Origin of the sequence: Flavobacterium luteolum, from assembly GCF_027111275.1 — a bacterium.
Lineage (GTDB): Bacteria > Bacteroidota > Bacteroidia > Flavobacteriales > Flavobacteriaceae > Flavobacterium > Flavobacterium luteolum.
Window position 1 is genome coordinate 1,787,815 of sequence record NZ_CP114286.1, and the last position, 115,343, is coordinate 1,903,157.

Here is a 115,343-nt window from a genome sequence, read left to right on the forward strand (position 1 = left end):
TAGCAAATTCTATCTTAGATGAAATCAATTCTAAGACTGTTAAGAACCATGACAGTTCTACTTCATTTTTGTTAAATCATTTCTTAAAAAACAAATAGAAACATTTATTTAAATATTCTATAACTTTTGAAACGTCCTAATTTCTAGTAAAATTAGGACGTTTTTTACATAAAATACCGACAAAAAGCAGAATTATTCGCCAATTTGCCTGTTTACACTTACAACGTTATTCAAATAATTACATTTTTAACAAAAAAGCTTCTCATAAATTCAAGAAAACAATATTTTTTTTAACGAAAAAAGAAATATTCATTTTAATGCGCAACACAAAAGACAAAACTGTTTTTTCTTAACATTTCGATAACATTATCTGAGTTATTTGTTATAATTTTGCCAAAAACAATAAACTCAATAACAAAATGAAGAAAATGAAAAATTGGTTACTGACTGGACTATTTTTTATGATAGTTTCGACCGTATTTTCTCAAGGAAAGGTTACTGGTAAAATTACCGACGGAACAGGCGGATTACCAGGAGCAAATGTAGTGATCAAAGGGTCTACTACAGGAACTTCAACAGACTTTGATGGTAATTTTTCCCTTACCTCAACATCAAGCACAGGAGAGATTGTAATCTCTTTTTTAGGTTATGACAACCAAACTGTAAAATTTACAGTAGCAAATGGCTCAACTGCAAACTTAGGAACTATCACTTTGGTAGCTTCAAATTCTAACGAATTAAGTGAAGTTGTAGTTACAAGCAGCATTATTGACGTTGCAAAGGACAGAAAAACTCCTGTTGCAGTTTCTACAATTAAAGCTGCTGAAATTCAAGCAAAATTAGGATCTCAGGAGTTTCCTGAAATCTTAAAAAGCACTCCATCTGTATATGCTTCAAAAGCAGGTGGTGGATATGGAGATTCAAGAATTGCGATTCGTGGATTTGACCAAAAAAATATTGCCGTTATGATCAACGGTGTGCCTATCAATGATATGGAAAACAGCTCTGTTTACTGGAGTAACTGGGCAGGTATCTCTGATGTAACTTCTGCAATGCAAGTTCAAAGAGGTCTTGGAGCTTCTAAACTGGCTATTTCTTCTGTTGGAGGAACAATCAATATCGTTACAAAAACATCTGACATGAAAGAAGGTGGATCTGTTTCTTCAAGCTTTGGTAACAACAATTACTTAAAAGCACAAGCTTCTTACAATACAGGAGTTATGAAAAACGGACTTTCTGCTTCTGTTTTATTCAGTAGAACAGCTGGAGACGGATACGTTAACGGTACTCAATTTGAAGGATACAACTATTTCATTGCTTTCGGTTACAAAGCTAGCGACAAGCATAACTTCCAATTTACATTTACAGGAGCACCTCAATGGCACGACCAAAGATCTCAATCTCCTCTTTTAAGTGATTTCTTAAAATTCGGAAGTAATGGTGATCCAAACATTAAATACAACTCTGATTGGGGTATGAGAAATGGTGAGGAATATAATTTAAAAACAAATTATTACCACAAACCTGTAATGTCTCTTAACTGGGATTACGATATCAACTCTACTACAAAATTATCTACAGTAGGTTATGCTTCATGGGGACGTGGAGGAGGAACTACTTCAGCTGGTGGTATTAAAGGTAGCACACCATACAATGGTAATACTTTAAGAAATGCTGACGGAACAATCAATTTTGATTTAATTGAAAACTGGAACTCTGGACAACCAACAACATTAGGAACAAGAACTCCGGTTAATGGTAAATATGAGAACGTTTCATCAACTGGTAATGCAACAAACCTAACTAATGGTTTATCTCAAATTGCTTCTGTAAACTCACACAACTGGTATGGTGCAGTAATCAATTTAGATAAAAAATTCTCTGAAAACTTTACATTTGATTTTGGAGTTGAGGGAAGAATGTACCAAGGTATCCACTTCCAAAACTTAATTGATTTACTTGGAGCTGATGTTTACAAAAACGTTGCTGACGTAAATAACAATCCTGGTTATTTCAGTACTACTTATGCTCCAAGACCAAATGGAAACCCATTTGTTAGTACAGACTATCAAGATAGAATTAACTACTGGAATGACAGTAAAGTTAATTACTATGGAGCTTTTACTCAATTAGAATATACTACTGGTAACTTTACTGCTTTCCTTCAAGGAGCTATTTCTCAACAAGCTTACCAAAGAATTGACCACTTTAAGTATACTTATGATAGCCCTCTTGCTAAAACAGGTTTCAAAACTATTACTGGTGGAGATATTAAAGCTGGAGCTAACTACAACATTAATGAGCACCATAATGTATTTGTAAACGGAGGTATATACTCAAAACAACCGTTTTTCAATGCAGTATACCCTAACAATTCTTCAATTGTTAATCCTAACCTTACAAACGAAAAAATCAAAGCGGTTGAAGTTGGTTACGGTTTCCGTTCTGGAATCTTTAATGCAAACTTAAATGCTTATTACACAACTTGGGATGATCGATTCACAACTGCTATTGATCAAGCACCAGCTAACCCAAGCGGATACTACACTTTCCAAGGTGTTAATGAAATACACAAAGGTTTAGAATTAGATGTTAATGCTAAGGTACTTGACAAATTAAAACTAAACGGTATGATCTCTATTGGTGATTGGAAATACAGCGGAAATGCTACTAGTAGCCGTTTTGATGTTGCTAACAACCCAATTAGTGGAGACCAACCTTTATACCTAGATGGAGTTAAAGTTGGAAACAATGCTCAAACTACAATGGCAATTGGAGCTGCTTACGAAATCTTAACTGGTCTTAATGTTGACGCAAACCTTAACTACTCTGAGAAATTATTTGGAAACATCGATGTGTCTAAATTTTCAGTTGCAAACAACAAAGGAGCAATGGAATTGCCTGGTTTCGCAACTACAGATGCTGGTGTATCATACAAATGGAACATCTCTCCTAAAATCGGTGCATTAAACTTCAGATTAAATGTAAACAACGTTTTTGATAAAATTTTCATCAACGAATCGTTTACAAACATCTTTACAAGTGATTACAAAACTGCTCCAACTCCTACAACGCCAGGTGTAACTTATGCACAAGCTGGAGAAGTTTACAACGGAGTTGCTACTGCAAACAGAGTTTACTTTGGTTACGGAAGAACTTGGAACTTTAGTTTACGTTACGATTTCTAAAATTTAGAATCTAAATAAATAATAAAAACGGCATTGACTTTTAAGTTTAATGCCGTTTTTTTATAGCCTTTTTTGTTATATTTGTTTTGAACAAAAAACACCCCTTATGTATAATTTTCTACAAAAATTTCACTCTGGCTGGGCATACTTAGCATTACTTCTTTTGCTAGTTGCAGTTGTAAATTCAATCATAGGATTTACTTCAAAAAAAGAGTTTACAGCTAAAGATCGTAAAATCGCTTTATTTGCTTTAATTGGAACACACACTCAATTATTGATTGGTTTAATCTTATATTTTGTTTCTCCTCTTGGAAAAGCGGCTTTTGGACAAATGTCTAATGCTGAATTAAGATTAACGTCTTTAGAGCACCCTCTAATTAACATTATCGCTATCATCCTAATTACTATCGGATGGTCTAAACATAAAAAATTAGTTAATAGTGAAGCTAAATTTAAAACCTTTGCTATTTTTTACGGATTAGGATTGTTGCTTATTTTAAGTAGAATTCCATGGAACCTTTGGTTCTAAAAAATACCAATTAAAAGCCCTTTTTCAGGGCTTTTTTTATCTCGGCATATTATTTGTACAAACTCCCCCCAAGTCTGAAAAAGAATAACCCATGAGAAATAAAAAAAATATTTTATTCGCCACAATCGCTTTAACGTTAATTAGCGGCTTTACCTATGTGATAAGCCAAACCAAACCTACAACAGAACCTAAAATTATTCAAGATACTGTTAAAAATATAAAACCAGTTATTATCCCATTGCCGGATTCTGTTTTTACAGACAAAGGTTTAAAACTAAGACCATACAAGAAAAACGCACATGCCTCCTACTATGCAGATCGTTTTAATGGAAAAAGAACCGCTAACGGAAGCAGATTTAACAACAACAGCTATACTGCAGCTCACAAAAAACTTCCTTTTGGAACTAGAGTAAAAGTAACTAATGAAGCCAATGGCAAATTTGTTATCGTAAAAATTACAGACCGTGGTCCTTTTGTAAAAACCCGAGAAATCGATTTGTCTAAAAGAGCTTTTATGGATATTAGCAAAAATAAAGGTGCCGGAGCAATGAAGGTCACCATTGAAACCATAATCGAATAAAAAAAAATCCCGCTTAAAGCGGGATTTTTTTTTATTCTTAAACAAATTTCTTCAATGCCATTATAGCACCAGTATGAAGTCCTTCATGATAATTATTAAAATCTAAGGCTCCTTGAATATGACGAAGCGTGAACCCGATACTCGTAGTATATTCGTGGTAATTGACAAATAAACCGCTTTCAAAATCATTTTTTGTTTTTTCTAATGTTGTTGAAAGCAATGTTCTAATTTCATCAACCTCGGCTTGAGAAACATCCCCTTCTGGTTTAGTTCCTTTTTTATATTTGTTAACGAAATCTTCTGAAACCATTGTTGGAAGACCCGATAATTTATAGACCAAAACCTGCTGCGAAGAAATACAATGACCTATATTCCAAATGATATTATTATTAAAACCATCTGGAATTTTGTTTAATTGCTCTAATGAATGACTATCTAAGAGTTTCAAAAGAATTTCCCTAATTGTTTTTTGTACATCAAAAACTGAACTCATAATTTTAATTTTTTTTCTAAAAATACTCATTTTTACGTTTCAAATGGATTTTCTTTGCATTCTAACAAATTCATAAAACAATGAACAAAATATATTACTTAGCTTCTTGCGATACCTGCAGAAAAATCATCAAAAGCTTACCTGAAAATAATTTAGTTTTTCAAGATATTAGACAAGATCCAATTACCGAAGAACAATTGGAAGAAATGCATAAACTTGCTGGAAGCTACGAAGCGTTATTTAGCAGAAAAGCTCAGCTATACAAATCCATGGGACTAAAAGATCAATCTTTGACTGAAGCCGATTTTAAAAAATACATATTGGAACATTATACTTTTTTAAGTCGTCCAGTTTTTATTATTGACGGAAAAATTTACATTGGCAACAGCCAAAAAAATGTAGCCGAAGTTATAAACGCACTATCGTAAGAATAACCGTAAATTTTGATCTACAAAACTGATTCACAATTTACAACGCAAAGCAGCAAACTTTTATTTATCTTTGCGCCTTTATACTCAATTATATGATACAATCTATGACAGGGTTTGGCAAAGCTTCTTTGCAATTGCCTACAAAGAAAATTACCGTTGAAGTAAAATCTCTAAATTCTAAAGGTTTAGATTTAAATGTAAGAATGCCATCAGTTTATCGCGAGATGGAACTTGGATTACGTACTCTTATTTCGACTAAACTGGAAAGAGGAAAAATTGATTTTGCTATCTATGTAGAAAGTACTGCAGAACAAACTTCAACTAAAGTAAACGTACCTGTTGTAAAAAATTATATCGCACAGTTAAAAGAGGTAAATCCAGATGCCGATGAAACTGAATTAATGAAAATGGCCGTTCGTATGCCTGATACATTAAAAACAGAACGCGAAGAAATTGACGAGAATGACTGGGAGCAGATTCAAGTTATCATTGATGAAGCGCTTCAGAATATTTTAAACTTCCGTAAAGACGAAGGAGAATCTCTTGAAAAAGAATTCAATTTAAGAATTGGAAACATTCGTCAATTCATGAACGATACATTGGCTCTTGATCCAGAACGTGTACAAGCCATTAAAGATCGTCTCCAGACTGCAATTTCAGAATTACAGGTTAATGTTGATGAAAACCGCTTTGAACAAGAATTAATCTATTATTTAGAGAAATTAGATATTACCGAAGAAAAAGTCCGTTTAGGCAATCACTTAGATTACTTTATAGAAACCCTAAATGGAACCGAAGCCAACGGAAGAAAACTTGGTTTTATCACTCAGGAAATGGGACGTGAAATCAATACAATGGGTTCCAAATCAAATCATGCTCAAATGCAGAAATTGGTCGTGATGATGAAGGATGAATTAGAGAAGATTAAAGAGCAGGTTTTAAACGTTTTATAAGGCAATAAGCTATAGGCAACAAAATACCGCACAAATATTAAAGCTTAAAGCATATTGCTTAAAGCCTAAAGCATAAACTAATGAACAAAGGAAAATTAATTGTTTTTTCGGCACCCTCAGGCTCGGGAAAAACAACTATCGTAAAACATTTATTAGGTCAAGAAGATTTAAATCTTGAATTTTCGATTTCGGCAGCATCACGTGCACCACGTGGAGAAGAAGTACACGGAAAGGATTATTATTTCATTTCATTGGAAGAATTCAAAAAACACATTAAGGCAGAGGATTTCTTGGAATGGGAAGAAGTGTATCGAGATAACTTCTACGGTACTTTAAAATCTGAAATCGAAAGAATCTGGGCCATGGGAAAAAACGTGATTTTTGATATTGATGTCGCTGGAGGATTACGTATTAAACATAAATTTCCAGAACAAACTTTAGCCGTTTTCGTAAAACCACCAAGTGTTGACGAACTAAAGCGCAGATTGAAGCAGCGTTCTACAGAAAGCGATGACAAAATCAATATGCGTATCGCAAAAGCATCTGTTGAATTGGCAACTGCTCCCCAATTTGATGTAATTATCAAAAATTATGATTTACCTGTAGCTTTGGAAGAAGCTCATCAATTGGTTAAGGACTTCATAAGTAAATAATTTTATTCCGCAGAGATACACAAAGAAAAACGCAAAGATTCGCCAAGTTGAAATAAAACTTTGCGAATCTTTGTGCTATCTTAGCAACTCCCTATGAAACTCTAGAAAATGAAAATAGGTTTATATTTCGGAACTTACAATCCCATTCATGTTGGTCATTTGATCATTGCAAATCATATGGCAGAGTTTGCAGATTTAGATCAGATTTGGATGGTTGTTACACCTCATAATCCGTTAAAAAAGAAATCGACATTATTAGACGATCAGCAGCGTTTGCAAATGGTTTATCTAGCAACAGAAGATTACACAAAGATAAAACCATCAGATATCGAGTTTAAGTTACCTCAGCCGAGTTATACTATAATTACGCTTGCTCATCTTAAAGAAAAATATCCAACTCATGAGTTCTCTTTAATTATGGGTGAAGACAATCTAAAAACGCTTCATAAGTGGAGAAACTATGAAGTAATTCTTGAAAATCATGATATTTATGTGTATCCGCGTATTTCTGACGAACCCGAAAATGTCGAATTAAAATCGCATCCAAAAATTCATGTAATTGATGCGCCTATTGTTGAGATTTCTTCGACTTTTATTCGAAACAGCATTAAAGAAGGTAAAAACATTCAGCCTTTATTGCCGCCAAAGGTTTGGGAATATATTGATCATAATAATTTTTATAAAAAATAAATAATTTGAATTGCCTCCAGTTTTAACTGGAGGTTTTTTATTTCTCACAATCTTGTCATTTCGACGAAGGAGACTCGAGCGATAGCGAACAGGCGAAGCAAATCTTCGTTTGAAACTCTACAAAGATTGGCGATTAACTGTATGGAGTTACTTGCGAAGATTTCTCCTTCGTCGAAATGACAGACAGAATGTAAAAAATTCAAATCACAAAAAAAGCCTGAACTTACATTCAGGCTTTCGTTTTATAATTAAGCTTCGATACTTACTTCGCTTTTTACTCTCGTTCTGATTTCACTCAGTGATTGATCAATCAAAAGTTTTCCATCTCTGAAAACTTCTTTCAATTCACCCTGTTTTTCTTCTTCCCAAGAAACATTATCAGTTAAATGATACTTTCCATCGATTAAATCAATTTTCATTAATCCTTTAGCCGATTTTTTTGTTCCGTCGTCTGTAATTGGATCTTTGAAAATGGCTCTTCCCTCTCCGTTTACTTCTCCATAAGTTGCTTTCATTGCAAATCCGAAAGTATCTCTGGTGTTATATTGATAGGTGAAAGATCCGATTCCTAAAACCACATTTGTAGATGCAAATCCTTTTTCTTTTAATCTTTCGCAGATTTGAGTGGCTCTTGCTACCGTAATACTGTCTCCATAAATAGCTCCAATTTGCGGAACCAATTCTTTGAATCCTTTCGCATTTGTTGTTCCACCAAAAACGTCCCAAAGCAATTCGATAACTCCTTTTTTCTCCTGTTCTGTTTTTCCGTTTGGATTTCCACAGATAATATCAACTGGGTCACCGCTATCAGGACGAATTACGACTTTACCTTCTCTAGAAACAATATCTTCTCTCAATCTTGGAAGATAATCCGTTAAAACTTTCCATAAATCCCAAGTATCAGACACGATAGAAACAATTCCTTTTGGGTACACTTCTGTAATTAATCTTTTGAAAGTTTCGTACTCGCCTTCTGTAGTTCCCATACACATAACAGAATGTTCTGTTGCAGCTACTGAACCTGCAACCAATTCCTGATCTGAGTTCGCTTTGTAATATTCTTCTAAGAAATCAATCGCTGGAATCGTATCAGAACCTGTGAAGCTCAATAAGTGTCCTGATGCAGAAGTTAAAGCCGCTTCAATTCCGCCCATTCCTCTCATTGAGAAATCGTGCGCTTGCCAATCTACAAATTCCGGAACAGATGAAGTCTGATCTGCATATTTATCTAAGACTTTTCTATACTCTTTTGCAATTGTTGCTGAGTTGCAAGGAAGCCAGATTACGGCAGATAGTAACGTTTCGAAATAATTGGTTAGCCAGAAAAACTCTGGAATGGTATTATACATCGTAAACATTGGCACTCTCAAAGGAACGCTTGCTCCTTCTGGCAAAGCTTTAAAAACCATCGGAATGTATCCTAAATCGTGTAAATCTTCAATATGTTTAGTTCCAACTTGGTTTTCGCCTAAATAATTATTGATTCTGCGAGCGTACTTTGCAACAACTTCTTCTTTTGATTTTTTAAAGAAATACTCTTCAAAGTCATGAATAATATATTTTTTGATGAAATACTGTAATCCGAAAAACACGACTTCATCAACTTCTTCTAATCTAGATTTACGAGGAGTCCAGTTAGAATATACTAATGTTGTTCCGTCTGGATATTGTCTTCTGTGGTCAACTTTGTAACCGTCGGTTAATAATAGTGGGTTCATATATTTTCTATTTATATTTTTTGTGATAATCGTATTGCTAAATCTTTAACATCATTAAATCTGACCAAATTGTCAATCCATTTTTGTGGCATGCTTTCCATTCCGTAATAAATTCCCGCCAATCCTCCTGCAATTGCGCCCGTTGTATCGGTATCTTCACCTAAATTAACTGCTTTTAAAACCGTTTCTTTATAAGAATCTGAATTTAAAAAACACCAAAGGCTTGCTTCTAAACTATGAAGAACATAACCGGATGAATAAATTTCATTTTCTGGATATTCAGAAATATCATTTTTCAAAATCCTATCAAACAATCCAATTTCCGTTGAATTAAATTCTTTGCTTTCTAGAAATTTTGCAACAACAATTTGCATTTCTTTATAAGCTTCTAATTTATCTTTATCTTTTAGAATCTCCAAACAATAAATAACATAAATAAAACAAGCAAAAACTGAACGGAAATGAGCATGCGTTATTGACGAAACTTCTTTTACTTTTTTATAAATGACTTCTATATCTTTCTCTTTCTGAAGATAAAAAACCAATGGCAAAATACGCATTAAGGAACCATTGCCGTTATCGCTTTCAGAAAATCCTCCGCATAAATCTGGCTGATGCCCTTTCGCTATATTGTGAATCGCATGAGTAGTCGCTATTCCAATATCGAAAACTCGTCCATGCGGTGTCCACATTTCTGCGGAATACCATTTCACAAAATTCTTAGCGATATCAGTTAAATCATAACCCGAGCATAAACTTTCCGCTAGACAAAAGGCAAGCGAGCTATCATCACTCCAAGTTCCAATTGGTTGATGGTGTGTTCCAAAACCAAACATTTCAGTAACTGGATTTGCTTTTAAATAGGCTCTCGACTGAAATTCTACCGGAACGCCCAAAGCATCACCAACCGCTAATCCAAATAAACCTGATTCTATTTTACTTTTCATCATCTTATTTATTTCTTCCTTTTTCATTTGGATAAAATGTCTGTACGACATCACTCTGCCAAAATTCTTTTGTTTGAATATCTATACAGCTTAATTTTCCATAAAAACCTGCTCCAGTATCAATATTCCAGACATTGCATCCTTTCATAGGAATTTCGACATTATAATGAAGTGTTGGCGTATGACCGATATAAATTTCATTAAAAAGCAATAATCGTTTTGGGTATGAAAGTGAATCTTTTTGGATTCTTTTATCCATCGTTAAAGCCATTTCCCAAAGTGTTCTATCCCAAGAATAATTGGTTTTATAATGCTCTTTTTCTGGTCCATGCATAGATGAAAATCCAGCGTGAATAAACAAATTATTGTTTTCGTCTACAAAGTAATCTTTCATTCCGTTGAAGAATTCGAGATGCTTTTCTTTATCTGAAGAATCAATTCCCTTATAACTTTCTATAGTCGATTTTCCTCCGTGCAAAAACCAAATATCATTTACAGCATCATTCTGTAACCATTCCTGACACCAAGAATCATGATTTCCTTTTATAAAAATACATTCCTGTTTTTGAGATAAATCAACAAGGAAATCAATTAACTGTTTAGATTCGCTCCAACCGTCAACATAATCACCTAGAAAAATAAATCGGTCATTTTCTGAATAATTAATTCTTTCTAACAACTGAATTAATGCTTTTAATCCGCCGTGAATATCTCCAAAAACTAAGGTTCTTTTCATGATTAACTAAACTTGTTTTTCAGTGCAATATCCAATTGAATTAGAAAATCTTTTCCGAATTTATCATTTTCCAACTCTTCATGTAGAAACAAAGGCAATGTCTTCTCACAATTCTGTTTCTGACTTAAAATTGCCATAGACAATGCTGCAACAGTATCGGTATCTCCGCCGTAACTTATTCCTGTTTTTAGACAATCTTTCATAGAAACAGCTTCAGAAACCATTTTAATTACAGCTTGTGTCGTTGGATATCCATGCATATCAATTGGAGAAGTAATTCTATAATTTTCATTCTCCTTTAAAGTCTGGTTCAAAAAATCTATCAAAGTAGATCCATCACCAAGATTATATTTAAAATAATGAACTGCCAAAGCGATGCGTTTAGCACAGCTTATTCCTTCAACTGTATTATGCGAAGTTTTTGCCTGAATCTCACAGAACTCCAATATTTGTTTGATATCTTTTAAATGTCCAATTGAATACGCTCTCATTGCAGAACCATTTCCGCTGCTTCCATTATCGATTATTTTGATAAAATCTGAACCATTTTTACTGGCATCCAAAGCGTTATAGACTCTGTCTGAATATCCTCTTCTTTTATCTCTATGAAATACCTCAACAAACTTATCTGCTACTTTTATCTCGTTCCAATTATCATCTTCAAGCAGCAATTCTGAAATAGCAATTGCCATTTGAGTATCATCAGTATATTTTTTATAAATCTCTGTATACATTCCGTGTTTATCATACTGAGTCAGATTGTTGTTTTTAGAAATAAAATCTAAATCTCTAAACTCGAAACCTGCACCATATGCATCGCCTATTGCTGCTTCTAAAATCATAATTGTTGTTTTTGATTATTTAAGATTTAAATTCGATATACTTTGAAGGAACTTCATCTGTCAACCAAACATTGTTTTCAGACAAATAAAATTTAAATCCGTCTCTGTACATTGCACCACTTCTAACGGTTAAAATTTGTGGAACTCCCCTTCTGCTTCCTACTTTTGTTGCGGTTTCTTTGTCTTTGGAAAGATGCACATGCTGACGGCTCATTTTTTTCAAACCTTCTTTCTGAATACTTTCCATGAATTTCCCAACAGTTCCGTGATACAGATATTCTAGAGGTTCTGTTTCTGCTAAATTCAATTCAACCGAAATTGAATGTCCTTGACTTGCACGGATTCTAGTTTTATCTTCGTTATAAGCAAAACGCTTTTTATCGTTATTTTCTACTACGTAATCTAAAAGTTCGGCATCGAGACGATTCCCTTTTTTAGTACATTTTTCTATCAATTCATTGACATCTGCCCAACCGTTTTCGTCTAATTTTAATCCGATTTTTTCTGGCGAATGTCTGAGCACCAAACTCAAAAATTTGCTGACGCTCTTTGCTATATTTTCATTCATTACCTATGAAATGTTCCCATGGAACATCATTATTTTTTTATAATTTCTAATTATTTTAATTCATCCCGAGCTTCCATTAAAGCAAAACCTAAAAGATTCAAACCTTTCCACTTTTCAGGATTTAGAGCCTCTGTATGATCACTTGCCATTCCGATTCCCCAAATTGGATCAACAGGACTTGCTTCTACAATTACTCTATCGTTTGTACTTAACAGAAAGGTTTTCAAGTCAAGATTTCGATTGAACTTATGAAAGTTCCCTTCTTTTACGATTTCAAATCGGTTTTCTAACCAGATTTTATCATCGTAGTTTCTTACTTTACGGCCTAACTTTTTGGCTTCAGCGGGCGAATTGCATTTTATGATCTTTTCTAAAATTTCCTGATCATTAAATAATTCCGCTTTCTTAGCCATCATCCAATGTTCAGCTGTTTTGTAAGTCACGCCATTAACTTCAAAAGAACTTAACCACCATTGGCTGAAACAGGTTTTAGTAATCATCCCGTCTTTACTTGGCTGATGTCCCCAGAAAAATAAAAATTTACTTTCTGGAGCTATAGTATTTATATTGTATTTCATTTTTGTTAGTGTTTTTGTTTCAAGTTTAAAGTTTCAGGTTCTTCGCTAAACTTGCAAACTATTTTTAACTTGAAACAGTTAGCATTTTTTTTGTTTCAGGTTTACGTTACACAGAGAACTTGAAACCTGAAACTTGAAACATTTAAACTAATTGATCCAATCCAATTACCTGAACACTTTCTCCCTCAAAATCTTTAAAAGAATTTGTGGTAAAAATTCCGTCGAAGCAGTTTAAAACTTCAAAACCTTTATTAAAAATTCCGTGGCTTACCGCTAAGTATAATTTTCCGGCATTTTTCTTTTTTAGTTCTTCTGCTAATCCTACGAAAGTTCCTCCTCCATCGCAGATATCATCTACAATTAAACAATCCATTCCGTTTAAATCATCTTCATATACTTTAAAACCAGATAATTTTCCTGTTTTTACATCGCGACTTTTACTGCACTCTACCACCTCAACTCCGCCTAAAAACTCAGAAACTTTATAGATCTTTTTTAAAGCGCCACCATCTGGAGAAATCAATTTTACGTTTTGACCAATTCTATTCAACACTTCTTTGATGAAAGTATAGTTCGGAATCACTGTACTATTATTCAACAAAGCTGGAGTAACCTCAGAGTGCGCATCAAAAACAAAAACTTTGTTCAATTGCATTGCATTTATAATATCAGCATATACTTTAACAGATAACGGTTCGCCAGGAATCATAACACGATCTTGTCTTGCAGCTGGAAAATACGGAATAAAAAGATCTATGATTTTAACATCCATTCTGCGCAAAGCATCAACCGTAACGCATAACAAGCCTAAATCGTTGAATGAATTTAATCGATGTGTAATGGTTACTTTTTTATTGACATCAAAATCTGGAGCAATTTTAATGTGTGGTTCTCCACCAGAAAATGTAAAACTTTGAAATTTGATTTCTTCCTGATTTTGAAAAGGAGCGAATTTTGGGTCAAGATTTAGTATCATAGTGTTGTAGTTTGCGTTAATTATACGCAAATGTAGAATTTAATTTTAAATAAACAATTTATTTTGTGTAAAAATTACGCAAACTTTATTTCAAAGTGAAAGCCTTTATTAATCAACTCATTATATTTCAACTTATTAAACTTAAAAAGCTTTGCCGGACGGCCCGTTTTTATTGGTGAAAATTTTTCTGTTTCTTCTAAAATACCATAGCTGAGTATTTTTTTTCTGAAGTTTCTGCGATCTATTTCTTTTTCTAAAATCGTGCAATAAAGGTTTTCAAGATCTGAGAACAAGAATTCTTCTGGAAGTAAATCGAAACCTATTGGTTCATAAGTGAGTTTTGCCTTTAATCTTTCAATGCCTTTTTCTAAAATCAAATTATGGTCGAATGCCAAAGGCGGAATTTCATCTATTTTGAACCATTGTACTCGTTCGGCATCTGTATTGGCTTTAATCTCCAAATTCGAAGCATCAACTAAAGCATAATACGCCACTGAAATCACGCGGTTTCTGGAATCTCTATGAATGTCATCGCCAAAAGTGTACAATTGTTCCATAAAATTCAACTGTACATTTGTTTCTTCATGCAATTCACGTATTACTGCATCGCTAAGAGATTCATCATTCTGAACTAAACCTCCTGGCAATGCCCAATATTTATCTGCTGAGCCAAATTTCTGCTCAATCAAAAGTGCATATAGTCCATTATTTTTATATCCAAAAACAATCGCATCTACAGCAATTCTAATATTTTGTAATTTTTCCATAATCCTCAATCCTATCAAACAAATATAACGAATGAGAGCCAACTTTATAATTTAATACAAAAGCTTAAATTATAAAATTGACTCTCATCAATATCTTTCAACTTTTCCTAGTTAACCGTAACGGTTCTTTTGGGAACAGAAGTACATTCTGCACCATCTTTTTTAATTGTAACTTCAGCTTTGGCTTCATATGTTCCAGCCGCTGCGTAAGTATGTGTTACTGCAGTGCCAGTTCCTGTAGTTCCATCACCAAATGTCCATTTCACTCCAACCAAAGTTCCTGTTCCTGTGTACTCAACCGAGTAGTTCATTAACTTCGGATTAGTCGCATCGGTTGAATTGTGTATTTTAACAAAAATTGCTTCAGATAAACAATCAACTATTACCTCATCATCGTGCTTACTACAAGAATTGCTCATAAATACAGCCGCAATTACAACTAGAACAGATACAATCTTTTTCATTTTCGAAAATTTTAGTGGTTTATATCAAAATTAGTCTTTTAAGCTATACGAACAATTGATGGAAATCATAATCTATTTCCGAAAAACAATTTCAGTTCTTTCTCAATAATATCAAAAAACGATTTTAAATTATTGTTTTTTGGTGTCAATAAATACACAAACTCTTCGGGAACATGAAAACTATTCCAAACCAACTGCAATTTGTTTTCCTTGATATAATTTCTCGCGTTACAATTCCAAGTTGCTGCAATTCCATCATTTTTAGCCAAAAGTCTGAGCATTTCAGCTTCTGACGGAATAATATAATTTGGAACCATCGACGGTCTTTTTTTATTAAAAGCGTGAAGCCAAAATAGTTTTATATGTGGAATGCGAGCGTCGTGGCTGTACCATTTTTGAGCATTAAGCCATTGTTCTATTTCATTATAATTATCTGCCTTTAATTTCTGGCGGAATTCCGTTATGTCTAAAGAGGTTGGAGCAACTAGAATCAATTTAATCTTCCCTACTATTTCGTAAGTAGTATCAAAAGTGTCAAATCTTTTTGTGGTAATAGCAAAGTCTAATTTTTTAGCATCCACTAAAGCAAAAAGTTCATCATTTTCTGCAAAAGTAAAATCGATTAAATCAAACTTCGAAATTAAAAGATTTCCAATGCAGTCAAAAAGATGTTTTGAAACTCCAACAGAAATTAATCGGGTAGCATCTTCTGCCTTTGCACGAAAGCCAGTTTCGACACTTTCCAGACGATCAAGCGCATCTATTATCAAATTATTCAGTAACTTAGCGTATTCGGTTGGCTCTACCCCTTTTGACTTCCGATTAAATAATTTATTTCCAACGTGCGCTTCAAGCATTGAAATCTGCTGACTTACGGCAGGCTGACTCATAAACAACTCTTTTGCAGCGATCGAAAAATTACCATTTTTATAAACCGCTTTAAATGTTCTGTACCATTCTAGATTTACCATGATATAATTTTATTTATAACAAACATAGTTTATTTTATTTTTACTGATATCACTTTCGACGTAAATTTGTTCAAAATTTAATATTTATGAAGAAAATAGCATTACTCGCAATAGTTGCATTTACAGCTTTAAGCACATCTGCTGAAGCTCAAAAATCAAATAAAAAAGGGATGAAAAAAGTATTATTTGTTGTAACCAGCAATGATAAGCTGGGCAATACAGGAGAAAAAACAGGATTCTGGTCAGAAGAATTTGCTGCACCATATTATGAATTATTAGATCAAGGAGTTGATATTACCATTGCTTCTCCGCTTGGAGGCCAGCCGCCAATTGATCCAAAAAGTGCTGATCCAGCATCGGCAACTGAAGACACCAAACGTTTTGATGCCGATAAAGTTTTACAGGAAAAATTAAAAAATACTTTAAAACTTTCGACAGTAAACCAAAAAGATTACGATGCTGTTTTTTATCCAGGAGGTCACGGTCCGCTTTGGGATTTGGTCGAAGATAGAAACTCTATCGCTTTAATCGAATCTTTTTATACTCATAATAAACCTGTAGCTTTTGTTTGTCATGCTCCTGCTGTTCTAAAAAACGTAAAAGTAAACGGCCAATATTTAGTAAAAGGTAAAAAAGTTACCGGATTTACAAATGCCGAAGAAGAAGCGGTTGGTTTAACTAAAGTAGTTCCGTTTTTATTGGAAGATGCTTTAGCTTCAAATGGAGCCATTTTTTCTAAAGGAGAAAATTGGCAGCCTTACGCTGTTGCTGACGGACTTTTGATTACGGGCCAAAACCCTGCATCGTCTAAATTGGTAGCTGCAAAATTATTACAAGAATTGAAGTAAAGGTGCTAAGGGGCTGAGATACTAAGGTTCTAAGTTTTTCTAAAAACCTAAAAACTCAATCTCTTATTCACTAATTACAAAATAAAAATTAATAAATCACAATGTTAAGTTTCTGAATTTACGTTTCAACAAAAAACTTAGAACCTCAGAACCTTAGCATCTTAGAACCTAAAAAAAAATGCTAAACTTTGAATTATACAATCCGACAAACTTGGTTTTCGGAAAAGGACAAATTGAAAAACTTTCGACTTTAGTACCAAAAGATGCAAAAATTCTTTTGGCTTATGGCGGTGGAAGTATATTTAAAAATGGTATTTATGACCAAGTAATCAACAATCTTAAAGGTTTTGAAATTGTAGAATTTGGCGGAATCGAACCAAACCCAAGATTTGAAACTTTAATGAAAGCGGTTGATGTGATTAAAGCAGAAAAAATCGACTTTATTTTGGCTGTTGGTGGCGGATCTGTAATTGACGGTGTGAAATTTATTTCGGGAGCTGTTCATTTTGAAGGAAATCCGATTGACATTTTACAGAAACGTATTTTGATTAAAGAAAATGCAATGCCTTTTGGAACTGTTTTAACGCTTCCAGCAACGGGAAGCGAAATGAATTCTGGATACGTGGTAACAATTGAAGCAACTCAGGAAAAATTATCTTCTGGCGGAAGTGCTTTATTTCCACAATTTTCTATCTGTGATCCGACTGTAATTTCTTCTTTACCAAAAAGACAGATCGAAAACGGAGTTGTAGATGCCTACACGCACGTAATGGAACAATATTTAACATATCCTACAGATGCATTTCTTCAGGATCGAATTGCCGAAGGAATTTTACAGACTTTAATTGAAGTTGGTCCTGGAGTGGTAAAAAACCCAACCGATTATACTTTGGCTTCTAATTTTATGTGGAGCTGTACAATGGCTTTAAACGGATTAATTCAGAAAGGTGTTCCAAGCGATTGGGCAACACACATGATTGGTCACGAATTAACAGCTCTTTACGAAATTGATCATGCTAGAACTCTGGCTGTTATTGGTCCGAATTTGTATAAAGTGATGTTTGAAACTAAAAAAGCAAAATTAGCACAATACGGACGAAGAATTTTCAACTTAACAGGTTCTGACGAAGAAGTAGCAAAAGAAGCCATCAACAAAACAGTGGAATTTTTTCATACAATGGGAATGGATACCAAACTTTCGCAATACACAAATGATTATTCTAAAACAGCCGATTTTATTGTAAATCGTTTCGACGAAAGAGGCTGGAAAGGTCTTGGCGAAAACCAACTGATAACTTTAGATAAGGTAAGATCTATTGTTGAACTTTCGTATTAGTCACAGTATTCAGTAACAGTTTTCAGTTTTGAGTATAACTGAAAACTAAAAATAAAAAAGGCGTTCTTAACAAGTTTAGGAACGCCTTTTCAAAATACTAAAACAAAACTAACTAACTCAATTTTTTTTAAATTCATTAAAATTCTAATTTATAAATTGTTATAACGCACGCGAAATGCTTTTTATTGTTCGTGAATTAAAAAAATATTTTAGTCTTAAACTTCTTGAAAGTCATTGCAATTAAAGAGGTTTGCCAAATTTCTTAAAGCAGATTTTGCTTTATTAGCACATTATTAAGTACTTTTGTTTCAAATTAATAAAATAATGAGCGAAAAGTTAAAGTTTGCAGTAATTGGAGGAGGAAGTTGGGCAACGGCAATTGCCAAAATGCTGTGTGTGAATCTTTCAGAAATTGCGTGGTATATGCGTAATGAATCTGCAATTGAACATCTCCAGAAATATAAACACAATCCTAATTATTTAAGTTCTGTTGAATTTGACACCAACAAACTTAAACTGACAAGCAATATAAACGAAGCAATAGAATATGCAGATTATATCATTTTTGCAATTCCGTCAGCTTTCTTAGATGCCGAATTAAAAAATATGACCGTTTCTCTAGCCGATAAAATTATTTTTTCTGCTATTAAAGGAATTGTTCCTGAAACGAGTTTAATTGTTGGCGAACATTTCCACATTCAATATGATATTCCATATTATAATATTGGAGTTATAACAGGTCCTTGTCACGCTGAAGAAGTGGCTTTAGAAAGACTTTCTTACCTAACAATTGCGTGTGGTGATCCTGATAAAGCTAAAATGGTAGCAAAATCACTTTCCGGAAATTATATTAAAGCCAAAATTTCAGACGACATTATCGGAACTGAATATGCCGCGATGCTGAAAAACATTTACTCTATTGCTGCCGGAATTGCTCACGGTTTAGGATATGGCGACAACTTTCAGTCAGTTTTAATGAGTAATGCAATTCGCGAAATGAAGAAATTCATCAGAAAAGTGCATAAAATGAAACGTAACATTAACGATTCGGCTTATTTAGGCGATTTATTGGTTACAGGATATTCCGTTTTCTCTAGAAATAGAATGTTCGGAAACATGATTGGAAAAGGATATACTGTAAAAAGTGCCATGATGGAAATGAGCATGGTTGCCGAAGGTTACTACGCAACAAAAAGTGCTTATAAACTAAATCAAGGCTACGGAGCAAAAACACCAATTATAGACGCTGTTTATGCGGTTTTATACGAAGGAAAAGATGCCAAAACGGTTTTCAAGAAATTGACTGAGTCTTTGGATTAGTTTTAGTTAAAAGATGCAAGAAGCAAGAGAAAAGACTTCAATGTTGAGATAAAAAAAGAGCCAAACTGAATTTCAGTCTTGGCTCTTGCTTCTTTATTTCATTTAAGTCTTAATATAGTCTTTCCTCTTGCTTCTTTCCTCTTTAAAACTCTATTTCACCATAACCCCTTCAACAAACAAAATCGGCACTTCTTCCGTATTGTTTTCGTCAAGCGAATTGGCTTTAAAAATAAACTTCTTATCGTACAAAGTATTTCCGATGAAGAAAGTTACCATAAACTCGTTATTAAGCGCTAAAAGGCTTTTTTCTACCAATTCTATCTTCACAACAGAAACCGAAGGAACTTCAACAAAAGCATGACGCAGAATTGACGTTTTTTTCATTTCACCATCAATAGTTCCAAACGCTTTTGAAACCACCATAACGCTGTCTAAATTAAAATCACTGTCATTAACCAAGTAAGCGTACCATACTTTTTCCATAAAATCGTCGCTCCATTCCTGCACCGCTGCAAGAAATACATTTTCAACTTCTGGAATTATTATATCTTTTTTCATATGAGTCAAAAGTTTTAAAGTGTAAAGTCGAAAGTCAAAAGCCATCACTCTGAGACTTTTGACTTTCGACTTTACACTTTATGACTTAAATTAAATATTTGCTTTAAACTGCTCTAAGAAACGAACATCATTTTCGTAAAACATACGAATATCGCCAATTTGGTATAAAAGCATTGCAATACGCTCCACTCCCATTCCGAAAGCAAATCCGTTGTATTCATCTGGATTGATATCACAGTTTTTCAAAACGTTTGGATCTACCATTCCGCAACCTCCAATTTCTAACCAGCCTGTTCCTTTTGTGATACGGTAATCCGTTTCTGTTTTTAGTCCCCAATAGATATCAATCTCAGCACTTGGCTCTGTAAATGGGAAATAAGATGGACGAAGACGAATCTTAGATTTTCCGAACATTTCTTTTGTGAAATAAAGCAAAGTCTGCTTCAAATCGGCAAAAGACACATCTTTGTCAATGTACAATCCTTCCACTTGATGGAAAATACAGTGTGAACGAGATGAAATTGCTTCGTTACGGAAAACGCGTCCTGGAGAAATCGTACGAATTGGCGGTTTATGATTTTCCATATAACGCACCTGAACAGATGATGTATGCGTACGCAACAACACATCAGGATTGGTCTGAATGAAAAATGTATCTTGCATATCACGTGCCGGATGATACTCTGGCAAGTTCAATGCTGTAAAGTTATGCCAATCGTCTTCGATTTCTGGTCCTTCAGAAACGTTGAATCCGATATTAGCAAAAATATCGATGATTTGATTTTTAACGATAGAAATTGGGTGACGAGAACCAATAATTACGGGTTCTGCCGCACGCGTTAAATCACCAAAAACTCCTTTAGACTCTTCTTTGCTTTCAAGTTCTTCCTGAATAACTCTTACTTTTTCTTCAGCAACAGCTTTTAAAGTATTGATTACTTGTCCAAAATCTTTTTTCTGGTCGTTTGGAATATTTTTAAATTCAGTAAAAAGTTCTTTCAGCAAACCTTTACTTCCTAAATATTTAATACGGAATTGTTCTAACGATTCTTTATTTTTCTCATTAAAGGCTTTAGCTTCCTCTATGTGCTGTTTTATCTTATCTATCATTTTCCTTCGATAATTGAGAGTACAAATTTAGTGTTTTTAGTTGAAAGTGTGCGGTCTCAGTCGCAGTTTTAGGTTTTCCTTAAATTATTTTATCAGATTTAACTTTTCTTCAACTTGTTTAATCTTTACATGCCAATAATCTAAACCTTCCTGATTGGTTACTATCTCCTTTTTGTAATTAGGAGAAATACTGCTTAGTTTATGCCAGTTTTTATTTAAATCCCGTTCTTTTTCTTGTTTTGTTGTGGGTTCAATTCTGCTACGCCAAAAGTTCATATTTTCAAGATACCTTTTTTTTATGTCTTCAAAATACTCAATTAGTTTTTCTTTTGAACTCGGAATATAGCCAGGCCCGCTGCAACCGCAGGAGTGAAACGTAATGCCTACAGAAAATAAACTTTTAATATGCTCCCATTTTTTGACATCTTCTTTTTTAGGCGATTCAAAATCTAGTCCCATATTAGCCATAAATTCTCCGCATTGTGGACATTTGGCTTCAAAAACCGATGCCTCTCCTTTTTTCACATCAACCATCAATCTTCTTTTAAAGGTCTTTCGACAATTAAAACAAGCATAATGAGGCTTATAAGATGTCATTGCGTATCTGCACATTTTTTTAGTGGTCAGTGGTCAGGTTTTTAGTGGCCAGTATTCCGTTTAAAGCGCTGAACACTTGGCAACTGAATACTGAACACTTAAAAAAAAAATCTACTCAATAAGTTTTCTTTCTAAAAAATAACTCACAATAGCTTCTTTCATTAAAACCGATTGTTCACCGGCTTTTAACGGCGGTAAATTTTCTTTTACTTTGTAATGAGGCCAGCCTTCGTCGTCGAAATATTCGAATTCATAAAATCCGTATGGTTCTAACAATCGACAGATAGCAATGTGCATTAAATTCAGTTTTTCGTCTTTTTTATATTCACGGTGTACTTTTCCGTACTCCTGAACTCCGATTAGGTAAATTATGGCATCCAAATCTAGATCTTCGCCTTGCGAAAATTGATTGGAAAGTATATCAACGAGCTTTTCCCAGCGCTCTTTTAATTGTGTATCTCTAGACATTTAATTTATGATTTTAGATTGTAGATTTTAGATTGCTGATTTAAAAATCACTTCTGAAGGGGGCAGAATGCAATCTGAACTCTAAATTTGATTTGCAAAGATACAGAGTTCAAACTCAATGTACCTAAAAAAAATAAATACATCGAAAAACAGAACTGCAAAAACCTCTCAACCTTTGTCAATATGAACTTTTGAACCTAAAAAAAGATATATCTTTGCGCCTCATTAAACACAAAACCAAACATGAGTTTTTTTGATATTATTGTAGCCGCACTTTTAGGATACAGTTTGTACAAGGGCATTAAAAATGGACTTTTTGTAGAAGTTGCTTCTTTTATTTCTTTGCTATTAGGAATTTATCTTGCCATTAAATTTTCTTCGTTAATGACTGGATGGATTTCAAAACATGTTTCGTGGAATCCAACCAACATTCAGATTACGGCTTTTATCTTAACTTTTATTCTTGTTGTAATTGGTGTTTATTTCTTAGCGAAAATATTAACGGGAATCGCCGATTTTGCCATGTTAGGCTGGATGAATAAACTTGGTGGTGGATTTTTCAGAATTTTAAAAACGATTCTTATTCTAAGTATTTTTATTGCTTTGTTTGAGAAAATCAATTTCAATAATACATTCGCTAAAAAGGAAACTTTAGATAATTATATTTTTTATAATCCAGTAAAAAAAGTCGCTGCTTTTGTATATCCTTCAATAGAAAAATGGTACGAGACTTTTAAAAAAGAACATTCTGAAAAGCCAGAAGAAGAAAAAGAACGGAATATAGACAAGGAATAATTTATTTTGTGATGAATTTATATACCGCTCCGCTGGAGCTCCTGATATGAAATCTCTATTTTTTCTATAAACATTTCGTTTCTCCGAAACTATTTTTAATAACTTATAGAAAACATCACATTTTCAAATATTTGCAAGAAATATTTTATCTTGCTCCGTATTTCCAACAACCGATTTTAACCAAAAATCTAAACCATGTTGTACTTAACGGGCATTATAATTACGTTTTTTCTGGTTGCGATTCTAGCAAGTAAAAAAGACAAAAGTGAAGCAGATAAAATTCTAGCGCTTTGGCTGTTTTTTACAGGTTTTCATTTGTTTTTATATTATCTGCATTATAATAAAGACTTTGCTTCGTTTCCATTTTTACTGGGTTTTGAACTTCCAATGCCTTTATTACAAGGTCCTTTTTTGTATTTATACACTTCTGCTTTGACTAATCAAAATCAGTATAAAAAATACAATTGGATTCACTTTTTACCCTTTGTAATCGCTGTTTTAGTTTTGATGCCGTTTTTCACTTTATCCTTTCAAGAAAAGCTAAAGATTTTTCAGAATGACGGAAAAGGATATGAAAATCTGATTCTGATTTTGTACAGCACGATTTTAATTTCCGGCATTACGTATGCATTACTTTCGCTTCAAAAACTTTCCAAACATCGAAGAAACATTTCCGATCAGTTTTCTTTTAATGAAAAAATAAATCTTCGCTGGCTTCAATATTTAATTTTCGGGTCGAGTATAATCTGGTTAGTTGTGATTTTTTATGAAGATAAATATATCTTTTCGGTGGTTGTTTTTTATCTGATGTTTATTGGTTATTTCGGCATCAAACAAGTCGGGATTTTTACCAATCAAACAATTCCTGTGAATGCAGTTTTAAACATTCCTTCCAATCAAAATATCGAAATTGAAAACACATCAGAAAAAATCAAATATGAAAAATCAAGTTTAAGCTCAGCTGAACTGCAGTCTATTCATCAAAAATTGACTGAAATTATGAAGACTGAAAAACTCTATAAAAATCCTGATTTGACTTTGGCAGAATTATCACAGAAACTAAATATTCATCCAAATGTATTATCACAAGTTATTAATTCAGCCGAAGAAAAAAACTTTTACGATTACATCAATTTAAAACGAGTAGAAGAATTCAAAAAACTAATTCTTCTGCCCGAACATCAAAAATTCACTTTACTTTCTATTGCTTTTGAATGTGGTTTTAATTCGAAAACAGCTTTTAACCGAAATTTCAAAAAAGCAACTGGACTTTCTCCTTCTGAATATTTGAGATAAGTTTTTTTAATCTCGCAGAGTCGCAAAGTTTTATTTTAAAAAACTTAGTGCCTTTGTGGCAAATTTTAACTTCAAAACCTAGAACCACCTTACAAGTTGGGGCGACCAGCATAATATTGGAGCACATCTTTGCAGAAATTTTAATCAATTCTTGCAATGAAAACCAATTTACTTTACTCAGCCGTAATCGCTATCTCGATTTTCTTTTTTATGGGATGCGAAAACGAAAAAAACATTGACGAATCTGGAAATTTAGTTCCTAAAACAGTCGATGAAGATCCATCAATTCCTTCGATTTTTGTAGACGGAACACAATTACATTCCGAAACTTTTGGAAATCCAAACGATCCAATGCTAATCTTTTTGCACGGTGGTCCCGGCTCCGATTACCGAAACGGATTAAATGTACAGCAATTAGCCAAGGAGGGTTTTTATGTCATTTTTTACGATCAACGAGGTTCGGGATTATCAAAAAGACATGATAAAAAAAGTTATTCGATTCAATTAGTTTTGGATGATTTAACCGAAGTCATCAAATATTATAAAACTTCTCTCAATCAAAAAGTTTTTCTCTTTGGTCATTCTTGGGGCGCGATGCTCGCGTCTGCTTATGTCAACCAATATCCAAGTTCTATAAACGGAGTAATTCTAGCCGAACCAGGGGGACTCAATAAAAAATTGCTCGATGAATATGGAGAAATAAGCCGCAAAATCAATATTTTTTCTGAGGTTACGAGCAATCTTTTATATGTAGACCAGTTTATAACGGGAAAAGAAAATCAGCATGCCATTTTAGATTATAAATACGGAATTTCTTCGAGTTTTACTTATGCGAAAGGAAATGATGAAGATATTCCAGGTCCGTCACCGTTTTGGAGAATTGGCACAACAGTTTTGGAAAGTTTTATTGATATTTCTGAAAATGAAGGATTCGATTTCACCACAAATTTGGACCAATATCAAACGAAAGTTTTGTTTTTATACGGCGAATTGAACAAATCTTACGGATTGGCTTTTGCCCAAAAAGAAGCCGCTTATTTTCCAAATTATGAAATTGCAGAAGTCAAAGGAACGGGACACGAAATGATTTATTTCAAATGGGAAAATGTCGAGCCTTTAGTATTGAATTATTTAAATAATCTAAAATAATTCGGCCATGAAAGCAATAATAGCACTAATCATATTTCTCATTTCGCTTCTTACTTCTCACATTTCACAAGCACAAGCAATTAACTGGAAAAGTCTTCAAGAAAATCAAAAATACATTTTGAATGTAAATGCCGGCTGGGATTACAGTTTTGTTTATGGATTGAGTTATGGCTATCATTTAAAAACAAAAATCCCAATTATTTTGGAGAGTTCCATTTCTCTAGCATCAGGTGAAGTTATTTTTGATGATTTTAAAACTAAAATCGGCGGACAGATGAATGTTTATCAAATTGAAAATTTTCGTTTTAATGTATTACTACACGGAATTTATAGACTATACGGCAATCCATTAGTAACACTTCAGAATTTTGGTGCCGATGCTTCGACAACTATTGGTTATTATAAGCAAAAATGGTTCATTGCTGGAGAATTTGGTTTTGATAAAGCAATTGTTACCCATTTTAAACATTCTGATATTTACAAGGACGTTTATCCCAATGTAAAAAATGGTTGGTACGAACCCACAACAGGAGGGAATTTCAATTTCGGAGTTCAAGGCGGCTATTCTTTTAACCGCAGTGACATCACGTTACGAGCAGGAAAAGTAATGAATGAAGATTTCAAAAGTACACCGTTAATTCCGTTTTATGTGCAATTAGGGTATAATTATAAATTAGATTAAGTACTACAAGGACGAGATATTTGTAGAAAATTATGTCCAATGTTAGAGAGCCTCAGAGAGGCTAAATATTTATAGAAATCCAATTACGTAAAGTCAAAGAGCTCCAGCGGAGCGATATGTAATTTTTCATAATCAAATATGTCACTCCGCTGGAGCTTTATATCGCAAATATCTATTTTATTCTATAAATATTTCGCTTCTCCGAAGCTTAACTAAAAACACAAAACCCGACAGGTTTTAAAAACCTGTCGGGTTTAACTATAAAATTGGATATAGAATTTAAATATCGATTTCTATACTTTCTCCTTTTTTCAAAATAATTTCTTTTTTATAATTACCGAAAACTAAAGTTGTTTTTCCCCCTGTTTTAGAAGAGATTATAGCATGAGTTACATTTTTATCATTCCACGTCATTTCAATTTCAAAACCGCCTCTTGCACAGATTCCTTTTACAGAACCTTCTGACCAAGCATCTGGCAAAGCTGGAAGTAATCGAATTTCGTTTTCATCCGACTGAACCAGCATTTCGACAACTGCTGCTGCGCCACCAAAATTACCATCAATTTGAAATGGCGGATGCGCATCGAATAAATTCGGATACGTTCCTCCTCCTCTTCTTGGTTTTTCTGTTTTCTTTCCGTCTGGATCCACGTAGCGAAGCAATTCACGATACATTTTATAAGCACGATTTCCGTCCCAAAGTCTTGCCCAAAGATTGATTCTCCAGCCTTTTGACCAGCCTGTGGTTTCGTCTCCTTTTATTTCTAAAGTCTTTTTTGAAGCTTCTGCCAAATCTGGAGTTTTCAAAGGTGTGATATGATCGCCGGGGAAAAGTCCGAATAAGTGTGATTGATGGCGATGTTTCGGTTCGTTATCGTCCCAATCAAAATACCATTCCTGAAGATTTCCTTTTTTACCAATTTGATACGGATACAGTTTTGAAAGCGCTGTTTCTAGTTTTTTTCTGAAGTCAGCATCAGTGTTCAGCACTTTTGAAGCTTTTATCGTTTTATCAAAACATTCGCGAATCATGGCTAAATCGGCAGTTCCTCCGTAAAGTGTTGCACCCACAAAGCCATCAGCCAGTTTATATTGATTTTCTGGCGAAGTCGATGGTGAAGTAATTAAATTTCCGTTTTTATCGGTAATCAACCAGCCTAAACAAAATTCGGCCGCGCCTTTCATCAACGGATATCCTTCTTTTTTCAAATAGGATAAATCTTGTGTAAAAGTGTAATGTTCCCAAATATGAGTGCTCAACCATGCTTGCGCCATTGGCCAGCACGCCCACATTGGATCTTCTTTTCCAAACTGTCCAACCGGATTAGTCATTGCCCAAATATCTGAATTATGCGCTGCCGCCCAGCCTTTATCTACTCCGTAAAAAGTCTTTGCCGTAACTTTTCCTGTTACCGAAAGGTTTTTAATGAAACTTAAAAGTGACGAATGCATTTCTGAAAGATTGGTATTTTCTGCCAGCCAGTAATTTTCTTCCAGATTGATATTCATCGTATAATTACTGCTCCAAGGCGGACTTAAATGCGGATTCCAAAGTCCTTGCAAATTGGCTGGAACGCCCAAAGTTCTTGATGAGCTTATTAATAAATAACGTCCGAAATTGAAATATAGAATTTCGAGATTTTTATCTTCTTTTCCGTCAGCATAACGCAATAAACGTTCGTCTGTCGGCAAATCTGGAGCGGTTGTTTTTCCTAAATCTAAATTGACACGATTGAAGAATTTTTGGTAATCAGCAATGTGGGATTCTTTTAGTTTATCGAATGCTTTTGCATAGGCATTGTTCAGATTTTGCAAAGCAATCGAAACATCATCTAAACCTTCTGACGCTGGATTTTTATCAAAACCATTAAAACTTGTTGCGACAGAAACGAAAATAATCGCCTCTGTTGCGTCTTTTAAGCTCAACGTTTCTCGAGAACTTGTAACCGTTCCGTCTGTTTTTTTGATTTGAACTAAACCTGTAAATCTTGTTCCTCTTTCTTTTAAGCTCAAATATTTTGGGGAAACATTATATCCTGCGTTTTCATGAATTGGCGCAGAACCTCTTAATACCAAAATATTGTTTCGCACTTCGACATTGGATTGTAAAAGGCTTTTTAGATTAATATCGAAATTTAAAGCTCCTTTTTGATCGGCTGTCAATTTGATAATCATGACTTTATCTGGAGCCGATACGAAATATTCGCGTGTATATTTTATACCTGCCATTTCATAACTTACTTTTGAAATAGCGTTCGAAAGATCCAATTCTCTATGGTAATTAATTGCTTTTCCTTTTTCGGAATTATTGATTTCTAAAGTTCCTAAAGGCGCATACGATTCGGAATTTTTTCCCTGAACTTTCTTGTTGAGTTCTTCTGCCAGTTTGTAATTTTCGTTTTTGAATGCTTCACGAATTGCCGGAATATTTTTGTACGCTTCTGGGCTCATATTCGCATTTACGGGTTCGCCCGACCAAAGTGTAATATCATTCAAATAAATTTTATCTGAATTGGCTCCTCCAAAAACGGTTGCTCCCATTTTTCCGTTTCCTAAAACCAAGCTTTCTTCAAAGAATTCTGCGGGTTGTTTGTACCACAAAACATTTTTAGATTGCGCAGAAATGTTTGTATAATAAGATGTTAGAAGTAAAATGAAAAATGTTTTTATAATGATTTTTGAATTCATAGGCTTGTTATTTTGAATCATGTTTTTTACATCTGGTATTTCTGCAATCTTGTCATTCCGAGGAACGAGGAATCACACTCGTAAATCGACAAAGATAGGTAATTCACTTTGTTGAATTTCTAGTGTGATTCCTCGTTCCTCGGAATGACAAACAAAAGCGTTAATTAATATTTTACGCGCGTGAGGGATAGGAGCAAGCTACCGAAGTAGCGCGGATAGCCCGACCGTAGCGAGATAAGAAGGCGTATAAACGCAAAATATATTTGCCTTCTTATCTCGGTACGGTCACGCCCAAATAATTATTTACTCACTTTATACTTCTCATTCGCCGTTAGCATTTCCCAATTATCCGTTCTAAATGGCGATGCAGGGAATTTTTCTTTATTAAAAAGATTAATTGCTGTGTCGTCATCTGCCCAACCGTAATGCACTGCAACTGGATTTTGAACTTTATCGCTAGAAACGATTATTCTGTTGTCTTTAATTATCGCTTTCGCGGAATGAAAAACTTTGTCTGAACCTGCAATTTCGAAACCTTCTAATTCATCGTTATTTGGCGTTGACAATCCGCTGCCGATGTTATCGAAAGTAAGAATAATTTCGTTTCCTTTTATTATTTGAGATTTATAAGTTGGTCCGCTGTGAACTTGTTTTTTGCCGTAAATGTTATTCAGCGCAATCGCTGCCAAACGCAAACCAATGTCTTGTTTGTTTGTTGGATGAATGTCTTTTGCATTTCCAATATCAGTTGTAACAGCCATTCCAGTATTTGGCAATTTTAAAGTTTGAGATTGTGCTTCGCGAAGTTCTGCCCAACGGCTTCCTTTTTGGCTGTTTCCTCCGAATTCATCAAAAGTGGATAATTGAACGAAATAAAAAGGGAAATTTCCTTGTTTGAATTTACTTCTCCAATCGTTTATCATCAATGGAAATGACTTTTTGTATTCTGCCGCTCTCCAAACATTGGCTTCTCCTTGATACCATAAAACACCTTGCATCGCATAAGGCACTAACGGATTTACCATTGCATTGTACAATAATGACGGATAACTGTTTGGTGAAACCTCGATTCTTACTTTTACAACGTTGAATTTCCAAAGTCCTTCAAGCGGTACATTTGAATCTTTAAAATCGATTTTTAAATCTGCTGGATCGCCATAAATTCCGCCACCGCCACTGTAATCTGTAATTCTTACTGCGATCACGTTTGTTCCTTCTTTTAAAACGTTTGCCGGAATTTTGTAGACTCTTTTGGCATCCCAAAGATTGTTTGTTCCAACTTCAACTCCGTTTACATACGTTTTGTCTTCGTCATCGACTTTTGCTAAATGTAAAACAGCTTCCTTTTTGGCTTGTTCTGCGGTTAAAACAATCGTTTTTCGCATCCAGACAATTCCGTCGATATTGCCAATTTGCTGGTTTTCCCAAAGTGAAGGCACTTTTATTTCTGGCCAGTTTTTGTCTTGAAAATTTGGATTCTTAAATTGCTCTTCGTTTTCCATCGAAACATCAAAACCTTGCACTTTTTTAAGATTGTCTAAAACCGACTTTTTATACGTTTCAAAAATGGCATTGATATCTACTGTTGGAACATCGGCAATCATGGCTTTAAAATCGGGACTGTTTTCGAAAGCTTCACGGCTTGTCCAAGTCTCCACATTGGTTCCGCCCCAAGAAGTATTGATAATTCCGATTGGAATTTTTAATTCTGAATATAGTTTTCTGGCGAAATAATAACCAACTGCAGTAAAGTTGCCAACATTTTCTTTGTTGGCTACTTCCCATTTTCCTTGCTTTAAATCGTCTTTTGGAGTTCCGCTTAAATCTTGGGCAACACCAAAATGACGAATCATTGGATAATCTGCACTGCTGATTTCTTTTTCAGAATTCATGGTTTTGAAAACCTGAAATTCCATATTCGATTGTCCACTGCAAATCCAAACTTCGCCAACCAAAACATTTTTGATTGTGATTGTATTTTTTCCGATAATAATTAATTCGAATGGTCCACCAGCTTTTTCAGCAGCCAAATTTACCGTCCATTTTCCGTTTTTATCGGCTATTGTTTTCTTGATTTGTTTGTTGAAATGAATTTCTATGCTTTCATTCGCCTCCGCAAAACCCCAAATCGGAATTTGTTTGTCTCTTTGGAGTACCATTCCGTCAGAGAATATTAAAGGCATTCTTATATTAGCATTAGCTAAAACACTAATTAACAGAAAAATAAATATTATATTCTTTTTCATTTTTTTAATTTAAATATTTTTTAACCATATAAGTGATATAAGTTATTTTAAGTTTTTAGCTACAATTGTGCTTAAATTTATTTATATCACTTATAGGATTTAACCACATTTTTTTATTTTAATCCGTCTATTAAAGCGTTTAAAGCTTGTGTATCGAAGACCGTATTATTGGTTCTATTCATGATTCCGAAACCGTTGTTTCCTAGGCTTCCTTCATCCCAATAAAAAGGTAATAATCCGTTTGCTTTTGCTGTTTTTACTACCGTTTTTAAATAATACGCTCTTGAATTTAAATGTAAAGTCAGCGCATCTCCCGTTAAAGTTGTTCTACGGATGGCTCCAAATTCTCCCAATAACACTGGAATTCCTTTGTCTACAAATTGAGTTTTCATCAGTTTAAAGTTCTTCTCTAAATCGGCTTCTTCTCCCCAAGTTGCATTTCGTTCTGTATCGGTTGTAGAATGAAATCCTGATCCCCAATAATAGAACATTTTGCCCCAAGTTTCGTCTTTGGTTAAACCAGCAAAATTCCATGGAGAATAGTAATGCACTTCAACCATCATTCTGCCTGTAACTTTATCTACTGGCAATGTAGTCATTAATTTGTTCGTTTTTTCAATGTCTGTCGTTGGACCTTGCACGACTAAAACACGAGTGGCGTTTTTTCCTCCTGTAGAACGAACTGCATCGATAAAAGTCTGGTGATAAGAGGTTAAAACTGCCATTTGCGTAGCATCTTCAACCGCTGGTTCGTTGGCGCTTGCAAAAAGTAAATGTTCGTCGAAACCTCTTAAATGTGTTGCGATTTGTTCCCAAAACGCTTTCTGTTTGGCATTGTTTTCTACTTTTTTAGCTTCTGTAATATTATTTTCCAGCCAGCCACCATCCCAGTGAATGTTTACGACAACATACATATCGTTATCAACACAATATTGTACGACTTCTTTCACTCGGTTTAACCAATCAGTTTTGATTTTAGCTGTTGCAGCATTTTCTAAATTCTGATTCCAAGAACACGGAATTCTTACCGCATTGAAACCATTTGCTTTTACGGCATCAATTAAGGCTTTAGTCACTTTTGGATTTCCCCAAGCGGTTTCGCCTCCAGTTGCTTCCAACGTATTTCCGATATTCCAGCCTAATTTAATTTTTGCTGCCAATTCAACCGCAGAACTTCCCATTCCTGACGCATCAGCTGCAATTGGGTTGGTATTATAACTTGGATATAAACCTGTAGCAACTGTTGCAGCAGTCTGTAAAACTGCTATCGTAACCGTTTTTGCCTCATTTGAACTTAAAGTGACTGAAGCTGTTCTAGCAGCATTTTCTGTATTTGCTGAAGCTGTTATTCTAACAATAACACTTCCTTTTACTCCTGTTGTCTGACTCACTTTTACCCAGTTTGCAGAACTGGCCAAAGTCCAGCTTGAAGCTTCTGAATTAATAGTGATATCCGAAGTGTTTTCTTTGCTGTCAAAATCAATTTTGGCTGTGCTTGCCGTTAATGATTTTATCGTATTTTCTGGAGTAGTTTCTTTATCTGAACTGCAAGCTAAAACGCCTAAAAATGCAAAACATAAAATAAAGCTCAAGCAGTAATCTTTAATTGTTTTTTTCATTTGGTTTGGTTTAAGTTAAGTGTAAGTTTTTAAAATCAACGCCAGCTTTTAATGGGCTGGCGTTGATAGTTTGGTTATTTTATAGCAATAACAATTTATTTAACTGTTACCTGAATTTCTTTTTTAATATCTCTTGAAGAAGTTCCTAACTTAATAGTATATTTTCCTGGCTCAACTGTCCATTTTTTAGCAGCAACATCATAATATGCCAATTCTTTTACTGGAACTTTGATTGTTACTTTTGCTGAACTTCCAGCTTTTACTTCTGCTTTTTTGAATCCTTTTAACTCTTGTGCTGCACGAGTAATTTTAGAATCAGATTTTGCAGTATATAATTGTACTACTTCTTTACCGTCTACCTTTCCTGTGTTTTTAACGTCAACTGTAACTTCAATTACGTCGTTTTGAGCGTACGAATCTTTATTTGCTTTTGCATTATCAAGTGCAAAAGTTGTGTATGATAATCCGTAACCAAAAGGATATAATGGCGCTACGTTTTTAGTGTCAAACCAACGATATCCAATTAAGATTCCTTCCGCATAATTTACAGTTTTGTCTCCAGGGAAACTGTTTGTAGCGTGTGCAGGAGAATCTTTTAATGCAACTGGCATTGTCCAAGGTAATTTTCCTGAAGGATTTACTTTTCCTAAAATAACATCAGCCAAAGCATTTCCACCTTCAGATCCATTGAACCAGCTCCAAACCAAAGCAGAAGATTTTTTGCTTACTTCATTAATATCAAAAGGAGCACCAGCCACCATTACAACGATCGTTTTTGGATTAGCTTCTATTACTTTTTTGATTAATTCTTCTTGTCCGAAAGGCAAATGTAAATCTCTTCTATCCGAAGCTTCTGTTTCGTAATCACGGTTTGAACCCGCAAAAACAATTGCTACATCTGAGTTTTTAGCTGCATCAACTGCTTCTTGAACTTTTGCTGGATCTAATTGATCAATTGTAACAGGGCCATTAGCCGTAATATTTCCTAAGTTTCCTCTGTTCTTTTTATCGTAACGCTCTAAATATCCTTCCGCATAATTGATTTTGATTGATGAAGGCAATCTGTTTTTAAGACCATCAAGAGGCGTAACTTCTCTTTTTGTTTTTACTCCAGCTCCAAATCCACCAAGAGCATTTTTCTTAGTTGCATTATTTCCAATTACAGCGATAGATTTTACTCCGTCTAGTTTTAATGGCAATGCATTGTTTTCGTTTTTCAATAATACAATTGCTTCTGCAGCAATTTTGTAAGCGTCTTGATAATGTGCTTCGGTTGCGATACTTCCTTTTGCACGCTCGCCTCCGCCCATTGCTTTTACTTGGAATAAAACTCTTAAAATACGTTTTACATGCAGATCAATTTCTTTTTCAGAAACTTCTCCAGATTTAACCGCAGCGATTAATTTATCGGCTAAGAAAAATTCATTGAAAGGTTTTGGTGTTCCCATTTCAATATCTAAACCGTTTTTCAAAGATTTTGCTGTAGAATGAACCGCAGCCCAATCTGAAACTACAATTCCTTTGAATCCCCATTCGTCACGAAGGATTTTATTTAACATATAATCGTTCTCACATAAATATTCGCCTCTGAATTTATTGTAAGCGCCCATTATACTGTAGGCTTTTGCTTCTTTTACCGAAGCTTCAAAAGCTGGAAGATAAATTTCGCGAAGTGTACGCTCGTCAATTTGTACATCTACAAAATCACGATTCGTTTCCTGATTGTTTGCTGCAAAGTGTTTTACACACGCCATTACATCTTTTTCTTGTAAACCAACAATCAAAGGCACGGCGATTTTTTTGTTTAAGAACGGATCTTCAGACATGTATTCGTATGTTCTTCCTCCAAGCGGTGTTCTTACCATATTGATGGCTGGCGAAAGCAACATGTCTTTGTCTCTTGCACGTAATTCTTCTCCTAAACTGGTTCCGAAAGTATGCGCCATTTCTGCATTCCAAGTTGCTGCCAAAGCGCCCCCTGCTGGGTAGTAAGTAGCAAAATCGTTTGTCCATCCTGCTGGAGCCCAATTGTCTCTTGAGATTTCTTCACGAACTCCCAATGGACCATCGGCCATTTTTAATTCTGGAATTCCTAAACGTTTTACACCTGCATTGGCAAACATACTGTTCCCGTGAAGCATTCCGATTTTTTCTTCTAATGTCATTTGCGAAATCAGTTTGTCGATTTCGGCATCATGGTCTGTACTTATTTCTTTTCCAACGTATTCTTCGGTCTGCGCCGAATTTGAAGCTATTGTCTGTGCATCATTTTTACATGAAGTAAAAAATGCAAAAACTAGAGCTGATGAAAGGAATATCATTTTGTTTTTCATAGATAGTTAGGTGTTTTTTGATTTAAAGATTTTTGATTCCTCACGCATCATCTCTAAATACCGTTAATACTATTTTTATGTTTGTGGTTTTCTCTCTATTATTGTTTAATTAAATTCAGCATTACAACATCATTTTCATTGATTTTAAATTCTCTGCTGAAAGTTCCTTTTCCGTCAATTGTAATTTTTTCTGTGGAAATCGGAGCACCATTATTTTTTTCTTTTATGGAATTGACTTGCTCACGTGTTAACTGACTTGGTTTGTTCATCGCCAGATAATCCGCGTAAGCGTCATTTACTTTGTAACCCACTTTGTAAATTTCCAATACATATTTTCCTTTCTGCATTCCATCCACTTCAATTTTCACTTTTCCTTTTTCTTTTGATGGAAGATCTTTTATATAATACGTTTGATTCAGTTCTTTATCGCCAGGATGTGTATTGGTAAAATCCCACAATAAAACCTGAACATCACCTTTTGCATTTTTGGAAATCCAAGAAGCTTTATCTGAATTTTGAAGTTCTGTTTCTCCCAATTTATTCAATAAATAATAAGAGAAATAGGCTGGTTTTTTAATTCCCTGCGTATTCAATAATCCGAAACCGCCATGAAAAGGCGTAAATCTTGGCCCCGCTTCTTCAAAAATATCCGTAAAAACCCAATATGACATAGAGTTTGCCGCGTTTCCAACTTGTTTTAATTTCTGCAAAATATAAGCTGCAGAATGATAACTGTCGTGAATTGGATCTGCCGGCGTGTAAGATGAACTCCATTCTGTGTAATGCAATTCAAGATTCGGTTTAGCCGACTCTGTAATCAATTTTCTAGAATTGATAATTTCACCACTTACACTCCATTCATCCTGATTTAAAATTGTTCCCGAAGTTCCAAATTCGTCCAAATAACCATGTTTCACTCCATAAGTATGCGTCGAAACAAAATCCATCGGAACATTATTCTTCGCACAAAAATCAATTGTTTCAGCAACCCAAGCAGAACCTGCCGTTGCTGGTCCACCAACTTTATAAGCTGGATTTACCTCTTTTACACCGCGAGCTGCATAATCGTATAATTTATAATATTCTTGCTGTGTGCTGCTCCAAAATCCTGGTGAAAGATTTGGCTCATTCCAAACTTCAAAATACCATGTTTTTACTTCTTCGTCTCCGTAACGTTCTTTAAAATGCTGCGTTAAATTTCGAACTAAATCTTCCCATTTTTTATAATCTTTTGGAGGCGTTACGTTCCCTTTCCACCAAAAAATAGTTTCTTTTCCGCTTGCTAATGCATTCGGCATAAAACCTAACTCTACAAATGGTTTCATTTTCAGACTTACAATATAATCAAACAAAACATCTACATATTGGTAATTATATTCTGGATTCCCTTTTTCATCTTCACGATAAACAGCCATGTCATCAGACAATAAACCATGAAAACGGATGTATTTAAAATCGCATTCTTTTTTTACCAATGCCAGTTGTTCCTGCCAGTCGGCACGAAGACCTTCATTTGCTCTTCCAGCACCGATGCATTCTTTGAACATGGTGTTTAATTTTCCTGCTTCTTTTTTGAAATCAACTTTTATGATTCGGTTTTCATTTTGCCCAAACGAATAGATTGAACTAAATAAAACTCCTGCTAGTATTAAAAGTTTTTTCATCTGAAAATGGTTTTGTTTATTTTTTGCCACTCCCGATAGCTATCGGGATAATAGGATTCTAACGGATTTTTTTCTCTCGCAGATTTAGGAGATCATCCAGATTTAAATCTTTTTAATCCTTTTAATCTGTGGCTAAATATTTTATTTTCTAACTATATGTTAGACGCACTGCAGTGCGTCTCTACAGATTACGTTGTGTATAATCATTGTGTTGAGTAAACCCGACAGGTTTTAAAAACCTGTCGGGTTTAACATCTAATAAAGACGCACTGCTGCGAGTCTCTATAGAAAATTAATAATTATAGCTTTTTAAATCTCACTGCTCCACCTCCAGCTCCGCCTAATTTCAATTGTAATTTGTCTGAAGCTTTTACAGTTTTCTTAGAGATTGCTACCGCTTCTGGATTGTGTGTTTGATCTGTTCCTTCTGCATCTACATAAATCTGTGCTTCATAAGTTGTATTTGGATCTAAGAATGATAATGAAACTTCTACATTTCTTGGTTTCTCATTTGTCAAAGTTCCTAGATACCAGTCGGCGCTGTTTCTGTCTTTTCTTGCTGTTGTGATGTATTCGCCAATTTTTCCTTCTAAGATTTTAGTGTCTTCCCAATCTGTTGGAACATCTTTTAAGAATTGTAAAGCTGGTTTTCCTTCGTAATTTTCAGGAAGATCTGCCAACATTTGAATTGGTGCATAAATCGTTACATACAATGCCAATTGCTGACCAACTGTTCCCTGAATTCTTTTTCCTGGATAACCTTGTTTTACCTCAACATCAAAAATTCCAGGCGTGAAATCCATTGGTCCAGAAAGTAATCTTGTAAACGGAATAATCGTTAAGTGGTTTGGTGGATTTCCTTCGCTCCAAGCGTTATATTCTTGACCGCGAGCTGCTTCTCTCGAAACCATGTTTGGATACGTTCTGCGTTCTCCTGTATCTTTTATCGATTCGTGGTATAAAACCGCTAAATCATATTGTGCTGCTTTTTCTAAAATGTATCTGAAATAATTTACTCCAAACTGCCCGAAGTGCATCTGTTTCATATTCAATTTAGAACCTACATGACCAATTTTCACCGTATGAATTCCTAGTTTTTTGTATAAAGCAAAAGCTTCGTCAACTTGTTTTAAATAGTTAATTAAGTTCGAACCAGTTTCATGATAACCAATTAATTCTACATCATGTTTTTTTCCATATTCAACCACTTTTTCTAAATCGAAATTGTCTGCGTTTTTTGTGAAGCTAAACATGTGCATACGGTTTTCATACCAACCTGGTGTCCAACCTTTATTCCATCCTTCGATCAATAAATGATGGAAACCTTCTTTTGCTGTAAAATCAATATATTCCTCGGCATGTTTTGTTGTTGCACCTTGTTTGTCGCTTTCCCAGAAAGTATATTTCCCAATGTGCATTCCCCACCAAATTCCTAAATATTTGTATGGTTTGAAATAGCTGTTTATGTTCTTTAGTTTGTTTGGTTCGTTTAAGTTTAAAACCAAATAAGAAGTAATCAATTCTCCTGGATTTTCTCCAATTTGAAGTGTTCTCCAAGAAGAAGTAAATGAATCTTTTACACGAACTTTTACTCCATCGGCCCACGGCACTAAATCAGATTTTAGCTCTGTTCCTTTAGTATTAACCAAAGTCATACTTGCGAAATCATTCAAGTTTGCTTCGTGAAAACTTAAAGCTAAACCGCTTTTGCTTTCAATTGTTAACGGAGTCAAAACCGTATCCAAAGTACTAACCGGCGCATCTTTGAAAAGATACTCGTCACGGTTTTCTCTGTTTGCTGGAATCCACCACGCTTTTCCATCTTCTTTAAGATTGAAAGTTGTTTTTTCATCCATGATGAAAATACTGTCTTTTACATTTTGTTTCGGATAAACATATCTAAAAGCCACTCCGTCATCGAAAGCACGAAACTGAATCTGTAATTTTCTTTTATTGCCTGTTTTTTGTTGTAAATCAACAACCAATTGATTATAATGATTTCTAATATTTTTCTTTTCTCCCCAAACTTGTTCCCAAGTTTCGTCAAACGTAGAAGTTTTTGCTCCTTTAATCTCAAAGTTTGAACTTAAGTCTTCGTTTCCTTTCAATACAAATCCCATATCAGACGGAGAAATTACTTCTGTCTTTCCGTGAGAAACGGCATATTTTGGAGCATTTTTTACCAGCTCAAATTTGATTGTATTCTTTCCGTTTGGCGATGCCAATTCGTAAGCGTTTTTCGTTTTTTGACTGTAGCCTATTGCTATCGAAAACAATACGGCTGGGAGAACTAGATAGTTTTTCATGTTTTTTGGTATTATATTTTTTTGCCACAGATTAAAAGGATTAAAAAGGATTTTTCTTTATGATTTTTCACACAGTCCCGATAGCTATCGGGAGCAGATTTTATTTTAATCTTTTTAATCCTTTTAATCTGTGGCTATATTTTTTCGCCACGAATTGCACAAATTTTCACCAATTTAATTCGTGAAATTCGTTGCTAACTTTTTTATTTTGCCCACTCGGTTTTAAAAGTGGTTTTTCCGTTTAATGGATTTGTAGCTACATCAAAATTGTTTCCGCTTTTGTTCACTTTTATTTCTTGTACTGCGTCACCTTCTGGTAAAAATACTTTAGCTGTAGCCGAAATGGTTTTGTCGCTTGCGTAAACTTTCAAAGTTAATTTGCTCCAATCCATATCTTTTGTAGACTGCGCTAAACCGATGTGTGGAATTGCAGTTCCGTCTTTTACTAAAACTATAATTGGCACTTCACCTGCTTTAATTTTATGCCAGCCAGATTGGTACACTTTTTTAGTTTGGTAATCGATCCAAGTTCCTTCTGGAAGGTAAACGTCTCTTTCTTCAACTTCCTCAAAAAGCGGTGCAACCAAAATACTTGAACCAAATAAATATTGATTATCAACTAACCAAGCTCCGGGATCGTTTGGATATTCTACAAAAAGAGCACGCATCATTGGTAATCCTTTTTGAGAACTTTCTTTTGCCTGAGCGTAGATATATGGCATTAATTCGTAACGCATATTGTCTGCTTTTCTAAATCCTTCTAAGAATTCTTTGCTGTACAACCAAGGTTCGCGAGGCGGTTCTCCGTGGCTTCTTACGTGTGACGTAAACATTCCGAATGGCGTCCATCTTCTATAAATATTCTCAGGCGATTTTGTTGCAAATCCTCCAACATCGTGGCTCCAAAAACTGAATCCGCTTAATCCTAATGAAAGTCCGCCGCGTAATTCTGCTGACATTGCTCCATTTGTAGTTTCAGAATCTCCTCCCCAATGCAAAGGATAGCGCTGAGATCCTGCCCAAGTACTTCTTGCCCAGATTAAAGTATATCCTTTTTCTTTTTGAGTAATTTCTGCTACTGCTTTGTTGTAACGTAATGGATATAAATTATGCTCGTAGAAACCTGTTCTTCCAGAATGGTAAATTCCATCTGGCGGTGCCGCTTCTCCAAAATCTACTTTGAAAACCGCTACACCTTCATCGAATAACTTTTTCAATTTTCCTTGGTACCAAGAAATTGTTTCTGGATTTGAGAAGTCTAAAACAGCATCTTCGTACGGAAGATTTCCTTTTCTGTCTCTTACCGCCAAGTTTTTATCCATAATTTCTGGAAATAAAGTATTCTTTGGCGTGAAATAAGGCAACTGCCAAAGACAAACCTGAAAACCGTCTTTCTTTAAATCAGACATCATTTTTGTGGCATCTGGGAAACGAGATTTTGCAAACTCGTAGTTGTTTCTCCAATCTACATCAAACCAACCGGTATCAAAGTGAATTACGTCTGTTGGAATTTTATATTTACGTAAATCTCTTGCTACTTCTCTTCCTTCTTTTTCAGAGAAATAAGTGATTCTACTCATCCAGAAACCGAATGACCAAAGTGGTGGCATTGCTGCTTTTCCAGTCAAATTAGTGTATTGATCTAAGATGTCTTTTGGTTCTCCGATAAAGAAAAACAAATCGGCTTCGTCGTCTCCAATGTACATTTCGTTAGCACTTGAAAAGTATTTTCCAAAGTCAACTGTAATTGGTGTAGAATGATGCATGAAAACTCCATAACCACGGCTGCTCATGTAAAACGGAATTGGTTTGTACATTGTTTCATTTTGGATTCCGTTAGCATCATCCGTCCATAAAACTACTTTTTGTCCGCGTTTGTTGAATTGTGTGAATGATTCACCGCAACCAAATATTTTTTCGTCTGGTTCTAAACTGAAAGCCGCGCCCATACTTCTTGAGTAATCGCTGTTTCTTCGAACGTAAGAAAACGGAAGTGTCGGTGTATAGGTATTTTTAAAATCAGTATCGTGAAGTGTGCTTGTCAGCAGTTTTCCTTTTTCGTCGTAGATTTTTACGTGCCACGGTTTCGTTAAGATTTCAACTCTTCCGTGTTTGCTTGTATAACTATGACCTCCTTCGATTTTAGCATATTTCCATAATTCAGGATGATTTGGCGCAACACCGTCAACCAACATTAAAGATTCCTTTTGCGGGTGAAATTGCGGTCCAGAAGTTGTTTTAATTCTAACTGTTCTATCTGAAACAAACTGAATCTCGAATGGCAAAACAGGAGATTCTGCATATTCTGTTGTTGGAAATTCGTTTGCTTTTTCTACATCTGGTTTCATCATCATGTTGTTGAAAGCCTGACGTGTTTTATAATTGTATCTCAAATATTTGATGGTTCCTTTTCCTGTTGCAGGATCAAAAGAAGCTAGTTCGTCCGCAAAATAAAAAGTATTCAGATAGTTCTGAAAATCTTTACTGATATCTATTGGAGCATTTAATACATCTGCATTTTGGATTTGGGCATTAGCATTTGGAATTGCCAAAAATCCAAACATAAAAGCAGAAAACAATGCGGTTAATTTTGAGTTTTTCATTGGTTACTTTTTATTTTTTTTGCCACAGATTAAAAAGATTTAAAAGGATTTTTTCTTTTCTCTTTTCTCTGGCAGATTTAGCAAATCATGCAGATTTAAATCTTTTTAATCTGTGGCTATATTTAAAATTTCAAAAATTATTCTGTTGTAATTACAATTGTGGACTGTTTTAATCCATTTGTTTTTGCTGTTAATTCCAATCTTCCAGATTGATCTCCAGATTGTACAATTACCAAACATTTTCCAGCCAAAGCGTTGTGTTTATTTCCTTTGTACGATTCGTGGCTAACCGGATCTCCGCTGCAAACGCCTACTATTTTTCCGTTTCCTTTTAAAGAGAAATTAATTTCGTTGTTCGCATTTGGAGCTAAAGTTCCTTTATCATCTAAGATATCAACTGTGATAAATGACAGATCGTTTTTGTCTGCTTTGATGGTACTTCTGTCTGCAGCCAGTTTTAATTGAGAAGGATTTCCAGCTGTTTTGATTTCTTTTTCTAAAACTACTTTTCCGTCTTTACGAGAAACTGCTTTTAGAGTTCCAGCTTCAAAAGGAATTCTCCACATTACGTGTAAATCATCTCCTTTTTTACTTCGTTTTCCAACCGATTTTCCGTTTACGAAAAGTTCAACCTCATCGGCTTTATTGTAATATGCCCAAACATCAACAGTTTGTCCGGGTTTCCAGTTCCAATGCGGGAAAATGTGCAAAACCGTTTTGTCTGTCCATTCACTTTGGTACATATAATAAACGTCTTTTGGGAAACCTGCTAAATCGACAATTCCGAAATACGAACTTACTGATGGCCATTCGTATGGTGTTGGTTCTCCGATATAATCGAAGCCTGTCCAAACGTACATTCCAGCTAAGAAATCGTGTTTTTTAATTACTTTCCAAGTTGCTTCGTGCGTAGAACCCCAAGGTGTTTGAACTTGATCATATGCTGAAACTGTGTTTCCTGGATTTCCTTCTGTAAATTTAAGATCCCATCTTACCGGCCATTTTTTAATGGTATCTGAAACAGCGTCATAATAGCCTCTTGTCTGCAAGCCTGAAGTGGTTTCGGTTGCAATAAAAGGTGTATTTGGAAAGTTCTTTAGATGATGTTCGTACGTTTGATGTGCATAATTGTATCCAATTAAATCTAAAACTCCAGATCCAGCAAGCGGATTAATCGATACATCTTTTTTCTCAAACTGTAAAGTCACCGCATCAATATTCATGTTTACCGGCGGATTCATCGCTGCGGTTAACGGACGCGTTTTATCATACTCGCGTGTAATCGCAGCCAATTCTTTAGCAATTTCAACGCCTTTTTCATTCCATTGTTCTGGAATTTCGTTTCCGATGCTCCAAACAAAAATACTTGGGTGATTTCTGTCGCGAAGCAATTGATCGATTAGATCTTTTTTATGCCATTTGTCCCAATCGTTTCCGTAATCGTATTTGGTTTTGGTTTGTTTCCACATATCAAAAGCTTCATCCATAACAATGAAACCCATTTTATCGCAAAGATCCAAAAGTTCTGGAGCGGGCGGGTTATGAGAAGTCCTGATTCCGTTTACCCCCATTTCTTTCATGATTTCCAATTGACGTTCAATGGCGCGAGTATTAATCGCAGAACCCAACGGACCTAAATCATGATGCAGACAAACACCTTTTATTTTTACTTGTTTTCCATTCAAAATAAAACCTTTATTCAAATCGAATTTAAAATCTCTGATTCCGAAATTGGTTTTGTATTGATCGATGATTTTATCGTCAAGCGAAATTTCAGTAACTGCTGTATACAATTCCGGATTTTCAACTGACCATAAAATCGGATTTTCAACTTCTGCCGATTGATTCAGAATTTGATTTTCGTTGGCATTGATGGTTATATCTTGTGTAACCGATGTTACTTTTTTGTCTTCTTTAAAAATGGTGGTCGTTACTGTGGCTTTTTTACCTTCTTTGTATTGATTTTTAATTGTGGTTTCAAAACTTATAGAAGCTTTTTCGGTCGTAACTTTTGGAGTTGTAATATAGGTTCCCCATTGTCCCACATGAAGTTTATCTGTAGTTTCAATCCAGACATTTCTAAAAATTCCTGATCCTGAATACCAGCGTGAATTGGGTTGTTTTGAATTGTCAACCTTAACAATTATTTCGTTGTTTTTGTCTCCGTAATTTAAATATGATGACATATCATATTGAAAACCTATATATCCGTTTGGGCGTTTTCCTAAATAATGTCCATTTACCCAAACTTCACTGTTTCTATATACTCCGTCAAAAGTTATAGAAGTTATTTTTGTGCTGTCTTCTGCAGCGACTTTGAATGCTTTTTTGTACCAGCCTAAACCTCCGTTTAGAGATCCTCCGCCATAACCTGCAGGACTTTTTTCATCAAATTTACCTTCGATGCTCCAATCATGCGGAACATCTAAAGTTCTCCATTTTGTTGAAGTTCCAATAGTGTCTTTATCAGCAATACTATCGTTTAGATGGAAACTCCAATCTGCATTAAAAGAAACTTTTCGGTTACTAAATTTTTGATCTGTTGATGATTTGCATGCTGTCAATAAAAGAAAGCTTGCAAATAGTAATCCTAGTTTTTTATATGAAGTTAGCTGCAACATAGTACGTAAATTTTAATAACCCGGAAGCAGTATCAATCTGCTTCCGAGTTATTTATAAAGTGAAATATATGAATTTTTAAGGAATTATATAATGGAACACAAACCACTCATCTTTTCCTGAATCATAAGATGTTCCAAACCAAATACCTTTTTGTAGGTAGTCATTATTGTAAGCCTTTACAACTTTAATAACATTTGTTGTTGGATTCATCCAGCTATCTGGATTTTGAATCAATGTATTTGTTCCTAAGTTAATTTCATTTTTCGCTTCATCAATTGTAAATAATCCAGAAGTTACTACACCATTCTGGCTTCTAGTATAATTTAGTTTTCCACCAAATTGATCAAAACGAATCCAAGAATTACCTGCTATAGCAGCCCAATCATCATTCCATCCCCAGTTATATGAGCTTGAAGCGCCTGTAGTCCATCCTTTTCCTTTTCCTAACCAGTCTACTGGATTTCCATTTCCGTCTAAACTCCATACTCTACCTGATCCTACTCCACCAGTAATCATTTTTAATAATTCGCCTGAAGCAAAAGTTGGATTGAAACCTTCATCATAACTTGGTCCAGTAACAGGTGGTACGTAGTTGTCTGCATATTCTTTAGAAACGAAATTCCAAATATACCACCATGGTCCTTCGCTATTAGTTCTCATAATAGCAATTCTTAATTGGTTTTCAGTAAGTTTTAAGATCTTGATATTGTTAGTCCAGTTACTTGCGTTTGCAATGTAGTTGTCTGGTCTCAGAATTGTTGCTCCAGTTGTTGTTAAAGTATGTGTATTTATATCTAAGAAATAAGTGCCACTTTCTTTAAGAGTTCCATCGGCTTCATGAATTTTCATAAATGGACCACCTTCCAGACTGAAAGTCATTGTTCTGCCCCAATGCATATCTGCATCTGTACTAGAATTAGCATTTCCTTCTGGTTCCCAGTTTGGTGTAAAATTACCCCATTCTACTGTAGTGCTAGGATCTGCATAAGACATTGCTCCAAGAGCCATTCCGTATTTACCATTATCAGCAATCCAAACTTTTTGTTTTCCTACACCTCCAGACAAAGCTGTCCAAAGTGCATCATTAACATAATTTAAATTATCCTGATTTACGGTTACCGTTACTGGATCAAGTTCTACAATTCCCCCACCAGTAACAGCCGAAATTTTTATCGTATAATTTCCTTTAAAAGCGTACTTTACAGTTTCTATCGCTTTGTCTGATTTTCCTGTTTCATAATCCCAGTTTAATATAACACCAGGTGTCGTATTTTTCAGAATCACAGTATTTCCTCCTGGATCTGCTGCTAAATCCTGAGTAACTTCAAAATGTATATCCGATTTATCCATCGCGCCGTCTAGTGAATAGCTATCAGGCGAACAAGATGATACCAGCATGGCCAGCATCAAAAGTGTTGTAATTAATACTTTTATATTTTTCATTTTTTTGCTTTTTTAATTAAAACTACCAGCCCGCATTTTGTTTTAAAACTCCATTAGATAATGTTATCTGTGTATTTGGAATTTGCTGTAATCCTTTTGTATTTTGGATGTTTACTGAAGAAATTGTTTTTGTAGCCTGTACTCCTCCGTTAAGTAAAGTTGTAGTTTCTGCGATAGTTGAAGATGCTTTACCAATTCCTTGACGAAGTAAGTCCCAGTATCTAACTCCTTCTAGAGCGAATTCTAAATGTCTTTCGTTCATGATATTATCATAATTAACCGGAATAGAAGTGAATGCTGTTTTGTAAGCTCTTCTTCTTACGTCATCAAAATAAGATTGTGCATTACCACTTCCTAATTCTGCTGCCATTAGAAGTACATCAGAATATCTCAATACCACATAATCTTGAAATTGGCTGATGTCCCAAAACTGGCTTCCCATTGTTAATGGAAGGTCTTTTCCATCTTTATCAACCATCGGTGTATACTTTTTGTTATAGTAACCAGTATATTCACGCTGATTATTTATTTTATCAAATGGAATTTTTTCTTCATTAATTCCTATTACAGTTGAAACACGTCTTGTATCATTTGCTGTGTATGCGTTCCATAACTTAGAATTCACAGTTACGCCCCAACCACGTCCGTATGGATAAGAAGAGAATTCTCTCATTCCGAACATTACTAACCAGTGGTTACCATCAGTATTTCCGTTATAATCGCTAGTATAGGTATATTTGATAGAAAATACGATTTCTTTATTAGCTTCACCTGCATATTTATCAACTGAAGCTGCAGGCCAAAGTGTAGAAAAGTCATCAACCAAACCATGTCCGCTTCCTGCTATAACATCTTCCAAATGTGCTAGCGCTTGTGCTTTAGTTACTACTCCAACCAAATCGGTTTTACCATAATATCCTGTGTAGTATAGGTAAACACGTCCAAGCAAAGATTTTGCTGCCCATTTTGTAATACGACCGCTAACAGTTGCACTGTAAGCTGCTGATGGTAAATGATCTGATGCAAAAACTAAATCTTCTGCAATTACTTTATACACTTCTTCTGGTGCTGCCTGAGGAATATTTTCTGTTGAAGGTTTAGTCAATAATGGAATATTTCCCCATAGACGAACCATTTCAAAATATAAATAGGCTCTAATAAATCTTGTTTCAGATTCGTAAGTATTTCTTAAAGTAGTATCCCCTTTCCAGTCAATTTGATCCATTTTTGACAAAAGGACATTACAACGATAAAGTGCTTTATAGTAAGCTATCCAGTTATTGTTTAACATATCAATATCCGATGGCGAACGTTGAATGTTGAACTCATCAATCGCAGCATAATTGTAACCATCTGAGTTTCCTGTTCCTCCAAAACAATCATCAGACATTACTTCGCTAATTACTGGAACTCCTAAACCAGCAGCTCCTGTAGCCACCTGCATTCCGTCATAACAACCTACTAATGCTGTATAAGCATCATCTGTGGTTTTATAAAAATTCCCATCTGTCTGTTGTGTAAGTGGTTCTGTTTCTAAACTGCAAGATGCAAGAGAAAGTAAACCCAAACAGAAAATATATAAATAAGTCTTTTTCATTTTTTTATGTATTAAAGTTTAACATTTAGACCTAACATATATGTTCTTGGTCTTGGATAGTAACCTACATCAACCCCTGATGAAAACTTTTGATCATCATTAGAAGAACCAAATCCTATTTCAGGATCCATTCCATCATACTTCGTAAAAGTATAAAGGTTCAATACTGAGAAATAAACTCTAAACTGGCTTGCAAAAAATGATTTTGACTGTTTCATTTTTGCTAAATCAAATCCTAGTGTAACCGTGTTAATTCTTAAGAAATCCCCATCCTGAACGTATAAATCTGAAAATTGTGTAAAGTTTCGGTTATCTTCAGTTACTCTAGGCATTGTGTTTGAAGACCCTTCTCCATGCCAGCGGCTTAATATTGCTGAAGTATAATTACCGTAAGTATTTGCCTGGTTTCTATACGATTGTACAATTTGATTTCCTGCTACTCCATTTCCATTAAGCGAAAAATCGAAGGCTTTATAACTAGCCGAAATAGAGAAACCGTAAGTGAAATCAGGATTTGGATTTCCGATGCTTGTTTTATCAGAAGCATCAATTTTATCATCTCCATTTGTATTCACATAAATCAAATCTCCAGGAGCTGCATTTGGTTGTAGAACCACTCCGTTTGCCGATTTGTAATTGTTAATTTGTTCCTGATTTTGAAACACTCCTCCTGTTTTGTATCCCCAGAAATATCCTAACGGATGTCCGTTTTCTGCTCTATAAAATTCACCCGAGTTATCATAAAGTTCACCGCTCAGACCATGAATAATTCCGTCTGCATTTGGAATTTGTCCAACAGTGTTTTTATTGTAAGCGCCGTTTGCACTCACACTGTAGTTAAAATCTCCAATTTTATTTTGATAGCTCAAACTTAACTCTACTCCTTTATTAACTACATCTCCTCCGTTAATAAATGGTGCGTTCGCACCAGCCGTTGCTAAGATTGGCGCTAAAATTAACCAGTCTTTGTTTGTCTTTTTATAAACATCAAAGTTTACACTCAATGCATTGTCTAAAAATCTGGCATCAAAACCAAGGTCAATCTGTTCTGAAGTTTCCCATTTAAGGCTTGGATTTGCAATATTCTCAGGGTATGCTCCAGGTGTTAAGGCACCTTCTTTATCACCAAAAGTGTAGTTAGTATAATTTGATTTTATTAAAGATAAATATTGAAATGATCTAATACTTTGGTTTCCTACCTGACCCCAGCTTGCTCTTAATTTTAAGAAATTAAATACTTTTGAATCCTTCAAAAAATCTTCGTTTGAAGCTACCCAACCCCCAGAAACTGATGGAAAATATCCCCATTGATTTCCTGGCGCAAATTTAGAAGAACCATCAGCCCTAAGAGTCGCATTTAATAAATATTTCTCTTTGTAATTATAGTTTAATCTTCCAAAATAAGACATTAGGATATTCTCAAACTTACTTCCTTTCATTGACATTCTTGCTCCGTCTTTATTTGTTGTATTGTCAATCCAGGCGTGCTCTAAATCGTTAAAAACAGAATCAGCATTTGCCGCTTCTACAGAAGTTGTATTATAATTGATATAAGATGTACCAGCCAAAGCTTCAAAATGATGATTATCTGATACATTAAACTTATATGTTAATAAATTGTCCCAGTTTATACTTGTACTTTTATTCATGTTCTGATTTACCCTATCAAAAGCACTATTAGCATAAATTGACAATCTGTAAATTGGAGAATAAGAGTGTCCTTCATTTACGTTATAATCCAAACCTAAAGTTGTTTTAAAAGTTAGGTTTTTAATTGGCTGAATCTGTAGGTAAACATTTCCTAATAATTTTTGGCTATCGCTTTCGTTTTGATTATTATAAACCATTAAAGCATAAGGATTTGCCATTCCTGTCAACCATGGTTCTGTACTGTTAGAAGTATCAAAATAGTTGCCGTTTGCGTCGTACATTGGCAGCAAAGGTGTTGCTTGAAAAGCTCCTCTCAAAGAGTTATTATATTGATTACCAACACCAATTCCATTTTTATTAATGTACGCAAAACTCAAATTCTCTCCAAATGTCACAACATCTTTGTATAATTTATGCTCTGAATTGAATCTGAAATTATAACGTTCGTAGTTTGACAAATCTTTACCTCCAACTACACCTTCTTGCCCCAAATAAGATAATGAAGCCGAATAAACCGAAGTGTCAGAACCTCCAGACGCTCCAAAAGAGAAATTCTTAGTTGCAGCATTATCTGTAAGCATTTTATCCATCCAATTTGTTCCTGAGCCCATTCCAGCTATTTGAGCATTAGTAAAATATGGGGTATTGCCAGAGTTAACCCTTGCTTCATTTAATATTGTTGCATATTCTTTAGCATCAAGCAAATCTACTTTTCTCGCTACTGACTGAACGCCATAATACTGATCAAATGTTATTTGTCCTGTTGTGCCACGTTTCCCTTTTTTTGTTGTTACTAATACAACTCCATTCGAAGCTTGCGAACCATAGATTGCCGCCGAAGCAGCATCTTTTAAAACAGAAATAGATTCGATATCAGAGTTATTCAAGTAAGAAATATCTCCAGTAAGAACTCCATCTACAACATAAAGCGGATTACTTCCTGCTGTTGAACCCACTCCTCTAATTACCACATTCAGACTTTCTCCCGGTTGTCCAGAAGTAGAAGTAATTTGAAGACCCGCTGCCTGACCTTGAAGTGCCTGAAGCGCATTTGTAGTATTTGTTTTTGTCAGGCTCTCACCACTTACCTGAGTTACAGCATTAGTGACTAATGTTTTTTTCTGTGATCCATATCCAATTACTACAACCTCTTTAAGTTCTGCAGTTTCTGGCTGTAAAACAGCGTCGACTACTTTTTGAGTACCGACTGTAATATTCTTTGTTTTAAATCCCACGAAGGTAATTACTAAAACATCGCCTGTTTTGGCTTCAATTTTATATTTTCCGTCAAAATCGGTAACAGCACTCGATTTTGTTCCCTGTACAAGTACAGTTGCTCCTGGAACTCCAAATCCGTCTTCGGAAGAGGTAATTGTCCCACTTACAGTTTTAGATTCTTGAGCAAATCCAAACTGCATCATAAATACGCTAAGCAGCACCGCCATAAAATATGGAAGCTTTGTTGTTTTAATACAATTTTTGCTTTTCATAATAAGAATTGATTAAGTTTAAGTTATAGTTAGTTTTTCTTACCCTAAGAGAAATCTGGAAAACTTCCCAAGCAGGTCACGCCAAAAATGAGGGCCTGAATCTCATTTCCAACATTTAGTACTTGCTGACTATAAACAGGCGTTTTAAAAACAAGCATTTCTAAAACATCAAAATCGATTCTTTTGGTAGAATTTGATGATGGTAATCTCATCAAAAAGCTATTTAAATCAATTTTTAGAAAAAACATTTGTGGTAAGTTTAAGTTAAGTGTATGTTTGTCCTATTTTTGCTTATGGTCAATTTGAATTTATCTTATGGTAAATTTGACTACAAGTGTAAAACAAATTTTCTATATTAACAAAATATTAGGGTTATTTTTTTTCGATTCTGATTAATCCTAATCCATTTTTATTAATGTTGTAAAATCTGAAGTAGAATTGAAATAAAAAATATAGAAAAAACAACGATTTATAAAATTGACAATCAGTCGTTTAAGAAATCTTCTGCATTCAAGCGCTTTTCACACTTATTTTTAAAAGCCTGATTATCAATTTTTTGTTTCGTTAAAAAAAATATAAGGCTTTCAAAAAGGCTAATAATCATTTTATTTATTTAATTTGTCAAAATTTATCTCATATATGGTTGAAAATGTAGACGACAAAACTGCTCAAAAAAATGAAAACAGTGCGATGAATGCCATCACTATTGACTGTGTCATTTTTGGTTTCGACAAAGGCAGTCTTGAAGTGCTTTTGGTGCAGCATGCCGAAGGTATTAGTAAAGGAAAATGGGGACTTCCGGGTGGATGGATTTATAAAAAGGAAAGCACAGACAATGCGGCTCACCGCTTATTGAATGAGCTTACCGGTCTTGATAACATTTATTTGGAACAGCTGAAAGCATTTGGAGATCCGGATCGTTTTCCGTTGCGACGCGTTATTACGATTGGGTATTATGCTCTTGTAAAAAGAGAAGATTATAATATTAAAGCAGGTTTTACAGCTTCGGATGCGCAATGGTATAAAATTGATAACATTCCAAATTTGATTTATGACCATAACGAGATCTTAGATTACAGTATAAAACACCTCAGAAGTAAAGTGCGCCAAACGCCAATCGGATTTAATCTGCTTCCAGAAAAATTTACCTTATTGCAATTAATGCAACTTTATGAAGAAATTTTAGGAATTGAAATGGACAAACCCAATTTTAGAAGAAAAATTCTTCATATGAAATTGCTGGTTGCTTTAGACGAAAAACAACAAGATGTTTCGCACAGAGCGGCTCAGTTGTATAAGTTTGATCCTGAAATCTATGAGAAATTAACTGAAAAAGGATTCAATTTTGAGTTCTAATTTTCAATACAAAATATTAATACGACAACAACAAATTGACTGAAATAACTAATAACCACCACAAACCAGCCGTAGATGGAATCACGATTGATTGTGTTTTCTTCGGATTTAACAAAGAGAGTCTCGAAGTGCTATTGGTACAGCACGCTGAAGGCGAAAGTAAAGGCAAATGGGGACTTCTTGGCGGATGGCTTCAAATAGACGAAAGTGCAGATAATGCTGCTCAACGAATTTTACAGGAACTTACGGGTCTTGAAAATATCTATTTGGAACAGTTAAAAGCATTTACAAATCCGCAGCGTGTTCTCGAAAGACGCGTAGTTACTATTGGTTATTATACTTTGGTCAATAGAGAAGATTATAATATTAAAGCCAGTTTAAAAGTTTTCGAAGCCAAATGGTTCAAGATAAACGAAATTCCTGAGCTGATTTTTGACCATAACGAAATTCTTGATTTCAGTTTATTGCAGTTGCGAAACCGAGTGCGTCAGGCTCCAATTGGTTTTAACCTTCTTCCAGAAAAATTCACTCTATTGCAGCTAATGCATTTGTATGAAGAAATTTTAGGAATCGAATTGGATAAATCTAATTTTAGACGAAAAATTCTGCACATGAAATTATTAGTAGCTCTTGACGAAAAACAACAGGACGTATCACACAGAGCCGCGAAACTCTACAAATTTGATCCTGATATTTATAAAAAACTGACTGAAAAAGGATTTAATTTTGAGTTCTAAAAACACAAAGAGACATCAATAGTTGATGTCTCTTTTTTATTCGAATTCAATTTGGCTATAAACAAGTCAAAACGCAAGTATAACCATCAAGCATAGGGTATGAAGTTCCCTGACAACCCGTTGCCACCAAACCATATCCCGAGGCACAAATACTTGTAGGAACTGTAAATCGGCCAACGGGTGTTACGCCGCCAGTTATATTTTTCATTTCTTCGTTAGAAAGCCTGCCAAATTTAGCGGCAAGCTGCATAGTTTGTTTTTTCATAATTTGTTGGGGTTAAATTAGTAAATAGTAAAATTCATTCTATCATTTTCGAAGATGTATCTAGTGCACAGATAAATTCTAAGAAAATAATACAAAAACCAAAGCCGATCAATCTTATGGTTACAATGACTACAAGTATACTCATATTTAATTAAACCGACAATTATTCGCACAAATTTTACAAATTACTCGGCTAAAATTCATTTTTAACATTTTTTCAATAAACAATAATTGAAATAAATCTACAAAAGCAAACATTCTTCAAGTTTTTGATTGAATGCGAAACAGTAATTTAAATAGAATAGATACGTTTAGACACTGAAAAACAGCTTTTTGACTTCAAATTTCAAAATCGTGCAACTAAATTCCAGAATCCAAAACTTTGCGCTATCTTTGCCACTTGATAAGATGCGTTAAAACGATTGCTACAGCGCATTTTACAGCAAAAAAATACTTAAAACTCGATAGAGAACTGATATACTAAAATGAAGAAGATTCGTAACTTTTGCATTATTGCACACATTGACCACGGTAAAAGTACATTGGCGGACAGATTATTAGGCGCAACACAAACCGTTACAGCTCGTGAAGAAAAAGCACAATTGCTTGACAACATGGATCTGGAGCGTGAGCGTGGAATCACCATTAAGAGTCATGCTATTCAGATGGAATACACCTACAAAGGTGAAGAATACATTCTGAATTTGATTGATACTCCAGGCCACGTAGATTTTTCATACGAAGTTTCAAGATCTATCGCTGCTTGCGAAGGAGCGTTATTAATTGTTGACGCGGCTCAGAGTATTCAGGCACAAACAATTTCAAATTTATATTTAGCGCTTGAAAACGACTTAGAAATCATTCCGGTTTTGAATAAAGTCGATTTACCAAGTGCAAACCCTGAAGAAGTTAGCGATGATATTATCGATTTATTAGGATGTAAATTAGACGATATTATTCATGCTTCAGGAAAAACTGGTTTTGGTGTTGAGAACATTCTTGCTGCCATTATCGAAAAAATTCCTGCTCCAAAAGGAAATCCAGAAGAACCATTACAAGCGTTAATTTTCGACTCGGTTTACAATCCATTCCGCGGAATTGAGGTAATCTTTAGAGTTGTAAATGGTGAAATCAAAAAAGGCCAGAAAATTAAATTCATGGCTACTGACAACGAATATTTTGCGGACGAAATTGGAACTTTAAAATTAAATCAGGTTCCTAAAAATGTAGTTTCAGCAGGAGATGTTGGTTATTTGATTTCTGGAATCAAAGAAGCGCGTGAAGTAAAAGTTGGTGATACCATTACAGATGCAAAAGTACCAACTACCAATATGATTACTGGTTTTGAGGATGTAAAACCAATGGTATTTGCGGGTATTTATCCTGTTGATACAGAAGATTATGAAGATTTGCGTTCGTCAATGGAAAAATTACAATTGAATGACGCTTCATTAGTTTTTGCACCTGAAAGTTCTGCTGCGTTAGGATTTGGTTTCCGTTGCGGATTCTTAGGAATGCTTCACATGGAAATTATTCAGGAACGTTTAGAGCGTGAATTCGATATGACTGTAATTACTACAGTTCCTAACGTTTCATATTTGGCTTACACCAAAAAACATCCTGAAACACCATTAGTTGTAAATAATCCTTCTGACTTACCGGAACCTTCAAAACTTGACCGCGTTGAAGAGCCTTTTATTAAAGCTACGATTATTACAAAATCTGACTTTGTTGGAAACGTAATGAGTTTATGTATCGAAAAACGTGGTTTAATTACCAATCAGACTTATTTAACTACAGAAAGAGTTGAGTTGAATTTTGACATGCCTTTGGCGGAAATTGTATTCGATTTCTACGATCGTTTGAAAACAGTTTCTAAAGGTTACGCTTCTTTTGATTATTCTCCAATCGGTATGAGAACTTCAAAATTGGTTAAACTTGACGTTCTTTTAAACGCACAAACAGTTGATGCACTTTCTGCATTGATCCACGAAGATAACGCTTACAATATCGGTAAGAAAATGACTGAGAAATTGCGTGAATTAATTCCAAGACAGCAATTTGACATTCCGATTCAAGCTGCAATTGGAGCTAAGATTATTGCTCGTGAAACCATTAAAGCACTTCGTAAAGACGTTACCGCAAAATGTTACGGTGGAGATATTTCGCGTAAGCGTAAACTTCTTGAAAAACAGAAAAAAGGTAAAAAACGTATGCGTCAAGTAGGAAACGTTGAGATTCCTCAAGAAGCATTTATGGCTGTTTTGAAATTGAATGACTAAGTCTTTTCTTTTAAATAGAAGAAAGAAACAAGAATAAAGATTAAACCCGATAACTTTCGTTATCGGGTTTTTTGTTCGAATATAATCCGTTTCTGATCTTTTAAAAATGTAGGTTAAAACCTATTTTTTATAAAAATATTAACTTAATCGATTGTTTTTTAACGCTTTTGCAAAAACTTAAAGTTAATTTTAAGATAAAATTGTATTTTTAATCTTACAACTTTAAAACTGTAAGATTATGAAAACCAAATTTTCAATTATTTTAGCTTTATTTAGTTTTTACTTTGCAAATGCGCAACAAGAAGATCAGGTTAATTCTGAAATGAATTCTGCAAAAGGAATCACCTTTGCACATGGCGATATGTTTATAGAAGGTGCAATACAAATTAGTACGGGAGGCGATCAAGACTATTATGCTTTTAATCCCAAATTTGGATATTTTCTTAATGATAAATTTGCCGTTGGAGGACAAGTGAGCTATTCTAGCAATAAAGTTGAAGCAACCGATGAAAAAACTAATATTTTTGGAATCGGTGGTTTCGCAAGATACTATGTATTGGAACTCGATAAAAAACGATTCAAAGCTTATGGAGAAGTAGGTTTAGGATACGGGAGAAATAAATACGAAAGTCCAATTACTGGTACAGATGATAGCAATAGTCTAACAGCCAATATCAATGTTGGTTTAAATTACTTCGTGACTAAAAACATTGCGGTTACTTTTACTCTTGCTAATTTATTATCATACAACAGTGTTTCTCCAGAAAACGGTCCATCTTCAGATACTTTCCAATTAAACATCAATTTATTTGAAAACATCTTCGATCAACCAAAATTCGGATTATTGTTTAGATTTTAATCCACTTTAATAATATAATTTAAGACCCTCAATAATTCAGTTTATTGAGGGTTTTTCTTAAGACATAAGTGTTCCGCATATTCCTAATCCAATAATTAAATATAACGCTCCAATAATAAAGCAAATCTTTGCTCCATTCGGACTGTTTTTCCTGATTGCAAAACCAATGATTGCCATCAAAATTGGTGGCCCAACCATAATCGCTATAAAAAATGCGACTAAACCACCTAAATTACCAACTTCTAATCTTATCATATGCTTTATACATTAGCTCTTAATTCTTCTAGCCTTTTTACTTTATCATCTCTGTAAAACAAATTCATTGTTTCGAACGGGATTATTTTATTGTCTTTATTGACAATATGAACACACGATTTTTTTATTGCTCTAACATCAAAATTGTAGGCATCAATAAACTGCATTATGATAATTCGAAACAAGTTGTCATAACCTAGTTCTGGCGCATCAATATTAGGAAGACAACATAATATCGATTTCAAATTTTCCTGCGCTACTTCTACAGAATTTCCTGTACTAAACAAATCTATCATTTTACCACGAAGCACTTCATCTTGCTCGTAAATAATAGTGTTTTTACTATTGTCTAATAAATCGTTCGGATTAATATATCGTGTTAGCGGAAAAACTTCGTCTCCTAATTTTAATGCATAACCCATTACCAAAGCATCTGGATTACAAGGAACAGGAAGTAAATCATCTGAATTAAAAACTGTAGTCTGCTCCAGAATTTTTCTTCTTACTTCTGTTAAAGTCATACGATCGGTTTCTAAGTTAAAATTCTCCAATCGGCCCGCAATTTGAGTTGGCTGAAATGTAACGCCTCGAACACATTTTTGCTTTAGTGCAAACTCAATAATTTTACCAATTTCATGATCGTTTAATCCTTTTTGAAGCGTGACAACTAAAGTGGTAGACAAATTAACTTCATTTAGATTTTCTAAAGCCTGTTTCCGTATTTCACTTAAATCAGCTCCACGCAGTTCTTGCAATACACTATCTTCAAAAGAATCAAACTGAAGATAGATTTCAAAATCTGGAGCATAGCTTTTTAGTCGCTGAACAAATTCTTTGTCTTTTGCAATTTTAATTCCATTTGTATTTAGCATTAAATGCTTTATCGGAATTGATTTTGCATAATCTAAAATTTCAAAAAATTCAGGATGTATGGTTGGTTCTCCTCCACTAATCTGCACTACGTCTGGTTCTTTTTCATTTTTAACAACCGTATCGAGCATAGCTTTTACTTCTTCAAGAGTTCTGTGTCTTCCGTAATTCGGAGACGAGCCTGCATAACATGTTGGACAAGTCAGATTACATCGATCAGTAACCTCAACAACTGTTAGGCAGGAATGCTGCTCATGATCTGGACATAAACCACAGTCATACGGACAACCATAATGCGTTTTTGTATTAAAAGTATATGGCATCTCAGATGGTTTATTGTAGTTTCGGATATTCTTATAATACTGAATATCGTCGGCAATTAAAACCTTAGAACTTCCATGTTCTGGACATCTTTTAAGCATGTAGACATTCTCGTCTTCAAAAACAATTTTAGCATCAATTCTCTTTAAGCATTCTGGACAAAGGCTTAATGTAAAGTCATAATAAGTATATTTTCTAACTGGCATTTTTTACAAATAAATTTAAAATTGTTTTGTTATAATAAAGCAGACATATTAAACATAAAATCTGAATCGAACTTATGCCAAAAATCAGGAAATGATTTGGTTTTAAAAATTCTACAAAAAAGCGAAACGCAAAATAGGCAATCATAAAATACTGAAATAGCAAGCCGTTTTTTAGATTTTTTGTTTTCAATTTCTTGAGAACAAAAAACAAAATAATCAGAAAAACTAATTCGTATAAGGCAATTGGATGTCTTTTAATAGTATCTCCAAGATTCATTCCCATAAAAAAAGTCGTTTTTTTTCCATAAGTAAACTCATTGGTTCCTGATAAAAAACAGCCAATTCTGCCTATAAAAATTCCTAGAATAATTGGAAAAGTAAATAAATCGCCCGATGATTCTTTTTCCCCAATAATCTTCTTAGCAAGTTCAACGCCCAAAAGTCCGCCAAACAATCCTCCCATAATTGTTTTTGCATTGAAGAGTTCCAAAACTGATCTTGCATCAAGATGAAAAACAGGATTTTCTAGAAAACCCATAATTCTAGAGCCCAAAAAAGCACCAATTGCCGCTCCCAAAATAATCGACAATCTATTGGAAGAAACAATAGTATCATTGGTTCTTTTTCTTAAAAAAACATAATATCGATATCCTAAGAAAAACGCCAGATATTCTAAAACTAAATGGATATTAATTTCATAACCAAAAATAACTGGCTCAAAAGGTAACTTCATTCTTTATGTGAGAATTTAATACTATAATTCTGTAAAGATGCGAAAAAAATGTTTAAATTCATTCGACCAATAAAGTAAAAGCTGTTTCAATTTGGAACAGCTTTTTTATTTCTAAAAAGATTAAACCTTTGTAACTTTGAGCCTATAATTTTTGAAACTAAAAAAGAAAAAATGCTCGACGAAACCCCAAAACGATTTGACCGAATTGTCGCTATTCTGATTCAATTGCAATCTAAAAAGATTGTAAAAGCGCAAGAATTGGCCGATCGTTTTGAGTGCAGTTTAAGAACTATTTATAGAGACATCAGAACTTTGGAAGCATCTGGAGTTCCTATTTACAGTGAGGCTGGAGTTGGTTACGCTTTAATGGACGGATATAGACTTCCGCCGGTTATGTTTACTCGTGAAGAAGTGAGCAGTTTTATTGCTGCCGAAAAACTAATGCAAAAGTTTACCGATCCTTCTTTGGGAACACATTATGCTTCGGCAATGTACAAACTGAAATCAGTTTTAAGGAGTACTGATAAAGATTACCTTTCGACTATCGAATCAAAAATCGTGATGCAGACCGCAGAACCGATGTTTAATGATAATTCGCCAAACACTTTGGCTGTTCTTTTTGAAGGAATTGCTGAGAAAAAGCAAATTCTTTTAACTTATAAAACTTTTGATAAAGACGAAACAACGCAGCGCAATCTTGAACCAATCGGCGTTTTTCATGACAATAACAATTGGTATTTTCTCGGATATTGTCATCTTCGAAAAGATTACAGACAATTTAGAACCGACAGGATTCAGGGAATTAAAAAAACAGATGTAGATTTTACAATCGAACACGATGCACTGGAAACCTATTTAACTAAAACCGAAACTTGTCCAACAACAAAAGTTCGCATTTTAATTGACCGCAAAATAGCGCGATATTTAGCAACCGAAAGAAAATACCATGGTTTTATTTCTCAAAAAGATGTAGGAGAAAAAATCGAAATGACTTTTATGTCCAGAGATATCAATAATGCTTTTCCGAGATGGTTTTTAATGTTTGGAGATTATGCAGAAATTCTCGAGCCTGAAATATTAAAAACCAATGTCTTGGAACTGTTGGAAATTAACAGAAAGAGACTTTTATAAAAAACTCCTGAGAATAGTATCTCAGGAGTTTTTTCATTTATTTCTGTTTTATAACATTATAGAAATTATAATCGGTGTTTGAAGCATCTGTAATTCCGATATTTCGTCCCATTGTTACAATCTGGCCTCGATGATAAGTGCCATGATTGATAACTTGAATTAAATATTCAGAAATTGGCAATTCGCATTCAAACCACGGATTTGTAATTTTTACTTCTTTCATCAAATCTTCTTCTGACAATGAATTGATAAGATGTTTCAATCTTGTAGACGAATTTAATAATCCAGCAAATATTTCTTCTTTTGACAATTCGCTTTCTGGCTTTTTTTCTGCCATTTCATTTTCAGAAATTACCGAAAACCAATATTCTTCTGTAGACCAGATATGATCTAGCGTTTTCATGATAGTAGAAAAACTGGATTGAACTTCAGTATAAAGCAATTCATCTGCTTTTGGCGAAAGCCAGTTTACAAATTGCTGGTTTACCCATAAATTATAATCCGCAAAATTGGCCATTATCTTCTTTAAACTCATAGTCTTAATTTTAGATTTCTGATATTAAGTTAGTAAAAAATCATCAATTATCTTTCCCAGAAAAATGGCGGTTCGATATTTAATGCTCTTAAATAAACGTAAGCTTGTCCACGGTGATGCACTTCATTATCAATAAAATATAAGATATTCTGAATTACAGGAAATTCATATTGCCCAAAAAGATTAAAGGTCTCGCTAAAATCCTCAACTGATAATTGTTCCCAATATTTATTGATTTCTGCGGTAGCTTCATCCCATTTTTCAAGATATTGTGCTTTGAAAATTAGTTTTTCAGTTCCTTCTGCAAATGGTGCAGTTTCCTTCGTTACAATTCCTTTTAAACCTGGAACTGCAATTGCCAAAAGCTCATCTACCAATTTTGAGAAAGGTCTCATTCCACCAATTGAAAATTCAAAGAAATCTTTCTCTGGAAAAATCTCAATTAAACGACGTGTAAGTGCTCTATGCCCTTGCCAGTGTTTCAATAAATCTTCTGAAGTAATAACTTGTGCTTCTAATGTTTTCATGGTTTTAAAGTTTAAATATTTTTAATACTTCAAAAGTAAAATGGGCCGGTGACAACAGTTTGTCAGCAGCAAAAAATAAATTTTATTTTTTTTATTTATACACGAAAGGGACTCATTGCGTTGCGTCTCTACAGAATAAAAAACTTAGAACCATAGTATCTCAGAATCTTAGCATCTTTAAAAAAATCCTTTGTACCTTTGCACCTTAATAACTTTGGAACTTAACAGAAATGATTGAAGATAAAAATCAGCAGAGAACTAGTATAGCTCAATTGGGCGAATTCGGTTTAATTGACCATTTAACCAAAAACTTTGATGTTACTCAGGAATCTACTTTGAAAAGTATTGGCGACGATGCAGCTGTTCTTGATTTTAAAGACAAAAAAGTAGTAGTTTCTACCGATTTATTGATTGAAGGAGTTCATTTTGATTTGGCTTACATGCCTTTAAAACATTTAGGATACAAAGCAGTTGTAGTGAATGTTTCTGATATTTGTGCGATGAATGCAAAACCAACTCAAATTACGGTTTCGGTTGCAGTTTCTAATCGTTTTCCACTTGAAGCTTTAGAAGAATTGTTTGCAGGAATTGCGCACGCAGCAAAAGAATATAAAGTTGATGTTATTGGCGGAGACACAACCTCATCTCAAAAAGGATTAATTATCAGTATAACAGCAATTGGAGAAGCTGATGAAAATGAATTGGTTTACAGAAACGGAGCCAAACAAACTGATTTGCTAGTTGTAACCGGAGATTTAGGCGCTGCTTATATGGGACTGCAGGTTTTAGAACGCGAAAAACAAGTTTTCCAGGTTAACCCAAACAATCAGCCAGATTTAGATCCTTATACTTATTTGGTAGAACGCCAATTGAAACCTGAAGCACGAAAAGATGTTCGCACCTTACTTCATGCTTTAGATATAAAACCAACTTCAATGATTGATATTTCAGACGGATTATCTTCTGAGATTATCCATATCTGTAAGCAATCAAAAGTGGGCTGTAATTTATATGAAGACAAATTGCCATTAGATCCGCAGTTTATTTCTACTTGTGAAGAATTTAATATCGACAGTACAACAGTTGCCATAAACGGCGGTGAAGATTATGAGCTTTTATTTACAATTGACATTAATGATTTTGACAAAATAAAAGGAAATCCGAATTTCTCTGTTATCGGCCATATGGCAGAAGAAAATGAAGGAATCCATCTTGTAACACGTGCTAACACAAAAATCGCCTTAAAAGCCCGCGGATGGGATGCTTTGAGTGAATAGTTTGAGTTTTCAGTCACGGTCACAGTACGCAACAGTACACTAAATTAAAAATCCTATCAGATTTCAAGAACCTGATAGGATTTTTTATTACTAAGTTTTGTTCTAAAAATCTAAAATTTTAAAACAGTCCTTTGCTTTTTGCTTCTTTGACCAAATCATGGTCAGAACCGTTTCTTATTTTTAGCAGTTCCATTAAATGTTTTTTTCGTTTCACGATAGCATTTAATGAAATTGGAATATTTTCCAGCATTTCATGAATTGGAGTTCCTTTATCCAAATGAATTAATATTTGCTTATCGTATTGATCGATCTCGATTGCATTGTGCGTGGATTGATTCAGCATTTTTATAACCGATTGGCTGTAGTATTTCTCATTTTTCATGACTTTATCAAAAGCTAGAAGCAATTCGTCAAAAGTAAGGTCATTTTTAATGATTAATCCATTGGGCTGAATTGTTCTGATAATAGTTTTAATTTTCAGCAATTCGGTATACATCGTCAAAAGTATAATCTTGCAAGAAGGCATTTTCTTTAAAAGCAATTTTGCCAAATCTTCGCCAGAAAAAATCTCTTTTTCTTCATAAGGAGGCATACTGATATCCAAAAAAGCAATATCAAAATCGGGTGTGTTATTATTTTCTATTATATCATAACCTGACCTGCAATCGTGTGCTTGCGAAATTAAAAACCCATATTGCTTTGGATTATAACGAGTTATAGCATTTTTATATCCTTCAATAATAAAAGGATGATCATCTACTATTAAAATATTCTTAGTAACTAATTGTGGAACTGAAGCTGGTAAATCAAATGTCATTATGCAGGTTATTATTTGGCTCTATTGGGATTTTTATGGTCAGAATTGTTCCTTCTCCTTTGGCAGATTTTATGGTAACTGTTCCCTTACACTCTGTTGCTCTATATTCAATATTATGCAGACCAATTCCGTTTTTAGTCTTATTGGCGTTAAATCCAATTCCGTCATCTTCGATTGTTAAAACCAGATTATTATTTACATTTTTAAACGCTACTCTAATAATATCAGCTTTCGCATATTTATTACAATTCTGGAGCCCTTCTTGAACTATTCTATACAAATTAATTTTGGCCATATTACTTATTAAATCCCATTTAATCTCAGGATCAAAAACAGTAATCAATTTCGAACTATACGTATTTATCTGATTTTCAAATAGTTTATTTAAAATCGAAACAAAATTATTAATTAATTCCGATTTTTCTCTATTTAAATCATGCGAAATTTCACGAATATCCTGTTCAACATTTTTTAGTTCAGCAAGATATTTTTTTCTTTTAGAAATAGCTTCAGATTCGTCTAGTTTATCTAAGCTATCAAGGCTTATTCTAATACCAAACATACGTCCTAAAACACCATCGTGCAATTCCTGCGCCACCTTTTTCTTTTCTTTTAATCTCGTAAGCTCAATTTCGTTTTGTTGCGAAATCATCAAATTGTAAATATCCTCGTTGGCAATCTGTTGCTGCTGTTTAAAAAGAAGTTCACGGTTTTTGGCCTGTTGCGTTTTATAAACATAAAAAAACAACCCGAGCAATGTACAAATACTAAATACATAAACCAAAGTTTTATTTTTTTCCTGAAGACTGGAATTCTGATCTTTAATTTCGTTGGTTTCGTATTCAATACGGGAAAATTTTTCTCCCATTTTGCGCTCCGCTTTAAGCATTTTATCATTCAATTGAATATATTCTTTCGAATAAACAGAAGCGTTTTTTGGATCGACAATTGCGATTTGCTGGAGAGCACCTAAGGTATTAGCTAATTTATCTGTACTTCTAGAAAGGTCTAATGCCTCTTTTGAAAATTGAATTGCTCGCAAGGTATCTTTTTTAAAAGCATAGTATTCGGACAGATGTATTTTATTTAATACAACTCCTGATTTAAGTCCCAAACTATCTCTAATCTTTAAGGCATCATAAAACAATTTTGGCATGCTTTCAGATTCTTTTAATTTAAATTTTGAATAAGCCAAATTATCTAAAACAATAGCATATAAAGTCGTATTTTCTTGATACAAATTTTTTTGCTCAATACTTTTTTGAAAATACAATTTTGCTTTATTATAATTATGCATTCTCAAATAAACAAACCCAATATTGTTTAATGACGTTGCCTTCAACTGATAATCTGACGGAATCGATTTGTCAGATAGAATATTCAGTGCTAATTCATGAAAATCAAGAGATTTATCAAATTCTTCTTGCTCATTGTAAAGTATCCCCAATAAATTATAACAATCATAAAGCTGATTATTTACATTTGTTTCTTTCTTTAAAATTCGGAGGGCTTTAAAAACATTAATTTCACTTTCAAAATAATCCCCCTCATTGTACTGAAGGTTTCCTTTGCTTACAAAAGTTTTAGCTAAATTTAATTTATCATTAATCTTTAGATAGATCTTTTCTGCTTTAAAGTAATTCAAGAAAGCACTGTCAGATATAGATTGACTTTCATAATAATCCCCTAAATAACTGTAGGCTTTTGCCATGTGTACAGAGTCTTTCGAGTTTTGTGCCCTCTCTAAAATTAACTTTGTAGTTTGTTTATAAGACTTCCAATCATTCATATTATAATATCGATTGGCTATTTTAAAAAGATTGACTTTATTTAATGAGTCATCTTTTTGTCTCATAATTATCGCAAATGCTTTTAGATTATATCTTTGCTTATATTTATATGGGAGACTGATATCATTAGCTAATGATAAATAAGAAGATAGGCTATCTTTTGATAAATGCACATCTTTATCACTTTCGGTTTTCTTGGTACAACCAAAAAAAACAATGCATAAAAAGAATAATATTAGCAGTTTGCTTTTCAATAGCTTTTTGGAGTTTCACCAAAAATACTAAAACTATGGACGAAAAAAAAGGCTGCCAAAAAATTGACAGCCTTTTCTTTATATTTTTAATTTTCTTATTAGTCTACTTTTACTGTAGTTCTTGTATATTGACGATCTGCATTAAAGTCGTTTGAAATGTTTTTAGTTTGAGCAAAGTCATCTCCTTTACGTCTTCCGCTTGTACCATGACCAGTTCCATCTGTATCTGTATCAAAAATATCGATACCTTTTTTTACTGATGAATTAGAAACTGTTGGGTTTGCAAAAGAAGTTGCAACTATTACTAATGAGAATAATCCGAATGTTAAAGCTGTTTTTTTCATGACCTGAGGTTTTATATGTTTTGTATTATTTTTTGGAGATGATTCGCTGTCTGCTGCGAATCAGATTGTAAAACTAATACCGGGGTCAAAAAAAATTTATACGAAAAATTGGGTTTATGGTAAATCATACCCAATTGATAGTCAATGGATAGCAAATCCGTGTAAACATCTAGTTTTTAGACTTCTAGATAATTTCCTGCTGCAAAATCGGCAATAATCTGCTCTACATTTGCTCTGTAGGTTTTAGAAAAAGGAATCTTTTTTGTGGAGTTTTTTATGTAACAGATTGAGTTTCCGCTATGAATCCTCGAAATATAGTTTCGATTTATCACATAACTGTTATGAATGCGGATAAAAGGATACGTCAAAACACTTTCAAAATGCTTTAACGTTTTAAAGGCCGTAATCATTTCACCACTATTCAAATAAATATCGGTAGAGTTATTGTCGGCTTGAAAGTAACAGATATCTTCAGCATTTAAATACCGGTAATCTCCATACGATTTTATACAAATGGTCAATGGTCTTTCGATATTTTGAGGAATCGTTACGTTATTTACATTATCAATTACAATAGAAGTCGGCTCTTCTAGAAATTGCGGTGTTTTGCTATCTAAATTGGCTTTTTTAAGCCTTAAAACCGATTTTAGAAGCTCAATATGCGCAATAGGCTTTAAAAGATAATCAAAGACACCATATTGAATTGCATCAAAAGATTTTTCTTTTGTATTTGTAGTAATTATAATTTTGGGAATTTCCTGAAAGAAACGGTGCAATTCGCTTATAAAAGCCAAAGACAAATGACTTGACAGATTTTTGGGTTCGATTTCGAGAAAAACCAAAGCTGGTTTATGTTCTAAAACCAAGTCTAAACCTTCTTGAAAATTTGAAGCCGAAGCCATAAAAGATAATTCTGAAAAACCTGAAGCGGTTGTTTGGGTTTTCAAAATACTCTCAGCGTCATCATCAATTATAATATACGAATACTTTTTCAATTTTGGGTTTTGTTGGTGTTCTCACGGCGCAATCATACTCAAAAAAAAGCTTTTAATTGCAATGTGGAGAAAAAAAATTGGTTTTTGCGCTAATACAAATTTAAAATTACGCATTTAAGCCTTTTAAACATTTCATTGTTAACACATTAAGTCAAAATGTTGATACATAAGGATGAAATGCAAAAAAAACCGATAAAATACCTGTTTTTTAAAATCAAAAATCCCAAACTCCTTTATGGAATTTGGGACTTCTATAATAAACTGTAAAGATTACATTCTCATTAACCAGTTTTTCATCGAAACTTCGTTTTCGATAATTCCTCTTAATTCAGTAATTTTTACTCGATCTTGTTTCATTGTATCTCTATGACGAATTGTTACTGTTTCGTCTTCAAGTGTCTGGTGATCTACTGTAATACAGAAAGGCGTTCCTAAAGCATCTTGTCTTCTGTAACGACGTCCTACAGCATCTTTTTCATCATAAGCCACATTAAAATCCCATTTCAAATCTTCGATGATTTTTCTTGAAACTTCTGGCAAACCATCTTTTTTAACTAATGGTAATACTGCCGCTTTAGTTGGCGCTAAAACTGCCGGTAATTTTAAAACTGTTCTAGTAGAACCGTCTTCTAATGTTTCTTCTTTTAACGAAGTAGCAAAAACTGCCAAGAACATACGATCTAAACCTACAGAAGTTTCTACTACATAAGGAACATAGTTTTCGTTTAATTCAGGATCAAAATATTGCAATTTTCTTCCAGAATATTCTTCGTGCGCTTTTAAGTCGAAATCTGTACGAGAGTGAATTCCTTCCAATTCTTTAAATCCGAATGGGAAATTAAATTCGATATCAGCTGCTGCGTTTGCGTAGTGCGCTAATTTCTCATGATCATGAAAACGGTAATTTTCTTTTCCTAATCCTAAAGATAAATGCCATTTCAAACGAGTTTCTTTCCAGTACTCGTATGATTTCATTTCTTCTCCTGGACGTACAAAAAATTGCATTTCCATTTGTTCGAATTCACGCATACGGAAAATAAATTGTCTTGCAACAATCTCGTTTCTGAAAGCTTTACCTGTCTGAGCAATTCCAAAAGGAACTTTCATACGGCCTGATTTCTGAACGTTTAAAAAGTTCACAAAAATACCTTGAGCCGTTTCTGGACGCAAATATAAATCCATTGCATTCTCTGCAGATGCACCTAATTTTGTTCCGAACATTAAGTTAAATTGCTTAACCTCTGTCCAGTTTTTAGAACCAGTTTCAGGATCAGCAATTTCAAGCTCTTCAATCAATGCTTTTACATCGGCCAAATCACCTGCTCCCAAAGAACGACCTAAACGCTCTCTGATTTCTTTTTCTTTAGCTAAATATTCAATTACACGAGCATTTGTAGTTACAAATTCTTGTTCGTTGAATGCATCACCAAAACGAGCTTTTGCTTTGTCAATTTCTTTTTGTGCTTTTTGGTGAATTTTTTCAGCATGATCTTCAACCAAAACATCAGCTCTATATCTCTTTTTAGAATCTTTATTATCAATTAATGGATCATTGAAAGCGTCAACGTGACCAGAAGCTTTCCAAGTTGTTGGATGCATCAATATTGCAGCATCAAGGCCGACAATATTTTCATTCATCTGAACCATTGATTTCCACCAATATTCACGGATATTCTTTTTTAATTCAACACCGTTTTGTGCGTAATCGTATACAGCACTTAAACCATCGTAAACTTCGCTTGACGGAAAAATAAATCCGTACTCTTTTGCGTGCGAAACCACATTCTTAAATATATCTTCTTGTTTTGCCATAGTGATGCAAAAATATAAAAACTAGCTGTATAAAAAAGAAAAATTATAAAGATTGAAGCTTTGATTTTGTTACTTTTGTAAATAAAATCTCTCTTTTTGTGATTAATTACCTAATAAATCTCTTTTTCCCTAAAGTCTGTAGCGGATGCCGCTCACTTTTGCTTCAGAATGAAACAGTATTCTGTACCAGCTGTCGTCATGAAATGCCTCTAACCCAATATCATTTAGATCTAAAAAATGAGGCTGCAAAAAAGTTTTATGGCAAGATCGATATTCAATTTGCCTCTGCATTTTTATACTTTAATAAAAAGGGAATGGTACAGGAACTCATTCATAATTTAAAATACAAAGGTCACCAGGAAATAGGAACTGTTTTAGGAAATTGGTATGCCGAAGATTTAAAAGAACTTCAACTCGAAATTCCTTTTGATGTCGTGATTCCAGTTCCACTTCATAAAAGAAAATTTAAGGAACGTGGTTACAATCAAGTTACTACTTTTGGGAAAGCAATTGCCCATGGTTTTGAAGTTCCTTTTAATGAAAAACTATTGTTTCGTAAAGTATATTCTAAAACCCAATCTAAAAAAAGCCTTTTAGGAAGGTCCGAAAATATAGAAAACATTTTTGATGTCGAATTCAATGAATCCGATCATCACAAACATTTTTTAATTGTAGACGATGTTTTCACAACAGGCGCAACAATTGAAGCCTGTTCTCGGGCGTTATTAAAAATTCCAGGCGCTAAAATTAGTATGATTTGTATGGCGATGGCGCATTAAGGTTTTAAGCTTTCAAGAATTAATTAATCAGTATTTTTTTTATTTCTTTTCTGTTGCCATCAGTAACTGTTACAAAATATAGACCTGAAGGAACACCTGGCAATTGAATATCTTGAATAAAATATCCTGATCCTTGAAAAGTTCTATCGTAAACATATTTTCCATTAATATCATTAACGTAAACTTTAATCTCACTTACCGAATCTCGATCAAATTGCACTGTAAAAGTTCCTTTGTTTGGATTTGGATACGCAACAAAACTAACATTCTCAAAATCATCATTTCCTAATGTATAGGTTTTAGAACAAATATTTACTGACGCAGAATTTATTGTTCCCAAAGCTCCTACAGCATCATCAAGAACTCTAAAAGTCCAATTTCCTTGTGGATTTTCTCCATTAAAAGCGCTTAAAACAGTCGAAGGAATTACAATCTGGCTAGAAGTTGTATTACAGTTTAAAGCAGTTCCGCTATCATCAAATTGCAAAGCTAAGGTTGAATTTGTATTTCCACAGTTTTTATTAAATAAAGTTACAATTGTTCCGCTAGGGCTAATAATCTGCATGGTAAGATCCGAAAATTTCTCATGTTTTACATTTACGGAAACATTTACATCTGAAATAGATCCTGTTGAAGAAGGCACAGAAACTGTTCTATTTACATACACATTGTCACCGGTTGAATATCCTCCACCAAAATTATAAGAAGAACAATCTGTTGAAACCGTATATCCTACAGCAAATGGTTTACTATTTACAGCATAATAAATATTGCCAACTGGCTCTATCAAAAGTCTGCAATTTGTAGAAGCCTCAATTTCTGGAACCAATATCGTTTCTGAGCCATCATTTGGAGTATTAGAAGCCAAGACAACTGGAAATGTTAATCCGCCATCTACAGATAATTTAATATTTACACTTGATGATCCCACAAGTGTATTGGTGTTATTTACGCTCCAAGTAATAGTTTGCGCCGATCCTTTTGCCCAACCAAGATTATCGTCTGCTTGTGAAGTCACGGCAAATGGCCCAGCGGCAGCACTTACCGTTACGACCATCGCTGATGTATTGGTTTGCCCCTTTCCTTCTGCAGCATTGTCTCTTCCTGTAAGGGTAAAATTCATTGTTTTGGCAATAGAAGAAACAGATTCCCAACTTGTGGTCAACTGATTATTTAATACAGAACTTAAAGCAGGCATGTATCGAACAGGTGAAGTTGTTGGCGAAAAAGACCTAAACATTGGTCCGTCTGGTTTTGTAGCATCTGCCAAACTCTTATTGCCAAAAGTTGTTATAGCACTATCGTATTGCTCCCAAGTGTATGTTATGGAATTTCCCTCTGGATCAGAACCTGTTCCGGTTAAAATAAATGGTGTGCTAATTGGAATCGTATAATCTGAACCTGCATTTATGACTGGCGGATTATTATCAACTATAGATGTAGAAACCGGACAAGTTTTTCCTGCTAAATTACTTTGTATCTGACTAATACTTGCATAAGAAAAATAATCGTCTGAGTGACTCTGAACATCATAAGCTGTTACTCCCGCATACCCCATAATAGTTGAACCGCTTCCTGGTTCGTAACAGGTTCCATAACCTTCATTTGCATGCGAAAAAGTATGCGTACCTCCAAGCTGATGCCCCATTTCATGAGCAACGAAATCAATATCAAAATTATCGCCTTGGGGCCTTCCATCTGCTGGAGATGTAAATGCACTGCCTTTTCCAAGAGGTTGGCTAGAAGTAGGGCTCACGCAGACACAACCAATACAGCTTGCATTTCCTCCTCCGCCTGAAGCGCCAAATAAATGGCCAATATCATAATTGCCTTCACCAATTACAGTTGTTAATGTTGTCTGCACTTCTTTTGGCCACGCAGGATTGTCATTGTTAGCACCTGCTGATGCAATAGAATAAGGATCTGTAGAAGCGTCTGTATAAATTATAGCATCATTATTTGCAATTAAAATCAACTGTACTGCAAGATCTCGATTAAAAATACCATTTACTCGAGTCAAAGTAGCATTCATTCCAGCTAAAGCTTTCGCCTTTGTTCCACCAAAATAAGTAGTGTATTCTCCTGTACAGGAAAGCGCCAATCGAAGTGTTTTAAATTGTTTAGAGTTTGAAGCTGTTTTTGCAGTAGTAGAAGGTTTATTGTCAGAAAACGAATTTGGTGTTTTACAATCCAAAAGCATTTTTGACGCTACGTTGTCTGTCGATTTATACAAGACATATTCCGATTTATTATCTTGATTTTGTTCAATATATTCCGTTGGTTTTGATGGTCTAAAAACCATCGTCTGGATTCCGATTGGAGCTATGCTAAAATGTATTTTAGCATTTTTATCATCTATTCCTCGACCTACATAAGACCTAATTTCGGGATATTTTGCCTGTAATTCTGGATCAAAATTAGAGGATTCCCAAACAGAAAAACGTTCCAAAATTCCATCAGCATTTGGAATCGTAATTTCTGATGTTGTATTTTTCGCTGTTTTATTTGATGCCGAAGCTAGTTTAGCACTAAGAAGATTTGCATTTAATTTATAATATAATTTAGCAGAACTTACACCATCAGCTTTTCGCAAAAGCGATGAAGAAGTTACCTTCTGCCATAGAACATCTTGTGCATTGATATTTGCAGAACAAAAAATTAAAAATATATAAAGTAGTTGTTTTTTCATACTCTTAAGATATAGTATCAAAATTACTTCAATTAATTTGAAATCATATTATCTATACGACAATTATTGCTTTTTAATCGACGAGTCGTCTTATTTTTACAAAAAGATAGGTTACGCATTAAAATTCGATTTAGCATAGCATTAAATTTAAAAGAGAATAGTATAAATTTGCAGCATCTTAAATAATTTGTTTTGAAGCTCTTTCATTCTATAAACGATTTTCAGTCAACCAAGAAAACAATTTTAACTCTTGGTACCTTTGACGGTGTGCATATTGGTCATAAAAAAATTCTCGAACGAATTACGCAGCAAACTGAAAATGGAAGATATGAAAGTCTTGTTCTAACTTTTTTTCCGCATCCAAGGATGGTTCTTCAGGAAAAATCGGAGATAAGATTGTTAAACACTATTGAAGAAAAAATAAAGCTTTTGGAAGCAACTGGTATAGAAAACCTAGTTGTCCACCCTTTTAACGAAAGTTTTTCAAGACTAACTGCCGAAGAATTCGTTCGAACGATTTTAGTGGAAAAATTCCAGATTCAAAAAATCATTATTGGCCATGATCATCGTTTTGGCCGAAATAGAACTGCAAATATTGATGATCTCATTGCTTTTGGACTAGAATATGGATTTGAAGTTGAGCAAATTTCGGCCGAAGAAATTCAAGATGTTTCGGTTAGTTCGACCAAAATCAGAAAAGCTCTAAATGAAGGCAACATGGCTTTGGCCAACGAATATTTAGGCTATAGCTATTTTCTAAATGGAACGATTGTAAAAGGAAAACAACTTGGAAGAACTATTGGTTTCCCTACAGCAAATATTCAGATTGACGAAGATTACAAACTGATTCCAAAAATTGGTGTTTATGTTGTGAAAGCCATTGTAAACGGTGAAACTGTTTTTGGAATGATGAATATTGGTTTCAATCCTACTGTTAATGGCGAAAAACAAACTATAGAAGTTCACTTGTTTAATTTTGACAAAGATATTTACGATCAAAAAATTGAAGTTTTTTTATTGCATTATATTCGCGAAGAACAAAAATTTGGTTCGATAGATGCCTTAAAAGCACAGCTTAATCAAGATCAAACCGATTCTTTGGCTTTTATAAACTCTACATTAAAAAACCAGACTGCATAGTTTTTATTGTTTTTAAATCATCGTAGTTATTTTTTTAGTAAATTTGATAGAACACTGTTTTTCAAATATTTACTATTAACTTCTAAAAAATAACCACTATGAAATTACCTAAAGAAATTACCAACGGGTTTTTGATTTTCCTCGGAATTGGCATTTATTTTTTATTGATGAATGTACTAGGTTTAGCAGATTTGTTTTATTTGAGAACACTCAACGTTTTCTTTATATTCTATGGCGTTAATAGGACAATGCAGATGAACCTTCATGAAGGAGAAACCAATTTTGTTTCTAATGCTGTTTCTGCAATGGCAACTTCTGTAGTTGGTGTTGCACTAAGCATATTTGGTCTATTGGTTTATAGCTACGCTCGAGGCGGAGATGCTTACGTAAGAACTTTATCTGAAACATTTATGTTTGGAGGAAATCCATCGGTGCCAACTTATTGTATCTGTCTATTATTTGAAGGAATCGCTTCTTCTGTAATCGTTACTTTAATGATGATGCTGTATTGGAATAATAAATATGCTGCGGATTGATTTTTGGAAATCGATTAGATTAAAAAAATTAGTCTAAAGAGCTCAATAATTTCAACAAAAATTTTTAAATTGCTTATAACTCAGACTATAAGCAATTTTTTTATTTAATAAAATGAAGTTAAAACAAATAGAAAGGGTTAAAAAAATCTCCAAAGAAGATTTTGTTTCCCATTATGTAAAAAAACAAATTCCTGTTGTTATTGAACAATTGACCGAAGACTGGCCAGCTTATAACAAATGGAAATTATCTTATATAAAAGAAATCGCAGGAAATTCAATCGTTCCTTTATACGACGACAGACCTGTAAACCACGAAGACGGATTTAACGAAGCGCATACCACCATGAAAATGAGTGAGTACATCGACTTATTAGAAGAAAAACCTACCAATTACCGTATTTTTCTTTATAATCTAATGAAAGAGGTTCCTTCATTAAAAAACGACTTTTTATGGCCCGATATTGGGTTGAAATTAGTGAAGCAAATGCCAATGCTGTTTTTTGGAGGAGAAAATTCGAGAGTTTTTATGCATTATGATATTGACTACTCGAACATTCTTCATTTCCATTTTCATGGCGAAAAGCAATGCATGATTTTTCCTCCAGATCAGTCTAAATTTATGTATAAAGTTCCTCATGCCTTAATTTCGAGAGAAGATATTGATTTTGATAATCCGGATTATGAAAAATTTCCAGCACTCAAAAATGTTGAAGGTTATATCACTAACTTAAAACATGGCGAAATGCTGTACATGCCAGAGGGATATTGGCATTATATGAAATATCTAACACCAGGATTTTCAATGAGTCTACGCTCTTTTCCAAAAAACATTGTCAATTTATCTAAAGCTGCATATAATGTTTTTATTATGCGTCATTTTGATATTATGATGCGAAAAATTCAGGGACAAAAGTGGATTGACTATAAAAACGAAAAAGCTGTTAAAAATACGCATCAAAATTTACAGCGTACCCTTTAATAAAAAAGCGGTTGAGATTTTAAAACCTCAACCGCTTTTCATTTTATCTGAATACTATTTTCCTTGTAACCGTTTTTCCGTTATCTAAAGTCATTTTGACGAATAATACTTGAGGTCCCGATTGAAAGTTTGTTATAAGCCATTCTTTGTTTCCAATTTGTTTTTTAAGGTATAATAATGTACCCCCTGCATCATAAATAGCAGCTTCTTGAAGATTTTCCTGGTCTGAAATAGATTGCAATCTGATATTTTTATCCTTAACAGAAACAACTATCTGCTGATTCTGATTATCAAAATCCTCATTACCAAGCGGTTTATCATCCTTATTTGTATATCGTAATACAAAACGATTAAGGAAAGTTCCTGGTGCCGATGTAAAGGTATAGCTCCCCGTTTTAAGATTGTGAATAGTCTTTGTTACATTGTCTTGCAGGTAAATATCCTGAGTACTTAAATTCCCATCTGTATGATCTATCGACATTGTAAAATTACCTTCTGGAATTGTCGATTTATATCCTAAAGGTATCGTATCGGAAACAACAAAAGGTACGGCTCTTCCTTGGATAACAAGTTTTTTACCTTCATTTATACTATAAAAATCAAGATACGGATTGGCGTTCATTGTCGTTGCATCGTAACTATTATCCCACGAGTTAGTGGCGCCAGTTATATACCCGATAAGTAATTGCTTAAACGCTCCTTGTGTATTTGTCAAATTCAACCAGACACGATGTTTTTCTTCATCAGTATCAGCTTTAGATTTAAAAAACTGACTGTTAAAACTAGCAACACGCATCGAATTGGTATAGACAACGCTCTGACCCGTTAAAGTTTTAGCAAAAAAACCTTGTCCCGAAGCAATATATCCTCCTGGCGGAACTTGATTTCCTGGAGACGACGCCCCTGTTCCTTCCATTTGTCCTACATCTACCTGTCCTGATAAATTGTAATAGGCAAAATCTGTGCTAGTGTAAGTAAAGGTATTACTGCCTGGTATCTGAGTAGGAAGGCTATTATGTGTCCAAAAATACAATGTCCCGTACAAACGATCTGCATTGTCATGAATAAATTGATCCGCATAAATCGCTGAAGGATATGGATTTCCTAGAAAAACTAATTTTCCAGCTACAGTTGTTGGTCCTGAAATAGTTCCATTATTTGGTACACCAACGAATTCTCCACCAAAAACTTGAGCATTATTCAAATCATAAGATTGAGGAGCTCTAATACTATAACCATTTCCCTTTACCATTTCTCCTGCTCCATTATCAATTAATATCCATCCAACAGATGAATCATATCTGTGAAATTTGTCCCACAGCGTATTCGGAGATAAATCATGTAATGTAAATGCTGGATCACGGGTTACTGGAGAAGACCAATAGGTAACATCATAACGTCTTACAGGAGTTGTATTTCTTTTATAGGTAATATTTCCAAAATTCGCCACATCTGAAACTTGCACCAAACTTGAATTATTTTCAAAGACAAAAACTCCATTACCTAACACATTCACTTCATTGGTTACCGTAATTGTATTGGTGCTTTCCACAATCAAAGAACCATTACTCTGAATCGTTAATCTGCTAGCAAAAAAACTTCCGTTTGTTCCAGAAATTATCGGATCAATACCTACATCTGGAATATCTATACAATCTGTTGCAATAGGAACTCCTGTAGGTGTCCAGTTAGCGGGGTTTGCCCAATTGGCATCAACACTTCCATTCCATGCTTTAGTCACAAAAGCATTTATCGTGACGGGTGTTGGTTGTGATTCGCATCCTGATGTATTATTTTTTACTTGCACATTATAACCTCCTGAAGATAAACCTGTAAATACTCCTGAAGTATTACTAAAATCTACTCCATCGATACTATAAGTATATCCAGTTCCTGAAGCTGGAGAAGTTACTGTTATTATCCCTGTATTATTTACACAAGTTGGAAGTTGGGTAACAGAAGCTACGGGTGCAGTTACAACCGGATTTACTGTTAAAGAAACTGCCTGACTTACTGGGCAGCCATTAGAAGTTGTAATTGTCATGATCCCATTATAAGTTCCTGCTGCGGTATTTGCTGGAACATTTATATTGACAATTTCTCCTGATCCCGAACTAAAAGGAAATGGTGTTGTGCCTTGATCGGTTAAAACAACCCAGTCAATTGCATAATTCGTTGGAGATCCTGTTGTCGAATTATAATTTAATGTAGTAGTCTGCGCCAATGAACTCTGACAAACCGGAGTAAAGACTCCTGATGTGCTTATAGTTGGAAGACTGTTAATTGTTAGTGAAATTGCTTGTGTCGTTTGACATCCATTTGATGTGAAAATTGTCATTACTCCACTATAAGTTCCAGCTGCTGCATTAGCAGGAACACTAATATTATTTACATTTCCTCCCGCAGAATCAAAAGAAAAAGAGGTAGTAGTTTGATCATTTAAAATTGCCCAATCTATTGAATAGCTAATAGGTGAACCAGCTGTGGCAGAATATGGCAAAGATGCTGTTTGCGCTAATGCATTTTGGCAAACTGGAGTTAAATTTCCTGAAGTTGCAATTGTTGGAGACGAATTAACGGTTACTGTAAAATTACTTGGTGTCGAAATACATCCATTCGTATTTTTTACCGTTAAAGTTCCTGTATAAGTTCCCGCTGCTGTTCCTGCTGGAACGGCAATACTTATTGGACTAGCGGTTAAAACGGCATCTGTAACTGCCAAAAAATTATTCGTAGGGCTCGTGTTCCAGACAATGCTGTAAGATGCTGGCGAATTGGCCGGTGCGCTATAGCTTAAATTAGAGGTCTGAGATGCAGCATTAAAACAAACCGCGCTAGCTGTTCCAAGTATGACTGATGGTAATGAATTTACGGATACTGTAAAATTACTTGGTGTCGAAGTACATCCATTCGCGTTTTTTACCGTTAAGGTTCCTGTATAAGTTCCCGCTGCTGTTCCCGCTGGAACGGCAATACTTATTGGACTAGCGGTTAAAACGGCATCTGTAACTGCCAAAAAATTATTCGTAGGGCTCGTGTTCCAGACAATGCTGTAAGATGCTGGCGAATTGGCGGGAGCGCTATAGCTTAAATTAGAGGTCTGAGCTGCAACATTAAAACAAACCGAACTTGCAGTTCCAAGTGTGACTGATGGTAATGAATTTACGGATACTGTAAAATTACTTGGTGTCGAAGTACATCCATTCGCGTTTTTTACCGTTAAGGTTCCTGTATAAGTTCCCGCTGCTGTTCCCGCTGGAACGGCAATACTTATTGGACTGGCTGTTAAATTTGCATTTGTAATTGTCCCAAAGTTATTAGGCGGATTTGCACCCCAAGTAATACTATAGGTTGTTGGTGAATTGGCGGGAGCTGTATAAGGCAATGTTACATTTTGTAGAGCAGCGCTTGTACAAACTCCAGCTATACTGCCTAATGTAATTGCTGGTAACGGATTTACTGTAACAGTAAAATTATATACTATTGATGTACAGCCTGCCGCATTTTTCACCGTTAAATTTCCTGTATAAGTACCCTGTGATGTATTGGCAGGTATTGAAATATTGATTGGGCTTGCCGGCAAAGCTGCATTTGCAACTGGCAAAAAACTATTTGTTGGACTTGCATTCCAAGTTATGCTATAAGTAGAAGGAGAATTGGTAGCGTTACTATACGGCAATGTGGTACTTTGCAAACTTGTACTCGCACATACTGCAGTTGTCGCATTCAATGTCAATGTTGGTGGTGCGCCAACTACAATATCTACATAATTGTTTGAAGAAAATGAAGAAACACAATCTACAGAAGTTAAAGAATTAACTGTTATTCTACTTGGGCCTAAAAGATTTAGACCAGTAGCAGTGAAATTTCCTGAACCTCCTGGAAACGGAACTTCCATTGAAGCAGTCAATGTAGCCGATGGACTACTTGTACTGTAGTTTACTGTATATGTCCCCGCAGGCAAACTTGCTGATGTGCCGGTAAGTTGTACCTGTGAAGTTGTCCCTGTTGTCGTGCAAACATTTGGTGCTGATATTGAGGTAAAACTATACGCTTTACAAGTATAAGTAATGCTAACATAACCTTTTGCACCACTTCCTCCGTTATATAAAGTTGGTGACCCTATTAAAGGTAAAGAACTAGCCGCTCCTGAACCTCCTCCTCCATATTCCTGTCCAGGCTTCCCCGCACCATTTGCTCCTAAAAGACTAGAATAACCAACCCCTCCTTTTCCTCCTTTTTGCGGGCCAAGATTGGCTGCATCTCCACCATTTCCAGATGAAAGAGCTAAATTAAGCAAACTATTATACCCTGTTCCCGAAGCTCCTCCATTTGTCGCTGTAATACTTCCTTTAGCACCTGTAGTGGAAGGCGTTGCAACAGGAGGATTATCTCCTGTAGTTGGAAGATTGGCAACACCACCAGCTCCTCCTGGCGCGTAAAAAACTCCAGAAAAACCTGTTATAAAAGATGGTCCACCATTGGCTCCATTACCTGTTCCTCCCGCACCGGGAGTACCAACAACAACATTTAAAGTTGATGCTGTTATTCCTGTAATATTTCCTAAAGCATAAGCCCCGCCGCCGCCGCCAGGAGCACCTCTTCCCCATCCTGAGCCCGCAAAAGCGGCTCCCCCTGCACCTCCACCTCCCCAAGCTTCTACAGTAACAACATCCATCCCTGCTGGAAGAGGAAAAGAAGCATTACTAGAAGGAACTGCATGCACTAAAGTTTGTGCTTTTGAAGAAGTATAAAAAAATGATAAAACCAAAACCATTATGATTTTAAATTTCCAACTAAATTCTAAGGGTTTTCTAATATAAGTTACTAAAGTTGAAAAGCTGAAGAAACTCAGCACCGTAAGTAAATTTTTTTTCATCTTGTGGCATTTTAGTAATTGAAAAATAAATTCAAACTCAAAAAAGATTAATTGCGAAATCTGGGAGGCTTAATAGCTTAAAGCATATTTTAGGCTATGCTTTTTATAGAGTCACAAATAATAAAGGCTTATAAAATGACCGTTTTAAAGCTTTCGCTTTTTAAGAAAAAAATATATTGGAAAAGGCTTATAAGGAAATAGTATTTAATCGAATTAATTTGTATTTAATCGATTAAAACCCTAAACAAGGTACGATTTTATTTACATTAAAATCATCCTTACAATACTAACCTCTTAATTTTAACACGTTTGCGCCAGAAAATATATAAAATAGGAAAAAACTGTTAATTTTAAACTAAGTAATTCATTAACAATTATATACAAAAAAAATCCTCAGCTTTTTACACAGAGGATTTACAATAGATTATTTACTGTTTCTTTTAAAAAACCACTTTTTTAGAAACAGATTTTCCATTTTCAAAAATGACTTTTACTAATAAAACTTGGTGCGAAGAGAACAAATTTTGAATTGATATTTTTTTACTTTCAAGCTGATTCTTTTTGTATAATTCATTTCCTGAAATATCAAAAATTATAACCTCATTGATCCTTTCATCGAACGATTCAATATTTATCATATGATTTTTATTTGATATTAAAATGCTCTTAGAAATGTCTTCAAAAGTTGTATTTCCTAAATTTTTATTGGCATAAATTATTGAAAACCGATTGTTAAAAGTTCCTGCTTCAGAATCAAATTGATATGGACTTTCGGAAAGATTATGACATCTATTTAGCGTTCTATCCACTAAAAAAATACTGATTTCATCAAATAATGGATCTTGGTGGTCAATCTCTAAATTTAAAGTCGTTTTGGTAGTGGTTTTAAATCCCAAATTAATAGAATCATTTTCTGTCCATGGCATTGCTCTTCCTTGAATTACCAATTTTTTATTCTCTAAAATGCTGTAAAAATCAATTTCTTGACTTGAACTGAGAGATACTGCATCATAATAGTCGACAGAGTTGGAAGCTTCTTTGTCATAGCCCAATAAAATTTGTTTTAGGGCATTTTTCCCATTATGGAGATTAAGCCAAAATCGAAATTTCTCGTTTTTGAGCTCACTTTGAGAACTAGGTCTAAAAAAAGAACTATTATGAGCTTTGATTCTCATATTATTATTAAACTCAATAAAACCTACTGCTTTACTTCGCACAAAAAAACCTTGCCCAGAAGCTATTGTACCATCTGGAGTTGTAGTATAGTTTTCTGAATTTAAAGAAGAACTTATTCCAACACCACCTAAAAGATTATATACTACGCAGTCATCTGCTGAATATTTGCCATTGGAAGGAGGTGTATTATGCGTCCAAAAATAAAGAGCGCCCTGTATTTTCGAAGAATTGTTTTTTATAAAAAGATCTGCATTTATAGCGGAAGGATATGGGTTTCCTATCAAATAAAGGCTGTTCACTACTTTAAACTCAGCATCTACTTTACCATTGTTCGGAATTCCTTTAAAAGTTCCCTCAAATATTGTACGATCAGTAATTGAATAATTTTGCGGAGCTCTTATACAGTAACCTTGCCCAGGAACCATATCCATGGTTCCATTAAAATCTGTTATCCAGTTAGAAATTGGGTCATGCCAGTAGTATTTATCTCCAAGAGTATCTGGTGAAAAATCTTTCATTGTTTGCTTATCAACGGGCGAAGACCAATAGGTCATATCATAACGGATTACCGGTTTTGTTTTTCTTATTAAATGAATAATTCCTGTATTTACCATATCATCATCTGACTGATATAAACTTGCTGCATCTTCTAATACTAAAGTTCCAGAACCAGTATATGCAAACTCTACTGCGAGAGTATTTTTTTCTAACAAGGTCACGGTCTTACCTTGATCAATATTGCAACCGCAAATAGTAGTACTGGTTAGTTGCGGGAAATTCTCTTTAAAATACACATCTTTTCCTACTGAAGGTGGACCATTTGACCATATATTCCCATTCCAAACTGTAGTATTTACACAAAGTTTTAAACGAGCGACTCTATGTTTTGAAATACCTGCAACTGAATTAAAATTACCTCCAATAAACAATTTATAATCTGCACTAAATTTCATATCAAACAGGGTGTTATTCAAAGGCGCAGTAAAAGAATTATCAAAAACTCCAGAAGGCATCAACCTAATAAGTCTGGAAGATGCTGTATTACTGTATGTTCCCGAAAAAGATCCTCCAACCAAAATTCGATCATCTGGCTGTACTAAAATTGAACGGACATCTCCTTTACTAAAACCAGTTCCAGATTCAAATGCCGTGTCAAGGCTTCCATCACTATTTAACCGAACTATTCTTTTTTCAGGAATACCATTAAAAGTTAAAAATGTTCCTCCAACAATAATCTTATTATTTGATTGGAGTGCCAATGCATAAACATATTTATCAAAACCATTTTGAATATTAAAGCTAGAATCAATACTGCCATCAGAATTTAGACGAACTAAACCAGAAAAAGACTGTGCATTAAAAGTTTTAAAATGCCCGCCAAGAAGAATCTTTCCATCAGATTGTATCACTATTGCTTCAATAGTTCCATCGGCACCCAAACCAGTATTAAAACTAGTGTCTTTTGAGCCATCCGGAAGAAGTCTCACAATCCTATTCAAACTTGTACCATTGTATTTTGTGAATGCACCTGCAACAATTATTTTTTGGTCATTCTGAATTGCCAACGCATAGACTTGAGAATTAAAGCCGTCTCCGCTATTAAATGAATTATCGATTTCTCCATTAGATAAAATTCTAACAATCCTGTTGCTGTTTATATCATTATACTTTGTAAAATTTCCTCCAATAATTGCTTTCCCATCAGTCTGTAAGGATATTGTTTTTACTAAGTTATTTGCACCAGATCTTCCAGCATTAAAGGACGGATCAAGAGAACCATCTTCTAACAGACAAGTTATTCTTGAAACTGGTACGCCATTGAATTTATTGAAATTACCGCTAACAATTGTTTTTTGATTTGGAAGTGGTAAAAGACTCAAAACAGAATTATCAAAACCTATTCCCGATGACAAATAACCAATATCGTGTTCGCCTTCGTTATTAATTTTAGCCAATCTGCCTTGATTTAGTCCATTAAACACATAAAAAGATCCTCCCACAAACCAAGAACCTTCTTCGTCAAATTCTAGACATAAAACAGATGCAGAAGCAGGCCCAGAGCCAATATCAAAATTTGATTTTACGGTTCCATCCGAATTTAGAAAAACTAGTCTATTGACATCGTTGCTATTGTATAAACCTGTAAAAGATCCTCCTACCATTAAATCTCCGTTTAAATCTATTTTTAAGGTTTGAACTCCTTCTTTACTAAAACCTGATCCTGTCTGAAAACTTTCGTCTTTTGTACCATCTATATTTAATCGAATAAGACGGTTGGCAACAGCATTATTAAATGTGGTAAAATTTCCTCCTAATACGATTTTTCCATCAGATTGCAATGCGATGGCGTTAACATCATCATTAAACCCATCTCCACAATTAAAAGTAAAATCGAAACTGCCATTACTATTTAAGCGTACAATTCTATTTGCCGAAATTCCATTAAACGTAATAAAATTTCCTGTAAGAATGACTTTTTCTTCATCTGATATCTTAACATGAGTAATATTTAAAGTTGAACCAGAACCAGTCAAAAATGAAGAATCGAGTGTTCCGTTTGGAAACAAACGAGCCACTCGATTCACTGTTGAATTTGTATATTTTGAAAAGCTTCCAACAATTATTATTTTCCCCTCTGACTGCATTGTAATGTCATAGACAATTCCTGTTGTCGCTCCTACCGTAGTATTAAAAGTTGGATCATAAGATCCATCAGGATTGAGACGAATAAGTCTTCCCGCATTAATTCCGTTATACATTGTAAAATTTCCTCCTAAGATAATTTTACCGTCTGGCTGTAAATATGATGCGTAAATTTTGCCATTAAAACCTGTACCTGTATTAAAACTTTCATCAATAGATCCGTTAGGATTTAAACGCGTAAGATAAGAGACTGGGAATCCGTTTAAACTGAGGTAATCACCTCCAACAATTAAGCTTCCATTTTTTTGTAAAAGAAGAGTCCGCACAGCTCCGTTAAAACCGTCTCCGTTTTGTCCATCATCAAATACATTAAAAGTGCGATCGACTTTACCCTGTTGTGCAAAAAGGCTAGAACCAGGAATGAGCAAAAGTGAAATTAAAGAATAAAATAAATTTTTAATCAAAACAGTATAATTAAAGTTAATTTTGTAAGAATTAAGCTAAAATTACAAAGTTAAAACAATACGCACAATACCAAGATTTAGGGATATTTTAAGCAGAAAAAAAAGCCCATTCATAAAAGAATGGGCTTTTAAATATGACGTTATATTATTTTACAGATTAGAAAAAATAACTTTTTTAGTAAAGGTATGTCCATTTTCTAAGATTATTTTTACCAATAATACTTGATCACTAGAATGTAAGTTTTTAATTTGCAAGTCTGAAGCATTCACTTTGTTATTACTATATAACAACTGCGCTCCAACATTGTAAACATTTACTTCTTTAATCGTTTCTTTAGATGATGTAATATTCACTGCTTTGTCTTTCACTGAAACTAAAACCGTATTCTCAAGATTTTCAAAATCATCTGTCCCTAAGGTTTTATTTGTATAACGAATCGAAAAACGAGTTGAATTGCTTCCTGCTAAACTAAAGAAAGTATAATTCTCTTTTCGCAAATCTATTATTTTACCTAGAGCTTTATCTTCTAAGTATACAGCTTGGGTAGCAAAGAATCCGTCTGCATGATCAATAGAAATCGTGAAGTTACGGTCACCTTTATCATCAACACCACTCTTATAACCTAAAGGAACTACGTCTGTATCATCAAAAGGAAGTGCACGACCTTGAATCGTTAATTTTCTAGATTCACTGATACTATAAAAATCAATATAAGCAGTACCTCCTCTTGTCGTAGCGTCATAACTGAAATCAATACCATTAGTCGCTCCTTCAACATATCCAATTAATATCTGTTTAAAAGCACCCTGTGAGTTTGCGATATTCAGCCAAAGACGGTTACTTTCAGTTTTACTGGCTTCACTTGGTTTATAAAATTGTGTATTCTGTGAGCTTGCTTTACGAAGATCATTATTAAATTTAATTGCCGTTGCACCTGCAGGCGATATTGTAAAAAAAGCTTGTCCTGCCCCAATAAAACCTTTAAATTCTGTAGCAGGATCATCATTTACTCTTGTCGAACCTGTTCCATTAAAAACCACAAAATCTGAACTTATGTACTGGAAAGTATTAGTTCCTGGAATAATTTGCGGAGGCGAATTGTGTGACCAAAAATATAATGATCCTAATTGGGTTTTATTTGCCAGCATCAACTCTTTTGCGCTTATTGGAGAAGGGTACGGATTACCTATCAAGTTTAATTTATTTTCTAATACAGGAACTGATAAATCTCCATTGTTTGGCTCTCCAACAAATATACCTTCAAATGTGTCTGGGATTGTTAAGCTAAAATTTTGTGGGGCTCTGATACTATAACCTTCTCCCTCTTTCATAACTTTTGTACCGAAGCTATTAAGAATCCATTGTCCATTAGCAGCATCCCAATAATGATATTTATCCCACAAAGTGTTTGGAGAAAACTTAGCCATGGTCATATTTGCATCAGTTACTGGTGATCCCCAATAAACTACATCGTAACGGGTCAAATCAACTTTTCTTTTATAAGAAATACTTCCGGAGTTTACAGCGCTTGATCCTTGCAGTAAACTTGAACCACTTTCAAATACCAATTTACCATTACTTGTTATACCGTTTGTAACGGTTAAAGTCATTTCGGATGGAATAATTACATCTCCATCTGTAGCGCTAATTGTTAAAGAACAAGCTGTAAAACTAATTGGAGATGAAGGTACTGGTTTAGGAAATGGCTGATTTGGCAAAACTGAAGAAATTGTAACACTTTTGCTTCCATCTGGTGCACCATTTGACCATGCCGAACCATTCCAAGTTGTATTTGTAGTAATATCTATTATCTCAACAGATGCCACACTTGAGATACAAGTTGAAGTAACATCTTCAACAGTAAAATTATATGTTCCTACTGGTAAATTGTTAATAGTCAAATCTGTTTCTGTATTTTGACGATTATATTGATGCGCACCTGATTGATCATTTAGATAAACTTTCCAATTGTTTGTTGGCAAACTACTTAATGTTATACTTCCTAAACCGCCACAAGATACGTTGACCTGTGAAGTTAATGGAGCGGTTGGTGTTGGTTTTACGGTAAGAACAGCTACATTTGAAGTTACTGATCCGCATGTGCCGGTAATCAGAACTCGATATTGATAGTTATTAATCCCTGCTGTCGCTCCTGTTATTGCCATAGTAGCGGTTCCTACATTAGAATAAACCCCACCGTTTGACAAATCATTAAAATTAGTCCCATCAGTGCTAAACTGCCATTTGTAGATCAATCCAGTTCCAGAGGCAACAACTCCAAATGTGGTGTTGCTTCCAGAGCAGATAGCAGATGCTGAGGGTTGCATACCTATTGACGGTGATGTATTTACTGTTAGGGTAGCCGCATTTGAAGTTACTGATCCGCATGTGCCGGTAATTAGAACTCGATATCGGTAGCTATTAATCCCTGCTGTCGCTCCTGTTATTACCATAGTAGCAGTTCCTACATTAGAATAAACCCCACCGTTTGACAAATCATTAAAATTAGTCCCATCAGTGCTAAACTGCCATTTGTAAATCAATCCAGTTCCAGAGGCAACAACTCCAAATGTGGTATCACTTCCTGCACAGATTGCAGTTCCTGACGGTTGTGCACTTATTGACGGTCCTGTATTTAATGTAAGGGTAGCAGCATTTGAAGTTACTGATCCGCAAGTGCCATTAATCACAACACGGTATTGATAATTATTCATCCCAGCTGTTGCTCCTGTTATTGTCATTGTAGCAGTTCCTACATTAGAATAAACCCCACCGTTTGCTAAATCATTAAAATTAGTACCATTAGTGCTAAACTGCCATTTGTAGATCAATCCAGTCCCAGATGCAACAACCCCAAATGTGGTATTGCTTCCAGAGCAGATAGCAGATGCTGAGGGTTGCGTACCTATTGATGGTGAAGTATTTACTGTAAGAGTGGCGGTACTAGTTACTGAACCACTCGGTGTTGTAATAGAAATTGTACCAGTAGTAGCCGTAGAAGGTACAGTAGCTGTAATTTGCGTATTACTATCTACTGTAAAAGTAGAACTAACTCCATTAAAAGTTACTGCTGTAGCTCCATTAAAGGCACTTCCCGTTATTACTACATTAGTTCCTGGACATGCAGAAGTTGGACTAAAGCTATTTATTACAGGAGTAACTGTAACCACAACAGGTGACGAAGATACTGTACAACTATTTGCTGAATTTGTAGCTGTTGCAAAATAACTTGTAGTTTGTGTAGGAGTAGCTGTCGGATTCGCTACATTAGTAGCAGACAATCCTGCAGTTGTTCCAGAAGGTGTGGCAGTCCAATTATATGTATATGTTACAGGCTTCGTTCCTGTTACTTTAACATTATCTATAGCCCAAAACCAATCAAAAGATGCTGTATATTTAAATCTAACAGTAATCCCTGTATTAGTGCCATTAGCAAAAGTATTTAATGGTATTGTTACTTTTTCAAATTTATTCTCAGTTCCCTGTGTTGTATTAAAAGTTTGAACAGACGTCCAAGATGTCCCTCCATTTGTCGAAACTTCAATAACCGCGGAATCACCTGACCAGCTGTAATAATAATGATAAAATTCTAACGATAAACCAGTATACCCTGTAATTGGTATCACAGGAGAAGTTAAATAAGTGATAATATTAGCATCTTGCGTAGCGCTATTTGAAAGATAAAACTGGGTGTTATCATTAGAGCGAAAAGTAAAAGGCTCATAATTACCAGTACTAGTATATTCATAAAAATATCCATCTGGTTTCAATGTCCACGCGACACTACCTGTATTTCCAGAAACTGCCCAACCTGGATTTGTACTATTGAAATCTTGATTTAATAAAGTTGCTGTATAGGAAGCTGGAGTCGCTGACGAAGTCAGATTTGTAGTTCCTCCACTTGCAATGGTGGTAGGAGATGCACTTGCTGTAATTGTAGATACAGACATCGTAATTTCATTTGAAGTCACTGTACTTCCAGAAGGCAAACATGGTGCTGCCCCAGATGTTACTACACAAGTTACTTTATCATTATCATTTAAAGTAGTACTCGTAAAAGTAACGCTATTTGTTCCAGCATTAACACCATTTACTTTCCACTGATAAGAAGGTGATACTTGATTGCTTGCTGTCGCCGTAAATGTTACACCTGCTCCTTTACAAATTAAGGTAGATGAAGCACTTATAGTCGCTACCGCTACCTCATTACAACTAGCACCTACATTAACCCTTCCCGTTGCAGTAGTACCAAAATAATATTCACTTTTATAATTTACAGAGTTACCATTTCTTCCTCCCCAATAACCGGAATTTTGACTATGCCCACCTAAAGTCAAGCTCCCTGCTGTATGGGTAACATTATTACTCAAATTAGCTACTACACCCCAAGTAATTGACAGATTATTAGTTATATTTATTGGCGTTGTACCAAATGTTTTTGTACCACCACCTGAAAGAATTAAATTACTATATGTTGCCGCACGTACAGTTTGGTCATTTGATCTATCATATTCAATCGTAAATCCTGATGGAAATGAAGCAGGCGTAAAAGAATAATTTCCTCCCCAAGTTGTTGCGCCCACACGTAATGTACCTGCTATTAAATTATTTACTCCAGCTGTTAAAAGATATGTTGCGGCATCAAATGTACCCAAGTTATTAGTAAATGTCTGTATATTAATGGCGTTTCCAAGAACAACAGATCCCCCTGTTTTATTAATTCTTAACTCTCCAGAACCATTTGAAGATGTTATTCTACCTGTTAAAGTTTGATTATTTGTCCCAGTAAAAACGGCAGTCGCACCACCACCACTAGACGTACCAGTAAATGACCAATTTCCTGTAAGAGAAATAATCATTGATCCTGATCCTGTGGTCCAATTTCCGCCACCTGCGACATTTCCATTGACAGTAAGAGTTTCATTATTAACCATTGTAAGTCTTCCTGTTATTGTTATTCCCGCGCATGTCTGGTTTCCACTAGTAAAAACATTAGCGCCACTAGCAATAACAACAATATCTGTAGGCAAAGGAACAACTCCTCCAGACCAAGTTGATGGTAAATTCCAATTTCCCCCAGATGCAGTACTTATTATTGTCGCCGCGTTAGCAAAAGAAACCACAAAAAACATCCCAACACAAAGCAATCTTAAATTTGGAATAAACAATCTTTGGGGTAAAGATTTGGTATAAATAAAAAATAAAAACGAGTAAAGTAATTTTCTCATCATATGTTAGTAGGTATTTATTTTAAATTTGTTTTTGGTTTGCTATAAAGCAAAAAATGGCATTATATTTTCAAAAAAAATAAATGTTCATTTTGGTATTTTAATGGAAACTAAATGTTAAATTTTTGACTTTTACCAGAATATAAAAACTGTTAAAATTCCGTACAAAAATATTTAAATTAGCCTAATACACAAGGTTATAATTTATTTCTTTTCATAATATATTAACAAATTTTAGAATTTTTTTATAACTAATTGAGCACAAATCAATTTAAACGTTAAAATGCATGAAAAAGCCGACGAAAATCACTTTTACTCTCAAAGAAGCTTTACAAAAATTAGAACATTTTTGTGCCTATCAAGAGCGTTGCCATGACGAGGTAACAGCCAAATTATACAGCCTAAAAATGACTTCTGAAGAGATTGACAGCATTATCGTACAGCTTATAGAAGGGAATTTTTTAAACGAAACCCGTTTTGCCTGTAGCTTTGCGAGAGGCAAACACCGAATCAAACATTGGGGAAAAATTAGAATCACCAACGAACTGAAAGCAAGAAATATTTCATCAACAAATATTATTCTGGCTTTAAAAGAAATTTCTACAGAAGAATATTTTGAGACCTTCGAAAATCTATCAGAAAGATGCTGGAATAGTATTTCGGAAAACAATCAGCTTAAAAAACGCAAAAAGTTCTGCGACTATATGCTTCGCAGAGGTTACGAAAGTAATCTGGTTTATGAAAAAGCTAAAGAACTAGAAGAAATCTAATTTATCATAACATTTTAAAAAAGCCGCTTTTTCTATTTTTCAAATCCTTTTAATTTTCCTTTTAAAATATCTTAAATTACCTACACAACCCTCAACAACTTTTGGTTATAAATTATTCTATTTTTGAAGATTTTATACCAAATGTGACGTTTTCTAGTCTAAAATCTCAAAAAACAGTCTTAAAAAACACCGATACTTGCGATTATTCTTATAATTATTTCTTAGGTTTTATAGGAATACTTATCGAACATTAAAATTTTTAATGCACTTCATCGACTATTTTACCAATTCATCGATTATATCGATGTTCCGAAAACCCTAGTAAAATCTAGCTCGTAGATGTATCTATATTTGCGCGGACTTAAAAGTCCTATGCCCGCATAACAAATTGATAGAAAACATTTAGCATGAAAAAAACTTTACTTTTATTCTTATTGTTACCTTTTTTTGGATTTGCTCAATTGAATGGCAATTATGTCATTAGTTCAACTAAAACCGATTCACAATTTAAAAATCTTACAGAAGCAATTGCAAAATTGAATGATGTGGGAATAGACGGAAATGTTCAGTTCTTATTGGATGAAAATCAAAATTTAACTTCTCAACTTGTAATCAAGAAATTCACCAATAAAAAACAAAATACAGTAACTATAAAACCAAATGATAAAAAAGAAATTATCATATCTGGAAAAGTTCGCGAAGGCGGATTGATTACACTAAATAATGCCGACAATATTATCATTGACGGAAATAATAGTGTTGCCGACAACAAGTTAAAAATCTACAACAACCTTGACGACAGTAATGACAAATATGCCAAACGAGTTGGTATTTGGTTGTACAAAAAATCTGAAAACAATAAATTTCAAAATTTAACCATCGAGTTAAATGCACTAGCTCCTGAAATAGGAACAATATCGACAGGTATTTTAGCTTCAGACGACAACTTTGACAACAGTGCAAACAATGCTAATAATACCATCCAAAATGTAACTTTTACAAACGTTAAACAAGCTATAGTTGTAAAAGGTCAAAACAAAAACAATAGTGGTTGGAAAATTTTGAACAACAAAATAGTTACAACGACTAACAATGTAAAAGCATTTTTAGGGATCTCTCTTTTAAATGTAAGTGATTATACGGTAACAGGAAATACATTAGACGGAATAAAAATTCCTTCAAATTTTGATGGCACGCTTAGTCATTCTGGAATATATTTAGAAAATGCCGATAATGGAACCGTTTCAAACAATACGGTTTCAAATATGGAAAACCTTAAGAGTAATGGTTCTGCTTATGCAATCTATGTAAAAGGGAGTAATGCTATCATTTCGCAAAACATCGTTTCTAATTTATTTACAACTTCAACTAATACTGGAGCAATAGGAATTAAATTAGAAGGAGACAATGGTTCGATATTTAACAATAAAATTAGCTCTATCATCACCGATAAAGCCTTAACTGCTAGTGGCATTTACACAACAGGAAATAATCAATTAATATATAACAACTTTGTACTTGATGTTAGTTCAGCTGGAGGCGGCGGTGTAAGTGGCCAAAATGCATTTGGTATTTATATTTATGATGGTAATGATGTTAAATTGTATCATAATAGCGTAAAACTTATTACGAATCAGCCTACCGGATGTTCTTCTGCATTGTATGTAAGAAGTGGTTCTGGATTTGATATTAGAAATAATATATTTATAAATGCACAAGCCTCAGGAAGCGAGCGTTTTGCTATTTATCTAGAATCATCAGATCGTTCAAAATTTCCAACATTAGATTATAACAATTACTATAGTTCACAATTTGTGGGCACTTTCGGAAGCTACTACACGTCAACAAATAAAAAAACCACTCTTGACGAATGGAAACAAGCAACTAGTAAAGATGCTAGTTCTAAAAATGAAAACCCTTTATTTGTAAGCAACAGCTTATATTTAGATGCTAGCAATTCCACAAATAAAATACTCGTAGGAACTCCAATTACAATTGTTCCAACTGACATTGACAACAATACAAGAGTAAAACCTTATATGGGAGCTCATGAGTTGATTCCATGCACACCAACCCAAGATCCTGCTGTATTTGGAAAAAACGAATGGATTGGATATGTATACAAATGGACTCCAACAAATGTAGTTCCTGCTATTGGCTATAATGAAATCCCTAATACGTCAGTTGCGACTTATATTGGAACAGTCACTGAAAACAAAAACTTTGACAGAGATGTTAAAAAAGAAGCCATTACTGGTGTTACTGCAAATTTTCCATGCGAAGCTCCGCCTATCGATTCTTTTTTGGTACGTTATAGAATGCGCACTTCAGTATCTGAAGCTGGACTTTACAATTTTGCAGTCGGTGGAGATGATGCGATCAGATTGTATATTGATGGTAAAATGGTTTTAGAACGATGGGGCAGAGGAAATTATTCTATTAACTCAACTTTGTTTAAACTTGAAGCCAACAAAGATTATGATTTTGTTATAGATTATTTTGAAGTAGAAGAAGATGCTAGAACTTCTTTTTCTTTTGGTTTAACAAAAGGAGATCCTACACAATTTGGAGACAAAGTTTGGAATGTTTACGGATACAACGGCAATGATTTAACATTACAAAAAACAGGATATGCAGGTTATTATGTAGATCCAAATCCAAATGCAAACTCAACAGCATTTTGGCCAACAACCAAATCTCCATATGCAGCAAACAACTGGCAGGGCGCACCTATGCCTAATGATTACTTTACAGTAGTTTCTAAACGTAGAGGTTTTGCATGCGGTCAATACCAAATACAAGTTGCAAACCAAGATGATGATCTTCAAATTTTTGTAGACGGTATTGAAGTTTTCAAGAATACAGGAAGCACAGATACAGCAACATTAGTTAATAAGGGGCAAATATTCACTTTAAACAGTAAAACCAAAATAGAAATACGTTTAAAAGAAAATGCAGCCGCTGCAAAATCTTCTGTTATTTTTATAAATGTTCCAAATAATGGAAATGGCAGTTCTTTAGTAATAACAGCAAATACAGAATTAAGTTCAGACCTTACAGTTTGTTCTTGTACAATAAATGATAAGGCTACATTAACTGTCAAAAAAGATGTTACATTGACTGTAGATGAAAATATAAATGTTCTAGGAGAAGGAAAACTACTCATCTTAGATGGAGGATCATTGCTTCAAACTTCCACAAGTAAAGATATGTTTACAGGAGGAAGTTCAAAAGCTTTTGAAATACAAAGAACAACTAATGTCGTTCGTTACGATGTAACATACTGGTCATCGCCTGTAATTGGCCTATCAATGCATGATTTGTCTCCAGAAACTTTGTATGACAAATTTCATTATTGGAATCCTGCAAATAACTCATGGATACCTGATAATAATGGAGCAAAGAAAATGGAAGCTGGAAATGGATACAGCATTAGAGCTCCACAACCATACGACCTTACTACTCCAAAAGATTTTACTGCAAAATTTACGGGAACACCAAATAACGGAAATATCCCAGTACCGCTTGTAGCTGGAAACTTGAATTTACTAGGAAACCCATATCCGTCTTCGATTGATGCCGAACAATTCATTAGAGACAATGGAGACGTAGGACCTTTATACTTCTGGTCACACAATACACCACCGAAAATAATCGAAGGAACCAACACATATACGTATGATAGTTCAGATTTTGCTGTTTTTTCATTAATGGGCGAAACTCAGCCGTCTCCCAAAGGACACGCTCCTGACGGTTACATTGCTGCGGGGCAAGGTTTTTTTGTTATACCAAAAGTAAGCTCTGTTTTGTTTACGAACGATCAAAGAGTAAAGGCTAATAACACCTCTTTCTTTAAAACTAGTGAGAACACTAGTAAAATAGAAAAAAATCGTTTGTGGCTAAATTTAACCAATTCAGAAGGTGCTTTCAAACAAATGCTTGTTGGATATGCAACTGGAGCAACTAATAGCTTAGATCATAATTATGATGCTACGACAAGAGGAGGCAACTCTTACATTGACTTTTATAGCATCAGTGAATCTAGAAAATTAACGATTCAAGGTCGTGCCTTACCATTTGATAATACAGATATTGTTTCTCTTGGCTACAAAAGCACGATTGAAACCAACCTTACAATATCAATCGATCACGCAGACGGATTCTTTACTACTCAAGAAATCTATTTAGAGGATAAAGCTCTAGGCAAAATAATAGATTTACGAAAAGAAAATTATACATTTAAAACTGCTATCGGGAGCAATACAACTCGTTTTGTCTTGCGTTACACAAATAAAACATTAGGCACAGATGATTTTGAAAATCTAACCGATGGAATACTCGTTGCTGTAAAATCAAAAGTAATAAATGTAGCCAGCGGATCTGAAAACATTAAAGAAGTAAAAATCTTTTCAATCGGCGGACAATTGCTTTACAGCAAAAATAAGATTGAGGCAAAAGAATATGAAATAGCAAACTTATATTCAAGCAATCAAGTTTTACTGGTAAAAGTAATTCTAGAAAATGATCATGTAGTTACCAAGAAAATCATATTCAATTAACAACAAAAACCCATCGTATAGATGGGTTTCTTGTTTTAACTCTTTTTTAGCGATAACCAAAAACGAAATCTCTAACCAATTCCAAGACTTGACTAATATCTTCTTGAGAATTATAATTATGAATGCAAAAACGAAGACGTTCCTGACCCTCAGGAACAATCGGAGAAAAAATAGACTGAACATCGAACCCTTTATCCTGAAGTTGCTGCACCAGTTTTTTAAGTTTTTCATTTCCTGGAACAATCGCAGAATGTATTGAAGATTTACTATGAACAAACATTGGTTTTAATCCCAACAGATTTTTCTGCTGATTGAAAAATACGACATTCTGACGAAGCTTTTCAATGGCCTCTTTTTCCATTTCTAATTGCTGATATGCCGTAAAAATTATTGCTACATCATAAGGAGGCAAAGCAGTTGTATACACAAAACTTGGAGCAAAATTGATTAGATAATCTTTAAGTTCAACACTTCCTAAAACTGCCGATCCTTGGCAACCTAAAGCCTTTCCAAAAGTTACAATTCTCGCAAAAATTTTGTCATGCAATTGTAAATACTGAGCCAGTCCTTCTCCTTTTTCTCCAAAAACACCTAAAGCGTGAGCTTCATCAACAATCAAATAACAATTGTATTTTCCTGACAGCTGTATCAATTCTTCTAAATTAGGACTATCACCGTCCATAGAGAAAACAGTTTCAGTAACGATGTAAATTGTAGAATCTGAAAATTTAAGAATATACTTTTCTAAATCTTCAAAATCGTTATGGATAAAATGATGCGATTTAGCACTAGACATCGCAATTCCATGTTTTATAGAAGCATGACACAATTCATCATACAAAACAATATCATTTTCCTGCGGTACAGCGCTAAAAAACCCCAAATTGGCATTGTATCCCGAATTGAAAATTAAAGCCGATTCTGCCTCATGAAATTGCGCTATAAAACTTTCTGCAATTTGATAAAGAGCATGATTCCCTGTAGTCAATCTCGAACCTGTAGCACCATTTTGAAAAAACTCATTTTCTAACAGATAAGCATGCGCATGCTTATAAATACTTTCAGATTTAGAAAATCCAATGTAATCACTTGAAGAAAAATCAATCAGATTATTAAACGCAGGTAATTTCCTAAACAGATTGTTCTGTTTAAGAGTCTCTATTTTTCGATTAAGTTCTTCAGGAAACTTCATAAAAACAAAGTTAGACAATTCCTATTAGAATAAAATAAACAGCGGATTCTAAAGAACCCGCTGTTTTTCTAAATTTAAATAGCGCTAATAAAAGGCGACTGTCTAACATAATGTGACTCCAACATTTCTTTTACCAGAAACTTCGAAATATCAAATGCTGTAATGGTATCTCCTAAACAATCTTCAAGACTTACAGAGATTTCATGACTATCATGAGAAAACACAATTAATGGAACACGAACCTGCGTCCAATCAACCTTACTGTCCATTAAAAGATCAAACGTAAATTGGCGATCTTTCTGGATCTCAGGAAAATTAGTTTTCATCCAGTCGGTTGCCATCAATGTTTTCGGGCCTTTTTTATCGAATGGAGTATCTATATTCAGCCCAGCAAGAAGAACATACCTCCCAATTCCATTTGAATTCATGGCATTTAGAACATTCTCTGTTGCTTGACTCGCCACCATTGGTTCCCCTGGCCTCTGACCAATAGTACTAATTACAGCCTGACAATCTTTGAGTAATAGCTTTATAGATTCTTCATTAATCGCATCGCCTTTAATGATTTCTAACTTTGGATTTTGAATGGCATAATTGTCTGGATTTCTTAATAGAAGTTTTACACTAAACCCATTTTCTAATAACTGGTTTACAAGATATTTTCCTGTTCTTCCGCCACCGCCAAGAACAGCAACTTTTGATATATTTTTCATATATATTCTTTATAAAATTTGACATAAAAAGTTATGCTCCACCATTAGATGAAACAAAGAGCAAAGGCATCCTGAGCCTTTACAGTTGATCAATATTTTATAAAGAGATTTTGATGGTTCAAAAATAATAAAATAAAAAAAGCCAGACAATACTATCTGACTTTCAATTCATTATACCTTTTCCTTTTCTACCCATTTAAAATTTCCTTTTTCGGTAGCATCAAGTAAATCAATATTAAGCTTATTGGAAAGATTAAGAGAAAATTGAAACGCTGATTCTTTATCTTCAAAACTGTACATTTTGTAATGCTTATTTTTAACATACCAAAGATTTGTCCCAAACTCACCATATCTATCTTCAAAAAAAGAAACATATTCAAATTCGGTTACTTTCAATTTCACATCGTATGAAAATGGACCAATAATATATCTTGAAATTAAAGTATTGGTCTGCAAATTTATTAGCATGTTTTTAGTTGCAGAAAATTTAAATCCGTAAACTAAACAGTATGTACCAAACACAAGAAATGTTGCAAACGCTCTGATCGCTATCTTAACCGAAACTTCAATAAATGCAAAATAGACAAACAAAACAATCATATAAATAAAAGCTCCAAAAAACACTGAAGCCAATAACAGCTCATACCAAGCTCTTTTTCCAGTAAAAATAGAAATTTCGTTTTCTCTCATAAATCAAAAATAAAAAAAGCCAGACAATACTGTCTGGCTTTTCAGTTTATTTTTGAAATTGTTTTAGTCAACTAATACAATTATCTTATTGTTTTTCATTTCGATTGTTCCTGACTTAATCTCTAAAGTATAAGTTTGATCATTAACTCTCGTAAACTTATCAGCAGCCTCTTTAGAAAAACTGAAGCTTGGAGCTGCAATTTTAATTGTTCCTTCTTCTAAAATAGAAACAATTGGGGCGTGATGATTTAAAATCTGAAAACTACCATTAACTCCTGGTAAAGTAACAGATGTTACCTCTCCTGAAAATAATTTCGCTTCTGGTGATACTATTTCTAAAATCATTTTTTTTGAGTTATGAGTTATAAGTTATGAGTTATAAGTGAGCAGAAACTCATAATTTATAACTCATAATTCATAATTTATATTACGCTTCAGCTAACATTTTCTCTCCAGCTTCGATTGCATCTTGAATAGAACCTTTCAAGTTGAAAGCAGCCTCTGGAAGGTGATCTAACTCACCATCGATGATCATGTTGAAACCTTTGATAGTATCTTTAATATCAACTAATACTCCTGGAATACCTGTAAATTGCTCTGCTACGTGGAATGGCTGAGACAAGAAACGTTGTACACGACGTGCTCTAGATACTGCAAGTTTATCATCTTCTGATAACTCTTCCATACCTAAGATAGCGATGATATCCTGTAATTGTTTGTATTTTTGAAGAATCTCTTTTACTCTTTGTGCACAGTTGTAGTGCTCATCTCCTAAGATGTGTGGAGTTAAGATTCTAGAAGTAGAATCTAACGGATCTACCGCAGGATAGATACCCAACTCAGCAATTTTACGAGACAATACAGTTGTAGCATCTAAGTGCGCGAAAGTTGTAGCCGGCGCAGGGTCAGTTAAGTCATCCGCAGGAACGTAAACCGCTTGTACAGATGTAATAGATCCTTTGTTTGTAGATGTAATACGCTCTTGCATAGCACCCATCTCTGTTGCCAAAGTTGGTTGGTAACCTACTGCAGATGGCATACGTCCTAAAAGTGCCGATACCTCAGAACCTGCTTGAGTAAAACGGAAGATATTATCAACGAAGAACAATACATCTTTTCCTTGGTCAGATCCAGCTCCATCACGGAAATACTCAGCGATAGATAATCCTGAAAGTGCCACACGTGCACGAGCTCCAGGTGGCTCATTCATTTGTCCGAAAACGAAAGTAGCTTTAGACTCTCTCATTCCTGGCATATCTACTTTAGATAAATCCCATCCTCCATTTTCCATAGAGTGCATGAAATCATCACCGTATTTAATAATTCCTGACTCTAACATCTCACGAAGTAAGTCATTTCCTTCACGTGTTCTTTCACCTACTCCAGCGAATACAGAAAGTCCACCGTGACCTTTTGCGATATTGTTGATCAACTCCTGAATCAATACTGTTTTACCAACACCAGCACCACCAAACAATCCAATTTTACCTCCTTTTGCGTAAGGCTCGATCAAATCGATTACTTTAATACCTGTGAATAAAACTTCAGATGAAGTTGACAAATCTTCAAATTTTGGTGCAGGTCTGTGAATTGGCAGACCATTTTCTCCAGTTTTTGGCAAATCACCTAAACCGTCAATTGCATCTCCAACAACATTAAATAAACGTCCATATACGTCTGGACCGATTGGCATTTGGATTGGATTTCCAGTTCCAACTACTTCATATCCTCTGCTTAAACCATCTGTTGAATCCATAGAAATGGTACGAACAGTGTTTTCACCAATATGAGATTGTACTTCTAGAACTAAAATAGTTCCGTCTTTTTTAGTGACTTCTAGTGAATCATAAATTTTTGGAAGTTCAACATCTTTACCGTTGAAAACTACGTCTACTACTGGTCCAATGATTTGAGCAACTTTTCCTATTACTTTTGACATTACTTATGTATTTATTAAATAGCTATTTAGGTTTATCGAAAATACCTCTTTTTTCAGAGCGCAAAGATAATTTTTTAAAATATAAAATCAATTTTTTTTTCATAAAAAATAGCATCATTTTGTTTGATTCATAAAACTTACCCAAAAAACAACAAAAACAGCATTTTTTTAATAAAAGAAAAAAGCCGCTTCATTAAATATAAATGAGCGGCTTTTTGAAATTGAAAATAGTTATATGATTATAATTTTGAAGGAAATAAAACTGGATAATTACCAATATCTACCCCTTTTAAATTTGAACCATATTTAGCATTTATAGCTTGAATAAATTTATTAGCAATAAAAGCGTATCCTCTTGGCGAAGGATGAACCCCATCTAAAGAAAACATACCTCCTGTAACAAATGTCGCTTTCAATGTAAAATTATTCATTGTAATACCACTTGACTTATTTAAATCGTCCATAATTGCTTTTGCATCAACAATTGCCAAACCATTTGCCTCTGCAGCCGCATTGATCACTGTATTATAAGCATTAGTCGCTACTTCTATTTCTGCCACTTCAGAAGGAAGCAAAACATATCTGTCAGGCAAAGGAAAAGTAACCCCTAATTGAGATAATGAAGGAGAAGGAGAAGCAACTCCGTCAAGTGCAACACTTGGAACCTTTCCGATTCTTGAAGAAGCTCCTAAAACAATTAAGTCTGTTGGAAGCGCTTGTCTAGCTCGTCCAAAAATTTGCCCCATTACTGTAGCAGTAGTAGCATCTAACCCTCCACCCATCAAAACAGCTTTCAAATTTGCCGAAAGATCTGGCAACGTTTCATCTACAATCAACAGAGGATTCTTTCCTGTTGTAGACAAAAGTTTAATTCTGCTTCCCTGCCCCAGAAAAGCAAGAGCATTACTCAAAGGCCCATACAATTGGGCATTTAAAGTATTAACCAGACTAACTCCATTAGAACTTAAATTAGCCTGCGTTAACTGATTATATGCTATCACATGAAAATGAGGAAGAGTTGTAATATTTGGAAGATTCGCAATAACTCCTTTTCTGCCGCCAGCAACCAATTGAGCAACCAAACCTTTATAAGCCGCCTCAAAAGTTGCAGGAGGCGTTAAAGGATTCACCGTTGGATCTCCTCCAGCAGTTGCATAACCTAGTTCATCATTTCCTCCAATCCATAAAGAAAAGAAAGTCGGATTCTGACTTAAAGCATCTGCCAAAACTGTAGTTGTAGCGCTCGATGCAAAGCGAGCAAAATAAGGATTTGCTGTTCCAGCCGCGACACCTGCCGCACTACCATAACCAGGAGCTAACAAATGAAAACTTTTAGCACCCGGAACTCCTAAATTATTAAAAGTCCCAGATAAATGTGCCGTAACTTCTGTTGTTGGCACTCCCTCAATAGGATCTACTGTCGATTCTGGATGGGTTGGCGTTACAGTCGTATTAAAATACAAACGCTGACCAGCAATAACATGTCCGCCTAACAACAAACCTCCTATATTATCATTTGCAAAAGGCGTTTTAAAATCGCCTCCTCCTACTAAAGCAAATTGCTGTGCCAAAATATTAGGATAAGCTCCTTCCTGACCCTTAATAAACAAAGCATTGTCACTAAATCCCGCAGCAAAAGAATCTCCTAAAGCAACATATTTAGAAAAATCAGCACTTCCAGCAGTCAAAGCTTTACCATCAGACGACTCTACCACCGGAGCTACATCGTCATCACTATTACAAGCCATAAAGGTTAACGAAACCAATAAAAGCCACTTGAATTTTTGTACCATAATTTATATTTTTTATAATTACCTGCTTCCAAATTTGACATTCAGAAACATAAATAATGAATTTGACTAAGAGTTAACAATCAATTATGGATTAATAGTCCAAGAAGCAAAATACTGCTGCCCGATTAACCCAGCTCCAATTACCTGATAGTATTCTTTACCGCCAATATTAGCCGCACCTAATTTTACTACCGATTTCAATTTTGGAATTCCATAATTAATCTGAGCATCAATTACCGTCGCAGATTTAATTATACCATCAGCAAAACCAGCCTGCCATAAATATTCACTATTCCATCTTCCGCTAACATTAAATCCAAAATTCTTAAACAACTTATCATTTCCAATTGACATTTTTACTCTATGTTTTGGTGTATTAAAGCCAGGCTCAAAACTTGGATCTTTTGCTTGATCAAAATCAAACTGAGCATAGTTATAATTTACTCCTAGCTCAAAGTCAGAAATAATTTTTCTAGAAAGCCCAACTCCAAATCCTAACGAATTTATTTCTACGTCTGAATTTGTATACAATTGATATGTTCTATATTCACCATTCTGAAGCGCTCTAATTGACTGAACGCCTGGATCAGAAGTTCCTGCAGCAATATTAGGATTATCCTGCGCAGTCCCGTAGAAAGGAGAAACTACATTTAAATTACCAATAAAGTCGTTGTAAATATTATAGTATCCATTAATATCAATTGATGTCCCTTCAAAAACAGAACGATACCCTAACTCAAAAGCTTTTACTTGTTCAGGCTTTACGTAATTAGCTCTAGATTTTTTTAATAGAGCCGCCGCCGCAACCGGATCACTTCCCGCCATTGCAGAAAATGCAGTAACAGAACTTGCTATGTATGAGTTTCCATAAGCATCATTACCATTCATCACTTTTGTAGGGCTTCCTGTATATAACTGACCTTCTGCACTAAGATTAAAAGTTTCATTAAATCTTGTTAAGTTATCAGGAGCAGAACCAAGCAACACTGCATTTCCAATATTAAATCCTATATATTGATCTTGAGTTGTAGGGTTTCTAAAACCTGTTTGGAAAGATCCTCTGAAATTGTGATTTCTTTTTTCTCCAGCCGAATACACAAGAGACAAACGTGGAGAATAATTACCATCGAAATTTTTAGACTTATCATAACGAAGAGATCCTGTAAACTTCAATCTATCATCTAAAAATTTCTTCATTAATTGTGCATACGCACCATATTCATTATAATTTATCTGACTATCAGCATCGGTATAGATTCTTCCGTGAGAGTTTAACTCATATGCTCTAAAAGAACCTCCAACCTGAATTTCGGCAAATTTTATTATGTCTCTGAAATTATAATTTGCATCTGAGTGATACATTTTCGAATTATCAACCAATCTTGACCCAGTTAAAACATCTGGATCACTTATAACTTGATTAAATGCATTTTTAAACTCTGTCGACCCAGGTAAAAAACGACCTGTATCAGCAGTAGATCTTGCAGCCGCATGAGCCTGCTCTGGTGTCATACCTGCTAAAGTCCCTTGAATAAATGCTCCTGCGTATTGGCCAAACCAAGTATTATCATCTTTCCATTTTCTGTTTATATTGATACCTGTAAAAATCATATCATAAGATTGACCTCCATCTTCTCCAGTCATATATCCTCTCACAAAAAAGTTTTTCCCTTTAAACTCTAACTTATGCTGCTGCATAAAAAAGTTATTCAAGTAATATCTGTTAGCACCTTGATAAACTGCATTTCCTGTACCAAATTTACTCTGCCAGATAATCTCTAATCTTTCATCTCCAAAAGGTCTTCCATGCAAAGAAAAATCAATCTTTGTATTTGCCGCTTTATTATCTGTTAAATCAATTTCATTATAACCTGTTCTACTAACCATAGAATTCGGCAAAAGATTAGATGCGCCTACCGGAATCAACCCCATTGCTTCTAATTTCTGACCAACACCTTTAATATTTGTAGCAGCCTCATCTCCATAAACGTTTATCCCATCATAACTTGGATTTGCTCTATCAATACCACCTCTTGTTTTATCATCATAATTTGTAGCATACCAATCTGTAGCCTGCATATAAGTAAAGTTTGCTTTGGCCGCAAAATATTTATTAAATGCATGCGCGAATCGAATACCAAAATCATAAAAACTATTTGTACCTGCTGCTTCTTGTGAAGTCGCACCATATTTAAAGTAAGTCGAAATACCTTGATTCGTAAACGGACTTTTACTAGTCATAAACAAAATTCCATTAAAAGCGTTAGCTCCGTACAATGCAGACGATGCCCCTGGAAGTAATTCCACACTTTGAACATCGATTTCTGAAACTCCAATCATGTTCCCTAAAACAAAATTCAATAACGGAGAAGCATTATCCATTCCATCTACCAACTGCATAAAACGAGTATTTGCAACCGTAGCAAACCCTCTAGTGTTGATCGACTTGAACGACATACTGCTCGTATTCATCTGCACCTCCTTCATGTTTTCCAAACCATCATAAAAAGAAGGAGAAGCCGTTCTTTTAATTTCTTGAACCCCCATTCTTTCAATAGTCACCGGAGATTCTAAAACTCTTTCAGGCGTTCTTGATGCCGAAACTACAATTTCATCTAGCTTTGTTTCTTCACCTTTTAAAATCACATTTATTTTTTGATTTGCCGCTGTTACACTTACCGTTTTAGATTCAAATCCTACCGCAGAAACCTTTACAGAAAAAGGCAGTTTAGCATTGGTAGTCAATTTAAACGATCCGTCAAAATCAGTAGAAGCACCAGTGTTTTCTCCTACAACAACAACATTGGCACCAGGAACAGATTGCTTGTTACTATCTGTAACCGAACCTGTAATTGTATTCTGCGCAAAAGATATTCCGCTGAATAACAACATAATTAGCAAGTAGACTCTCATTAGGGTTAGTTTTTTTGTTAGTATATATAGCCAAAATACACAAATATTTTAATATGCATAAAAAAACGTTAAATAAAATTGATATTTATCATGATTTTGCATAATATTTTAACTATTTACTAATTCATTTTATTAAAATAAAAACAAAGAAAAACCTAAAGAAAAATCAATTTACTATGCATACATATAAATTTTTATCAAAAAATTGAAAAATTCATAAAAATACATAGGCTCAAAAAAATTTTTGACAATAAAAAAAAGCGAGACCTAAATCTCGCTTTTTTAACATATTTATATTTTAAAATAGAATCTTATTCTACCGTCACCGACTTCGCTAAGTTACGAGGCTGATCAACATTACAACCTCTCATTACAGCTATATAATAAGAAAGCAACTGCAACGGAATTGTGGTAACTAATGGCGATAAGGCATCTGAAGTTTCTGGAATTTCGATTACATAATCTGCCAATTCGCGAACTTGAGTATCTCCTTTTGTAACTACAGCAATAATTTTACCGCTTCTAGATTTAATTTCCTGAATGTTACTTACAATTTTATCGTAATGCCCTTGTTTAGGAGCAATCACAATAACCGGCATAAACTCATCAATTAAAGCGATTGGACCGTGCTTCATTTCGGCAGCTGGATAACCTTCTGCATGGATATATGAAATTTCTTTTAATTTCAATGCACCTTCTAAAGCAACTGGGAAATTATATCCTCTACCCAAATAAAGACAGTTTGGCGAATCTTTAAATGCAGCCGCAATTTCTTTTGCTTTATCACTAGTCTCTAATGCTTCAGCAACTTTCTCAGGAATAATTTCTAACTCTTGAAGATAAGTATGGAAATCTGTATTTGACAATGTTCCTTTCGCTTTTCCTAAACGTAAAGCAATCATCGTTAAAACTGTAATTTGAGTAGTAAATGCTTTTGTAGAAGCTACTCCAATTTCAGGTCCTGCATGTGTATAAGCACCCGCATGGCTTTCTCTAGAAATAGAAGACCCCACTACGTTACAAACTCCAAATACAAATGCCCCGTTTTCTTTAGCCAATTTAATAGCCGCCATAGTATCTGCCGTCTCACCAGATTGTGAAATAGCAATTACTACGTCATCTTTATTGATAATTGGATTTCTATATCTAAATTCAGAAGCATATTCTACCTCTACAGGAATACGTGTAAATTCCTCAAAGATATATTCTGCCACTAAACCTGCATGCCATGAAGTTCCGCAAGCTACGATCAGAATACGTTTTGCATTTAAGAATTTCTCTAAGTTGTCTTCAACACCAGCCATCTGAACAATTCCTTCATTTGCATGAAGCCTTCCTCTGTAAGTATCTTTAATAACACTTGGCTGCTCGTAGATTTCTTTAAGCATGAAGTGATCATACCCTCCTTTTTCAATCTGCTCCAAATTCATTTGAAGTTCTTGAATATAAGGATCCACTAAAGAGTCATCTTGGATTTTTCTAATTTTAATAGGCTTATGCAATCTGATATTTGCCATTTCGCCATCTTCTAAATAAACTGCATTAGAAGTATATTCAATAAATGGTGAAGCATCAGAAGCAACAAAATACTCCCCTTCTCCAACTCCAATTGCCAACGGACTTCCTAATCTCGCTGCAACAAGTTCGTTTGGATTTTTTTTATCAAAAACAGCAATTGCATACGCACCAACAACTTGGTTTAATGCAACTTGAACAGCTTTACCTAATTTAAGATTTTCGTTCTTTTGAACTTCTTCGATTAAATTAACTAAAACCTCAGTATCTGTATCCGATTTAAAAGTATAACCTCTTTTGATAAGCTCCTCTTTCAAAGGCGCATAATTCTCTATAATTCCGTTATGAATGATCGCTAAATCTCCAGAATTAGAAAGATGAGGATGCGAATTCACATCATTAGGAACCCCATGAGTTGCCCAGCGTGTGTGTCCAATTCCAATATTTCCGTTTGTTGTAAAACCTTCATTGGCTTTAGCTTCAAGATCAGAAACTTTACCTTTTGTTTTGCAAACTTTAATGCCCGCCTCTTCGTCATACAACATAACGCCGGCACTATCATATCCTCTGTACTCAAGACGCTTTAATCCTTTTATTACAATAGGATAGGCATCTCGGTGACCGATATATCCAACAATTCCACACATATATATTTATTAATTTGGTTTCGTGTAGTATACTTCGAGTTTCAATCTTTTATCTTCTGGAACAGAAGTTTTTCCGCCATATAAGATTGTACCCAAAGGATTCATAACTGAAGTTCTCGGCGCTGCAGAAAAATACTCAATTGGATTATCATTAATTTGAATCTTGTTCTTTAACGCATTAAATGTAAGCATTGTAGCACTTTGAGAAACAACCAGTCCTAAATCAACATTTTTAGCCGTTGCATCCTTAATCAGATTACGGATATGGCCTGTGATTCTAATTTTATAACTCTTCCCTCTTTTATCAGAACCTACAGTAATCAACCCTCCATAAGTCGAAGAAGCATCTGTAGAATAATCTAATAAAATGGTATTATTTGTCAAATCGTATAAAAATATTCTATTTGGCTCTTCTGTTCCTGCCATTTTATCAGCATCAATAGTAAATACCAGATTAGCTTCATTAACCTTCCAATTCTTAACTACAGCATTACTTCTCATTTCATCTAACTGATCTGGAACGCCATTTGCTCCAGTTACCGGCTCCCCTTTAGAATTATAACTCAACACATCAGTCGGATTAAAAAGTCTTAAAACCGCTACTGAACCCTGACCTCCTTTTAAATAAAGTTTTTCGTCTCCATCCGTTTTATTTACGTTTGTTGTAATAGCACTTGCATAATCTGGATTTCGAACATCTTCAAGAAAACTAGCAGTATTTGATGTTGTTGCGCTAGCACCCTTCAAATTCAAAACAATTGTTTTATTCTCCGTAGCATCACCATCTGTTGTAGATTCTGTTTTAGCCTTGTAATAAACGGTAATTTTACCTTCATTAAAATTTATCAAAGCCATATTGCTTGGATTAGCTCCAGACTTTTCTACATTAAAATACAAACCTCTAAAATATTCTTGAAAAAGATCCTCTGCTGAAAGTTTTGAAGCAGCGGCATTCAATATCTTATCTTGAAAAAACTGCTTATTAAGATCCAATGTCATTTGAGGTTTTTTCCTATCCGTTGTAACCACCTTAGTAGTAGGATCAGTGGTTTTGATTACAATTTCTTTAGCATCAAAAAAGAACTCATCATTTTGCAAAGTATTCTCTTTATCATTTAACCTTGTTCCAATTTTTTTATTAAAAAATTCAGTGTTTTGATCTGTATAATAAAATTGAGGCAACTGATTACCGCTATTAAAATAGCTATATCTCATCTGAATTCCAGACTCATATATACTTAATTTAAATTTCCCATTTTTATCACCGTAAATAGAATCTAACTCATAAGTACTATTCCCTTCTTTATCAGTACTGAGAACATGGCTAAAGTAAGGAATCTCTATTTTAACACTATCAATAACTGGCGATTCACCAATTGTTGGAGAATATGACGCAAGCCCGATCTGAGTTACAAAATTTGCTGTTGTAGTTCCAAAAAGCGGATTATCAAAAATACCTAAAGCATTTGTCACCATATTATTTGACTGAATAGGCGTAACTTCTTGATTAAAAGCTAAAACATCATATTTTTCAGATTCAAGTCCAAAATGGTCATCTCCAACCAAACCATCACCAATTGCATTAAAATCTTTGTCACAAGAATATAGAAAAATAGCCATTACAGCCAAAAGAGATTTCTTAAAAAAAGAAGTTTTATACATGTCTAATAATAAAATTAAAATTTAAAGTCCAAATGTTCTGTAGAAATTTGTATAAGCATCAGCAAATCCATCTTTCCCGGCGAAAGGTAAAAAAGGTTTTCCTGAAGATTCTATAAATTTTGTTAAACTTGGAGAAACATTTTCCGACGCAATAATCACCCCATCAGAATGTAAAATACTGGCTTTTAAAACATTCTCGTAATTTGGAGTTTCTAAATCTGACACAGCTTCATGAGGAACACCGTCAAATTTAACTTTATTGATCATCTCTAAATCTAAATTTTCATCAAACGACTGTCCGTAAACAGATGTAATAATTTTAGTTTCAGAAAACAATGCTTCATGTTTATAATAATGCTTCATATAAATTGGAAGCATTGCTGCAAGCCAACCATGAACATGTATAATATCTGGAACCCAGTTTAATTTTTTTACAGTCTCAACAACACCTTTTGCAAAGAAAATAGCTCTTTCGTCATTATCAGGATACAAAGCTCCTTCTTCATCTGTAAAAGTTGCTTTACGTTTGAAGTATTCATCGTTATCGATAAAATAAACCTGGATTCTTTCCTTCGGAATAGAAGCTACTTTAATAATCAACGGCATGTCTAAGTCATTCACTACCAAATTCATTCCTGAAAGCCTAATCACTTCATGCAATTGGTGTCTTCTCTCATTGATATTCCCATATCTTGGCATGAAAATTCTTATCTGACCGCCTTGATCGTTAATCATTTTCGGTACGTCATAAGACATTAAAGAAACCTCATTTTCAGCCAAATAAGGCACGACTTCAGATGATACGTATAATATCCTCTTATCTTTCATAATAGTATTTTACTTAATTTTGGTAATAAAAACGTCGCAAAATTACAAAAATTTATGCAGTTTATAACTAATATATTATGTTTGCACTAAATTTTAATAATACCTCAATGCATATTTTCTACAGTAAAGCAGCGTTGATAGCCTATCTTAAAACTATCAAAACCGCAAATTCAACTATCGGATTTGTACCGACAATGGGCGCTTTACACCAAGGACATTTGGCTTTAATGCAACGTTCGCTTAAAGAAAACAACGATACAGTTGTAAGCATTTTTGTCAATCCAACACAATTTAACAACCCAGAAGATTTAGCAAAATATCCTAGGACACTAGAAGAAGATGTTAAGAAAATGCGTACATTAAGTGATAAAATTATTTTATACGCACCTTCTGTTGAAGATATTTATGAAGGAAATACCGTTTCGCAGCCTTTTGATTTTGACGGATTAGAAAACCAGATGGAAGGAAAATTCAGACCTGGGCATTTTAATGGTGTTGGAACAATTGTTAAAAGGCTATTCGAAATCGTGACTCCAACAAATGCCTACTTTGGAGAAAAAGATTTTCAGCAGCTTCAAATTGTCAAAAAATTAGTTGAAAAAACAGAATTGCAAGTAAATATTGTTGGATGTCCAATTTTTAGAGAAGAAAATCAGCTTGCAATGAGTTCACGTAATGAACGTTTGACAGCGGAGGAAAGAAAAGATGCATCGATAATTTATAAAACTTTAACCGAAGCAAAAGAGATTTTTCAAAATCATAGCCCGCAAGAAACAATCGAATTTGTAGAAAATTCTTTCAAAGATAATAAGGAGTTCGAACTGGAGTATTTTGTTATTGCTGATGAATCAACACTTTTATCTATCGATAAGAAAGAGAATGACAAAAAATACCGAGCATTTATAGCGGTATTTGTTAATTCTATAAGACTGATTGACACCATTTCATTAAATTAATCTAACTTTGCATCATGCAAATTCAAGTTATAAAATCAAAAATTCATCGCGTTAAAGTAACGGGTGCCGATTTAAATTATATTGGCAGCATTACTATTGATGAAACTTTACTAGAGGCTTCAAATATTATTGAAGGCGAAAAAGTATCTATTGTTAACATTAATAATGGCGAACGTTTTGAAACTTACGCTATTAAAGGTGAAAAAAATTCAGGCGAAATCACTTTAAACGGTCCTGCTGCAAGAAAAGTTCAAAAAGATGATATCATCATTATCATTTCTTATGCAACCCTAGATTTTGAAGAAGCAAAAACCTTCAAACCTTGGATTATTTTCCCTAATGAAAATGACAATTCTTTAACCTAAGATTTTCTTTTTCTTACCGAATTTCCCTACTTTGTCAAAAGTCAATTTTGAACAAAAAGCTCTTCTTTGGTCTTAATCTAAAATGATTTTGACCATAAAACACTCTGCTTCAATTTTTAATCTACGTAACAAAGAAGCAAATAAAATAGTATATTGCTACACTATTTTCAATACTTTTTAATTTACTGAAATGCCACAAATCATGAAAAAAGTTTACCTACTAACACTTTTGATTTCGTTCTCGTCGTTTGCCCAAAAAACGTTCGATAACATTAAATCAGAAAAACTGGGAGAAGAGCGCAGAATTACGATCGGACTTCCTGCTTCTTATGAAGCAAACAAAGACAAAAAATACCCTGTCCTTTATTTATTGGATGGAGATTACTTATTTGATCCATTTTCTGGAGCCGTAAGTTATGGAACCTATTGGGACGATATTCCAGAAATGATCATTATCGGGATTCATCAAAACAAAAACGAAGAACGCTATGATGACACTACAATAGATCAAAACGAAGGTTTGCCATTTGAAAAAGGCGCAAAATTTTTCGAATTTATTGGAGCTGAATTAATTCCATACATTGAAAAAAAATATCGCACCTCACCTTTCAGGCTTATCGCAGGTCATGACGTGACAGCTAGTTTTGCTAATTTTTATTTGTACAAAGAGATCCCACTTTTTAATGCATACATCTGTTTAAGCCCAGAGCTTGCCCCAAAAATGGAAGTGCGCATTGCTGAGAAGTTTGCAAAAGTAAAAAGTCCAATTTTCTATTATCTTTCTGCTGGAGAAGGCGATATTAAGAAAATTAAAGAACCAATAGATAAATTAAACAGCAATATTAAAATCGCTAATAATCCGTTAGTGAATTATAAATATGATGTATTTAAAGGCGCAACACATTATACAGAAGTATTGCATTCTATACCAAGTGCATTATACCAAATTTTTGAAGTATACAGACCTATAAATTCTGCCGAATACAACGACAAAATTGCGGTTCTTCAAACAGGTTATGCAGAATATTTAGAAAAAAAATACGCTACAATGTCTGAAGTTTTGGGAGTTCAAATTCCTGTTCGAATGAGCGATTTTAAAGTAATGGAAAATCTTATTTTAAAGAGAAACGCTTACGATGAATTGGGAAAGATGGCCGAAATTGGAAATGTGAATTATCCAAAAGCTATGTTGGGAGAATATGAATTAGGCTTGATGTACGAAAAAATGGGCGATCCTAAACATGCTTCAAAAAAATACCAAAACGCATCTCAAATGGAGCCAATTGGTGATTTGAACAAAGACTTGATGTATGAGAAAATTGACGAAATGAATACACTTGCTAAAAAAAGTAAATAATGTCAAAAGTTAAAACTTCCTTTTTCTGCCAAAACTGCGGAACCCAATATGCCAAATGGCAAGGGCAATGTAACGCGTGCAAAGAATGGAATACGATTGCCGAAGAAATTATTCAGAAACAGGATAAAGTGGCTTGGAAAAGTGAACCTACTCCAACCAGCAAAGCGCCAAAGCCTTTAAAAATCAACGAAATTGATTCGACACAGGAAGTTCGAATGGACACAACCGACGGCGAATTGAATCGTGTTTTGGGTGGCGGACTTGTTCCTGGATCTTTAACGCTTTTAGGTGGAGAGCCCGGCATCGGAAAAAGTACACTTTTACTTCAAGTATCATTAAAGTTACCTTATAAAACATTATACGTTTCTGGAGAAGAAAGTCAGAAACAAATTAAAATGCGTGCAGAAAGAATTACGCCAAACAGCGACAACTGTTATATTCTTACTGAAACAAAAACTCAGAACATCTTTAAACAAATCGAAACTATTCAGCCTGAAGTAGTCATTATTGACTCCATTCAGACTTTGCATACCGATTATATCGAATCGACTGCAGGAAGTATTTCTCAAATTCGTGAAACCACTGCCGAATTAATCAAATTTGCTAAGGAAAGCAATATTCCCGTAATATTAATTGGGCACATTACCAAAGACGGAAACATCGCAGGACCAAAAATCCTAGAGCACATGGTCGATACCGTTTTGCAGTTTGAAGGGGACAGAAATCATATTTATAGAATTTTGCGTTCGCTTAAAAACCGTTTTGGTTCGACTTCAGAACTTGGTATTTACGAAATGCTCGGAAGCGGTTTACGAGAAGTTAGCAATCCTTCTGAAATCCTGATTTCACATAAAGACGAAGAACTTTCAGGAACGGCAATCGCAACTACTCTTGAAGGCATGCGTCCGTTGATGATCGAAATACAATCTTTGGTTAGCACGGCAGTTTATGGAACACCTCAAAGAAGCACAACAGGCTACAACGCCAAAAGACTAAATATGATTTTGGCTGTTTTAGAAAAAAGAGCTGGCTTCCGTTTAGGCGCAAAAGATGTTTTCCTGAATGTTACGGGAGGAATTTCTGTTGATGATCCTGCCATTGACTTAGCTGTTGTTGCCGCAATTTTATCGTCTAATGAAGATATTCCTGTTGGAAAAGGTTTCTGTTTTGCTGGCGAAGTCGGACTTTCTGGCGAAATTCGCCCTGTAAACCGTGTAGATCAGCGCATTCAAGAAGCTGAAAAATTAGGTTTCGATACTATCTTTGTTTCTAAATACAACAAAATTGCTTTAAAGAATACAGGAATTAAAATTGAACTTGTGGCAAAAATTGAAGATGTTGCAAGTATACTTTTTGGTTAATTTTTTCTTTTTGCCATGAATTGCACAAATTAAACACGAATTTTATTTTAAATTTAAAATCTGAATTTATACATTTTACATTATCTAAAATTAATTCGCGTAATTCGTGACAAACAAACAATACTACGTTTCAAAAATTTCTAAATTCTTTTGAAAACCAACTTTATGAATTTTCCAAAACAAAAAATATATAAAGCATTAAAAATACTAGGAATAATAATTTTAGTGCTTTGCATCGGACTGTACTATTTTCGTAATTCACTTTTAAAACAGGCCATTGCAAAAGTTACCCATAAAATGGCCGTTCAGTACAACAGTAATTTTTCTGTTGAATCGGCTTCATTTGATGGTTTATCTACAATAAAATTGACAGATGTTGTTTTGGCGCCAATTAATGCTGATACGCTTGTCAAAATAAAGAATGTGGAAACCAGCATCAGCTTAAGCAATTTACTTATTGGAGATGTTCAAGTTGGAACTTTAAAAGTAGACAATGGATATATTCAATTAGTAAAAAAAGGCAAAAAACGAAATTTTGATGCTTTTCTAAAAAGAGATCGTGAAGAAACAGAATCTAACGAAAAACGCAAATATGCTTCATTTGCTTACAGAATCATTTCGAAAGTACTAAATCTAGTTCCAACCGATATGGATTTGAAAAACTTCAAATTCAAAATCGACGACAATGGAAAACAAACCAATATTGATGTAGACAAACTAGTTTTAAGCAACAAACAGCTTGAAACCAATCTTCATGTTCAGGCGAAAGATTTTGATCAGCGCTGGAACATTAAAGGATTTGCTGATCCGAGAAATAAAAAAGCTGACATTCGATTTTTTAATCTTGATACTGGAGCCATTCGCGTTCCGTATTTGGATCAGCGTTATAACTTAAAAGCAAGTTTTGATTCCATTCGATTAAATGTTCAAAACATTGACAAAAGTGGCAGCGAACTGCATATTGACGGTTATACTTCAATTGCCAATCTTAAAATCAATCATCCAAAAATTGCCAGTAAAGATGTGGTTATAAAAAATGCCCGTTTTGATTACCGCTTTTTATTGGGAGACAGTTTCATCTCAATCGACAGTACTTCAACAATGCAGTTGAATAAAATCAAAGTTCGTCCTTATATTTCTTATGATACCGAAAAGGATACGATTTATACTTTGAAGGTCGATATTCCGAAAATGAAAGCGCAAGATTTTATCGTTTCGCTTCCCGATGGATTATTTACGCATTTTCAAGGAATGCAGGCAACTGGAAATTTTGATTACAAATTGGATTTCAAATTCAATAAAAACAAACCAAATACGCTTGTTTTTGACAGTAAGCTTAATAAAGAAGATTTACGAATCACCAAATATGGAGAAGCCGATTTAAATAAACTAAACGGCGAATTTGTGTATCGTGCGATTATTCAAAATGTATTGCAAAGACCTGTTTTGGTCGGGAATGCAAATCCAAATTATACGCCTTTAGATCAGATTTCCCCTTATTTAAGAAAATGTGTTTTAACGACAGAAGATCCATCTTTCTTCTCGCATCGCGGATTCATAAACGAAGCGTTCAAACAATCGATTCTTAAAAATATTCGAACTAAGAAATTCTCTCGCGGTGCCAGCACAATCAGCATGCAGTTAATTAAGAATGTCTTTTTAACTCGTGAAAAAACGCTTTCGCGAAAGCTTGAAGAAATCCTTCTAGTTTACATTTTAGAAAACAACCGAATTGTAAGCAAAGAAAGAATGCTAGAAGTGTATTTCAATATTATTGAATGGGGACCAAATGTATATGGAATTGGCGAAGCGAGTCATTTCTATTTCCAGAAAAGTCCATCAGCTTTAAATGTAGACGAATGTTTATACTTAGCAACGATAATTCCGAAACCAAGAAAATTCATGTATCAGTTTAATGATCAAGGAAATTTGAAAGATTACGCCATTAAAAACCAGAAATTCTTGAAGAATTTGATGTTTAGAAGAGGTTTATTAGTTCCTGAAGATACAATTGGATTATTGCCGGTTTACATTTCAGGAAATGCACGTTCTTTAATCAAAATTAAAGTTCCTGACTCGACAGCTATTAAAACTGATTCTTTGGCTGTTGATGATGAATTTGATTTATAGTTTAACCGCAAGGTTCGCAAAGATTTACGCAAAGCACGCAAAGATTTTTTAACTTTTAAAAGGAAAATCTTTGCGTGCTTTTCTATTATTTTATTGATTAAAACATTGCGAACTTTGCGTAAATCTTTGCGCTCTTCGCGGTTAAATATACTTTAAGGCGCAGGATCTGGAATTATAGTCTGAACAGCGTCAATTTCTGCTAAGATTTGTTTAGAAAGAACCACATCAATTGTGTCAATGTTTTCTTTTAATTGTTCCATAGTTGTCGCTCCGATAATAGCGCTTGTCAAAAATGGTTGTTGCAACACAAATCCCATTGCAAGCTGCGTTAACGTCAAACCATGTTTTTTAGCAATTTCCTGATACAATTTGGTCGCTTCGGTACATTGGTCGCTATTGTAACGTTTGTATTGCGGAAAAAGATTAATTCTCGCTTTTGGATGACTTTCTCCAGTTAAGAATTTTCCAGTCAAAACTCCGAACGCCAAAGGCGAATATCCCAATAAACCAACATTTTCGTATTTTGAAACTTCTGCAGAATTCACTTCAAACAAACGGTTCAATAAAGAATACGGATTTTGAACAGTTTTGATTCTTGGAAGATTGTTGTATTTGCTTTCTTCCAAAAGGCGCATCATTCCCCAAGCGTTTTCATTTGAAACCCCAATGTGTTTGATTTTACCTTCTTTAATTAATCCGTCGAAAGTTTCTAAGATTTCTCTGAAATTATCTTCCCAAACATCATCGTGCCCGTGAAAAGCACGCTGTCCAAAATTATTCGTTTTTCTTTCTGGCCAATGCATTTGGTACAAATCGATATAGTCTGTTTGAAGTCTTTTTAAACTATTTTCAACCGCATATTTAATACTTGCTGGAGAAAAATCCAGTTTCTCACGCATATAACCAAAATTTGGGTTCGGACCCGCAATTTTAGAAGCCAAAACCACCTTATCTCTATTTCCCGATTTCTTAAACCAAGTTCCAATAATTTTTTCAGTGCTACCATAAGTTGCTTCACTCGCAGGAACCGAATACATTTCGGCTGTATCAAAAAAATTAACGCCTCTTTCAAGAGCATAATCCATTTGTTCGTGTCCTTCTGCTTCTGTATTCTGTTGCCCGAACGTCATCGTTCCAAGGCATATTTTACTAACTTTTATATCGGTGTTGGGTAATGTAGTGTATTTCATTTTTTTTTGAGTTGCTAAGGTTCTAAGCCGCTAAGATTCTAAGTTTTCTTATTTTGAGTTATAAAGCTTCAAAGTTACGAACGGATTTCTCAAATCTAAAAACGAGAAAGGTTAAAAAAAGTACAAGATTTATTTTGAGAGGCTAAGGTTCTAAGGAACTAAGATGTTAAGTTTAAATTCAAGTTAATAAAAAAGGGTTGAAGAAAAACTTCAACCCTTTTTCTAAAATCTTAGAAACTTAGTATCTCAGAACCTTAGCATTTTAGTTAATACTATTAAGCATCTCCGCAATCTCATCTAATCTTGGAGTTAAGATAATTTCGATTCTACGGTTTTTTGCTTTTCCTTCTGGAGTAGCGTTGCTTGCTAAAGGAGAAAA

86 protein-coding genes (2 of these 86 only partly in view) are annotated in these 115,343 nt (G+C 34.4%); 32 read left to right on the forward strand and 54 right to left on the reverse strand.

Annotation, left to right across the window (positions count from 1 at the left end; genetic code table 11):
* The 4 genes from pgi to OZP10_RS07750 all read left to right on the forward strand — a co-directional run.
* A protein-coding gene (pgi, locus tag OZP10_RS07735; RefSeq protein WP_281634160.1) for a glucose-6-phosphate isomerase crosses the window boundary here: on the forward strand, positions 1–98 show its end. It extends 1,546 nt beyond the left edge of the window; 98 of the gene's 1,644 nt are visible here — the last part of the coding sequence; its start codon lies beyond the left edge, outside the window; its stop codon occupies positions 96–98.
* A 330-nt stretch (positions 99–428) separates the two neighbouring features.
* The gene (locus OZP10_RS07740; protein WP_349293758.1) at positions 429–3,188 is read left to right on the forward strand and encodes a TonB-dependent receptor; all 2,760 of its coding nucleotides are present in this window, start codon (positions 429–431) and stop codon (positions 3,186–3,188) included.
* 106 nt (positions 3,189–3,294) lie between these two features.
* Complete coding sequence (locus OZP10_RS07745) at positions 3,295–3,717, forward strand: hypothetical protein (RefSeq protein WP_281634162.1); 423 nt, start codon at positions 3,295–3,297, stop codon at positions 3,715–3,717.
* A gap of 91 nt (positions 3,718–3,808) precedes the next feature.
* The gene (locus OZP10_RS07750) at positions 3,809–4,297 is read left to right on the forward strand and encodes a septal ring lytic transglycosylase RlpA family protein (RefSeq protein WP_177211742.1); all 489 of its coding nucleotides are present in this window, start codon (positions 3,809–3,811) and stop codon (positions 4,295–4,297) included.
* Between the two features lie 37 nt (positions 4,298–4,334).
* On the opposite strand, the gene OZP10_RS07755 is transcribed toward OZP10_RS07750, so the two are convergent.
* Positions 4,335–4,790 carry a DinB family protein gene (locus tag OZP10_RS07755; RefSeq protein ID WP_281634163.1) on the reverse strand — a complete coding sequence of 152 codons (456 nt, stop codon included), beginning with the start codon at positions 4,788–4,790 and terminating at the stop codon, positions 4,335–4,337.
* 80 nt (positions 4,791–4,870) lie between these two features.
* On the opposite strand from OZP10_RS07755, the gene OZP10_RS07760 reads away from it, so the two are divergent.
* The 4 genes from OZP10_RS07760 to nadD all read left to right on the forward strand — a co-directional run bounded on the left by OZP10_RS07760 (position 4,871) and on the right by nadD (position 7,517).
* On the forward strand, positions 4,871–5,218 hold the full coding sequence (locus tag OZP10_RS07760; RefSeq protein ID WP_281634164.1) for an arsenate reductase family protein: 348 nt from the start codon (positions 4,871–4,873) through the stop codon (positions 5,216–5,218).
* 95 nt (positions 5,219–5,313) lie between these two features.
* Positions 5,314–6,174 carry a YicC/YloC family endoribonuclease gene (locus OZP10_RS07765; protein ID WP_111425235.1) on the forward strand — a complete coding sequence of 287 codons (861 nt, stop codon included), beginning with the start codon at positions 5,314–5,316 and terminating at the stop codon, positions 6,172–6,174.
* An 80-nt stretch (positions 6,175–6,254) separates the two neighbouring features.
* Positions 6,255–6,827 (forward strand): guanylate kinase, encoded by a 573-nt coding sequence (gmk, locus tag OZP10_RS07770; protein ID WP_274254654.1) that lies wholly within the window; start codon positions 6,255–6,257, stop codon positions 6,825–6,827.
* A gap of 108 nt (positions 6,828–6,935) precedes the next feature.
* Complete coding sequence (gene nadD / locus OZP10_RS07775; RefSeq protein WP_111425237.1) at positions 6,936–7,517, forward strand: nicotinate (nicotinamide) nucleotide adenylyltransferase; 582 nt, start codon at positions 6,936–6,938, stop codon at positions 7,515–7,517.
* 248 nt (positions 7,518–7,765) lie between these two features.
* On the opposite strand, the gene OZP10_RS07780 is transcribed toward nadD, so the two are convergent.
* From OZP10_RS07780 to OZP10_RS07825, 10 genes are all read right to left on the reverse strand, one after another.
* Positions 7,766–9,235, reverse strand: a complete 1,470-nt coding sequence (locus tag OZP10_RS07780) for a nicotinate phosphoribosyltransferase (protein WP_281634165.1) — start codon at positions 9,233–9,235, stop codon at positions 7,766–7,768.
* 11 nt (positions 9,236–9,246) lie between these two features.
* A complete protein-coding gene (locus OZP10_RS07785; RefSeq protein WP_281634756.1) occupies positions 9,247–10,182 on the reverse strand; it encodes an ADP-ribosylglycohydrolase family protein in 936 nt (311 codons plus the stop codon).
* A 4-nt stretch (positions 10,183–10,186) separates the two neighbouring features.
* Positions 10,187–10,918: a metallophosphoesterase family protein gene (locus OZP10_RS07790; protein WP_281634166.1), complete on the reverse strand. Its 732-nt coding sequence runs from the start codon at positions 10,916–10,918 to the stop codon at positions 10,187–10,189.
* A 2-nt stretch (positions 10,919–10,920) separates the two neighbouring features.
* Complete coding sequence (locus tag OZP10_RS07795) at positions 10,921–11,760, reverse strand: ADP-ribosylglycohydrolase family protein (protein ID WP_281634167.1); 840 nt, start codon at positions 11,758–11,760, stop codon at positions 10,921–10,923.
* A gap of 19 nt (positions 11,761–11,779) precedes the next feature.
* A complete protein-coding gene (locus OZP10_RS07800) occupies positions 11,780–12,328 on the reverse strand; it encodes an RNA 2'-phosphotransferase (RefSeq protein ID WP_281634168.1) in 549 nt (182 codons plus the stop codon).
* 50 nt (positions 12,329–12,378) lie between these two features.
* Positions 12,379–12,906, reverse strand: a complete 528-nt coding sequence (gene ybiA / locus OZP10_RS07805; RefSeq protein ID WP_281634169.1) for a riboflavin biosynthesis intermediates N-glycosidase — start codon at positions 12,904–12,906, stop codon at positions 12,379–12,381.
* Positions 12,907–13,048: 142 nt separating this feature from the next.
* Positions 13,049–13,882 carry a ribose-phosphate diphosphokinase gene (gene prs / locus OZP10_RS07810; RefSeq protein ID WP_281634170.1) on the reverse strand — a complete coding sequence of 278 codons (834 nt, stop codon included), beginning with the start codon at positions 13,880–13,882 and terminating at the stop codon, positions 13,049–13,051.
* Positions 13,883–13,956: 74 nt separating this feature from the next.
* Complete coding sequence (locus tag OZP10_RS07815) at positions 13,957–14,649, reverse strand: NUDIX hydrolase (protein WP_281634171.1); 693 nt, start codon at positions 14,647–14,649, stop codon at positions 13,957–13,959.
* Positions 14,650–14,756: 107 nt separating this feature from the next.
* On the reverse strand, positions 14,757–15,113 hold the full coding sequence (locus OZP10_RS07820) for a PKD domain-containing protein (protein WP_281634172.1): 357 nt from the start codon (positions 15,111–15,113) through the stop codon (positions 14,757–14,759).
* A gap of 65 nt (positions 15,114–15,178) precedes the next feature.
* Positions 15,179–16,084 carry a LysR family transcriptional regulator gene (locus OZP10_RS07825; RefSeq protein WP_281634173.1) on the reverse strand — a complete coding sequence of 302 codons (906 nt, stop codon included), beginning with the start codon at positions 16,082–16,084 and terminating at the stop codon, positions 15,179–15,181.
* A gap of 86 nt (positions 16,085–16,170) precedes the next feature.
* On the opposite strand from OZP10_RS07825, the gene OZP10_RS07830 reads away from it, so the two are divergent.
* From OZP10_RS07830 to OZP10_RS07840, 3 genes are all read left to right on the forward strand, one after another.
* The gene (locus OZP10_RS07830; RefSeq protein ID WP_281634174.1) at positions 16,171–16,932 is read left to right on the forward strand and encodes a type 1 glutamine amidotransferase domain-containing protein; all 762 of its coding nucleotides are present in this window, start codon (positions 16,171–16,173) and stop codon (positions 16,930–16,932) included.
* Positions 16,933–17,110: 178 nt separating this feature from the next.
* Positions 17,111–18,268 (forward strand): iron-containing alcohol dehydrogenase, encoded by a 1,158-nt coding sequence (locus OZP10_RS07835; protein WP_281634175.1) that lies wholly within the window; start codon positions 17,111–17,113, stop codon positions 18,266–18,268.
* 324 nt (positions 18,269–18,592) lie between these two features.
* A complete protein-coding gene (locus tag OZP10_RS07840; protein WP_281634176.1) occupies positions 18,593–19,588 on the forward strand; it encodes an NAD(P)H-dependent glycerol-3-phosphate dehydrogenase in 996 nt (331 codons plus the stop codon).
* A 150-nt stretch (positions 19,589–19,738) separates the two neighbouring features.
* Here OZP10_RS07840 and OZP10_RS07845 read toward each other — a convergent pair whose 3' ends face one another.
* From OZP10_RS07845 to OZP10_RS07860, 4 genes are all read right to left on the reverse strand, one after another.
* Complete coding sequence (locus OZP10_RS07845) at positions 19,739–20,146, reverse strand: hypothetical protein (protein ID WP_008465394.1); 408 nt, start codon at positions 20,144–20,146, stop codon at positions 19,739–19,741.
* Between the two features lie 90 nt (positions 20,147–20,236).
* On the reverse strand, positions 20,237–21,256 hold the full coding sequence (pheS, locus tag OZP10_RS07850) for a phenylalanine--tRNA ligase subunit alpha (protein ID WP_281634177.1): 1,020 nt from the start codon (positions 21,254–21,256) through the stop codon (positions 20,237–20,239).
* Positions 21,257–21,340: 84 nt separating this feature from the next.
* Positions 21,341–21,868 (reverse strand): hypothetical protein, encoded by a 528-nt coding sequence (locus OZP10_RS07855; protein WP_281634178.1) that lies wholly within the window; start codon positions 21,866–21,868, stop codon positions 21,341–21,343.
* Between the two features lie 96 nt (positions 21,869–21,964).
* The gene (locus tag OZP10_RS07860; RefSeq protein WP_111377556.1) at positions 21,965–22,321 is read right to left on the reverse strand and encodes a hypothetical protein; all 357 of its coding nucleotides are present in this window, start codon (positions 22,319–22,321) and stop codon (positions 21,965–21,967) included.
* 243 nt (positions 22,322–22,564) lie between these two features.
* Between OZP10_RS07860 and OZP10_RS07865 the strand changes: the two genes are divergently transcribed.
* The 4 genes from OZP10_RS07865 to OZP10_RS07880 all read left to right on the forward strand — a co-directional run bounded on the left by OZP10_RS07865 (position 22,565) and on the right by OZP10_RS07880 (position 26,243).
* Entirely contained in the window at positions 22,565–23,116 is a 552-nt protein-coding gene (locus OZP10_RS07865; protein WP_281634179.1) for a CvpA family protein, read from the forward strand.
* A 195-nt stretch (positions 23,117–23,311) separates the two neighbouring features.
* Positions 23,312–24,412 carry a helix-turn-helix domain-containing protein gene (locus OZP10_RS07870; RefSeq protein WP_281634180.1) on the forward strand — a complete coding sequence of 367 codons (1,101 nt, stop codon included), beginning with the start codon at positions 23,312–23,314 and terminating at the stop codon, positions 24,410–24,412.
* A gap of 156 nt (positions 24,413–24,568) precedes the next feature.
* A complete protein-coding gene (locus OZP10_RS07875; RefSeq protein ID WP_281634181.1) occupies positions 24,569–25,561 on the forward strand; it encodes an alpha/beta fold hydrolase in 993 nt (330 codons plus the stop codon).
* Positions 25,562–25,568: 7 nt separating this feature from the next.
* Positions 25,569–26,243 carry a hypothetical protein gene (locus OZP10_RS07880; protein ID WP_281634182.1) on the forward strand — a complete coding sequence of 225 codons (675 nt, stop codon included), beginning with the start codon at positions 25,569–25,571 and terminating at the stop codon, positions 26,241–26,243.
* 279 nt (positions 26,244–26,522) lie between these two features.
* Here the strand turns inward: OZP10_RS07880 and OZP10_RS07885 are convergent, their stop codons facing one another.
* The 12 genes from OZP10_RS07885 to OZP10_RS07940 all read right to left on the reverse strand — a co-directional run bounded on the left by OZP10_RS07885 (position 26,523) and on the right by OZP10_RS07940 (position 50,716).
* Positions 26,523–28,931 carry a glycoside hydrolase family 95 protein gene (locus tag OZP10_RS07885; RefSeq protein WP_281634183.1) on the reverse strand — a complete coding sequence of 803 codons (2,409 nt, stop codon included), beginning with the start codon at positions 28,929–28,931 and terminating at the stop codon, positions 26,523–26,525.
* Positions 28,932–29,230: 299 nt separating this feature from the next.
* Entirely contained in the window at positions 29,231–31,177 is a 1,947-nt protein-coding gene (locus tag OZP10_RS07890) for a sialate O-acetylesterase (RefSeq protein ID WP_281634184.1), read from the reverse strand.
* 113 nt (positions 31,178–31,290) lie between these two features.
* Complete coding sequence (locus tag OZP10_RS07895) at positions 31,291–32,796, reverse strand: cellulase family glycosylhydrolase (protein ID WP_281634185.1); 1,506 nt, start codon at positions 32,794–32,796, stop codon at positions 31,291–31,293.
* A gap of 95 nt (positions 32,797–32,891) precedes the next feature.
* The gene (locus OZP10_RS07900; RefSeq protein WP_281634186.1) at positions 32,892–35,129 is read right to left on the reverse strand and encodes a glycoside hydrolase family 3 C-terminal domain-containing protein; all 2,238 of its coding nucleotides are present in this window, start codon (positions 35,127–35,129) and stop codon (positions 32,892–32,894) included.
* Between the two features lie 98 nt (positions 35,130–35,227).
* On the reverse strand, positions 35,228–36,793 hold the full coding sequence (locus tag OZP10_RS07905) for a GH39 family glycosyl hydrolase (RefSeq protein ID WP_281634187.1): 1,566 nt from the start codon (positions 36,791–36,793) through the stop codon (positions 35,228–35,230).
* A 299-nt stretch (positions 36,794–37,092) separates the two neighbouring features.
* Positions 37,093–39,099 carry a glycoside hydrolase family 97 protein gene (locus tag OZP10_RS07910; protein ID WP_281634188.1) on the reverse strand — a complete coding sequence of 669 codons (2,007 nt, stop codon included), beginning with the start codon at positions 39,097–39,099 and terminating at the stop codon, positions 37,093–37,095.
* Between the two features lie 203 nt (positions 39,100–39,302).
* Complete coding sequence (locus OZP10_RS07915) at positions 39,303–41,702, reverse strand: glycoside hydrolase family 31 protein (RefSeq protein WP_281634189.1); 2,400 nt, start codon at positions 41,700–41,702, stop codon at positions 39,303–39,305.
* Positions 41,703–41,839: 137 nt separating this feature from the next.
* Positions 41,840–44,323, reverse strand: a complete 2,484-nt coding sequence (locus tag OZP10_RS07920) for a glycoside hydrolase family 2 TIM barrel-domain containing protein (RefSeq protein WP_281634190.1) — start codon at positions 44,321–44,323, stop codon at positions 41,840–41,842.
* Between the two features lie 76 nt (positions 44,324–44,399).
* Positions 44,400–45,767 (reverse strand): hypothetical protein, encoded by a 1,368-nt coding sequence (locus OZP10_RS07925; RefSeq protein WP_281634191.1) that lies wholly within the window; start codon positions 45,765–45,767, stop codon positions 44,400–44,402.
* A gap of 22 nt (positions 45,768–45,789) precedes the next feature.
* Entirely contained in the window at positions 45,790–47,364 is a 1,575-nt protein-coding gene (locus tag OZP10_RS07930) for a RagB/SusD family nutrient uptake outer membrane protein (protein ID WP_281634192.1), read from the reverse strand.
* A gap of 11 nt (positions 47,365–47,375) precedes the next feature.
* The gene (locus OZP10_RS07935) at positions 47,376–50,504 is read right to left on the reverse strand and encodes a SusC/RagA family TonB-linked outer membrane protein (RefSeq protein WP_281634193.1); all 3,129 of its coding nucleotides are present in this window, start codon (positions 50,502–50,504) and stop codon (positions 47,376–47,378) included.
* 44 nt (positions 50,505–50,548) lie between these two features.
* A complete protein-coding gene (locus OZP10_RS07940; RefSeq protein ID WP_281634194.1) occupies positions 50,549–50,716 on the reverse strand; it encodes a hypothetical protein in 168 nt (55 codons plus the stop codon).
* A gap of 427 nt (positions 50,717–51,143) precedes the next feature.
* Here OZP10_RS07940 and OZP10_RS07945 point away from each other — a divergent pair, with 427 nt between their 5' ends.
* Both OZP10_RS07945 and OZP10_RS07950 read left to right on the forward strand, forming a co-directional pair.
* The gene (locus tag OZP10_RS07945; protein WP_177211709.1) at positions 51,144–51,860 is read left to right on the forward strand and encodes an NUDIX hydrolase; all 717 of its coding nucleotides are present in this window, start codon (positions 51,144–51,146) and stop codon (positions 51,858–51,860) included.
* A 35-nt stretch (positions 51,861–51,895) separates the two neighbouring features.
* Positions 51,896–52,597, forward strand: coding sequence for an NUDIX hydrolase (locus OZP10_RS07950; protein ID WP_281634195.1), 702 nt, complete (start codon positions 51,896–51,898; stop codon positions 52,595–52,597).
* Positions 52,598–52,652: 55 nt separating this feature from the next.
* Here OZP10_RS07950 and OZP10_RS07955 read toward each other — a convergent pair whose 3' ends face one another.
* Positions 52,653–52,862, reverse strand: coding sequence for a hypothetical protein (locus OZP10_RS07955; RefSeq protein WP_281634196.1), 210 nt, complete (start codon positions 52,860–52,862; stop codon positions 52,653–52,655).
* A 485-nt stretch (positions 52,863–53,347) separates the two neighbouring features.
* Here OZP10_RS07955 and lepA point away from each other — a divergent pair, with 485 nt between their 5' ends.
* Both lepA and OZP10_RS07965 read left to right on the forward strand, forming a co-directional pair.
* A complete protein-coding gene (gene lepA / locus OZP10_RS07960) occupies positions 53,348–55,144 on the forward strand; it encodes a translation elongation factor 4 (protein WP_281634197.1) in 1,797 nt (598 codons plus the stop codon).
* A gap of 238 nt (positions 55,145–55,382) precedes the next feature.
* On the forward strand, positions 55,383–56,003 hold the full coding sequence (locus OZP10_RS07965) for an outer membrane beta-barrel protein (protein ID WP_281634198.1): 621 nt from the start codon (positions 55,383–55,385) through the stop codon (positions 56,001–56,003).
* 57 nt (positions 56,004–56,060) lie between these two features.
* Here the strand turns inward: OZP10_RS07965 and OZP10_RS07970 are convergent, their stop codons facing one another.
* From OZP10_RS07970 to OZP10_RS07980, 3 genes are read right to left on the reverse strand one after another with little or no spacing between them, the layout of a single operon-like run.
* On the reverse strand, positions 56,061–56,258 hold the full coding sequence (locus OZP10_RS07970; RefSeq protein ID WP_281634199.1) for a hypothetical protein: 198 nt from the start codon (positions 56,256–56,258) through the stop codon (positions 56,061–56,063).
* Positions 56,259–56,263: 5 nt separating this feature from the next.
* The gene (locus OZP10_RS07975; RefSeq protein ID WP_281634200.1) at positions 56,264–57,655 is read right to left on the reverse strand and encodes a radical SAM protein; all 1,392 of its coding nucleotides are present in this window, start codon (positions 57,653–57,655) and stop codon (positions 56,264–56,266) included.
* Complete coding sequence (locus tag OZP10_RS07980; RefSeq protein ID WP_281634201.1) at positions 57,645–58,388, reverse strand: prolipoprotein diacylglyceryl transferase; 744 nt, start codon at positions 58,386–58,388, stop codon at positions 57,645–57,647. The genes OZP10_RS07975 and OZP10_RS07980 overlap by 11 nt, the downstream gene beginning before the upstream one ends.
* 171 nt (positions 58,389–58,559) lie before the next feature.
* On the opposite strand from OZP10_RS07980, the gene OZP10_RS07985 reads away from it, so the two are divergent.
* Positions 58,560–59,519, forward strand: coding sequence for a helix-turn-helix transcriptional regulator (locus OZP10_RS07985; RefSeq protein ID WP_281634202.1), 960 nt, complete (start codon positions 58,560–58,562; stop codon positions 59,517–59,519).
* A 37-nt stretch (positions 59,520–59,556) separates the two neighbouring features.
* On the opposite strand, the gene OZP10_RS07990 is transcribed toward OZP10_RS07985, so the two are convergent.
* On the reverse strand, positions 59,557–60,054 hold the full coding sequence (locus OZP10_RS07990; protein ID WP_281634203.1) for a DinB family protein: 498 nt from the start codon (positions 60,052–60,054) through the stop codon (positions 59,557–59,559).
* Positions 60,055–60,101: 47 nt separating this feature from the next.
* Entirely contained in the window at positions 60,102–60,581 is a 480-nt protein-coding gene (locus OZP10_RS07995) for a DinB family protein (RefSeq protein ID WP_177211700.1), read from the reverse strand.
* Between the two features lie 230 nt (positions 60,582–60,811).
* On the opposite strand from OZP10_RS07995, the gene thiL reads away from it, so the two are divergent.
* Positions 60,812–61,858: a thiamine-phosphate kinase gene (gene thiL, locus OZP10_RS08000; RefSeq protein ID WP_281634204.1), complete on the forward strand. Its 1,047-nt coding sequence runs from the start codon at positions 60,812–60,814 to the stop codon at positions 61,856–61,858.
* A gap of 118 nt (positions 61,859–61,976) precedes the next feature.
* On the opposite strand, the gene OZP10_RS08005 is transcribed toward thiL, so the two are convergent.
* From OZP10_RS08005 to OZP10_RS08025, 5 genes are all read right to left on the reverse strand, one after another.
* On the reverse strand, positions 61,977–62,675 hold the full coding sequence (locus OZP10_RS08005) for a response regulator (protein WP_281634205.1): 699 nt from the start codon (positions 62,673–62,675) through the stop codon (positions 61,977–61,979).
* Entirely contained in the window at positions 62,665–64,530 is a 1,866-nt protein-coding gene (locus OZP10_RS08010) for a tetratricopeptide repeat-containing sensor histidine kinase (RefSeq protein WP_281634206.1), read from the reverse strand. Before OZP10_RS08010 ends, OZP10_RS08005 begins: the two co-directional genes overlap by 11 nt.
* 287 nt (positions 64,531–64,817) lie before the next feature.
* On the reverse strand, positions 64,818–65,063 hold the full coding sequence (locus tag OZP10_RS08015; protein ID WP_281634207.1) for a hypothetical protein: 246 nt from the start codon (positions 65,061–65,063) through the stop codon (positions 64,818–64,820).
* Between the two features lie 176 nt (positions 65,064–65,239).
* Positions 65,240–66,058: a LytR/AlgR family response regulator transcription factor gene (locus OZP10_RS08020; protein ID WP_281634208.1), complete on the reverse strand. Its 819-nt coding sequence runs from the start codon at positions 66,056–66,058 to the stop codon at positions 65,240–65,242.
* A 270-nt stretch (positions 66,059–66,328) separates the two neighbouring features.
* Positions 66,329–67,870 carry a glycine--tRNA ligase gene (locus tag OZP10_RS08025; protein ID WP_281634209.1) on the reverse strand — a complete coding sequence of 514 codons (1,542 nt, stop codon included), beginning with the start codon at positions 67,868–67,870 and terminating at the stop codon, positions 66,329–66,331.
* 314 nt (positions 67,871–68,184) lie between these two features.
* On the opposite strand from OZP10_RS08025, the gene OZP10_RS08030 reads away from it, so the two are divergent.
* The gene (locus OZP10_RS08030) at positions 68,185–68,649 is read left to right on the forward strand and encodes a ComF family protein (RefSeq protein ID WP_349293759.1); all 465 of its coding nucleotides are present in this window, start codon (positions 68,185–68,187) and stop codon (positions 68,647–68,649) included.
* A gap of 19 nt (positions 68,650–68,668) precedes the next feature.
* Here OZP10_RS08030 and OZP10_RS08035 read toward each other — a convergent pair whose 3' ends face one another.
* Positions 68,669–71,338 carry a zinc-dependent metalloprotease gene (locus OZP10_RS08035; protein ID WP_281634211.1) on the reverse strand — a complete coding sequence of 890 codons (2,670 nt, stop codon included), beginning with the start codon at positions 71,336–71,338 and terminating at the stop codon, positions 68,669–68,671.
* A gap of 192 nt (positions 71,339–71,530) precedes the next feature.
* On the opposite strand from OZP10_RS08035, the gene OZP10_RS08040 reads away from it, so the two are divergent.
* The 3 genes from OZP10_RS08040 (at position 71,531) to OZP10_RS08050 (ending at position 73,993) form a co-directional block, all read left to right on the forward strand.
* Complete coding sequence (locus OZP10_RS08040) at positions 71,531–72,478, forward strand: bifunctional riboflavin kinase/FAD synthetase (RefSeq protein WP_281634212.1); 948 nt, start codon at positions 71,531–71,533, stop codon at positions 72,476–72,478.
* A gap of 98 nt (positions 72,479–72,576) precedes the next feature.
* Positions 72,577–73,014 (forward strand): hypothetical protein, encoded by a 438-nt coding sequence (locus tag OZP10_RS08045; RefSeq protein WP_008465451.1) that lies wholly within the window; start codon positions 72,577–72,579, stop codon positions 73,012–73,014.
* Positions 73,015–73,126: 112 nt separating this feature from the next.
* Positions 73,127–73,993: a cupin-like domain-containing protein gene (locus OZP10_RS08050; protein WP_281634213.1), complete on the forward strand. Its 867-nt coding sequence runs from the start codon at positions 73,127–73,129 to the stop codon at positions 73,991–73,993.
* A gap of 43 nt (positions 73,994–74,036) precedes the next feature.
* Here the strand turns inward: OZP10_RS08050 and OZP10_RS08055 are convergent, their stop codons facing one another.
* From OZP10_RS08055 to OZP10_RS08065, 3 genes are all read right to left on the reverse strand, one after another.
* On the reverse strand, positions 74,037–78,872 hold the full coding sequence (locus tag OZP10_RS08055) for a DUF8693 domain-containing protein (RefSeq protein ID WP_281634214.1): 4,836 nt from the start codon (positions 78,870–78,872) through the stop codon (positions 74,037–74,039).
* Between the two features lie 440 nt (positions 78,873–79,312).
* Complete coding sequence (locus OZP10_RS08060; protein WP_281634215.1) at positions 79,313–83,155, reverse strand: DUF8693 domain-containing protein; 3,843 nt, start codon at positions 83,153–83,155, stop codon at positions 79,313–79,315.
* Positions 83,156–83,305: 150 nt separating this feature from the next.
* Positions 83,306–88,387: a DUF8693 domain-containing protein gene (locus OZP10_RS08065; protein WP_281634216.1), complete on the reverse strand. Its 5,082-nt coding sequence runs from the start codon at positions 88,385–88,387 to the stop codon at positions 83,306–83,308.
* A 284-nt stretch (positions 88,388–88,671) separates the two neighbouring features.
* Between OZP10_RS08065 and OZP10_RS08070 the strand changes: the two genes are divergently transcribed.
* Together OZP10_RS08070 and OZP10_RS08075 are read left to right on the forward strand one after the other, a co-directional pair.
* On the forward strand, positions 88,672–89,154 hold the full coding sequence (locus OZP10_RS08070) for a regulatory protein RecX (RefSeq protein ID WP_281634217.1): 483 nt from the start codon (positions 88,672–88,674) through the stop codon (positions 89,152–89,154).
* 407 nt (positions 89,155–89,561) lie between these two features.
* Positions 89,562–93,713, forward strand: a complete 4,152-nt coding sequence (locus OZP10_RS08075) for a DUF8693 domain-containing protein (RefSeq protein WP_281634218.1) — start codon at positions 89,562–89,564, stop codon at positions 93,711–93,713.
* A 46-nt stretch (positions 93,714–93,759) separates the two neighbouring features.
* On the opposite strand, the gene OZP10_RS08080 is transcribed toward OZP10_RS08075, so the two are convergent.
* From OZP10_RS08080 to OZP10_RS08125, 10 genes are all read right to left on the reverse strand, one after another.
* Positions 93,760–94,905, reverse strand: a complete 1,146-nt coding sequence (locus OZP10_RS08080) for an aminotransferase class I/II-fold pyridoxal phosphate-dependent enzyme (RefSeq protein ID WP_281634219.1) — start codon at positions 94,903–94,905, stop codon at positions 93,760–93,762.
* Between the two features lie 74 nt (positions 94,906–94,979).
* Positions 94,980–95,618 (reverse strand): NAD(P)-dependent oxidoreductase, encoded by a 639-nt coding sequence (locus tag OZP10_RS08085; protein WP_281634220.1) that lies wholly within the window; start codon positions 95,616–95,618, stop codon positions 94,980–94,982.
* Between the two features lie 171 nt (positions 95,619–95,789).
* The gene (locus tag OZP10_RS08090; RefSeq protein ID WP_281634221.1) at positions 95,790–96,308 is read right to left on the reverse strand and encodes a hypothetical protein; all 519 of its coding nucleotides are present in this window, start codon (positions 96,306–96,308) and stop codon (positions 95,790–95,792) included.
* Positions 96,309–96,371: 63 nt separating this feature from the next.
* A complete protein-coding gene (locus tag OZP10_RS08095) occupies positions 96,372–96,653 on the reverse strand; it encodes a FoF1 ATP synthase subunit delta/epsilon (protein ID WP_177211684.1) in 282 nt (93 codons plus the stop codon).
* Positions 96,654–96,735: 82 nt separating this feature from the next.
* Positions 96,736–98,247 (reverse strand): F0F1 ATP synthase subunit beta, encoded by a 1,512-nt coding sequence (gene atpD, locus OZP10_RS08100; protein ID WP_177211683.1) that lies wholly within the window; start codon positions 98,245–98,247, stop codon positions 96,736–96,738.
* Positions 98,248–98,486: 239 nt separating this feature from the next.
* A complete protein-coding gene (locus OZP10_RS08105; protein ID WP_281634222.1) occupies positions 98,487–100,040 on the reverse strand; it encodes an SGNH/GDSL hydrolase family protein in 1,554 nt (517 codons plus the stop codon).
* 84 nt (positions 100,041–100,124) lie between these two features.
* On the reverse strand, positions 100,125–102,953 hold the full coding sequence (locus OZP10_RS08110; protein ID WP_281634223.1) for a TonB-dependent receptor domain-containing protein: 2,829 nt from the start codon (positions 102,951–102,953) through the stop codon (positions 100,125–100,127).
* A 311-nt stretch (positions 102,954–103,264) separates the two neighbouring features.
* Positions 103,265–105,115 (reverse strand): glutamine--fructose-6-phosphate transaminase (isomerizing), encoded by a 1,851-nt coding sequence (glmS, locus tag OZP10_RS08115; RefSeq protein WP_281634224.1) that lies wholly within the window; start codon positions 105,113–105,115, stop codon positions 103,265–103,267.
* Positions 105,116–105,124: 9 nt separating this feature from the next.
* Entirely contained in the window at positions 105,125–106,777 is a 1,653-nt protein-coding gene (gene bamH, locus OZP10_RS08120; RefSeq protein ID WP_281634225.1) for a BamH family beta-barrel-assembly machinery protein, read from the reverse strand.
* 21 nt (positions 106,778–106,798) lie between these two features.
* The gene (locus OZP10_RS08125; RefSeq protein ID WP_008465476.1) at positions 106,799–107,605 is read right to left on the reverse strand and encodes a glycogen/starch synthase; all 807 of its coding nucleotides are present in this window, start codon (positions 107,603–107,605) and stop codon (positions 106,799–106,801) included.
* A 77-nt stretch (positions 107,606–107,682) separates the two neighbouring features.
* Between OZP10_RS08125 and panC the strand changes: the two genes are divergently transcribed.
* The 5 genes from panC to OZP10_RS08150 all read left to right on the forward strand — a co-directional run bounded on the left by panC (position 107,683) and on the right by OZP10_RS08150 (position 113,774).
* Positions 107,683–108,561: a pantoate--beta-alanine ligase gene (panC, locus tag OZP10_RS08130; protein WP_281634226.1), complete on the forward strand. Its 879-nt coding sequence runs from the start codon at positions 107,683–107,685 to the stop codon at positions 108,559–108,561.
* A gap of 14 nt (positions 108,562–108,575) precedes the next feature.
* The gene (panD, locus tag OZP10_RS08135; protein ID WP_008465481.1) at positions 108,576–108,926 is read left to right on the forward strand and encodes an aspartate 1-decarboxylase; all 351 of its coding nucleotides are present in this window, start codon (positions 108,576–108,578) and stop codon (positions 108,924–108,926) included.
* 202 nt (positions 108,927–109,128) lie between these two features.
* Entirely contained in the window at positions 109,129–110,283 is a 1,155-nt protein-coding gene (locus OZP10_RS08140; RefSeq protein ID WP_281634227.1) for an alpha/beta hydrolase, read from the forward strand.
* The gene (gene radA, locus OZP10_RS08145) at positions 110,283–111,644 is read left to right on the forward strand and encodes a DNA repair protein RadA (protein WP_111377621.1); all 1,362 of its coding nucleotides are present in this window, start codon (positions 110,283–110,285) and stop codon (positions 111,642–111,644) included. The genes OZP10_RS08140 and radA overlap by 1 nt, the downstream gene beginning before the upstream one ends.
* Before the next feature lie 165 nt (positions 111,645–111,809).
* On the forward strand, positions 111,810–113,774 hold the full coding sequence (locus tag OZP10_RS08150; RefSeq protein ID WP_281634228.1) for a transglycosylase domain-containing protein: 1,965 nt from the start codon (positions 111,810–111,812) through the stop codon (positions 113,772–113,774).
* Positions 113,775–113,926: 152 nt separating this feature from the next.
* Here OZP10_RS08150 and OZP10_RS08155 read toward each other — a convergent pair whose 3' ends face one another.
* Positions 113,927–114,964: an aldo/keto reductase gene (locus tag OZP10_RS08155; protein WP_281634229.1), complete on the reverse strand. Its 1,038-nt coding sequence runs from the start codon at positions 114,962–114,964 to the stop codon at positions 113,927–113,929.
* Positions 114,965–115,226: 262 nt separating this feature from the next.
* Positions 115,227–115,343, reverse strand: partial view of an OmpA family protein gene (locus OZP10_RS08160; RefSeq protein ID WP_281634230.1) — the 3' portion only. The gene runs 828 nt beyond the window's last position; only the last 117 of its 945 coding nucleotides appear in the window; its start codon lies off the right edge, out of view; its stop codon occupies positions 115,227–115,229.

Excerpts from the sequence above, each read along its gene's own strand:
- OZP10_RS08035 (WP_281634211.1), bottom strand. The coding sequence starts at position 71,338 with ATGAAAAAACAACTACTTTATATATTTTTAATTTTTTGTTCTGCAAAT.
- OZP10_RS07800 (WP_281634168.1), bottom strand. The coding sequence starts at position 12,328 with ATGAATGAAAATATAGCAAAGAGCGTCAGCAAATTTTTGAGTTTGGTG.
- OZP10_RS07830 (WP_281634174.1), top strand. The coding sequence starts at position 16,171 with ATGAAGAAAATAGCATTACTCGCAATAGTTGCATTTACAGCTTTAAGC.
- bamH (WP_281634225.1), bottom strand. The coding sequence starts at position 106,777 with ATGTATAAAACTTCTTTTTTTAAGAAATCTCTTTTGGCTGTAATGGCT.
- OZP10_RS07990 (WP_281634203.1), bottom strand. The coding sequence starts at position 60,054 with ATGAGTTTAAAGAAGATAATGGCCAATTTTGCGGATTATAATTTATGG.
- OZP10_RS07970 (WP_281634199.1), bottom strand. The coding sequence starts at position 56,258 with ATGATAAGATTAGAAGTTGGTAATTTAGGTGGTTTAGTCGCATTTTTT.
- OZP10_RS07900 (WP_281634186.1), bottom strand. The coding sequence starts at position 35,129 with ATGAAAAACAAAATGATATTCCTTTCATCAGCTCTAGTTTTTGCATTT.
- OZP10_RS07915 (WP_281634189.1), bottom strand. The coding sequence starts at position 41,702 with ATGAAAAACTCAAAATTAACCGCATTGTTTTCTGCTTTTATGTTTGGA.
- OZP10_RS08110 (WP_281634223.1), bottom strand. The coding sequence starts at position 102,953 with ATGAGAGTCTACTTGCTAATTATGTTGTTATTCAGCGGAATATCTTTT.
- OZP10_RS07795 (WP_281634167.1), bottom strand. The coding sequence starts at position 11,760 with ATGATTTTAGAAGCAGCAATAGGCGATGCATATGGTGCAGGTTTCGAG.
- OZP10_RS07815 (WP_281634171.1), bottom strand. The coding sequence starts at position 14,649 with ATGGAAAAATTACAAAATATTAGAATTGCTGTAGATGCGATTGTTTTT.
- OZP10_RS07925 (WP_281634191.1), bottom strand. The coding sequence starts at position 45,767 with ATGAAAAATATAAAAGTATTAATTACAACACTTTTGATGCTGGCCATG.
- OZP10_RS08150 (WP_281634228.1), top strand. The coding sequence starts at position 111,810 with ATGAATTTTCCAAAACAAAAAATATATAAAGCATTAAAAATACTAGGA.
- OZP10_RS08055 (WP_281634214.1), bottom strand. The coding sequence starts at position 78,872 with ATGAAAAAAAATTTACTTACGGTGCTGAGTTTCTTCAGCTTTTCAACT.
- OZP10_RS07870 (WP_281634180.1), top strand. The coding sequence starts at position 23,312 with ATGTTGTACTTAACGGGCATTATAATTACGTTTTTTCTGGTTGCGATT.
- OZP10_RS07845 (WP_008465394.1), bottom strand. The coding sequence starts at position 20,146 with ATGAAAAAAGATATAATAATTCCAGAAGTTGAAAATGTATTTCTTGCA.
- OZP10_RS07980 (WP_281634201.1), bottom strand. The coding sequence starts at position 58,388 with ATGAAGTTACCTTTTGAGCCAGTTATTTTTGGTTATGAAATTAATATC.
- OZP10_RS07835 (WP_281634175.1), top strand. The coding sequence starts at position 17,111 with ATGCTAAACTTTGAATTATACAATCCGACAAACTTGGTTTTCGGAAAA.
- OZP10_RS07935 (WP_281634193.1), bottom strand. The coding sequence starts at position 50,504 with ATGAAAAGCAAAAATTGTATTAAAACAACAAAGCTTCCATATTTTATG.
- OZP10_RS08085 (WP_281634220.1), bottom strand. The coding sequence starts at position 95,618 with ATGAAAAATATATCAAAAGTTGCTGTTCTTGGCGGTGGCGGAAGAACA.
- OZP10_RS07790 (WP_281634166.1), bottom strand. The coding sequence starts at position 10,918 with ATGAAAAGAACCTTAGTTTTTGGAGATATTCACGGCGGATTAAAAGCA.
- OZP10_RS07825 (WP_281634173.1), bottom strand. The coding sequence starts at position 16,084 with ATGGTAAATCTAGAATGGTACAGAACATTTAAAGCGGTTTATAAAAAT.
- OZP10_RS07895 (WP_281634185.1), bottom strand. The coding sequence starts at position 32,796 with ATGAAAAAAACAATTAAAGATTACTGCTTGAGCTTTATTTTATGTTTT.
- OZP10_RS07945 (WP_177211709.1), top strand. The coding sequence starts at position 51,144 with ATGGTTGAAAATGTAGACGACAAAACTGCTCAAAAAAATGAAAACAGT.
- OZP10_RS07975 (WP_281634200.1), bottom strand. The coding sequence starts at position 57,655 with ATGCCAGTTAGAAAATATACTTATTATGACTTTACATTAAGCCTTTGT.
- OZP10_RS07865 (WP_281634179.1), top strand. The coding sequence starts at position 22,565 with ATGAGTTTTTTTGATATTATTGTAGCCGCACTTTTAGGATACAGTTTG.
- OZP10_RS07840 (WP_281634176.1), top strand. The coding sequence starts at position 18,593 with ATGAGCGAAAAGTTAAAGTTTGCAGTAATTGGAGGAGGAAGTTGGGCA.
- OZP10_RS07820 (WP_281634172.1), bottom strand. The coding sequence starts at position 15,113 with ATGAAAAAGATTGTATCTGTTCTAGTTGTAATTGCGGCTGTATTTATG.
- atpD (WP_177211683.1), bottom strand. The coding sequence starts at position 98,247 with ATGTCAAAAGTAATAGGAAAAGTTGCTCAAATCATTGGACCAGTAGTA.
- OZP10_RS08140 (WP_281634227.1), top strand. The coding sequence starts at position 109,129 with ATGAAAAAAGTTTACCTACTAACACTTTTGATTTCGTTCTCGTCGTTT.
- OZP10_RS08005 (WP_281634205.1), bottom strand. The coding sequence starts at position 62,675 with ATGACATTTGATTTACCAGCTTCAGTTCCACAATTAGTTACTAAGAAT.
- OZP10_RS07985 (WP_281634202.1), top strand. The coding sequence starts at position 58,560 with ATGCTCGACGAAACCCCAAAACGATTTGACCGAATTGTCGCTATTCTG.
- OZP10_RS07910 (WP_281634188.1), bottom strand. The coding sequence starts at position 39,099 with ATGAAAAACTATCTAGTTCTCCCAGCCGTATTGTTTTCGATAGCAATA.
- OZP10_RS08090 (WP_281634221.1), bottom strand. The coding sequence starts at position 96,308 with ATGAGAGAAAACGAAATTTCTATTTTTACTGGAAAAAGAGCTTGGTAT.
- prs (WP_281634170.1), bottom strand. The coding sequence starts at position 13,882 with ATGATACTAAATCTTGACCCAAAATTCGCTCCTTTTCAAAATCAGGAA.
- OZP10_RS08125 (WP_008465476.1), bottom strand. The coding sequence starts at position 107,605 with ATGAAAGATAAGAGGATATTATACGTATCATCTGAAGTCGTGCCTTAT.
- OZP10_RS07885 (WP_281634183.1), bottom strand. The coding sequence starts at position 28,931 with ATGAATTCAAAAATCATTATAAAAACATTTTTCATTTTACTTCTAACA.
- pheS (WP_281634177.1), bottom strand. The coding sequence starts at position 21,256 with ATGATAGATAAGATAAAACAGCACATAGAGGAAGCTAAAGCCTTTAAT.
- ybiA (WP_281634169.1), bottom strand. The coding sequence starts at position 12,906 with ATGAAATACAATATAAATACTATAGCTCCAGAAAGTAAATTTTTATTT.
- OZP10_RS07860 (WP_111377556.1), bottom strand. The coding sequence starts at position 22,321 with ATGTCTAGAGATACACAATTAAAAGAGCGCTGGGAAAAGCTCGTTGAT.
- OZP10_RS07875 (WP_281634181.1), top strand. The coding sequence starts at position 24,569 with ATGAAAACCAATTTACTTTACTCAGCCGTAATCGCTATCTCGATTTTC.
- OZP10_RS07995 (WP_177211700.1), bottom strand. The coding sequence starts at position 60,581 with ATGAAAACATTAGAAGCACAAGTTATTACTTCAGAAGATTTATTGAAA.
- glmS (WP_281634224.1), bottom strand. The coding sequence starts at position 105,115 with ATGTGTGGAATTGTTGGATATATCGGTCACCGAGATGCCTATCCTATT.
- OZP10_RS08050 (WP_281634213.1), top strand. The coding sequence starts at position 73,127 with ATGAAGTTAAAACAAATAGAAAGGGTTAAAAAAATCTCCAAAGAAGAT.
- OZP10_RS08105 (WP_281634222.1), bottom strand. The coding sequence starts at position 100,040 with ATGGTACAAAAATTCAAGTGGCTTTTATTGGTTTCGTTAACCTTTATG.
- OZP10_RS08080 (WP_281634219.1), bottom strand. The coding sequence starts at position 94,905 with ATGAAGTTTCCTGAAGAACTTAATCGAAAAATAGAGACTCTTAAACAG.
- OZP10_RS07750 (WP_177211742.1), top strand. The coding sequence starts at position 3,809 with ATGAGAAATAAAAAAAATATTTTATTCGCCACAATCGCTTTAACGTTA.
- OZP10_RS07780 (WP_281634165.1), bottom strand. The coding sequence starts at position 9,235 with ATGAACCCACTATTATTAACCGACGGTTACAAAGTTGACCACAGAAGA.
- nadD (WP_111425237.1), top strand. The coding sequence starts at position 6,936 with ATGAAAATAGGTTTATATTTCGGAACTTACAATCCCATTCATGTTGGT.
- OZP10_RS07940 (WP_281634194.1), bottom strand. The coding sequence starts at position 50,716 with ATGAGATTACCATCATCAAATTCTACCAAAAGAATCGATTTTGATGTT.
- OZP10_RS07890 (WP_281634184.1), bottom strand. The coding sequence starts at position 31,177 with ATGAAAAAGAATATAATATTTATTTTTCTGTTAATTAGTGTTTTAGCT.
- radA (WP_111377621.1), top strand. The coding sequence starts at position 110,283 with ATGTCAAAAGTTAAAACTTCCTTTTTCTGCCAAAACTGCGGAACCCAA.
- OZP10_RS07965 (WP_281634198.1), top strand. The coding sequence starts at position 55,383 with ATGAAAACCAAATTTTCAATTATTTTAGCTTTATTTAGTTTTTACTTT.
- OZP10_RS08030 (WP_349293759.1), top strand. The coding sequence starts at position 68,185 with ATGGTACAGGAACTCATTCATAATTTAAAATACAAAGGTCACCAGGAA.
- panC (WP_281634226.1), top strand. The coding sequence starts at position 107,683 with ATGTTTGCACTAAATTTTAATAATACCTCAATGCATATTTTCTACAGT.
- OZP10_RS08095 (WP_177211684.1), bottom strand. The coding sequence starts at position 96,653 with ATGATTTTAGAAATAGTATCACCAGAAGCGAAATTATTTTCAGGAGAG.
- OZP10_RS08155 (WP_281634229.1), bottom strand. The coding sequence starts at position 114,964 with ATGAAATACACTACATTACCCAACACCGATATAAAAGTTAGTAAAATA.
- OZP10_RS07880 (WP_281634182.1), top strand. The coding sequence starts at position 25,569 with ATGAAAGCAATAATAGCACTAATCATATTTCTCATTTCGCTTCTTACT.
- lepA (WP_281634197.1), top strand. The coding sequence starts at position 53,348 with ATGAAGAAGATTCGTAACTTTTGCATTATTGCACACATTGACCACGGT.
- OZP10_RS08010 (WP_281634206.1), bottom strand. The coding sequence starts at position 64,530 with ATGAGACAAAAAGATGACTCATTAAATAAAGTCAATCTTTTTAAAATA.
- OZP10_RS07955 (WP_281634196.1), bottom strand. The coding sequence starts at position 52,862 with ATGAAAAAACAAACTATGCAGCTTGCCGCTAAATTTGGCAGGCTTTCT.
- OZP10_RS07855 (WP_281634178.1), bottom strand. The coding sequence starts at position 21,868 with ATGTGCAGATACGCAATGACATCTTATAAGCCTCATTATGCTTGTTTT.
- thiL (WP_281634204.1), top strand. The coding sequence starts at position 60,812 with ATGATTGAAGATAAAAATCAGCAGAGAACTAGTATAGCTCAATTGGGC.
- OZP10_RS07785 (WP_281634756.1), bottom strand. The coding sequence starts at position 10,182 with ATGAAAAGTAAAATAGAATCAGGTTTATTTGGATTAGCGGTTGGTGAT.
- OZP10_RS07905 (WP_281634187.1), bottom strand. The coding sequence starts at position 36,793 with ATGAAAAAACTTTTAATACTAGCAGGAGTTTTATTTAGTTCAATCTAT.
- OZP10_RS08075 (WP_281634218.1), top strand. The coding sequence starts at position 89,562 with ATGAAAAAAACTTTACTTTTATTCTTATTGTTACCTTTTTTTGGATTT.
- OZP10_RS07755 (WP_281634163.1), bottom strand. The coding sequence starts at position 4,790 with ATGAGTTCAGTTTTTGATGTACAAAAAACAATTAGGGAAATTCTTTTG.
- OZP10_RS08015 (WP_281634207.1), bottom strand. The coding sequence starts at position 65,063 with ATGAAAAAAACAGCTTTAACATTCGGATTATTCTCATTAGTAATAGTT.
- OZP10_RS07745 (WP_281634162.1), top strand. The coding sequence starts at position 3,295 with ATGTATAATTTTCTACAAAAATTTCACTCTGGCTGGGCATACTTAGCA.
- OZP10_RS08045 (WP_008465451.1), top strand. The coding sequence starts at position 72,577 with ATGAAATTACCTAAAGAAATTACCAACGGGTTTTTGATTTTCCTCGGA.
- OZP10_RS07920 (WP_281634190.1), bottom strand. The coding sequence starts at position 44,323 with ATGTTGCAGCTAACTTCATATAAAAAACTAGGATTACTATTTGCAAGC.
- panD (WP_008465481.1), top strand. The coding sequence starts at position 108,576 with ATGCAAATTCAAGTTATAAAATCAAAAATTCATCGCGTTAAAGTAACG.
- gmk (WP_274254654.1), top strand. The coding sequence starts at position 6,255 with ATGAACAAAGGAAAATTAATTGTTTTTTCGGCACCCTCAGGCTCGGGA.
- OZP10_RS07740 (WP_349293758.1), top strand. The coding sequence starts at position 429 with ATGAAAAATTGGTTACTGACTGGACTATTTTTTATGATAGTTTCGACC.
- OZP10_RS07765 (WP_111425235.1), top strand. The coding sequence starts at position 5,314 with ATGATACAATCTATGACAGGGTTTGGCAAAGCTTCTTTGCAATTGCCT.
- OZP10_RS08065 (WP_281634216.1), bottom strand. The coding sequence starts at position 88,387 with ATGATGAGAAAATTACTTTACTCGTTTTTATTTTTTATTTATACCAAA.
- OZP10_RS08025 (WP_281634209.1), bottom strand. The coding sequence starts at position 67,870 with ATGGCAAAACAAGAAGATATATTTAAGAATGTGGTTTCGCACGCAAAA.
- OZP10_RS07930 (WP_281634192.1), bottom strand. The coding sequence starts at position 47,364 with ATGAAAAAGACTTATTTATATATTTTCTGTTTGGGTTTACTTTCTCTT.
- OZP10_RS08070 (WP_281634217.1), top strand. The coding sequence starts at position 88,672 with ATGAAAAAGCCGACGAAAATCACTTTTACTCTCAAAGAAGCTTTACAA.
- OZP10_RS07760 (WP_281634164.1), top strand. The coding sequence starts at position 4,871 with ATGAACAAAATATATTACTTAGCTTCTTGCGATACCTGCAGAAAAATC.